The organism is Brevundimonas intermedia, assembly GCF_027922165.1.
GTDB lineage: Bacteria > Pseudomonadota > Alphaproteobacteria > Caulobacterales > Caulobacteraceae > Brevundimonas > Brevundimonas intermedia.
Genome location: NZ_BSFD01000005.1, coordinates 44,938 through 157,711, shown reverse-complemented (window position 1 = coordinate 157,711; position 112,774 = coordinate 44,938). Strand labels below are relative to the sequence as shown.

Here is a 112,774-nt window from a genome sequence, read left to right as displayed (position 1 = left end):
GACGAACGGCTGGGCCGGGTCGTTGAACAGGCCGCCGATGGCCGCGATCAATTGCAGGGGCTGGAGCGGCCCCACCAAATACTCGCTGACGCCGCGCCGCATCAGCTCACGGAACAGCAGAATGTCGTTGGTCGGGCCGACGACGATGACCTTGGTGCCCGCATCACAGACCTCGGCCAGCTGATCGACCTCCCACAACAGGGTCTGGGGGTCCTTCAGGCATTCGACGATGATCAGCGGCGGCGTCGGTTCCTGCTGATAGGCGGCCACGGCCGCCATGATCCCGCCGATGCGGATCTGGGTGGTGGCGCGCGACAGGCGACGATCCTGGGCGGCGCGCTCGGCCGCCGCCAGGGTGTCCTGGCGCTCGGCGAAGACATGGATGGCGATGCGCGGCACCGACACCTCGCCGATGGCGCTGGACGGGGCCAAACCAACGGGGGCCACGCTCGAAGGCGCCAAACCGGCGGACGGCAGGGCTGACGGGGCGATATCCGACACGGCCACGTCCGCCGGCGCCGGCGTCAAGGTCGACTGGGCCTGGGCCAGCAGGTCGCCGACAGGATTGAAGCCGGTGGCGACGGCGGGCGGGGTCAGAGTCTGAGCTTCCGCTGAAGTCGGCATTGAGGCGGGCGGCGTGAACTGAAGCGGCGAACGCGCAGGCTCGCTAGGGAAGGCGGCGGCCTCCGAAAAATCCATATCGACGTCATAGGGATCGTCGTAGGGCTCGGGAGTTCGGGAAGCGGGGATGGTCATGAACTAGTCGACCGCTCTCGAGATCTCGCCGTCGATCAACGGCTCCTGCGGCGCCGAGGTCATGGCGCCGGCGCGATAGGTGTCGAACACCTTGCCACGACGCCCCGTGTCCGAGGCGGCGAGCGCCGCCGGGGCGACGATGTCGCGGGGATTGGCGATCTGAGCGGCCAGATTGGCGGTCACGGCGCAGCCGAACGACGCCGACGGCTGGTTCGAGAAACTGGAGCGCATGCCGACCTGGGTGGCGGCGCAGTTGGGAATGAAGGCCTGCACGGTCTCGAACCCGGCGAGGATCGGCGCACGGGCGGCGGGGGCGTCATAAGAGACGACCTGAACCCGGCCGGCGGGGACGCCGCGCGCGACCAAGGCGTCACGGGTGTTCCAGGCGACCTGATGCGCGACCGGATCGTCGCCGGTCGGGGTCTCGACACGGATGATGTCCCCGCGGGCCTGGACGAAACGAGCGGCGAGATCCGCCAGGGCCGCCTGCTGCGTGGACGACAGCCCGTTGTCATGCACCGCCAGGGCTATGCGATCGACGCCCGGTTCGACCTGCAGCACATAGCGGGATGTGGCGGTCAGGGGCGGCGCGCCGGTCGATCCGGCGGAGGCGCAGGCCGAAACCAGGGCCGAGACGGCGAAGAGGGCGGCGAGTCTGATCATGGAGCGGCTCATTCGATCACATAGCCCACGGGGCCAGACCAGCCGGCGGATGCGGGTCCGGGTGCAGCCTGAGGCGTGCCGTAGGTCTGGCTCAGTTGTCCGAACAGGATGGTCTGGGCGTCATTGGCGATATGCAGGCCGTCGGCTGGCGTCTGCATGCTCCCCGGCGCCGTGGGCGACGCCAGATAGGCCTCGATGATGATGACCAGCTCGGTCTCGCCCGACAGATAGTCGCGCGACCGGAACAGCGCGCCCAGCACCGGCACATCGCCGAGCGCCGGCAGTTTGTCGACGTTCTGGCGCGTCGATTCGCTCAGCAGGCCGGCGATCATCAGCGAACCGCCGGAGGGCAGCTCGACCGTGGTCGAGGCGCGGCGCACAGTCAGACCCGGGATAACCAGGGTGGTCGAGTCCGTTCCCAGGGTAAAGGCGCCGTCGGTGCTGAGTTCGGACACCTCGGTCGACAATTGCAACGATATCCGGCCTGCCGACTGGACGATCGGCCGCACGGCCAGACGCACGCCGTAAGGCTTGAACTCGATCCCGACGCGCGCGCCGTTGCCGTCGTCGGACAGGCCGACCGGCACCGGGAATTCCCCGCCGGCCAGGAACTCGGCGTTCTCGCCGTTGACCGAGGTCAGATTGGGTTCGGCCAAGGTGCGCATCAGGCCGGCGCGCTCGAACGCCTTGACGGTGGCCGACAGGCTGTTGCCGTTTCCGCTTCTGTCGAGATAGCCGAGACCGCCGCCGCCCAGCAGGTTGCCGTTGACCGCGAAGGTCGAGGTCTGGCTCAGGGCCAGACCGTCGCCGACGGTGTTCAACACCGCGCTGACGTCCATGCCCAGTTGCTTGACCGCCGAGCGCTGCACCTCGACGATCCGGGCCTTGACCGTGACCTGGTCGGATCCGGTGACGCCGATCAGATTGATGACCTTCTCGGGCGCGCTGACGAAGGCGCCGGCGACGCGACGCGCCTGGTCCGCCTGGGACGGGCTGGAGGCCGTGCCCGTCAGGATGATGGTGTCGTTGACCGCCTCGGCCTGGATGGAACCGCCCGGGATCAGGCGGGTCAGGGTGTCCTGCAGAGCGCTGGTTCCGGCGTCCACGCGGACGCGCAGGCTGAGAATGGTGCGGCCGGCCGCGTCCAGGAAGACGGCGTCGGTCTCACCCGGCGCGACGCCGATGACGGTGATGCGGCGCGGCGAGTGCAGCATGGCCTCGGCCACCTGCGGGTTGGAGACGATGACGTCGCGCGCGTCGGCCGGCAGGTCGACGGCGAAAGAGGTCCCGCGCGGCAGGTTGATAAGTCGGGGGGCCGCGCCGGTCGAGACGGCGGTGCGGCTCTGGGCCACGCTCAGGGCGGGCGCGGCGGCCAGGCCCGCCAGCAGGGCGCAGGCGAGGACGGCGGTCTTGCGCATGATCGTCTTTCTCACGGCGTCACCACCTCGGGGGCGCCGCCGCGGTAGATGCGGACGGTCTGGGGCTGAGACGGGGCGGGACCGGGGGCGGGACCGCGGCGTAGCGAGCCGGAAGGCCCGGCGGTGTCGGCATAGGAGCGCAGCGACAGGGACAGCACGCCCTGGGCCTTGGCCTGGGCCAGGATCTCAGCGTCGCGCGGGCCGACCTCGAGTGTCGCGGTGGCGCCCACCACGGCCTGTTCGTCGTCGCCGGCGCGGGTCGACTGGTCGATGGCCAGGACCTTGACGTTATGCAGGACGGTGCCGGCGATGAACTTGCCGCCGCCGCCTTCGACGCCGCTCTTGTCCTCTCCGGTGAAGACCACGTCCACCCGGTCGCCCGGCAGGATGAAGCCGCCGGCGGCCGATTCCACCGTCACGCCGATCGCCATGGCCCGCATGCCGGGCTCCAGATAGGCGGCCAGATAGCCGCTGTCGCCCGCGCGCACGATCTTGCGGCCCACGATGGGCTCTCCGGCCAGAATGGGTTCACGCACGACCGAGCCGACATAGTCCGCCTTGGCGCCCGGGCCGGCGATCTTGGCGACAGCCTTGGCCGTGCCCTCGACGGCGGCCTCGGTCTTTTCAGCCGTGCTTTCGGTGGCCGGCTTGGCGGGCACAGGGGTGGAGCCGTCGGTGATGAAGGCGGGATTGACCTCGTCCAGCGGCCAGTCCTTCCAGGCCAGGTCGCCTTCGGTCAGCCGTTTGCCGGGCTCGAGATCCTTGGCCGCGACCAGGATCTTGGCCATGGGGCGCGCCTCGACGGACGCCGCGGCGGCCGGCGCTGCCGGGGCGCCATTGCCCATGGCGCGAACCACCAGGGCCAGGCCGAGCGCCGACACGGCGGCGATGCAGATGACGACGATACGGGCGGGCTTCATCCAGAGAACTCCGACAGACGCCGCGACCCGGACCCGGTCCATGGTGCGCTGCCGTTAACAATCATGAGGCCTGCGGGTTAATGCGTTCCTAAGCTTGACGCGGCCCGGTCGAGCGGGGACGGCGTCACCGTCCGGCCAGAAAGCCGCTCATCAGATCAGCCTCGGGGAAGGCGAGCAGGGCGCCGATGGCGATGGCGACGCCATAGGGGATATGGCCCTTGGGCTCCAGCAACCGGGCGACCCAGCCGGGCGCCGTGGGCGCAAGGAATTGAAGATGCTGCCGCGCCGCAATCAGCAGCAGGCAGAACAGGCCCCCCGCGACGCCGGTCCACAGCAGGAACATGGCCGAGCCGCTCCAGCCCAGCCACAGGCAGCTGGCGGCGATCAGCTTGGCGTCGCCGCCGCCGATCCAGTTCAGGGCGAACATCCCCATGCCGACGATAAGGGCCAGGATGGCGACTCCGACATGGACGCCCATGTCGATCAGGCCGAGCCCCGCCGCCAAGGCGACCGGGAAGAACAGCACGATCAGCGCCAGCGAGATCCAGTTCGGAATCTTCATCGTCACCAGGTCATGCAGACCGCCGATGATGACGAGCGCAGGCATCAGGCCCAGGGCCAGGAGGAGGAAGGCGTGCATCCCTCATCCTTACGGGCCGGACATTAAGGCCGCGTTTCCCCCGTCCGTAAAGGACAAAGAGAAAGGGCCGGGGCGTCGCCGCCCCGGCCCTTCCCGGTTTCAAGACTTGACCGCGTCTTAGGCGGCGGGCTTGGAGAGCTTGTCGCTCACGCCCTTGAAGGTAGCGTCAAGGTTCGTGCCCAGGGTGGTCAGGGCGGTGATGATGACGACGGCGATCAGAGCCGCGATCAGGCCGTATTCGATGGCCGTGGCGCCCGATTCGTCTTTGGCGAAACGCGAGATGAACTTGGTCATGGTAGTTCCTTTGATTAAATGTCCAGCGAGCAACTAGGCGGGGGGAGCCGGTAGCCCGCTTGACCCCCAAACGCAGGGACAGAATGGCCAACGCCTATTAAGGCTGAGTCACGAATTGTGGTTACATTCGGATTCACCAAAGAAAATCCGAATCGGGCTGCTTCAGCCTTTGTTGAGGAAGCCGGCGGCAATATGCGCGCGTCCGCGTTCATACGCGCTATCGCACCAGAGAGCCGATGCCCCGCCTCCTCCCGACCCTGCTCGCCGTCGCCCTGATCGCCTCGCCCGTGGCCGCCGTCGCCCAGAACAGCGCCCTGAATGTCGAGATCGATCGCTCCGCCCGGGTTCAACTGAGCGGTCCGGCCTCCTCCGTCATCGTCGGCAATCCGGGGATCGCCGACGTCACCGTGGTGGACGCCAACACCCTGTTCATCCTCGGCAAGGGCTATGGCGTGACCGAGGTCGTCGCCGTGGATAGCCTGGGCCGCACCCTGTTCCAGCGCGAAATCGTCGTCACCGGCGGCTCGACCGGCACGGTGCGCGTCTGGCGCGGGGCCCAGGCGACCGAAATGGCGTGCGGTTCGTCCTGCGCCCCCAGCGTGCGCAAGTCTCAAGGCGCGACGGCCGCCGTCGCGCCCTAGAGACCACTTGATGATCCGTCACCCTGTCTTGATCCAGCCCCGCCGCGCCGACGCCCGCAAGGCGCGCGAGGGCGCGGCTGCGGTCGAATTCGCCATGGTGGCCGTACCCTTTTTCGTGCTGCTGTATTCGCTGCTCGAGCTGGGCCTGGTCTTCATGATCGACGCCGTCGCCGAAAACGCCGTGGTCGACGCCACCCGTCTGATCCGCACGGGGCAGGCCCAGCAGCAGGGCTTCGACGCCGCCAAATTCAAGACGGCCTTCTGCGACAATATGAGCGTATTCCAGAGCGACTGCGCCGCGCGCACCACGGTCGACGTCCGTGTGGTCGCCCATTTCGCCGCCGAAGACGAGGGCGCTGACGCAGACGGCGACGGCGTGCCCGATGAGGACAGTTATGACGGCGGCGACGCCCAGGACCTGATCCTGGTGCGGATCTGGTATCGCCAGCCCATGATCGCCCCTTCTCTGACCCAGGCCGTCGCCAGCGGCGGCGCGGGCGAGGTCGTCATTTCGTCCACCACCGCCTTCCGCAACGAGCCGTGGAATGCCTAGGGTCTCGATCCGAAAACTCTTGCGCAGACTGGCCGGCGACGAGCGGGGCGTGTCTGCGGTCGAATTCGCCCTGATCGCCCCGGTGATGATCCTGTTCTACGCCGGGCTGGTGGACCTGTGTCAGGGCTATATGGCGCTGAGACGGACCAATCACGTGGCCGCCGCCGTCGCCGATCTGGCTGCGCAGTCCACCGTCCTGACCGCGACCGACGTGGACGGCATATTCGAGGCCGGTCCCGGCATCATGGCTCCCTTCAACTCTACGGATCTGGAGCAGAGGATCAGCAGCGTCACCCGCGTGTCGGCGTCCAGCTACAAGGTGGACTGGAGCCGCAGTTCCAAGACCACCGGCGCCCTGTCCGGGGATCTGACCGTCGCCGCCGCCAAGGTGCCCGACGACATGCTGGCCAACGGCGAGTCGGTGATCATCGCCGAAGTGGCCTATACTTATGCGTCGCCCTTCCAGCAGTTCCTGCCGGAGTTCAGGTTCGAGCGCCGCGCCCTGCTGGAGCCGCGCCGGTCCGCCGTCATCACCTGCACGACCTGCTGATCACCCCGCCTGATCAACCGACAAGGGCGTGCCGCAGGGCGGATATCTTCACCTCGGTCTCGGCCAATTCCGCCTGGGGATCGCTGTCGGCGACAATCCCCGCCCCGGCCAGGGTGCGATAGGTCCAGCCGCCGTCGCGTCGCTCGAACGACGCGGTGCGGATCAGCACAGAGGCGGTCAGGCCGCCGCCCTCTTCCAGAATGAACAGCGATCCGCACCAGGCGCCGCGCGGCGGCTCCAGATCGGCGATGACCTTCATGGCCTGATGCTTGGGCGCGCCGGTGATCGAGCCGGGTGGGAAGGTCGCGTCCAGCAGGTCGGCCGGCGTCACCCCCGGCTCGGCGCGACCGACCACGGTCGAGACCAGATGATGGACGGTGGGGTGGCTCTCGATCGCAAATAGTCGCTCGACCGCCACCGAGCCGAAGCGCGAGGCGCGGGCCAGGTCGTTGCGCATCAGATCGACGATCATCAGGTTTTCAGCCCGATCCTTGGCGCTGGCCTGAAGCGCGGCGGCCAGGGCCGCGTCCTCGACTGGATCGACTGAACGGGCGCGCGTGCCCTTGATCGGCCGCGCCTCGATGCGGCGGGTCTCGCCGTCAAAGGCCAGGAACAGTTCGGGGGAATTGGACACCAGGGCCCGGTCGCCGATCCGCCAGAAGGCGCCATAGGGCGAGGCCCGCCCCTGTTGCAGTCGCAGAAAGACGTCGAACGGATCGGCCTCGGGCTTAAGGGCGCCGCCCCAGGCGCGGGCGATATTGGCCTGAAACAGCTCGCCGGCTCCGATCCGGGCCACGACCTGGGCGACGCCGTCGCAATAGGCCTGGTCCTCCGCCTCGGGGGTGAAGGCCTCCGCCGGCGCTTCGGGCGAGGCGGGCGGACGGGCGGCGGCTAGCCAGCCGGCGGCGCGGTCCGCGGCGACGGCGGCCTCGGCCAGGCCGCGCCCTCGACCGACGGCGCGGACGCGGCCCTGATGATGGTCGAAACTCAGCAGGGCCGGATAACGGGCCAGGATAAGATCGGGCCAGAGCACCGGCCGTTCCCCCGTCGCTTGACGCGCGCCGGCGTCATAAGCGGCCAGCCCGACCGTCCCTGCGCCCCAGGCTGGGTCGCGCAAGGGGGCGAACAGGTCGGCCTCGAGCGCGCCCAAGTGAACCCGGTCCGGCGCCGTCGCCACATGGGACCAGCGCCCTTCCGGTCCGCCGTCAGACAGCAGGGCCAGGGCGCCGTCCGCCCCGCCCATCCCGGCCGCCGCCGCCAGAGGATCCGTCCACGGATGATCGTGGACGACGACATGGGTCAGACCGTCAGTCACGCCGACAGCCGCGCCTCGATCCGCGCCCGCAGCGCGGCGTCGACGCCCAGAGCCTGATCCAGATAGGCGTCCAGCGAGCCATGCCGCGCCTCGACCTCGGCGAAGGCCGCTTCGAGATAGGCAGGCTCGACGCCGAGGAAGGCCACCACCGCGTCGTCGGAGGCGACGCGGCCGGTCATCTTGTGCAGCTGCCGCGCGATGGAGGGGGCGCGGCCGGCCAGATCGACGGCGGTGTTGGTCAGCAGATAATCCTCGACCAGATCGTCGCGGTGTACGCCCAGCAGATGATGGGTCAGGGCGGCGAGGAAACCGGTCCGGTCCTTGCCCGCCGCGCAATGGATCAGGACCGGCCGGTCCTGATCGCCTAATGCCTGGAAGTAGCGGCCGAAGACATCGATGTGCGAGGCGTCGAACGGCAGGGACCGATAGGTCTGCGTCATGAACCGCCGGCCCGAATCCGGCGTCAGGTCCGCCGTCTTCAGAAAGGTGATGTGCGGCGCCTCCGCCCCGTCGTCGATCCCGCCCTCGATCACCAGGGCGTCAAAACCGTCGTGGCGTCGCGACGGCTGGTCCCGCCGCTCGCCCGGCCGGCGCAGATCGACCACCACCCCCAGGTTCAACCCCTTCAGCCGCTCCAGATCGGCGTCGCTGGCGCGGGCGTGATGGGCCGAACGCAACAGGCGGCCGGGACGCACGCGTCGCCCGGCCGCCGAGGCGTAGTCGCCATAGTCGCGGAAGTTGTCGATGGCTTCGAAGGCGTGGAGACGGTCGCTCATGCCCGTCTTCTAGCGCGCGGGAAGAAGCCCCGCCATGGCGTCCAGATAGGCGACGAAGGCAGCGCGACCTTCCTCGGTCAGAGACGCTTCAGTCAGGGGCTTGCGACCGACGAAACTCTTTGTCACGGCGACGAAGCCCGCCTCCTCCAGCTTTCGCAGATGGACCGACAGATTGCCGTCGGTCGTCTGCAACCGGGCCTTCAGCGTATTGAAATCCGCCGCCTCGGCCCCGGACAGATAGGCCATGATGCCCAGCCGGATCCGCCCGTGAATCACCTCGTCGATGCGGCTGATATCGAAGTCGTCCGCCATTAGACGATCTCCGACGGTTCCTGCCGCATCAGGATCAGGCCGGGCACCAGGGCGACGGCGAAGATCACCAGCGTGAAGACCAGGTACACGGCCATGTCACCCGCGAACCAGCCCATAGCCACCGCTCCGACATAGGACCCGAGCCCTGTCAGGGTCATCCAGCGCGTGTTCGTCATCGTCCCGCCGATGATCCAGGCCGAGCCATAAGCCACGAAGACCACGGTAGGCATGGCCATCATGGCCGACCAGTCGCCGGTCTTCAGCCCCATGGCCATCAGACCCAACCAGGTGGCGAAGATACCGTACCCCACCGCCGTCCAGGCCGCGCCTACGGCGCGATTGCCCGAGGAGTTGAAGCCCGGCTTGCCCTTCATCCGACCAATCAGAACCGCCAGGGCCGCGCCGAAGACAAGGCCGGCCCCGATCCACAGCCAGACCGGCGCCCAGGGGCCGGCGTCGATCACGCCGGTCAACAGCGCCCATTGCCCCAGATTGGCCCCGCCGAAAATGACGGCGGCGGACACGAGAATCGGCCCCGCCAGCAAGGGCGCGTGGCGTCCCTCCTGGGCCAGGGCCCGCATATAGGCGATGTCATCCTGAATAGTCTGTGTGTCGCGCGTCATGGCGCCCTCCTCCTGAAATCCGATGATCACAGGATGCACAATGCGCTTTATGCTGTAAAGTGCTTTTTCAGAACCGAAACACTCCAAATTGGGGGATGCGGCGCGGCGATCCCTCTTCCCACAAGGCGGGGAGCGTCATTGTGCGCGCAACGCCTTCTCTTTCGTCATTCCGGGCGAAGGGCCGCTTGGCCCGAAGACCCGGAACCCAGCGGCGCGCGAGAGCGCGAAACTGTCGCGGACGCGATCTACAAACAATGTGCTGCGGATGGATTTCGCCTTCGGCGCCGCTGGGTTCCGGGTCTACGCTACGCTGCGCCCGGAATGACGAAAGAAGAGCGGAATCGCCGTCGGCTCCTCGCCCCAGATCCCCGACGACCCTCAAGGCCAAGGAGACGTGCGGCGATCACCTGAACGGCGGCTCGTCGAAGGCGCGCAGTTTGCGGGAGTGCAGGCGCGAGCCCTCGTTCCGCATCAGGTCCACCGCCTGGATGCCGATCTGCAAATGCTCCGAGATCGAGCCTTCGTAGAATCGGTTGGCCTGGCCCGGCAGTTTGATCTCGCCGTGCAGGGGCTTGTCCGAGACGCACAACAGGGTGCCGTAGGGGACGCGGAACCGATAGCCCTGGGCGGCGATGGTGGCGCTTTCCATGTCGATGGCGACGGCGCGGCTCTGGTTGAAGCGCAGGGCCGACTTGGAATAGCGCAGCTCCCAGTTCCGGTCGTCGGTGGTGACGACCGTGCCGGTGCGCAGGCGCAGCTTGACCTCGTCGCCCGGCATGCCGCTGACCGACTTGGTGGCGTCATACAGGGCGCGCTGCACCTCGGCGATGGACGGGATGGGGATGTCCGGCGGAAGGACCGCGTCCAGCACATGGTCATCGCGCAGATAGGCGTGGGCCAGGACATAGTCGCCGATGGTCTGGCTGGCGCGTAAGCCCCCGCAGTGACCGATCATCAGCCAGACATGCGGACGGGTGACGGCGAGGTGGTCGGTGATCGTCTTGGCGTTGGACGGACCGACCCCGATATTGACCAGGGTCACGCCCTTATGACCCGGCGCGGTCAGGTGATAGGCCGGCATCTGGTGCTTCTTCCAGGCCGTGTCGCTGATCGCCGCCTCGGGGTTGGCCGTCTCGCGCGTGATGACGACGCCGCCCGCGCAGGACAGGGTCTCATAGGGCGTGCCCGGCGTCTGAAGCTGTTCGATGGCCCAGCGCACGAACTCGTCGACGTAGCGATTATAGTTGGTGAACAGGACATAGGACTGGACGTCGTCCACCGGCGTGCCGGTGTAGTGACGCAGCCGCGCCAGCGAGAAGTCGGTCCGCAAGCCATCGAAATGCGACAGGGGGAAGTCGCCGCCCATGTCGAACAGGCCGTCGGCGATCTCGTCGCCGATATGGGCCAGGTCCGTGGTCGGGAACCAGCGCGCCAGGGCCGCCGTCATCGACCGGTCCAGCGCCACCTCCAGTCCGTCGGTCACATAGGGAAAGGGGATTTCCTGGCGCGAGATCCCGACCTCGAAGGTCGCATTATATTCCTGCTCCAGCAGGCCCAGCTGTTCGGTCAGATAGGGGCGGAACAGGTCCGGCCGGGTGACGGTGGTGGCGTAAGTCCCCTGTTTCGACAGCCGGGCATAGGCGCGCGGCTCCAGGTCCTGGGGGCGATCCCCGTCCCAACGGATGCGAAGTTCGGGATAGGCGAACACCCCTTCGGCGCGTTTCAGCGGGTCGGGCCGCGCGCCGGTGTTGACGAAATCCCGCACGGCGTCGCGCAGGTTGGTCACGGATTGGGTGTAGAGGGTTTCGAGGCGGTCCAGCGCCGCCTGTGCTGTCATCTGTTCTGTCATGACTTCCTCTAGCGAAGCTTCTTGGCTTTGGCGAGGCGCCCGGCGGTCAACCTCGATTTCGCTGCGTTGCAGCAATTTATGACAGGCGCATGGTTGCGGATCGGGGCCTGACGGCGCATCTGGCCCGAATGTCTTCTTCCCTCGCCTCAGCGCCCGCCAAGAAGGAGCTCGGCTTCGTCGAGTTCGTCTGTCTCATCGCCCTGATGATGGCGCTGAACGCCCTGGCCATCGACTCCATGCTGCCGGCCCTGCCGCACATCGGCGAAGACCTGGGCGTGGCCAATGAGAACAGCCGTCAGTGGGTGGTGACCGCCTATCTGCTCGGCTTCGGCGGCGCCCAGCTCATTTACGGCCCCCTGGCGGATCGGTTCGGACGCAAGTCCGTCCTGCTGTTCGGCGTCGGCGTCTATGTGGTGTTCAGCCTGCTGGCGACGCTCGCGCCAACCTTCGACATGCTGATCCTGGCCCGGATCGGCCAGGGGCTGGGCAGCGCTTGCACCCGCGTCCTGGCCGTCTCCATCGTGCGCGACCGCTATGAGGGCCGCACCATGGCCCGCGTCATGTCCTTCAGCTTCCTGGTCTTCCTGGGCGTGCCCATCCTGGCGCCGTCCATCGGCCAGCTGATCATGCTGGTCGGGCCGTGGCGCTGGATCTTCGCAGCCCTGGGCCTGGTCGGGGTGGCGCTCAGCGTCTGGGCCTTCCTGCGCCTGCCCGAGACGCTGAAGCCCGAGGATCGCTTGCCGATCCAGGTGAAGCGGCTGACCTCGGCCTACAAGACGGCCCTGACCGACCGCACCGCCATGGGCTACACCCTGGCCATGACGGCCATCACCGGCGCCCTGTTCGGCTTCATCAACTCGTCGCAGCAGATCTTCGCCGACGTCTTTGACGCCGAAGCCGTCTTCCCCGCCGTCTTCGCCCTGATCGCCGGCGGCATCGCCGTGGCCTCCATCGTCAATGCCCGGCTGGTGGTGAAACTGGGGTCGCGGAAGATCTCGCACACCGCCCTGATCGGCTTCACCGGCATTTCGGCGATCCACGCGGTGGTGGCCCTCAGCGGTCACGAGACCCTCTGGACCTTTGCGATCCTTCAGACCCTGACCATGTTCTGTTTCGGTCTGATCGCCGGGAATTTCGGCGCCATGGCGATGGAGACCATGGGCCGTATCGCCGGCACCGCCGCCTCGATCCAGGGCTTCATCTCCACCATCTTCGGCTCGCTGCTGGGCTTCGCCGTAGGGCAGCAGTTCAACGGCACGACGGTCCCCATGGTGCTTGGCTTCACCGTCTTCGGCCTGATCGCCCTGGCCTGGGTCCTGTTCGCCGAACGAGGCCGACTGTTCCGCGCCCACCACGCCCCGGCGCCGGCCGCGCACTGATTTGAGAACGATCGACGAGGCTTGATCTTTTTTCCGTTTCCGCGCGTTCTCCGGCCAATCCTTAAGGTCAGCCCCGGAATGCCTCGATGAAGCGTAAAGCCTTCGGCCTCGTCTCCGCCCTCGCCCTCGCCGCCGCCCTGGGGGTCAGCGCCTGTTCCACTCCGACCGGAAGCGCATCGATGACCCCGCCCGCCGTCGCGCCCGCCCCTGGCCCCGAAGCCGTCGACAGCCATACCTACGCCCGGCCCGAGATCGCCCGCGTCGTCGACGTGGCCCTGGACCTGGCCGCCGACTTCAACGCCAAGACCCTGTCGGGCACGGCGACCCTGGACATCCTGGCGGTCCCCGGCGCCAATGAGGTGATCCTGGACATCCGCAACCTGGACATCCAGGACGTGCGCGACGCCTCAGGGCAACCGCTGCGCTATGTCGTCGGCGACAATGACGCCATCAAGGGCCAGCCCCTGACCGTCTATTTCCCGGCCTTCGCCGCCAATGAGCGGCGCAAGATCACCGTCCGCTACTCGACCCGTCCCGATGCGGCGGCGCTGCAATGGCTGAGCCCGACCCAGACGGCGGGCGGCCAAAAGCCCTATCTGTTCAGCCAGGGCCAGGCCATCCTGACCCGCACCTGGGTTCCGACCCAGGACAGCCCAGGCATTCGCCAAACCTATTCGGCCCGCATCACCGCCCCGGCCGACCTGACCGTGGTCATGAGCGCCGACCAGCTGACGCCAAAGGGCGAAGCCGCCGCAAATGGCCTGAAGTCCTGGCGCTTCCGGATGGACAATCCGATCCCGCCCTATCTGATCGCCATCGGCGTCGGCGACATCGCCTTCGCGCCTTTCGACGAACGCACCGGCGTCTGGACCGAGCCGAGCCGCCTGCGCGCCGCCGCCGCGGAGCTGGAGCCGACCGCCGAAATGGTGGACGCGGCCGAGAAACTGTACGGCCCCTATCGCTGGGGCCGCTACGACCTGCTGGTCCTGCCGCCCAGCTTCCCGTTCGGCGGGATGGAAAACCCCAAACTGACCTTCGCCACCCCGACCATCATCGCCGGGGATCAGTCGCTGGTCTCGCTGGTGGCGCACGAACTGGCCCACTCCTGGTCGGGCAATCTGGTCACCAACGCCACCTGGAACGACTTCTGGCTGAACGAGGGCTTCACCACCTATTTCGAGAACCGGATCATGGAGTCGATCTACGGCCATGACCGGGCGGTGCAGGAACAGGTGCTGAGCTGGGACGGGCTGCAGGACGAGCTGAAGTCCCTGCCCGCCGCCGACACCCGCCTGCATCTGGACCTGACCGGCCGCGACCCCGACGACGGCATGAACACCATCGCCTATGACAAGGGTTCGGCCTTCCTGCGCACCATTGAGCGGATCGCCGGGCGCGAGACGTTCGACGCCTGGCTGCGCGGCTATTTCGACCGCAACGCCTATCGGCCGATGACGACGGCCATGTTCCTGGCCGACATCCGCACCCATCTGGTGAAGGGCGACACGGCTCTGGAATCCGAACTGCAGTTGGACGCCTGGGTCTATCAGCCCGGCCTGCCGTCCAACGCCGTGGCCCCGGTCTCAAACGCCTTCACGCCGGTCGATGCCGCCGCCGTCGCCTTCTTCAAGGACAAGGGACCAGCCTCGGCCATTCCGTGGGCGGAGTGGAATACCCAGCAGCGCCAGCGTTTCCTGGGCTGGCGTCCCGAAGGCCTGGCCGCCGGCGCCGACTGGCTGACCGCCGCCCAACTGGCCGATCTGGAGCGCATCCTGAATCTGGCGAACGAGGGCAACAGCGAACTGACCTTCGCCTGGCTGCAGATCGCCCTGGCCCACCGCTATCAGCCCTCGGTCGCCACGGCGGAGAAATTCCTGACCAGCCAGGGACGGCGCAAATTCGTCCTGCCCCTGTTCCAGACCCTGTGGAACGAGGGCGACTGGGGCCGCCCCATCGCCCGCCGCATCTACGCCGAGGCGCGGCCGCTGTATCACCCGGTCACCAGCGGTTCGGTCGATCAACTGGTGGGACGGCCTTAGGCTATCCGCGTTCCTCCTCCCCGCGTTGCGGGGAGGAGGAACGCGAAGCGGTGGCGGGCTCGAAGGCGTACAGGCCCGTTATTCTTTCGTCATTCTCCGGCAAGCCGCGCCTTCGCGGCGCAGACCGGGGAACCCAGCGGCGCCGAAGGCGATGTCTCCGCCGCAGGATGTTTGACGATCGAGTCCGCGACAGGTTCGCGCTCACGCGCGCCGCTGGGTTCCCCGGTCTCGCTACGCTCGCCGGAGAATGACGAAAGAAGATACGGACGACCCTAAAGGTTGATCACGCTCGCGCCGGCCTCGTCCGACAGCCGCTCCGCCAGCACGGCGCGGTGGCACCCGGCGTGATCGGCCTCAAAACACAGCAGGGCCACGCGCTTCTCGTCCGCCAGCGCCTTCAGCCGCTCATATTCCATCTGGGCCTGTGGCTCTGCCAGATGGTCCGCGAAAATAGCGCGCATCTCGGCGACATGCCCCTTGCGCGCCGCATCCCGCCCCGCCTTGGGCGTGCCGAGGCCGCGCAGGTGGAGATAGTCGATCCCCTCGGCCTTTAGACTTTCGCCCAGAATCGTCTTTGAAAATCCGGCGCGTCGTGAGGCGGCGACCGCGCGAACATCGACCAGCAGATCGACCCCGGCCGCCTTCAGCCGATCGATCACCTGCGCCTGGGTCGCGCCCTCATAACCGATGGTGAAGACTTGCATGGACCACAGATGGGCGCGCGTGCGTCGATCGCCAGCTTGACCATCAATCGCCGCGTTGCGGCGCCGCGCCCCATCGGCTATCCCGCAGCACGGATTTCGACTGGAGCTTTCCTCATGGCTGACCTCGCCCCCGGCGTCGTGACCCTCTTCGGAGGTTCCGGCTTCATCGGATCGCAGGCGGTGCGCGCGCTGGCCCGTCTCGGCTGGCGCATCCGCGTGGCGGTGCGCAACCCGGTTCTGGCCATCGAGGTCCAGCCCCTGGGCGATCCGGGCCAGATCCAGTTCATGCGCTGCGACGTGACCAAGGCCGACGACGTGGCGGCCGCCGTGCGCGGCTCGAACGCCGTGGTCAATCTGGTCGGCGTCCTGCACGACGGCGGCGGCGCGCGCGGTTTCAAGAGCGCCCATGTCGAGGCCGCCAAGAACATCGCCCAGGCGTCCAAGGCCGCCGGCGTGGTCCGCGTCGTCCAGATTTCGGCCATCGGCGCCGATGCGAACAGCCGCTCCGCCTATGCCCGCACCAAGGGCGAGGCCGAGGCCCAGATCCGCGCCGTCTATCCCGACGCCGTCATCCTGCGTCCGTCCCTGGTGTTCGGCGCCAGCGACGGCTTCCTGAACCGGTTCGCCGCCATGGCGGTCTCGGCGCCCGCCCTGCCGCTGATCGGCGGCGGCAAGACCCGGTTCCAGCCGGTCTATGTCGCCGACGTGGCCGAGGCCGTGGCCCGCGCCGTGACCCGCGGCGACGCGGCCGGCCGCACCTACGAACTGGGCGGCCCGGACATCTACAGCTTCCGCGAAGTGCTGGAGCTGGTGAAGCGCGAGACCCACCGCGACCGTCTGCTGGCGCCCATTCCCTTCCCCATCGCCAAGCTGCTGGGTTCGCTGCTGCAGACCGTCAGCCTAGTCGGACTGACCCCGCCCCTGACCCGCGATCAGGTCGTCATGCTGGAGAAGGACAATGTCGTCTCGCCCGGCGCCGCGACCCTGGCCGACCTGGGTCTGACCACGCCGACCGGCATGGCCGCCATCGCCCCCTCCTACCTGTGGCGCTATCGCGACGGCGGCCAGTTCGCCGTCTCGCCCGCCCACTGACGCATCCTTCCCCGGTCTGACGCCCCGGCCGTGAAAACGGCCCATTCTGATTTAAGACCCGGCCGTGAAAACGGCCGGGCCGTCTTCGCACCGCGGAACAAATAGTGCACAACTCTCGGATGCCGGCCACGCAAACCCAGTCCCGCCCCGCCCAAGACCCGACACTGGACGACGCCCGGTCCCTGCTGTCGCGCGTCTGGGGCCATGCCGACTTCCGGGGCCTGCAAAGCCAGGTGGTGGACGAGATCCTGGCCGGGCGCGATGTGCTGGCCGTCCTGCCCACCGGTGGCGGCAAGAGCGTCTGCTATCAGATCCCCGCCATTCTGCGCCCCGGTCTGGGCCTGGTGGTCTCGCCGCTGATCGCCCTGATGACCGACCAGGTCGAGGCCCTGAAACAGCAGGGCGTCGCCGCCGCCCGGCTGGATTCCGGCGTGTCGCTGGACGAGCGGTCGGCCATCTGGGCTGCAGCCCGGTCCGGCGATCTGGACCTGCTGTACGTCTCGCCTGAAGGCTTGGCGGCCGGCGCCATGATGGACCGGCTGGCCGAGCTTCCCCTCAGCCTGATCGCCATCGACGAGGCCCACTGCGTCAGCCAATGGGGCCACGACTTCCGTCCCGACTATCGCAACCTGGGTCTGCTGGCCGAGCGGTTCCCGAACGTGCCGCGCATCGCCGTCACCGCCACCGCCGACGCCCGCACCCGCGACGACATCCTGCGCTCGCTGCGGCTGGAACAGGCCAAGGTCTTCGTCGACAGTTTCGCCCGCCCGAACCTGCAACTGTCGGCCGAGCGCAAGGAAAGCGCCTCGCGCGCCAAGACCGACGCCCGGGTCATCGAACTGGTGCGCGAGCGGCGCGGCAAGTCGGGCGTCGTCTATTGCGGCAGCCGCGACGGCTGCGACCGCGTGGCCCAGGCCCTGCGCGACGCCGGAACCAACGCCATCGCCTATCACGCGGGCATGGATACGAAAGAGCGCGACCGCCGGCTGGAACGGTTCCTGGCCGAGGACGGCGCCGTCATGGTCGCCACCATCGCCTTCGGCATGGGGGTGGACAAGGCCGATGTGCGCTTCGTCATCCACGCCGATCCACCGGGCAGTCTCGAGGCCTATTGGCAGGAGATCGGACGGGGCGGGCGCGACGGCGAACCAGCCGAGGGCATCACCCTGTACGGCCCCTCCGACATCGCCTGGACCCTGCGCCGGCTGGACAGCCGCCCGATGGCCGAGGAGGTCAAACAGGTTCAGGTGCGCAAGGCCCGCCAGCTGTTCGCCATGCTGGACGGCGCCGTCTGCCGCGCCCAGGCCGTGCGCCGCTATTTCGGGGAAACCGAGGCCCAGCCTTGCGGCGTCTGCGACATCTGCGGCGACCCGCCCCTGCTCTATGACGCCACCGTCCCCGCGCAAAAGGCCCTGGCGGCGGTCCAGCGTCTGGGTGGCCGGTTCGGCCGGGGCCGGATCGTCGACCACCTGACCGGCCGGACCAAGGCGGTCCAGCCGTGGGAGCAACAGCTGTCCACCTGGGGCATAGGCGCCGACATCTCGCCCAACGGCTGGCGCGACATCGTCGATCACCTGTTGTTCGAGGGCCTGCTGGTCGAGGATCCGAACGACGGCAAGCCCCTGGTCGGGCTGGGCGACGGCGAGGCGGTGCGCGCCGTCTACAAGGCCGAACGCAAGATCGAGGTCCGCCGCGTGCCCGCCGGCTACGACGCCGGTACGCGCTCGGGCAATCCGCGCAATCGCCGCGACCGCACCGGCGAGGGCCGCAACGCCGCGCTGGAGACCATGGACGCCGACGTCCGCGCCCGGTTCGAGGCCCTGCGCGCCTGGCGCCGCGACCGCGCCTCGGAACAGCACGTCCCGCCCTATGTCATCTTCCAGGACAAGACCCTGCTGGAAATCGCCCACGCCGAACCGGGCGACCTGACCGCCCTGGGCGCCTTGCCCGGCGTGGGCCAGTCGAAACTGGATCGCTACGGCAAGGGTGTGCTGGAGACGTTGAGGGCTGTCACCGCCTAGGTCGACCCGTCGGGGTCCGTCACCGCTGGACCGGCCTCCTCTGATCCAGCCGCCGCGCTCTCTGCCGCGATCCTAGCGGCAGCGGCGTCGTCCGCCTCCTTTTGGGCCTGAAGCACTCGGGCTTGAGCGTCAGCCAGCCGCTGCTCTTGAAGCGCTCGTTGCACCTCGGCCTGCTGCAGCCGTAAGGCGTTTTCCACCCGCACCCGCTCCGCAGCGTCGGCCGCCTTCTGCTTCTGCTCGGCGTCATAAGCGGTCTTGGCGGCCCGCGCCGACCGCGGCACTGCCGGAGCTCTCGTGTCGAGGTCCTGCAGCAAGGCGCCAATTTCTTCACGCTTGGCCGCGTCTGCGTAAACCGAGGCGACAGCTGAACGGGTATCCGAAGGCAGAAGCGCCATCACGTGACTTTGCTCCTCGGCTCCCGTTGGAGCCAGGACAAACAGCCAGTACAGAGGCAGCCCCTGTCCGGCCAAGGATGCGAGCGTTCCGTCAGATCCGTTTACGACTTCAAGAACCTCGTCCATCACCGCGTTCAAGTCCGCCAACCGTCCGCCGGGTTCGTTCCGTTCCAGCTCTTCTCTCAACGCTCGATCAATGACGGTCTGGATGCCCAGGAATGTGCATGGCCGGGCATAGTCGCGAACATAGGTGTCCGCTTCGGCAAACGTTTGGAGCGTTGGCGGGTCGATTCCATCTTGGGTTTGTTTCACAAGCAGGAACACCTTGTGAGGGTCGGGCGACAGCAGCATCGCCCGTTCGCTGGCGTCGAAAGTGTCGTTGACACTGAGCTGAATTCCGGAAAGCGCCGCGAGTTGTTCAGCCGGGCTCCCGCTGACGCCCAGGGCCACGGTCGCGAATTCCGCGCCGATGTTAAAGAGGTCCCGACCGTATCGCGTCTGGTTCTTGACCTGGGACAGCTCATCGAAAAACAAGCCGCAGAGGGCATCGACCTGGGTAACCCTCAATCGAACGTAAGCTCGCAGATTGACGTTCGTATAAGCGCGGACCTCGCTACGGTGTTCGCGCGCCATTTGCCAGGCGTGCGAACTGGTATCCGACTGCACCGAAGGAACCGCCGAAGTCCGTACGGCGCAATTCATGGAATCGGCGTCTTTCTTCGTGTTGGGATCCGCCAGGCACATTTCGGCGATCTCGAGTTCGCCGCGTATGATGTTTAAATTTTTGCCAAGTTCCACAAGCTCGGCGCGCTGATCAAGGATTGGCGCTTGTGAGTTTCGAAACACGCTGGTGCAGCCTGTCGTTAAGACAGTGATGCCTACCGCTACAAACATAGTCTTGAGGCGCACGTCCATCCCTCCCGTTTAGAGGGACAATAACACAACCCACACGATTCGAAAATCAGTGTTATCTCAACTTCGCCCTACCCCAAAAACCGATCCACCGCCGCCTGGAAGCGAGCGGGCTGGTCGATCATCACTTGGTGATCGGCGCCCTCGATGCGGACGAACCGCGCGGGACTGCGCAGGTTGGAGAAGCCGTAGCGATAAAGGCCCTCCAGCCGGTTGCGTGGGCTGTTCGTATCCGGCGTCCAGCCATAGACCACCGTCACGGAGGCGGTGACGTCGCGCAGCCGGGGTCGCAGATCGACGGTCAGGGCTTCATACAGACCCTGAGCCAGGACACGCCGGTCGCCGCCCTGCAGACCCAGGCCGTCGAACACCATGTCGCCCGCCAGGCCGAGGTCGCCGCCCAGGGCTGAGACCTGGCCCTTCAGCGCCTGGTCCCCGAACAGCATCAGGGCCTGATAGGCCAGCCGCGCCAAAGGCTCGACCTCGCGGGCGGTGACGCGGGAATCGACCAGGGCCGGAAAGAAGGGCGCGGAATCCACCACCATCACCCGACCGATCCGGTCCCGCATGTCCGCCGCGACCCGCAGTGCGATCTGACCGCCCAGCGAATGGCCAATCAGGGCGGGGCGCGAAAGCCGCTGCTCGCGGATATAGCGTTCGATCTCCCGCGCGGCGGGCGCCGCCAGGGCGCCGCCGGCGTTGGCCCCGATGTCCGTCTGGCCGAAGCCCCGGATGGTCACCAGATGCACCCGGTAACGCCCCTCCAGCTTGTCCGCCGTAGACCGCCAGGCCGCCCCGGTAGAGCCGAGGCCCGGAATGAAGACGATATCCGGCCCCGCCCCCCGCGTCTCGACGATGATCCGGTCGGAACGGAAGGCAGGGGCGAGAGACGCCGATACTGTTGTCTGGGCGACGGCGACGCCGGGAAGGACGACGAGCAGGATCGCGAAAAACGGAGCAAGAAGACGGCGCATGACCCGCTCTTAACGCCCGATCACGGCGATCGGTTGACGACCGCGACCTTGGGTCATCGCCCCTTGAAGTCCGGCTTCCGCTTGTCGACGAAGGCGGACATGCCTTCCTTCTGGTCCTCGAAGGCGAACAGGGAGTGGAACAGCCGGCGTTCGAACCGGACGCCTTCGCTCAGGCTGGTCTCCAGAGCGACATTGACCATTTCCTTGTTCATCATCACCGCCAGCGGGCTTTGCGCCGCGATCTTGGCGGCGGCGGCGCGGGCCTCGTCCAGCAGGGCGTCGGGGGCGACGACGCGGCTGACCAGGCCGGCGCGTTCGGCCTCGGCCGCATCCATCATCCGGGCGGTCAGGATCATGTCCATGGCCTTGGACTTGCCGACCAGGCGCGTCAGCCGCTGCGAGCCGCCGATGCCGGGGGCCACGCCCAGATTGATCTCGGGCTGGCCGAACTTGGCGTTCTCGGAGGCGATGATGAAGTCGCACAACATCGCCAGTTCGCAGCCTCCGCCCAGGGCGTAGCCCGACACGGCCGCGATGATCGGCTTGCGGAAGCGCATGATCCGGTCATGGCCCAGGGCGAAGAAATTGCCCTTGAACATGTCGGCGTAGGACTGGTCCGCCATCTCCTTGATGTCCGCCCCGGCGGCGAAGGCCTTGGCCGAGCCGGTCAGGATCAGGCAGCGTACGCTGTCGTCGGTCTCGACCGCATCGAGGAAGGCCGCCAGTTCCCCGAACAGGGTCGAGTTCAGCGCGTTCAGCGCCTCGGGCCGGTTCAGGGTCACGACGGCATAACCGTCGGCGTGGCGTTCGATCAGCAGGGTGGAATAGGCGTCGGCCATGGTCGATCTCCTCGTTCTGTCGTCGATCTAGCGTCTGGCGCGCAGCAGGGCGAGGGTCATGGCGAACCGGATCAGCTCCGACACGACGATACAGCCCATCAGCCCGTTGGCGATCAGCACCAGCAGATTGGCCGGCGTCGCCACGCGCAGCAGCGGTCCGACCGCCGCAGACCCGATCCAGCCCGCGCAGAACAGGACGGCGGACAGGACGGTGATCAGACCGATCAGGGCCATCAGCGAAACATGACTGGCCTGGAGCGAGGCCTTGCGTTCGGCCGCGCCCTCGCGCGTTTCGCCACGCGGCAGCAGCCGGGCGATCAGGGTAAGAACCCCTTCGGCCACCGCGATCAGCAACAGGCCCAACAGGAACAATCCGCCCATCTCGCCGGCGAATTCCTCGCGGTTCAACCCGCCGGCGCCGATCTGAAGAGCCATTTGCCAGCCATAGAGGCCCCACACCGCCACGGTCGTGACAATGGCGATCCACAGGTGACGTTCGCGCAGGCTCATGCGGCGATCTGACACGAAACCAACGGCGAGATGAAGGCCTAAACCCCGCCTACTTCCTCTGGCAGGACGGGCAGTAGAAGGTCGACCGTCCACCCTGAACGATGCGGGCGACCGTCCCCGTGCAGCCCCCCGCCTTCGCAGACTCGCCGCGACACGGCTCGTCCTCGCGGCCGTAGACGTCGAACCGGTGCTGGAAATAGCCCTGGCCGCCCTCGGCGTTGGCGAAGTCCTTCAGGGTCGATCCGCCGGCGGCGATGGCGTCGTTCAGCACGTCGCGGACGACCGAGGCCAGGGTTTCCAGCCGCGCCTTCGACACCGACCCGGCCGCGACCAGGGGCGAGATCCGGGCGCGGTAAAGCGCCTCGCAGACATAGATATTGCCCAGGCCGGCGACGATCCGCTGGTCCAGCAGGGAGACCTTGATGTTCTGTGTCTTGCCGGCGAAGGCCTCGACCAGATGCGCGCCGGAAAAGCTGTTGCCGAGCGGCTCGGGCCCCAGGCCGGCGAACCAGGGATGGGTCTCGACCTGATCGGTGCGGATCAGGCCCATGAAGCCGAACCGGCGGGCGTCGGCGTAGCCGATGCGGGTGGCGGCGCCGTCGCGCACGGCGCAGCCGCTGAAATGCTCGTGCTTGCCGGCGATGGGGGCGGCCTCCTCGAACTCGCCCAGCAGGGTTCCGTCCAGGGTAAAGCGGCCGGTCATGCCCAGATGGGTGACCCAGGTCTCGCCCGTCGACAGGGGCGCCAGCAGATATTTGGCGCGGCGGTCGATCCGCTCGACCGTCGCCCCCTCCAGCCGTTCAACAAATCGCTCCGGGAACGGAAAACGCAGGTCGGGCCGGTTGATCCGCACCCGCGACAGGCGCGCGCCCGCCAGCACCGGCGTCAGGCCGCGTCGGACGGTTTCGACCTCGGGAAGTTCAGGCATGGGCCGGTCCTAGCGCCTCGACACGGCCGGGCCAAGCGGATCGTCCGCCTCCGCGACAATCGTCGGAAAACATTGTTCGAACCGACGCTGGAGCGACACCCCGGTCTGTCATGCACGCTGCGAGCAGTCCGGGGGGAATGTGTCTCAATCGATCATCATCGGCCGGCCCGGCTTCCGCATCCCGAACCTGATCCGTTCGGCCGGTCTGACGCGCGACGACGCCGCGATTCTGGCGGCGACGGCCGTTCTGGCGATCAGCGTCTATTTCCTGACCTTCCCCGGCGTCGATATCGCCGTCAGCCGCCTCTTCTACCGACCTGACGCCGGCTTCTTCCTGGCCGACAATCCCCTTCTGAAGGCGCTGCGCAAAAGCTCCACAGTCGTGCTCGCCCTGCTGCTTCTGGCCGTGATCGGACGGCTGGCGTGGCGCGCCCTTCATCGACGGTCTCTCGGCGCCGCGGCGCGGCGCGCGGTCTTTACGCTGGCCGCCCTGGCGATCGGGCCGGGCCTGGTGGTCAATCTGGTGCTGAAGGGTCTGTGGGGACGCGCTCGCCCCATCCAGATCGACCAGTTCGGCGGCGACGCCGCCTTCAGCCCCGTCTGGGTGATCAGCGACGGCTGCCAGTCCAACTGTTCCTTCGTCTCGGGCGAGGGGTCCAGCGCGGCCTGGATGGTCGGAGTCCTGCTGGTGCTGACGCCGGCGAAATGGCGGCCGGTCGTCCTGCCTGTCGCCGTCGTCTACGCCTTCGCCCTGTCGATGAACCGGCTGGCCTTCGGGGGGCATTTCCTGTCGGACATCCTGCTGTCCTGGGCCCTGACGGCCCTGGTCATGGCGGGAGTCTATCGGGTGACGGTGGCCTCGCCCGGCCTGGTTCGCCGGGCGCGACGGCGGTTCCGCGGACTTCACCCCCTCCCCGCCTGATCGTGACTTGGGCGTGACCGGTTGCCGCAGGCGGCGTTATGGGCTTACGTCCGCGTCGAACGTGGGAACCGATCTCGATGACTGACGCCGCCGCTGCGCCCCAAAGCCCTGCCCAAAAGGGCCGGCTTGAACTGACCCTTCGCGCCCTTGTGCTGGGCTGTCTGCTGGCGGTGATCTTCACCGCCGCCAACACCTATCTGGGCCTGCTGGTCGGCCTGACCTTCGCCTCGGCCATTCCGGCGGCGGTGATCTCGATGGCGGTGCTGCGGGCCTTCCGCACCTCGACCATCTGGGAGAACATGACCGTCCAGACCGTGGCCTCGGTCGGCGGGGCCATGAGCTCGATCATCTTCGTCCTGCCCGGCCTGGTGATGATCGGCTGGTGGCTGGAGTTTCCCTTCTGGCAGTCCGTGGCCATCTGCATCCTGGGCGGCGTTCTGGGCGTGACCTTCTCCATCCCGCTACGCCGCGCCCTGGTGACCAACGGCGGTCTGCCCTACCCCGAGGGCGTCGCCGCCGCCGAGGTGCTGAAGGTCGGCTCGCGCGGGGCCGAACAGACCGAGAGCGCGGTGCGCGAGAACAAGTCCGGCCTGTGGATCGTGGTCGCCGGCGCCGTGGTCTCGGCCGGCTACGCCCTGCTGGTCGCGGGTCGAGTCTTCGCCGGCGAGGCCGCGAAATTCTTCAAGCTTCCGGCCGCCCTGGGCGGCGGGGCCACCGGCATGGGCTTCGGCATGCAGTTCGCGCTTCTCGGCGCGGGGCATCTGATCGGCCTGACCGTGGGCCTGGCCCAGCTGTTCGGCCTGATCCTGGCCTGGGCGATCGCCGTACCGATCCTGACCAGCCCTGACACCATCGCCTGGCTGACGGCGCACGGGATTCCCTCCATCGCCTCCACCCTGCCGGCCGGCGTATCGGCCGAAGAACTGGCGTCAAAGGTCTGGAGCCGCGAGGTCCGATTCATGGGCGCCGGCGTCATCGGCGTCGCCGCCATCTGGACCCTGATTAAACTGGCCGGCCCGCTCATCGGCGGCCTGACCTCGGCCCTGGCCGCCAACGCCAAGCGCGCCCACGGCGAGGTGCTGGAACGCACCGAACAGGATCTGCCCATCAAACTGGTCGGCGGGATTTCGGTGGTCTGCCTGATCGGCATCGCCGGCCTCTTGGCCTGGTTCGCCCAGAGCGCCCCGGCCCTGGCGGGATCGACCCCGCTGCTGGTCATCGGCGGCCTGGTCTATGTCGTTCTGATCGGTTTCGCCGTCGCGGCCATCTGCGGCTATATGGCCGGCCTGATCGGCTCGTCGAACAGCCCGGTCTCGGGGGTCGGCATCCTGGCGGTCGTGATCGCCTCGCTGCTGATGCTGGGCGTCATGGCCATCGCGGGCGTGCCGGCCGATCCGTCGATCATCGCCTTCGCATTGATCGTGACCGCCGTCGTCTTCGCCGTCGCCGTCATCGCCAACGACAATCTTCAGGACCTGAAGACCGGCCAACTGGTCGAGGCCACGCCCTGGCGGCAGCAGGTCGCCCTGATCGTCGGCGTCGGCGCCGGAGCCGTCGTCATTCCGCTGATCCTGAACCTGTTGAACCAGGCCTTCGGCTTCGAAGGCGGCCCGCCCGCCATCGTCGAGGGCGCCAAGACCCTGGCGGCGCCCCAGGCCACCCTGATCTCGGCCCTGGCGCGCGGCGTCATCGGCGGCGATCTGCGCTGGGACCTGATCGGGCTGGGCGCCGTGATCGGCGTGATCATCATCGTGCTGGACGTTGTCGTGTCCAAGGCCTCGAACGGCAAGGTCAAGCTGCCGCCGCTGGCTGTCGGCATCGGCTTCTACCTGCCCGCCGCCGTCACGACCATGCTGGTCATCGGCGCCGTCTGCGGCTGGATCTATGACAAGGCCGTGTCCAGCACCCGTTACGCCGACGTGGCGCGCCGCATGGGCGTCCTGCTGGCCTCGGGCCTGATCGTGGGCGAGAGCCTGTTCGGCGTCTTCACCGCCGGGGTGATCGTGGCCACGCGCGACGACGCGCCGTTCGCCATGCTGCCCGAAGGCTCGACCTGGCCGGCCATGCTGGCGGGGATCATCGGCTTCGCCGTCGCGGTGTTCGGCCTCTACGCCTGGACCCGGAGCCGCGCCAAGGCGGTGTGACACAATACCTCTCCCTCCCCCTGCGGGGGAGGGGGGCGGAGGCGTAGCCGGAGCCGGGTGGGGCGGCAGGGCGACACATCACAAATCAAGCCAAGTTCAGAACGGTGCGCCCGTGCCTGGCCGCCCCCACCCCGTCGCTGCGCGACGCCCCTCCCCCGCAGGGGGAGGGAGATCCGTTAAGCCGCCCGGGTCGCGACCATCATATAGTTGATCCCCGCGTCGTCGCTCTGGCTCCAGCGGTCGGTCAGCGGGTCATAGTTCAGCCCATACGGCCCCTCGACCGTCACCGGCTCGGCGGCCAGCATCGTCCGGATCTCGTCGGGCTTCAGGAACTGGCGCCAGTCGTGAGTCCCGGCGGGCACCCAGCGCAGGATATATTCCGCCGCCACCTTGCCCAGGGCCAGCGACTTCAGCGTGCGGTTCAGGGTGGCGACCATCATCACCCCGCCCGGCCGGACCAGCCGCGAACAGGCGCGCACGAAGGCTTCAGGATCGGCGACATGCTCGATCACCTCCATGGTCAGGACCACATCGAACGGCCCCGCCCCTTCCGCCTCGATCTGTTCGACGGTGGCGGCGCGATAGGCGATGTCCAGCCCCACCATCTCGGCGTGAGCCCGCGCCGTGCCGATATTCTCGGACGAGGCGTCGATGGCGGTGACGCTAAAGCCCATCCGCCGCATCGGCTCGGCGATCAGCCCGCCGCCACAGCCGACGTCCAGAAGCGTCAGCCCCTCGAACGGCCGCCGTACCTTCGGATCCCGGCCCAGCCGGGCGCACAACTGCTCGCGGATCAAGGCCAGCCGCGCGGGATTGAACCGGTGCAGGGGTGCGAACGGCCCGTGCGCATCCCACCATTCGGCCGCCTGGGCGGAGAAGCGGGCCACATCGGCCGGGTCGATCGATGCGCCAAATGCGCCTTCGGACGAATTTTGCGGAAAACCATGCCCTTCGCGGGGTAGGCGAGACGGTGCGGCGTCGCTAGAAGCGGTCATGCGCGAGGGATGAACCTTCGCGCCCTTTCACGCAAGCAGGGGGCGGAACGCCACGATGACGCGGCCCGATTCTTCACGATCCGACACCACGAGACTGGTGATGAAGTTCGGCGGCACCTCGATGGGCGACCTCGAACGGATCCGACGCGCGGCGCGGATCGTCGCCGCCGAGGCCGCCTCGGGCAAGAAGATCGCCGTCGTGGTCTCGGCCATGGCCGGCAAGACCAATGAACTGGTCGCCTGGACCGACGGCGCCGGCCCGGCCGCCGCGGGCCTGCCGCTCAGCGACGACGAATATGACGTCGTGGTCGCCTCCGGCGAACAGGTGACGGCCGGGCTTCTGGCCATCACCCTGCGCAACATGGGGCTGAACGCCCGGTCGTGGATGGGCTGGCAAGTGCCGATCGTCACCGACGACGCCCACGCCCGCGCCCGGATCATCGACATCCCCGGCGAAAAACTGGGCGCCGCCGTCGACGCCGGCGAGATCGCCATCGTCCCCGGCTTCCAGGGCGTCACGCCCGAGGGCAAGATCACCACCCTGGGCCGGGGCGGCTCCGACACCTCGGCGGTGGCCGTTGCGGCGGCCCTGTCCTGCCCTTGCGACATCTATACCGACGTGGACGGCGTCTATACGACCGACCCGCGCATCGAGAGCCGCGCCCGGCGCCTGGCCAAGGTCTCCTATGAGGAGATGCTGGAAATGGCCTCATTGGGGGCCAAGGTGCTGCAGACCCGTTCGGTCGAACTCGCCATGGCCAAACAGGTGCCTGTGCGGGTTCTGTCCAGCTTCATCGAACCGGACGAGTCCGGCCAAATGCCCGACAAGGGCGGAACCCTGATCTGCGACGAGGAGGAGATCGTGGAAAAACGCATCGTGTCCGGTGTGACCATGAGCCGTGACGAAGCCCGCATCACCCTGCTGGGCCTGTCCGACCGCGTGGACGCCCCCGCCGACGTCTTCACCCGCCTGGCCGAGGCCAACGTCAATGTGGACATGATCGTCCAGAGCCAGGCCCGCACCGCCAATACGGTCAACCTGACCTTCACGACCGGCCGCCGCGACGCCGTACGCGCCGCCGAGCTGATGACGGCGGGCCAGGATCAGCTGGGCTTCGAGGAAATCCGGATCGACGAGGACGTCGCCAAGGTGTCCGTCGTCGGGGTCGGCATGCGCAGCCACGCCGGCGTGGCCCAGACCATGTTCAAGGCCCTGGCCGACAAGGGCGTCAAGTTCCAGGCCATCTCGACCTCGGAAATCAAGATCAGCGTCCTGATCGACGCGGCGTACGCCGAACTGGCCGTGCGCGCATTGCATTCGGCTTACGGGCTGGACGCGATATAGGATGATGTGAACCGGCGCCTCGGCGCCACAGCGCGGGAGCCATGATGCCGGCAGGCGGCGCGATGACCAGGGGACCTCGGATCCTCCTGCGCCAGATCCGCGAGGCTCTGGGCGGGGCCGGTGCGGGCGCGACCCCGGCTCAGGACCGCCTGAACATGGTGGTGCGGATCATCGCCCGGTCCATGGTCGCCGAGGTCTGCTCCATCTATCTGCGCCGCGGCTCGGGCGAGCTGGAGCTGTTCGCCACCGAGGGCCTGAACCCCGCCGCCGTCCACAACACCCGCCTTCGCCCCGGCGAGGGTCTGGTCGGCGAAGTGGCCCGCATGGCCCAGCCGATCAGTCTGTCGGACGCGCCGTCGCACCCCTCCTTCTCCTACCGGCCGGAAACGGGCGAAGACCCCTATCACGCCTTCCTCGGCGCCCCCCTGCTGCGCGGCGGCCGGGCCATCGGCGTTCTGGTCGTCCAGAACCGCACCGAGCGGCGGTATGACGAGGAAGAGGTCGAGGACATCCAGACCATCGCCATGGTCCTGTCCGAGACGGTGTCCTCCGGCGAACTGCTGGACCAGGACGAACTGCGCGACGTCGAACTGGCCCCTCATCGCCCGGAACGGCTGAAGGGCCAGAAGTTCGGCGACGGTCTGGCGGTCGGTCATGTGGTCCTGCACGAAGCCCCGCTGCCGCCCGAAAAGCTCCTGTCCGAAGACCCGGCGATGGAGGAGGCGCGGCTGAAGCTGGCCCTGGCCTCGCTGAAGACCGGCCTGGACGCCATGCTGGACAAGGGCCAGGGCCTGGCCGGACCCTCGTTCGAGGTGCTGGAGACCTATCGGATGTTCGCCGACGACCGGGGCTGGAACCGGTCGCTGGAAGAGGCGGTCCGCAACGGCCTCACGGCCGAGGCGGCGGTGGACCGGGTCCGCAACGAGCACCGCGCCCGCTTCGCCCAGGCCCGCGACCCCTATATCCGCGAACGGCTGCACGATTTCGAGGACCTGGCAAACCGGCTGCTGCGGGTGCTGGCGGGCGACAAGCCGGGCGAGCGCGAACTGCCCGACGACGCCATTCTGGTCGCGCGTAACCTGGGGCCCGCCGACCTGCTGGAATATCCGCGCGACAAGCTGAAGGGCCTGTTGCTGGAAGAAGGCTCGGCCGCAAGCCACGCCGCCATCGTCGCCCGCGCGCTTCAGATTCCCTGCGTCGGCCGCCTGATGGGCCTGCGCGACCGGCTGTCGGAAGGCGACGTCGTCATCGCCGACGGCGAGACGGGCGAGGCCTATCTGCGTCCCCGCCCCGACATGATCGAGGCGGTCCAGTCGCGGATGGCCGTGCGCGATCAGCGTCAGGCCCAGTTCGCCCAGCTGCGCGACACCCCCGCCGTCACCCTGGACGGCCAGCGCATCAGCCTGCTGACCAACGCCGGTCTGGCGGTGGACCTGGAGAACCTGAACGAGACGGGGGCCGAAGGCATCGGCCTGTTCCGCACCGAGTTCCAGTTCATGGTCTCGGACGAGCTGCCCCGGCTGGACGCCCAGACGGCCCTGTACAAGCTGGTGCTGGACGCCGCCGGCGACCGGCCCGTCACCTTCCGGACCCTGGACATCGGCGGCGACAAGGTCCTGCCCTATCTGGAGGCCGAGCGGGAGGAGAACCCGGCCCTGGGCCGCCGCGCCATCCGTCTGGGTCTCGACCGGCCGTCGTTGTTGCGGATGCAACTGCGCGCCCTGCTGACGGCGGCGGCGGGCCGCGAGCTGCGCGTCATGTTCCCGATGATCGCCACGGTGGACGAGTTCCGCGCCGCGCGCGAACTGGTCGAGGTCGAATGCGCCTGGGCCAAGCGACGCGGCCGCGCCTTGCCCGCCCTGCTGCGGGTCGGGGCCATGGTCGAATGCCCGTCGCTGCTGTGGCATCTGGACGCGCTTCTGCCTCTGACCGACTTCGTCTCGATCGGCACCAACGACCTGTTCCAGTACATGTACGCCGCCGACCGGACCAATCCGCTGGTCTCGGACCGCTACGATCCCCTGTCGCCCCCGACCCTGCGCGCCCTGCAGTCGATCCAGAAAGCCTGCGCCGACACAGGCACGCCGGTGTCGATCTGCGGCGAGCTGGCGGGCCGCCCGCTGGAAGCTTTCGCCCTGATCACATTGGGCTTTACCCGCCTGTCGGCCCCGGCCGGCGGAGTCGGCCCGGTCAAGCGGATGATCCTGTCCGCCGACCTGACGGCCGCCCGCCGTGGGCTGAACAATCTGCTGAACCTGTCCACCGGCTCCGTCCGTAACGAGATCGAATCCCTGGCGCGAAAGTTGAACGTGTCCGTCTGACGATCGCCGCGCGCGTCCCGTTCAGGGAATCGCCGTTGATGGGACAGGGATTATGGTTTATCCACAGGACGCATCAGGACGGCCTCCGGGGGGAGGCGCGTCCGGTCACGAAGACATGCTAACCGACGGGTCCGTTTCGAGTACGGGGCGGATTCAGGCCGTTCCGAGTGTGGGGTCAGGCGTCATGGCGCTGGATGCGGGGCACGCCCCCGAAGAGTTCAAGGCACATCCCGACTGGAAGGACGTCACGCCCTCCATCGCGGAGTCCGCGACTCTGGGCGACGGCCTGCGTCGCGCGCGCGAGCAGTCGGGCAAGTCCCTGGCAGACCTGGCGGCCGAGACCAAGGTTCACACCCGTTTCCTGATCGCTTTGGAACAGAACGACTGGTCGTCCCTGCCGTCCCGCGTCTTCGCCATCGGCTATGTGCGCGGCTATGCGACGGCCCTGGGTCTGGACGAACAGCTGGCCGTCGAACGGTTCAAGCGTGAAAGCCCCGACACCTCGGCGCCTTTGAAGGCGCCGATCGGCGTGGCCTTCGAGGACGTCAAACGCCATTCGCCGCGCATCATCGCCGGGATCGCCGTGGTGGCCCTGGCCGTCATCGGCTGGAACATCTTCCAGCGCGTCAATCTGATGCGGGCGCCCCAGCCGTCGGATATCGCGACCGTGCCCGAAAGCTGGTCCCTGGGCGCCGTGCCCGGCCAGGACGGGCTGATCGACCTGAGCGCGCCCCGCGCCGCGCCGCCCGACCAGACCACGCCGGCCCTCTATATTACGCCGGGGCTCGAGGCCCAGCTGACCGGGATCGACCCCAATGACCCGGCGGTGATCGCGGCCACGGCGGCGGCGAACAACGCCCCGGTGCAGAAAGCCTTCAATCCCCGCGGCGCCGTCTATGGCGCCCCCGCCACCGCCTCGCAGGTGGTGATCCAGGCCAAGAAGGCCGGCGCCCTGGTCGTGCGTCTGGCCGACGGGCAGGCCCTGTTCGCGCGCCAGATGGCGGCCGGCGAGGCCTGGCGCGCGCCCCTGGGCCTCAGCGCCGTCATCGACGTGTCGGATCCGGCGGCCTTCGACGTCTATCTGAACGGCGAACACGGCGGCGTCCTGCCGGCCGTCGTCACGCCCCTGACGCAACTGAACCGCCGCGCCGAGGACGCCGCCCGTCAGGTGGCGGACGAGCAGGCGCGCCGTCAGCTCCAGATCCAGGCTGACCGGGCGACCCAAGCCCAGGCTCAGGTCCAGACCCAGGGCCAAACCCAGGGCCAGACTCAGGGCCAGCCCGCGCCCACGACGCCCCCCATCGGCGCCGTCACGACAAACTGATCGTCGCTCCCCCGTGGTCCCGCCGTCATCATCGGCCTATATGACCCTTCCATGAGCGATCACACGCACGTCCGACCCTGGCGCCATATCGAGCGCCGCAAGAGCCGCCAGATCCGCGTCGGCTCCGTCCTGGTGGGCGGCGACGCCCCGATCAGCGTCCAGTCAATGACCAATACGCCGACGTCCGACGCGGCGGCGACCATCGACCAGATCCGCCAGCTGGAGGAGGCCGGCGCCGACATCGTCCGCGTCTCGTGCCCCGACGTGGAATCGACCGACGCCTTCAAGACCATCGCGCGCGAAGCCAAGGTCCCCTTGGTCGCCGACATCCATTTCCACTACAAGCGCGGCATCGAGGCGGCCCAGGCGGGCGCTGCCTGCCTCCGCATCAATCCGGGCAATATCGGCAGCGCCGACCGCGTCCGCGACGTGATCCAGGCCGCCAAGGATCACGGCTGTTCGATGCGGATCGGCGTCAACGCCGGCTCGCTGGAAAAGGAGCTGCTGGAGAAATACGGCGAGCCCTGCCCCGACGCCATGGTCGAGAGCGCCCTGAACCACGCCCGCATCCTTCAGGATCACGACTTCCACGAGTTCAAGATTTCGGTAAAGGCGTCCGACCCCTTCCTGACCGTCGCCGCCTATCAGCAGCTGGCCGAGGCCATCGACTGCCCCCTGCACCTGGGCGTGACCGAGGCCGGGCCTCTGCGCACCGGCACCATCAAGTCGGCCATCGGCATGGGGTCGATGCTGTGGGCCGGCATCGGCGACACCATCCGCGTCTCCCTGGCCGCCGATCCGGTCGAGGAGATCAAGGTCGGCTTCGACATCCTGAAGTCGCTGGGCCTGCGTCACCGGGGCGTCAACATCATCGCCTGCCCGTCCTGCGCCCGTCAGGGCTTCAACGTCATCGAGACGGTCGCCGTACTGGAAGAAAAGCTGGCCCATATCTCGACGCCGATGAGCCTGTCGGTCATCGGCTGCGTCGTGAACGGCCCGGGCGAGGCCCTCTACACCGACATCGGTTTCACCGGCGGCGGCAAGGGCGCCGGCATGATCTATCTGAACGGCAAGATCGCCCACAAACAGGCCAACGAGGGCATGATCGACCATATCGTCGACCTGGTCGAACAGAAGGCCGCCGAACTGGACGCGGCCCGCGCGGCGGAGCTTCAGGCGGCGGAATAGGCGACGCGCCCGCGAGTTGTGTCAGTTTTGACAAATTAACGCATGGCTTGATTGACGCCCCACGCCCCAGATGCAACCTATGCCATAAGTTCACCTGGGGAGGGTGAACTGTAATCCATTGAGGGGCTTCATGATATTCCGTACCTCCGCACGCTTCGGCGTGCGTGCGCTCGCGCTTGTCGGCGTGGCGTTGTCTCTGCCTGCCTGCGCTACCGTGACGCGTGGCTCGAGCCAGCAATTCTCCGTCCAGAGCACGCCGCCGGGCGCGCAGGTCAGCACGTCCAACGGCTTCGAATGCCAGGCCACGCCCTGCACCTTCCGCATGCCGCGCAAGGACGCCTTCCGCATCACCGTGTCGAAGGAGGGCTATGTGTCCCAGACCCACGACATCACCAGCAGCGTCTCGGGCGCGGGCGGTACGGCCATGGCGGGCAACATCCTGATCGGCGGCATTATCGGCGGCGCGATCGACGCGACCTCGGGCGCCATGAACGATCTGAAGCCCAATCCGCTGATCGTCACCTTGCGCACGCCGGCCGAAGAGGCGGCAGCCGCCCGGTCCGTCGCTCCGACCACCACCCCGACTGGAGATCAATAATGTTTCGCCGTCTCGCTTCTGCTGCTTGCCTGACCGCCCTGTTGGGGGTCGCCGCCTGCGCCAGCCCGTCCAATCCGGCCCTGATGACCTTAGCCGCCACGCCCGGCCTTACCGCCACGCCCGGCGATCTGGGCTACAAGTCGGTGACCACGGTCTCGGTCTCCGGCGGGCAGGACACGAACCCGATGTGGACATCCCAAGTGTCCAACGCCGACTTCAAGACCGCCCTGGAAGGCTCTTTGGCCGCTGCCGGCTATATGGGCGCCGAGGGTCAGCCGATGACGGTCTCCGCATCTCTGATCGACCTCAAACAGCCCTTCGCCGGCCTCGACATGTCCGTCACCAGTCAGATCCGTTACACGGTGCAGCGGGCAGACCGGACTGTCTTCGACGAGACGGTGGCGGCGACCGGAACGGCGAAGATGGGTGAAGCCTTCATGGGCGTCGAACGCCTGCGGATAGCCAACGAAGCCTCGATCCGTGAAAACATCAAGGAATTCCTGACCCGCTTCCGCGCCCGCGCGCGCTGATCGGCGCATAGGAACACTACAGCGACGGCGGGTCCGCCCGCCGTCGCTATTCGTTCAAATCAGCTACAATATCTCGGTGCTCGTCCCCGCAGCCCCACACTAAAGGCAAGGCTCGAGCGATCACACCCGCGAGGGGACAGGGATCGGGCCGCCCAGCGCCAACGGCGAGTTAGACGCCGCCTGCAATAGGCTTCGTCCCTCGAACACCGCCGCGATGGCGTCACGCCCGTCCTGAAGCACAGGTTGAAGCGGGCAGGTTTCAACGTCAGGGCAGGTTTCGCACGGTCCATTGGCGGTTCGCGACGCGCAGGGAGCCAGGGCCAGCGGACCTTCCAGCGCCCGGATCACATCGGCGAAACTTATGGCCTGGGCCGGCGCCGCCAGGGCGTAGCCCCCGGTTCGCCCCCGCTTCGACACCAGCAGGCCCTGGCGCCGCAGGTCCAGCAATATGGCCTCGAGAAACTTGCGCGGCGCCGTGGCGGCCTCGGCGATCTCGCCGATGGTGGCGGGGCCGCCGCCGGGCAGGCCTGCCAGGTGGATCATGGCGCGCAAGGCGTAGCGGGACCGGTTCGACAACATGGTCCGTGATCGCGTGATCGCGCCCCGGACGCAAGACGTGGTGGGCGCCTGCTCGGCCCTATCTCATCGCGTCGAACCCAGCCGGGCGACCGCGGCCACTATCTGGGGCCCGGTATAGGGTTTCAGCACCACGGCCTCGGCAAGGTGGCCGTGACGGGCGGCGGCCCCAGCGTCGCCGAATATGAAGACGATCCGCATGGCCCACCGCCGGGTCATAACCTCGGCCAGTTCGACGCGGCGACAATCGACAGCACGCCCCCCGGCGCGCTAAGGACGGCGCTCTCTTTCTCCAGGATTTCCCCTTGCGTCTGCCCCAGGCCCGTCTCGATCAGGTGCTCGACCGTTTCCACGAGGTGGAGGCCCGGATGGGGGCGGCGACGGACGGCGTCGAGATCGTCCGTCTGTCCAAGGAACACGCCGAGCTCAAGCCCGTCGCCGACGCCGTCCAGGGCCTGGCCCGTCTCCGCGCCGAGATGGTCGATCTGGAGGCGATGGCCGCCGATCCCGAAATGGCCGCCATGGCCCAGGACGAGCTGCGCGACCTGACCGAGCGCCTGCCGGGGCTGGAACGCGACGTCGCCCTGTTGCTGGCCCCGCGCGACGCCGACGAGAACGCCTCGGCCGTGCTGGAAGTCCGCGCCGGCACCGGCGGCGACGAGGCGGCCCTGTTCGCCGGCGACCTGTTCCGCATGTATTCGCGCTACGCCTCGACGCGCGGCTGGCGGATCGAGCTGGATTCGGCGACTGAGGGCGACGCCGGCGGCTACAAGGAAATCATCGCCACCGTCACCGGCGACGGCGTCTTCGGCCGGCTGAAGTTCGAAAGCGGCGTCCACCGGGTCCAGCGCGTGCCGACGACCGAGGCCGGGGGCCGCATCCACACCTCGGCCGCCACGGTCGCGGTTCTGCCCGAGGTCGAGGACGTCGAGATCGAGATCCTGGAAAAGGACATCCGCATCGACACCTTCCGCGCCTCCGGTTCGGGCGGTCAGCACGTCAACAAGACGGACTCGGCCGTGCGGATCACCCACCTTCCGACCGGGATCGTGGCCACCAGCTCCGAGAAGTCGCAGCACGTGAACCGCGACAAGGCGATGAAGAACCTGCGGGTGCGCCTATACGACATGCAACGCCAGGCCAAGGACCTGGCCCGCGCCGACTCGCGCAAGTCCCAGGTCGGCTCGGGCGACCGGTCCGAGCGGATCCGCACCTACAACTTCCCGCAGGGACGGGTGACCGACCACCGGATCGGCCTGACCCTGCACAGCCTGCCCCAGATTCTGGAAGGCGACCTGGACCCGATGCTGAACGCCCTGATCGCCGAGGATCAGGCCGCGCGCCTGGCGGATCTCGAGGCCGAGTTCGGCTGATCAGCCCAGCACGCCCGTCATCGGCAGGCAGAGCACCAGACCGGTGGCGGCGGTGTAGCCGGCGAAGGCGTGGATCGAGCGTCGGCGGCAGGTGAAGGCCTCAGGTTCGCCCATGCGCGACGCCTGATCGGTCCAGAGCAAATACAGGGCCTGCACCGTCCACCCGGCCATGAAGGCGGCGACGGCCCAGCCGCTGAGGGCGGCCAGAGTCGCACCGGACAGCATGACCAGCACGCCGGCCAGGACGATCACCCCATCGCCCACATGCTCGGCGACGGGGATCGCGACCAAGCCCGCCAAGGCGCGTTGCAGACGCCAGTTGAGCCAGGCCTGATAAAGAAGCATCAGCCCGCCCAAGACGTAGAAGACCCCTATCGCGCGCGCTGCCCACTCCATGGCGGGAATAAGGCGTTATTCCCGCGCGGGTCGTAAGTGCGGAAAACCCCTTATTTTGCGGAAAACGCCCGACCGGAGCATCCAAGACACATCCGTTGATATCTCAGACCGAGAGCGCAGCTTCCGCCTGGAGGGCCCGCACGACCGCTGGACGGCTCGCCATCCGTTCGTAGTGCGCCTGAACCCGTGGAAACGCCGCGATATCGACCCCGTCGCCTTCCAGCCAGGCGGAGAAGGTGAACAGATAGGGGTCGGCGACCGAATAGGGGTCGCCCATCACCCAGTCGCCCCCGCATTTCTGGGCCAGATCCGCTTCGATCAGGGCGAAACAGTCCCGCATGTTCTGCGTCACCTTGGCCGCCATCGAGGCCTGGGCCGCAGCGTCGTCGCTCCAGCGCGAGGCCCGTCGGCCATGGGCATGGGCCACATGGACGGTCGAGGCGAGATAGAGGTTGAAGGCCTGCATCCGCGCGAAGGCGAACGGATCGACCGGCGCCAGCTGTCCCGACGGCGCGAGCGCGGCGATATAGGCCAGGATGGCCGGGCTCTCGGTCAGGATTCCAAGATCGGTCGCCAGGGCCGGGACCCGCCCCTTGGGATTGAGGGCCAGAAACGCCGGTTGCTGCTGGTCGCCGCGGGCGAAATCGACCAGCCGGACCTCGAAGTTCAGGCCGGACTCTTCCAGCGCGATATGGCTGGCCCGGCTGCAAGATCCGGGGGCGGTATAGAGGGTCAGCATGATCGTCTCGGCGTGAAAGAAAAAAGGCGGCGAGATCCTCGCCGCCTTTTCCGTCTCTTACAGGTCCAGCAGGGCCCGCTGCGGGTCTTCCAGCAGTTCCTTGACCCGGACCAGGAAGGTCACGGCTTCCTTGCCGTCGACGATCCGGTGGTCATAGCTGAGGGCCAGATACATCATCGGGCGGATCTTGACCTCGCCGTTGATGGCCATCGGGCGCTGGACGATATTGTGCATGCCCAGGATGCCCGACTGCGGCGCGTTGAGGATCGGCGTCGACATCAGCGACCCATAGGTGCCGCCGTTGGTGATGGTGAAGGTGCCGCCCTGCATCTGGTCCATGGTCAGGGCGCCGTCGCGGGCGGCCTTGCCCAGGGCGCCGATGCCCTTTTCGATGCCCGCCAGCGACAGGGTGTCGGCGTCGCGCAGCACCGGAACCACCAGACCCTTGTCGGTGCCGACGGCGACGCCGATGTCATAGTGGTTCTTGTAGATGATGTCCGTGCCGTCGATCTCGGCGTTGACGGCCGGGATCTCGTGCAGGGCCGCGACGACGGCCTTGGTGAAGAAGGACATGAAGCCCAGTTTCACGCCGTGACGCTTCTCGAACACGTCCTTGTACTGGGCGCGCAGGGCCATGACATTGGTCATGTCCACCTCGTTGAAGGTGGTCAGCTGGGCGGCCGTGTTCTGCGATTCCTTCAGGCGACGGGCGATGGTCTGACGCAGGCGCGTCATCTTCACCCGCTCCTCACGCGGACCGACGGCGCGCGGAGCCGACGGGGCTGCGGCAGGGGCCGGCGCCGGAGCGGCGGCGCCGATGGCGGCGATGGCGTCAGCCTTGGTGATATTGCCCTTGGGTCCCGTGGCGGCGATGGCCTTGGGGTCCAGGTTGTTCTCGGCGACCACGCGCTGGACAGCCGGCGACAGGGTCTCGTTCTTGCCGACCTGGGCTGAGCCGGTGTTGGCCGGGGCGGCGGCGGGCGCAGCCGGAGCAGGCGCAGCGGCGGCCGGAGCGGCGGCGGCGCCCGAACCCGAAATCGAGCCGATCTTCTGACCGGGGGTGACGGTCGCGCCTTCGTCGGCGGCGATGGTCAGGACGCCGTCAGCCGGGGCCGACACCTCGACCGCGACCTTGTCGGTCTCGATCTCGACCAGCAGTTCGTCCTTCTTGACCGCTTCGCCGCTCTTCTTGAGCCATTTGCCCATCGAACCCTCGGCGACGCTTTCGCCCATCACCGGCACGGTGATGTCGATGCTCGACGCAGCGGCGGCGGGCGCAGCCTTGGTCTCGGCCTTGGCGGCCTTGGCCGGGGCTGGGGCCGGAGCCGGAGCCGGGGCAGCGGCCGCGCCGCCTTCGGTCACCGAACCCAGGACCGTGCCGGGAACCACGGTGTCGCCCTCGGCGGCGTTGATGGCGCCCAGGACGCCGTCGGCCGGGGCCACGACTTCCAGCGACACCTTGTCGGTTTCCAGCTCGACGAGCAGTTCGTCCTTCTTGACCGCGTCGCCGACCTTCTTGGTCCATTTCGCGATAGTGGCCTCGGTGACGGATTCACCGAGGGCGGGGGTCAGGATGTCGGCCATGTCGGGTCCAGCTGTCTTTCGGAGTGTCTTGTGACGTGTATCAGGCGAAGGCTTCGTTGGTGAAGGTCTCGAGTTCCTTCAGGTGTCGGCTCATCAGGCCGGCGGCCGTCGAAGCGGAACCGGGACGGCCGACGTAGCGGGCGCGCTTGGAGGCGACGTCGAGCTTGTCGAGCGTCAGTTCCAGCCATGGATCGACGAAGGTCCAGCCGCCCATATTCTTCGGCTCTTCCTGGCACCAGACCACTTCCGCCTTCGGGAAGCGGGCCAGTTCCTTGCGCAGCGACTGGATCGGCCACGGATAGAACTGTTCCAGGCGCAGGATATAGACGTCGTCCACCGCCTGGCCTTCCTTGGCCTTCTTCTCGCGCGCGTCCAGCAGGTCGTAATAGACCTTGCCCGAGCACAGGATGACGCGGCGGATCGCCTTGTCGGCCTTGATCTTGATCCCGGCGACGTCGGGGCGGGTCTGGGCGTCGTCGTGCAGGACGCGGTGGAAGGACGAACCCTCCGCCAGATCCTTCATCGACGAGACCGCCTTCTTGTGCCGCAGCAACGACTTGGGCGTCATCAGGATCAGCGGCTTGCGGAACGGCCGGTGCATCTGGCGACGCAGGATGTGGAAATAGTTGGCCGGGGTGGTGCAGTTGGCGACCTGCATATTGTCTTCGGCGCACTGTTGCAGGAAGCGCTCCAGGCGGGCCGACGAGTGTTCCGGACCCTGGCCCTCATAGCCGTGCGGCAGCAGCATGGTCAGGCCGCTCATCCGCAGCCATTTGCGTTCGCCCGAGCTGATGAACTGGTCGATCACCACCTGGGCGCCGTTCACGAAGTCGCCGAACTGGGCCTCCCACAGCACCAGGGTGTTCGGGTCGGCCAGCGAGTAGCCGTACTCGAAGCCCAGCACCGCCTCTTCCGACAGGGCCGAGTCGATCACTTCGAAATTGGCCTGGCCTTCGCGCAGGTTGTTCAGCGGCATGTACCGCTCTTCGGTCGTCTGATCGATGATGCCCGAATGGCGTTGCGAGAATGTGCCGCGCACAGAATCCTGGCCCGACAGGCGCACCGGGAAGCCTTCGTCCACCAGCGAGGCGAAGGCCAGGCTTTCGGCCGTGGCCCAGTCCAGGTTTTCGCCCGAAGCGATAGCTTCGCGGCGGCCGTCATAGACGCGCTTCAGCGTCTTGTGCATGTCGACGCTGTTGGGAATGGTGGTCAGGCGGTGACCCAGGTCGGTCAGCTTGGCCAGGGGCACGGCGGTGTCGCCGCGCAGCTCGTCCTTGGGCGACTGGAAGCCCTGCCACTGGCCGTCCAGCCAGTCGGCCTTCTCGGCGGACCAGGTCTTGCCGGCCTCGAACTGCTCGTCGAGGAAGGTCTCGAACCGGGCGACCTCGGCGTCGATCTCGGCCTGGGTGATGACGCCCTCGGCGACCAGACGCTGCGAATACAGTTCGCGGGTCGAGGGCTGGGCGCGGATCTTCGAATACATCAGCGGTTGGGTGAAGGTCGGATCGTCGCCTTCGTTGTGGCCGAACCGGCGATAGCAGAACATGTCCACCACCGCGTCCTTGTGGAACTTCTGACGGTATTCGGTGGCCACCTTGGCGGCGAAGACGACCGCTTCGGGATCATCGCCGTTGACGTGGAAGATCGGCGCCTGAACCATCAGGGCCACATCCGACGGATAGGGCGACGAGCGCGAGTTCCGCGGGCTGGTGGTGAAGCCGATCTGGTTGTTGATGACGAAATGCAGGGTGCCGCCGGTGCGGTAGCCCTTCAGCCCCATCAGGGCGAAACATTCGGCCACCACGCCCTGACCGGCGAAGGCGGCGTCGCCGTGGATCAGCAGGGGCACGACCTTGGAGCGGTCCAGGGCCCATTCCGCCTCGGGCTTGCCCGCGTTGGCGTCGCGAATGTCGAACGCCTGTTTCGCGCGCGCCTTGCCCAGGACCACCGGATTGACGATCTCGAGGTGCGACGGGTTGGCGGTCAGCGACAGGTGGACGTGGTTGCCGTCGAACTCGCGGTTCGAGCTGGCGCCCATGTGATACTTCACGTCGCCCGAGCCCTCGATGTCGCTCGGCACGGCCGAGCCGCCCTGGAACTCGTGGAAGATGACCTTGTAAGGCTTGCCCATCACGGCGGCGAGCACGTTCAGGCGGCCGCGGTGGGCCATGCCCAGCACGACCTCGTCGACGCCCAGCGAACCGCCGCGCTTGATGACCTGCTCCAGCGCCGGGACCATGGCCTCGCCGCCGTCCAGGCCGAACCGCTTGGTGCCGGGGAAACGCTTGTGCAGGAACCGCTCAAAGCCCTCGGCCTCGATCAGCTTGTTGAGGATGGCCAGCTTGCCTTCCTTGGAGAAGGCGTTCTGCTCGAACTTGTCCGGCCCCTCGAACCGCTGCTGCAGCCAGGACTTCTCCTCCGGCTCGGCGATATGCATGTACTGGATGCCGATGGTGCCGCAATAGGTGCGCTTCAGCAGGTCCAGCACCTGGCGGATCGTGCCGGTCTGAAGTCCCAGAACCCCGTCCAGGAAGATGGGGCGATCCAGGTCGGCTTCGCTAAAGCCATAGAATTCCGGCGTCAGTTCCGGGTTCTCGACCGGCTGTTCGATGCCCAGCGGGTCCAGCTTGGCCTGCAGGTGACCCCGCACGCGATAGCTGCGGATCAGCATCAGGGCGCGGATGGAATCATGGGCGGCGGCGCGGATCGCGTCGGCCGACACCTCGACGGGCACAGCCTTGGCCGGAGCCGCTGCGGGCGCCGGCGCCGCGCCGGGCTTCTTGGGATCGGGCTTGGGGGCCGGCCAGCGGCCGTCGAACACGGCGGTCGACTCGCTGGGTTCGGTGGCCGTGCCACGCCCCCAGGCGCCGGCCTCGGCCGAAGCCTTCACGCTGGCGGCGTTGTCGCGCAGTTGGTCGAAGAAGGCTTTCCATTCCGCAGAGACCGAGCCTGGATCATTGGCCCATTTCTCGTGCAGCTCCTCGATATAGGCCGCATTGGACCCGTAGAGGAAAGAGGTCTCGGCAAAGACCTGGTTCAGCCGACCGGCATCGTCCGCCATCGTTTTTCGCAATCCCTGGCCCCCGACGGACACATCTCCGTGAGGGGTGCGCCCGTCATATAGGCCCGCTTTCCTTATGGGTCATGACCGAAACGGGGCAATTCGGTGAGAAATTGGTCGCAGCCGCAAAGAAAAACGCCCCCGGCCTGAGCCGAGGGCGTCCAATCCTGCCGAGACCGGCATTTTTCGTTCTCCCTCCCCCACGGGGGAGGGGGGCGAAGCGAAGCGAAGCCGGGTGGGGCCGGCAAGGCGACGCCCCACAGATCTTCCCGCCTCAGACAGGTGCGGCCCAGCCTGGCCGCCCCCACCCCGTCGCTGGCGCGACGCCCCTCCCCCGCAGGGGGAGGGAGAGGTTCGTGCGATCAGCCCTTCAGCACGTCCACCAGGGTCTTGCCCAGGCGGGCCGGCGATTCCGACATGCGGATGCCGGCGGCCTCCATCGCCGCGATCTTGGATTCCGCATCGCCCTTGCCGCCCGAGACGACGGCGCCGGCGTGGCCCATGGTGCGGCCCTTGGGCGCGGTCCGTCCGGCGATGAAGCCGGCCATCGGCTTCTTGCGGCCCTTCTTGGCTTCGTCGATCAGGAATTGGGCGGCGTCTTCTTCGGCGCCGCCGCCGATTTCACCGATCATGATGATCGAGGTGGTTTCCGGATCGGCCAGGAACAGCTCCAGCACGTCGATGAACTCGGTGCCCTTGACCGGGTCGCCGCCGATGCCGACGGCCGTGGTCTGGCCCAGGCCTTCGTTGGTGGTCTGGAACACGGCTTCATAGGTCAGGGTGCCCGAACGCGACACGATGCCGACCGAGCCCTTCTTGAAGATATTGCCCGGCATGATGCCGATCTTGCACTCGTCTGGAGTCAGGATGCCCGGGCAGTTCGGGCCCAAGAGGCGCGACTTGGAGCCTTCCAGGTGACGCTTGACCTTGACCATGTCCATCACCGGGATGCCCTCGGTGATGCAGGTGATGAACGGGATCTCGGCGTCGATGGCTTCGATGATGGCGGCGGCCGCGCCCGACGGCGGGACATAGATCACCGAGGCGTCGGCGCCCGTGGCGTCCTTGGCTTCGGCGACCGAGGCGTAGATCGGCAGGCTTTCGCCGTGCGAACCGGTCCAGTTCGTGCCGCCCTTGGTCGGGTGCACGCCGGCGACCATCTGGGTCCCGTGATAGGCCAGGGCCTGTTCGGTGTGGAAGCCGCCGGTCTTGCCGGTCAGCCCCTGGACGATGATCTTGGTGTCTTTGTTGACGAGGATGGACATGGGGTCTCGTTTCGCTTGCTAGACTTGGGGGTTAGACGGAAAGGAAAGGGTTTTCGACCCGGACCGACCCGTAGGTCTGACCGTGATTGAGGTCTTCGGAATAGAGGATTTTCGCGCCAATCTTTTCAGCGGCGGCGATGATGGCGCCGTCCCAGTAGGACAGCTGATAGCGGCGGGCGTTGTCGATGCCGGCCAGGACAACTTCAGGCGTCACCGGCTGGCAAGGCTTCAAGGCGACGACCCGCACCCACTCGCGCGCCTTGTCCGGAGACAGCGGCGCTTCGCCCTTCCTGATGGCGTTGTTGTAGAACTCGGCCAAGACCTGCCCCGAGGTGCAATAGTCCTCGGTCAGCACGATCTCGCGCGCACGCTCCCACCTATGCCCCGCATGGTCGCGACCAAGAGCGGCGTAGAGCAGAATATTGGTGTCGAGAAAGACCTCAGAACTCGCGATCAAACCGAGGTTCCCCGCTGTAGGTCTCTTCGCGCGTAGGCGGACGCCAGCCTTCGCCGCCCCGGCCCTCAGATTCGTCGATCAGCTTGAGCAGCGCCTCGCGCGCCTCGTCCTTGGAGGTTTCCTGCTCGACCAGACGGGTCAGGAAGCCGCGCACCATCTCGTTGACGCTGGTCCGCTTCATGGCCGCCAGCACCCGCACCTTGTCGAGCAGGTCGTCGTCGATGGCGAGGGTCAGGTTGCGGGTCACGCGCGGCGCTTTACACGGGTTATGTGTAGCACATAGCCCGTGGGCCAGGATTAGTCGAGCCTCGGCAACATATAGATCAGCGTGGACCCCGATCCCGACCGGTCCAGCCCGAGAAGCCGCATTTGCCCCGTTCGAGCCATCGCCACGAACTGGGCGTCAGAAAGGCTTCGCGCCGGCGCCCGGCCCTCGGGGGTCTGCAGCCATGCATAGGCGTCAAAGCCGACCGTATTGATAGAATCGAACTTCATGAGGTCGCTCAGCCGGTGGGCCAGGGCGCGATGATCGGTGGGGCGGACGGCGACCCCGCAGAAATCCAGCACAATCGTCTCGCGCCCGACCCGTCGCGTCATCCGGCCCGTCATGACGATGCTCATGTCGGTGGCGTTGGTGCGCATGAAGCCTGCGCGTTCCGTGGCGTTGCGAAGTCGCGGCGTCATGCTTTCCGGCACAGGCGAAAAGCCGGCCTCCGCCGCCAGAATCGCCGCTTGAGCGCGGTCGCCCTGCGAAGCGACGCAGATGGCGTTCAAAGTCGCGATGATGTCGGTGGGTTCAGGCGCCGCCTGGGGCTGTGCCAAAGACTGCGCGGACAGCGCAGGGGGCGCAGATAGAAATATCAGCGAAGCCGCTAAGGCCCGAATAACCCGATGAGCGCCCATAGAGAACAGGGTTCATCAGGGTTGCAGCCGTGTCAACCAATCCCCCGACATGCGGGCGCGATCAGCCGACCGCAGCGACAATCTTCTCTGGGCGGGGGCGTGTTCATCCTCCTGTTCGACCACACGAGCCAGTAAGCCGCGCACCATCTCGTTGACGCTGGTCCGCTTCAGGCGGCCAGCACCCGCACCTTGTCGAGCAGGGCGTCGGCGATGGCGAGGGTGAGGTTGCGAGCCACGACTGCTCTTTACACAGGTTGTGCGGAACACAATCCGTGACGGTCAGGCAGCCGCATCGCCGTCAAGACGGCGAGCCGCCCGCCCTAGAGAGAAGGTGCGACGTAAATCATTATGCGATCTGTACCGCGGCCCATCAGCGTGATGACGGTCACGCGCCCATTGGCTACGGCTTGAGTAACGGCCAGGTCGGAAAGGCCTTGCAAGCTACGCCTTTCCTGGCCCTCGGTCGTAAATCCAAAAGCCGTTTGCTCGCTGTTGGTGAACCTCGGGTCCGGCGCCATTTCGAGCCACTCGGAAAAGGCGACATGCGGATCGGGCGAAATCGGCGAGGCCGAAATCGCGGGCTGCGAAACCACCACGCAAGTCGTCATGTGGATAGCCGCATTGTTGGCAGGCATATCAAAAACGCCCGCGATAACCGTCACGGGATTCGCCGCGCTCGAGTTGACCCACGCCTGCTTGCTCGTAAACGGTAAGCCGAGGTTCGGGATGAGACCGTCAGGAAGCTTGCGCCATCCTTGGCTCGTCGCACGATCAGTTACATGCCCTACCGCGCCGCGCCCATCGACACACAGGTCGATGAATGCGTTTGCGACTGGACTTTGCGTCTGAGCATTGGCGGGAATTGCGACGGCGAGACAGGCCGTCGCAATAACCGCTCTCAGCATCAGCCCACCGCCGCGACGATCTTCTGGGCCGCGTCGTCCAGGTCGTCGGCCGCCTGAATGGTCAGGCCCGACTCGTTCAGGATTTTCTTGCCCAGTTCGGCGTTGGTGCCTTCCAGACGCACGACCAGCGGCACCTTCAGACCGACTTCCTTCACCGCGGCGACGACGCCCTCGGCGATGACGTCGCACTTCATGATGCCGCCGAAGATGTTGACCAGGATGCCCTGGACGTTCGGGTCGGCGGTGATGATCTTGAAGGCCGCAGCGACCTTCTCCTTGCCGGCGCCGCCGCCGACGTCGCAGAAGTTGGCCGGCTCCTTGCCGTACAGCTTGATGATGTCCATCGTCGCCATGGCCAGGCCGGCGCCGTTGACCATGCAACCGATGTTGCCGTCCAGCGAGACATAAGCGAGGTCCCACTTGGAGGCTTCGATTTCCTTGGCGTCTTCCTCGGTCTCGTCGCGCAGGGCCTTGATGTCGTCGTGGCGGAACAGGGCGTTGCCGTCGAAGCTGACCTTGGCGTCCAGCACGCGCAGATGGCCGTCCTTCATGACGATCAGGGGGTTCACCTCCAGCATGTCCATGTCCTTCTCGACGAAGGCCTTGTACAGGGCGGGGAACAGGGACTTTGCGTCTTCGGCGGCGGCGCCCGTCAGGCCGTAGGCGGCGCTGATGGCGGCGACGTCGGCGTCGGTCACGCCCGCGCTCGGGTCGATGACGATGTTCTGGATCTTCTCGGGCGTGTCGTGAGCGACGGTTTCGATGTCCATGCCGCCTTCGGTCGAGACGACGAAGGCGATGCGCCCATAGGCGCGGTCGACCAGCAGCGAGCAATACAGTTCACGATCGATGTCGGCGCCGTCCTCGATGTAGAGGCGGTTGACCTGCTTGCCGGCGTCGCCCGTCTGGGCGGTGACCAGGGTGTTGCCCAGCATTTCCTTGGCGTGGGCGACGGCCTCTTCGACCGAGAAGGCCAGGCGAACGCCGCCCTTGGCGTCGGCCGGCAGTTCCTTGAACTTGCCCTTGCCGCGGCCGCCGGCGTGGATCTGCGACTTCACGACATAGAGGGGGCCGGGCAGGGATTTGGCGGCCGCCTCGACCTGATCGACCGACGTCACTGCGACGCCTTCGGCGACCGGGGCGCCGAAACCTTTGAGGACCTGCTTGGCCTGATATTCGTGGATGTTCATGAGGGACCGTCGCAACCGCTGCTGGGAGAGTTGCGGGGCTTATAGGCCCCGTCCGTTCGCAGGTGCAACCGTCCACAGCCTCCCTTTAGAGCCTGATCGTTTCGGACGGAGCCGCGTAGCGGTTCGGTCCGAAGCGTGAATCAGGCTCAGGCTCTAGTCGACCCAGTCCCGCTTCAACGTCCGCGAGGCCCCGATCAGCAGGATCGCCGCCAGCACATAGAAGCCCATGCCGGTGTAGATGGCCCACCTCAGGCTCTCCTCTCCGAAGCGGGGCGCCAGCAGGTCGCTCATCCAGCCGAAATAGTAGAAGCCGACCGCGATCCCCAGCAGATTGTTCAGCAGCAGGAACAGGGCCGAGGCCGTGGACCGCATGGCCGCCGGCACCAGATGCTGGACCGCCGCCGTGATCGGTCCCAGCCAGGCCAGGTTCAGGCCGGTGGGCAGGAGGAAGATCAGGAAGGCCAGAACCAGTTGCTGGGTGTTGCTGCCGCCGCCCGGCAGGACCAGGCCGATCAGCCAGGGCGAATTCATCGCCAGGATGAAACAGGGCGCCGAGATCATGAAGGCGACGGCCGGGGTCAGGGGATAGGCGCCCTTGCCCTTTTTCGACAGCTTGTCGGCGATGGTCCCGCCCAGCCAGATGCCCAGCAGACCGCCGATCAGGGCGATGCCCGAATAATACCAGCTGGTCTCGCGCAGGGTGAGGTCGAAGCTGCGCATGAAGAACAGCGGCAGCCAGCCGGCCACGCCATAGCCGCACACCGAAGACGAGGCCGCGCCGAGGCCCAGCAGCCAGAAGCTGGGCTTTCTGATCACCACCGAGGCGGTGCGCCGCGCCACCATCAGCGACACCCCGATCACGCCCGCCAGCAGGCCGGCGAAGGCCAGGACCAGCGGACTGCCCAGGGACATGCCCAACAGCCAGTTCAACGCCGCCAAGATCAGCAGCCCGGCGCCCAGTCCCAGCATGACCTGGGCCGCGATCTTGCCCGCCCGGTCCGTACCGACCGGCGCGGCCGCCAGGGCCGCGACCTGGGCCTCGGTCTTGACGGCATCGGTCCCGCCGCGCTGGGGATCCTTGACCGTCAGCCGCAGCAAGGGCGCGACCAACACGCCCAGCAGACCGACGACGATGAAGGCGGTCCGCCAGCCGTAGGTGGCCGCCAGCAGCCCCCCGACCAGGGTGCCGGCCGCCATGCCCAGCGGGATTCCGAAGGCGAAGGCCGCCAGGGCCCGCGCCCGTTGGTGCGGCGGGAAATAGTCGGCGATCAGCGAATAGGCCGGCGCCACCCCGCCCGCCTCGCCCACGCCCACTCCCATCCGGCACAGGAACAGCTGTCCGAACGACCCCGCCATGCCGCACAGGGCCGTAAAGCCCGACCAGACCGCCAGGGCCCCCGTCATGATCCACACCCGGCTGAACCGGTCGGCCAGCCAGGCCAGGGGAATGGCTAACGTCGAATAGACCGAGGCGAAGGCGATGCCGCCCAGCAGGCCGAACTGGCTGTCGGACATGCCGAATTCTTCCTTCAGCGGCGCGGCCAGGATGCCGATGATCTGCCGGTCCAGGAAGTTCAGCATGTAGATCAGGATCAGCACCGCCAGCACATAGAAGCGGTAGCCCGGTCGGTGCGGCGCGGGCGCCTGCGCGTCCGTCAGCGTGTCGGTCGTCATCGGCGTTTCCCTTGGCGTGTTCTTTTTGTTGGGGCGAGCCTAGCCCCAAGTCCGGTTCCTGCAAAGCAAAGGGCGGCGGCCCTGGGACCGCCGCCCCTACGTCAGGCGTCTGTCGCGATCAGAACCGGTAGGTCAGACGCGCCGAATAGGTGGTCGGCGGGCCGTAGAAGGCGCTGATCGAGTTGTTGTAGGTCGCACCGGGGAAGCTGTAGCCCCCGACCTTGTAGCGGACATCGGTCAGGTTGCGGCCGAACAGTCCGACCTCCCACTGTTTGCTCGGCGCGATCCAGACCACGCTGGCGTCGGCCAGGACATAGCCGTCCTGGTCTAGGATGGGGTCCGGCGTGTCGAACAGGTGGTAGTCGGACCGGTACGACAGCGACGGCGTGACCCGGATCTCCCCGCCCATGATGTCGCCGCGCCAAGTCATGCCGTAATAGGCTGACCACTCCGGCGAGTTCTGCGGCTCGCGCGTGTCCGAAATATCGACCGGCGTGCCGGTGATCCGGGTGATGAACTCGTCGAACTCGTTCTTCAGATAGCCGACCGAGAAGTTGGCGGTGATGTCGTCGGTCAGGAAGGCCGAACCTTCCAGCTCGAAGCCGTAGATGGTCGAGGCGCCGGCGTTGTCGACCACCGAGGCGATGCCGACGGCCGGGGCCGTGGCCACCTGCTGGGTCGTGATCTGCTGGTCCTTGTAGTCGGAATAGAAGACCGCCGAGGCGAAGTTCATCCGCCGGTCGAAGGCCGACCCCTTCAGGCCCAGCTCATAGGTGGTGACGGTTTCCGGCTGATAGCCGTCGACCGTCTGGGGCACCAGGGCGGCGTCGCCGCGCATGTCCCAACCGCCCGACTTGAAGCCCTGGCTGACCGAGGCGTAGCCGGTGATCTCGTCCGAGAAGTCGTAGGAGATGCTGGCGCGCGGCGTGAACTTCTCGAAGCTGTCCGAGGCGGAATAGTTGGTCCGCGTCGCGAACACCGGGCGGACGGTTCCGCCGGTATAGGGGGTGCGGGTCGCGCCCAGGAAGAACTGGCGCAGGACAGAGGCGTCCTTGTCATCCTTGGTATAGCGGCCGCCCAGCGAGACGTGCAGCCGGTCGGTGAGGTCATAGCTGAAGTCGCCGAACACCGAGAAGGACTGGGTGTCCACAGATCCCGCCGCCGCGATGGCCAGACCCAGGTTGCCCGCGATGGTGTCGAAGGCGCCGGACGACGTGCCGTCCAGATAGAAGACGCCGGCCACGCCGGACCAGCGATCGCCGGTGAACAGGGCCTGGAACTCCTGGGTGAACTGGTCGTCGGAATAGATGGCCGGCACGTCCAGGGTCGGCAGGGGCGTCTGGTCGAAGTCGATGATCGTCTCGGTGTCGCCGCTGCGATAGGCGGTGATCGACTTCAGGGTCAGCAGGTCGTTGACCCGGTATTCGCCGGTCAGGGACACGCCCTCGGTGACCACCTTCTGCTCGCCGGTGATCCCGGCGTAGGTGTCATATTCGCTCGCCGGGGGCGTATAGCCGCCGGTGGTCGAGTTCACCTCGCGGTGGCCGTGACGGGGGCTGGAGTCGTCCTCGACCCGGTCCCAGGCCAGGCGGAAGAACAGGCTGTCGTTCGGCGTCCATTCGGCGCTGGCGCGATAGGCGGTGACGTCCTTGTCGTACTGGTCCTGGCCGGTGTTGAGGTTCTCGCCGTAACCGTCGTGCTGATAGGTGGCGACCGCGCCGCCGATGGCGAAGGTGTCGCCGACCGGGACCGAGCCCGACAGCAGGAAGTTGTGCTCGTTATACGACCCGACCTCGGCCCGCGCCGTCAGGCTGGGCTCGGCGCCCAGTCGCTTGGTCACATATTTGATCGCACCGCCGATGGTGTTGCGGCCGTAGAGGGTGCCCTGCGGCCCGCGAAGCACCTCGATCCGCGAGATGTCGAAGATGTCCAGCACCGCGCCCTGGGGACGGGCCACATAGACGTCGTCGATATAGAGGCCGACGCCGGGCTCGAAGCCCCACAGCGGATCCTGCTGGCCCACGCCGCGGATGAAGCTGATCAGGGTCGAGTTGGAGCCCCGCGCGATCTGCACCGTGGCGTTCGGCGTCTGCTGCTGCAGGGCCGTAATATTGGTCGCGCCGGTCTGCTCCAGACGCTCGGCGCTGAGGGCCGAGACCGCCACCGGCACGTCCTTCAGCTGTTCGTCGCGCCGACGGGCGGTGACGACGATGTCCTCGACCATGCCGGATTGTTCCGCGTTCGCCGCCTGCGCCGCCGCCTCGGCGTCCTGGGCCGTCGAAGCCCCCGCCAGCACGCCCCAAGCCGCGCCGGCCAGCAGCGCGCACTTCACATGATGTCTCATGATCCTACCCCTTCGGTTGTCGTTTCCAGCCCGTTGACGCTTTTATTCAGCGTTCAATGATTTTCCTGAACCTGACCCGGTTTACGCTGTCTGTCAAACCCTCCCCTTCCCCGGCGTCACCGCGCCGCCGGTTCGATCACAGGCGTGGCGCCGTTGCACCGGTGCGACCGCCCGCCTAGCGTGACGGCATGAGCCACTCCGACGCCTCGTCCCCTGCCGCCCGTCCCGTCGCCGCCGCGCGCCGCAAATCGGTCGCCGACGCCCCGCCGGCCCAGGTTCCGGCGCGCCGCGGCCGCCCGCCCAAGGCCCAGGCCAAGGCCGGGGGCGAGACCCGCGACCTGATCCTGGACGCGGCCGAGGACCTGTTCTCCAAACACGGCTTCTACGGCGTCACCATCCGCGAGGTGGCGCGCGAGGCGGGCGTGGACACCGCCCTGGTCCATTATTATTTCGGGGCCAAGCGCGACCTGTTCGACGCTGTCTTCCTGCGCCGGGCCGAGGTCTGGAACGACGACCGCGTCGCCGCCATCAACCGCTACGCCGAGGCCGCCGGCGCCGACATGACCCTGGAGGGCCTGCTCGAGGCCTTCCTGCGGCCCCCGTTCGAATGGTCGCTGAAGGGCGGGCCGGGCTGGAAACACTATGCCGCCCTGGTGGCCCAGACCAACGCCAACCCCACCTTCGGCGGCGAGACCATGGCCCGCTATTTTGACCCGGCCATCCGCCGGCTGATTGAACTGATCGCCGTGGTCCTGCCGGACGCCAGCGAGGTCGATCTCTACTGGGGCTATCACAATCTGTCGGGCGCCCTGACCCTGACCCTGGGCGAGACCGGCCGGCTGGACCGGCTGTCGGGCGGCCGCGCCCGGTCCGGGGATCTGGAGACGGCCGGCGACTATATGGTCCGCTTCGCCGCCGCCGGCTTCCGCGCCGTCGCCGGCCTGTCGCCCCGCTAGCCGAAGAAGACCGCCCACATCAGCCGACCGGGCAGGAAGGTCAGGGCGCCGGCGACGATCAGCCCGCCCACGAACATCCCCGTCATCGCCCGCCGGTGCGTCTGCACCTTGTGACGCCGGGCCGCATAGACCGCCATGGGCAGACCCACCAGGGTCCAGCCGCTGAGCAGATGGATCAGCGACAGACCGGCCGGGCCGCCCGGATTGATCTGGTGGATGAAGAAGGAGCTGGCCGCCGTCGTCCCCATGGCCAGCACCCAGGTCCAGCCCAGCGCCCGGTGCAGCCGCGTTCCCTTGACCCCCGCCAGCAGCACGATCCCGATGGCCAAGGCCGTCAGGGCCGCCGCGACATGGATCTGGATCGCGCTCGGCGCCGCCGCCAGCAGGCCGAAGTCCGGCGCCCGCAGACTGTATCCCAACAAGGCGACCCGCCCCCCGTCCGCCGCCAGATAGGCGACGATGGGGACGCCCAGCAGGACCAGGGCGACGATGGACGGGGCGAAACGGGCGAGACGGGCGTGACGAAACAAGGGGAGACTCCGGCGATCTGTCTCGCCGCTTCTGCAGCCCGGCTCGCGGTCGCGCCTCCGGTTCTGCGCCAACGACCACCTCTCCTTCGCGAACGGACGCCCCTTCCGCCGTGACGGAAATCATGATTTCAGACAGGCGTCCTTCCTTGAAAGCCGCCATGACGTCTCCCGCCGCCGACAGTCGCCGAACCTTCCTGCGCGGTCTGGTCGTCGCCACCCTGGTCGGCGTCTTCCTGGCTACGACCGGGGCCTTCGGCAGCGCCAACGCTCCCTATGGCCAGCGCCTGGCCTATTGGGTGCTGGTCATGATCCTGGGCGGGCTTTGGGGTCATCTGTCCAGCCGGGTCGTGACCCGGTTCATCGACGTGGACGACCGCCCCTGGGTGACCGTCGCGGTGATGACCGCCGTGATCACCGGCCCCCTCAGCGTCATCGTCTGGGCGGCGACCGGTCTGTTCTTCGCCCAGAAACTCTATCCGCTGGCGGCCCTGCCCCAGCTGTTCGGCCCGGTCCTGATCGTCACCCTGGCGGTCACGACCGTCAATGTCTTCCTGGGCCGGGCCCAGCCGGTCCAGACCCATGCCGCGCCGGCGCCGTCCTCTTCTACGGCCTCGCCGCCCCCTGTCCGTTTCCTGGATCGACTGCCGATGAAGCTCCGGGGCGCGACCCTGCACGCCGTACAGGCCGAGGATCATTATCTGCGTCTGCACACCGACCGGGGCTCGGACCTGATCCTGATGCGCCTGTCCGACGCGGTCGAGGAACTGGAGGGGCTGGAGGGCGCCCGCACCCATCGCAGTTGGTGGGTCGCGCGCTCGGCCGTGCGCGGCGTCGACCGCGGCGACGGCCGCGCCACCCTGACGCTGGAAAACGGCCTCAGCGTCCCCGTCAGCCGCCGCTACGCCCGCCCCCTTCGCGAGGCCGACTGGTGGTGACGCTCCAAACCAGAGTCAGGGCGCCGGCGCGGCCTTGAGCGCAGCGGCCGCATCGGCGCAACCGCTCAGGGTGTCGTCGGCGATCTCGACCCGCGCGGTCAGCGGATAGGTGCGGTCGCTCATCCCGTCCGAACATTCGGTGGCGATCAGCACCACGTTCAGCGCCTGGTTCAGGTCGGTGGAGGTGGCGTAGGTCGCCATCGTCCCCTGCACCGTCGCGCCGCGATTGGGCGCCCGCTGGGTCGGCTGGTCCATGCGGGTATAGACGATGGCGTCGGGGGTGAGCTCGACGCTCCAGAAGGGCTCGGTGCCCAGCGCCCGGACCGGCCGGCCCAGATCGACGCCCGCCAGGGTCGCGGCCGCCTCGGGCGGCGGCGCCGATTCCGGCGTCTTCTCATTGCGGTCGTAGCAGCCGGCGAGGGTCAGGCTCAGGGCCAGCCCAAGGCCCAAGACAGGCGCGGCCGGAATGGCGGATCGGATCGGACGCATGGACGGGCTCCCCTCGTTCGCCGTGCAGGTGTGAACGCGGGCGGCCTCGGTCAAGGGCGCGGCCTGGGTTAAGCTGTCGGAATGTCGATTCGCCCGACCGCATTCGAATTTTTCTCCGGCGGCGGCTTGGCCGGAATAGGCTTGTGCGGAACAGGCCTGTCTGGCCTCGACATCGCCTTCGCCAACGACATGGACGCCGCCAAGGGCCGGGCCTTCGTCGCCAATCATCCCGACACCCCCTTCCGCCTCGGCGACGTCTGGTCGCTGATCCCGGACGACCTGCCCGGCGCCCCCGATCTGGCCTGGGCCTCGTCGCCCTGTCAGGACGTCAGCCTGGCCGGCGCGCGTGGCGGGCTCGAGGCCGGACGGTCCGGCGCCTTCTGGGGCTTCTGGCGACTGATCCAGGGGCTGGCGGACCAGGATCGAGCGCCGCGCGTCATCGTGCTGGAAAACGTCATCGGACTTCTAACGTCAGGTGAAGGGCGAGACTTCGCCGCCGTCTGCACCGCCATGGCCCAGGCCGGCTACCGGGTCGGGGCGCTGGAGATGGACGCCGCCCACTGGCTTCCCCAGTCGCGCCCGCGCCTGTTCGTCGTGGCCATGCGGGACGCGGCCCTTGATGGCGCGCCGCAGACCTCCGCACCGTCCGGCCCCTTCCACTCCCCCCGTCTCAGGGCCGCCCACGCTCGCCTGCCCCAGGCGGTGCGCGACGCCTGGGCCTGGTGGAGCCTGCCGGTCCCGCCCAGGCGCAACCTCGATCTCGACGCCCTGCTGGAGCCGGACTCGGCGGTCGATTGGCTGGAGGACGGAGACGCCGTCCTGGCCCTGGCCGCGCCGCTTCACCGCGCTCGGATAGAGGCCGCCGTCGCTTCCGGCCGTCGCATGGTCGGGGCCGCCTATCGCCGGGTCCGGACCGAAAAGGGCGTCAAGACCCAGCGGCTGGAGATCCGGTTTGACGGCCTCGCGGGCTGTCTGCGCACCCCGGCGGGCGGGTCGTCGCGCCAATATGTCGTGGTCTGCGACGGGGGCCGGGCGCGCGTGCGTCGCCTGACCGGACGCGAAGCCGCGCGTCTGATGGGCCTGTCCGACGACTATCGCCTTCCGCCCAGCGAGAGCGCGGCCTTGAAGCTGATGGGCGACGCCGTGGCGGTTCCGGTGGTGCGCGCCTTGACCGAGGGCCTGCTTCTGCCCGCCCTGACGGCGCACCGCGCGGCGGCCTGATCTCGCGGCGGCGCGCCTAATTCCAGAAAGAAACCCAGGCGATTTCAGCGACCTGACATCAAAAACCCGCCTTCGACCTCGCACGCCTCAAATCGGGGCTAGGATGGGGTCGGGTCTTTGACAATCGAGGAAAGGCGCGTGGCCATTCTGGCAGGTTTGGCGCTTTTGGCGCTTTGTCACCCTGTTTTCAGAGCGCCAAAGCGCCAAGCCATGCAGGCGTAACCCGCCGGGGTCAGCCGCGTCTCAGCGCTGGACCCACTGGCCCTGGGCGTTGCGGTACCACTGGCCCGACTGGATGCGCGGCAGCAGCTGGCTTTCGAACATCCGGGCGCCGGCGACATCGGCGCTGGTGCCGGCGTCGGCCGCGCTGCGGGCGTAGGCGGCGCGGCGGCCGGCGTTCATAGCGTCCACGGCGGCGCGCAGGGCGGCGTCGGAGGTGCTGACGCGGAAGCCGACATAGCCGTCGGCCTGTTCACCGACCGTGCCGGCGGCCTTGGCCTGATCGACCAGGGTCTTCTGGGCTGCGGTCTGGGCCAGGGCGGCGCCGCCGAACGACACGGCCGCAGCCAGGGCGCCGATGGCGAGGAATTTACGAAGGCTCATATCGGCCTGTCCTTTCAAAAGAAGCGAGGCGATCAGAAGAGGTTCGGGTTCTGCTGAAGCAGTTGCTGCAGCTCCTGATCCAGCCGGACGCGCACATCAGCGTCCAATTTGGCGTAGATCTGGATCGGCGCAACCTCCAGACGGATGGTCGGGGCGCAGGCCGAGACCGCGACGACGACCGCTCCGAGGCCGAGTCCGGCCAACTGGCGCTTGTTGATCATGGCGAGAACTCCGGGTCGGTCAGTTTGGATGGGTCCATTAGCACGGCTCTGGGTGAACCGTCGCTGAATGGTTTGGCTTAGGGCGCCGACAAAGGTGCGGTCGCCGGCGCATCGTCGGCTTGGCGGCCTTGGCGCGCCCGGTTCACCGCCATGATGTCGGCGAACAACTGGTTGGCGTTCAGGGTAGTGTCCAGGGTCAGATCGATCTGGGTGCCCGACGGCAGGGGCAGCTCGCGGTTCAGGAATTCGCGGCTGATCAGCTCGGCCAGGGTCAGCCGCAGTTCCTGCCGTTGCGGCGGCTCGTGCCGTCCGCGGATATGGAACAGGACCGAGACCCGCCCCCCGTCCAGGCTGTTCACATCGGCGCTCAGCTGGTCGAAGGCCAGGTTCTCCATCGCCTGATAGGCCAGGTCCTCGACCATGTTCGGCGGCACGTCTGCGCCCCCGCCGCCGGCGTTCACATCGGTCAGCACCTCGCGCTTGATCGACAGCCGCCCCGGCTGGACCGCGCCCAGGCTTCCCGCCGTGATCTTCAGCCCAGCCTTCGGATCCATAATGAAGGGCAGACGACCCGAGACCAGGGCGTCCAGCAGGACCTTGTCGGCGAATCCGCTGTCGGCCACCAGATCGCCCAGCTGAACCCGGTCCAGCACCACCACGCCGCTATAGGCCTGGGTCGGGTCCAGCGGCACGACGAAGGGCTCGACCGACACGGTCCCGCCCCCGGCCTGGACCGATCCCCCGGCGATGCTGATCCCCGCCGCGTCGATGGCGAAGTTGAGGTCCAGCGCCGTCGCCTCGGCCCCTACGCTCAGGCTGTCGATCGTCAGCCTCTGGTTCGGCGCCGTGACGATGGCGGGGCTCAGGCTGGTGAACTGGATCTCGCCCCGCGCGCCCTTGACCGGCCCGGCCGGGCTGACGAAATCCAGTCCCGGTACGCTCAAAAGACCGCTGGAGGTCGGCTCGGCCTCCTTGGTCCAGTCGAACCGGCCGTCGAAGCCGATGGAGCCCGTCACCGGCGACTGGACGAAGGTCTCGACCATCGGGCTCAGCATCGACGGCTGCAGCCCGCCCTCGACGAAGGTCACGTCCGGCGCCGCGATATGGATGCCCCCCGCCCCGGTCCGGCCGTCGTGGGCCAGGGTCAACCGTCCCAGGGTCGTCGCCGCCGCCTCGCCCGTCCCCTTCAGGTCGAACCCGCCGCTCCAGCGTTCATTGGCCAGGGTCGCCTGGCCCGACGCCGCCAGGGTCTCGAACCGTTTGGGCGTGGTCGCATCGACCACCTGGGCTTCAGCCACCGTCGCCGTCAGCCCGACCCCGGCCTTGGTCCCATCGACCACGACTCGACCCGAGGCCTCGGCGAACCGCATGCCCAGGAAGGGCGCCTGGGCCGACACGCCCTCGAATCCGCCGGCCACGCGCCAGACCCCGTCCTTGGAACTCAGCAGCGGCCCGGCATCGGGGCACAGTTTCCCTGCCACCTGATGGACGTCGTTCTCGTCCAGCTCCAGCCGCTCGACCGTCAGGTCGACACAGTCGGGGGTGACATAGGTCAGCCGTCCGTCGGCCATGGCCAGCAGGCCCCGCGTCCGGGCGTCGATCCCGCGCGCCAGGTCGAAGTCCAGCCGCGCCCGCCCGTCCAGCAGGGCCTCAAATCCGGCCTCGGTCAGTCGCCACTTGGACACGGCCACGGCCATCTCGGGCAGGCCCCGCCCCCGCGTCGCCGTCAGGTTCAGCGCCCCGCCGCCCAGCCGTCCCGGCTCGCCCTGATAGGCGGCCTCTCCGGCTTCCGCGACCGTCAGCACCCCGCCGTTGGCCGGGCTCAGGGTCACGGGCCGGGCCAACCGGACCTCGGTCCCGGCCGACCCGGTGACGAACCCGACCGAAGGCGCAGCCAGGGCGAAATCCCCCAGCGCCGTCTTCATCTCCGCCAGTTGGGCGATGTCGTCGGACCCGACCGGCCCGAACAGGGGCCAGGCCCCGCCCGCTGCCTGCAGCGCGCCTTCCGCCGCGATCCGCACCGCATCGTCCTTGACCACATCCAGGCTCAGATCGCCCCGCGCCTGCTTCAGCTCCAGATCGCCGAAACCGATCCGGTGGAACGTCGCCTGCACCGGCCCTGTAGCCTCAAAGCTCGCATCGCGCCCGCCCATCGACAGGCCGCCCGACTGGATGGACAGCCCCTGCGTCCGCGCCTGGCCGGCCTCGCCGGACGCCGCCGTCAACGTCAGCGGCGTCTCCAGGCTCCAGCGCACCGCCTCATCGCGCGCCACCGTCAGCCGCCCGCCCGTCGCCGATCCCTCGACCCGCCCCACCTTCAGTCGCGGCCCCTCGATCGACGCCGCCTTCACGCCCAGATCGGTCGCGCCCTCCAGCCGGAAGGCCTCGATCCACCCCGTCGTCGCGCCGTCGAACCGAACCGCGACCTCCGCGTCTCGCGCCCGGGTCTCGCCCAGGCCCAGCGCACCGCCGACCAGACGGGCGTCGATCACCGCCCGCCCATCTCCGCGCCGCGTCTTCATATCGGGATAGGGCAGATCGCCCCTCAGGCTCAGCCGCGCAGCCTCGCCCTGGATGCCGCCGCCCTTGAACCGATCCGCCCCCGCCTCGACTCGCAGGGCGATCCGGTCGCCGGTGGTGATCAGATCGACCGTCGCGCCCAGCCCTTGCGCCTCGATCTCTCCGCTCTTCAAGGCCGCCGCCGGCATGCGCGCGTTCAGCCGCATCAGCTTGCCGTCGTCCACCCGCGCGTCCGCCAGGATCTGGACCGGCCCATATTCTGTATCCAGCCGCCCGCGTCCGCCTTCAACGATGACCAATGGGCCACGCGAGTCCGGCCTCGGCGGCCCGCCGGTGAACCGCTCGACCAGGGGATCCAGCGATCCCAGCGACAGTTTCCCCTTCTTCCAGCTGGCCCGCATCACCGGCCGCACCAGCCGGATCCGACTGGGCGTCACGCCCAGGCCGGTCTGCGACCACGGCAGGGCCACGGCGTAATCGACCTCGACCCGCTCGACCGTCACATCCGGGTTGCTCGGGTCGCCGATGCGGATACGCCCGACGAAGCCGTCCAGCTCGATCCGCTCGACCTGGACCCCGCTCTGGATTCCCTGCCGCTCCAGCCAGCCGACCAGAACGTCCCGAGCCGCCGCGCGACGGTTCATATAAAGGGCCGCCGCCAGCAGAGCTGCGACCACGACGACAGCGAGCAAAGCCAAGCCGATGCGCCGCAGCACAAAACCTTTGCGCCGAACGCGACTGGGCCGCTCGGAGGGACTGGCCGGGGTTTCGGTCAAACGGGTACGCCGTATCGGTTGAGAACTGCTCGCCGGACCACCATCGCCACCCTCGATGCGAATACAAGCCTCAAGCGTCGCCGAACGCGCTCGGGCGCTGCTTGGTTGCAGCCAAGCGGGGCGATAAGAGGGCGATGCTGCGGATCAATCGCATGAGTCTGCGAGACTTTTTTCCGTATGCCCCCGGTTCTTAACGGTTTGTAACGGTCTATCTTCCCAAACTGAGACAGGCAGGGTATAGCCGATGACTTCGCGCTTCGGGGTCTGTTCGGCGCGATCTTTGGCTAAGACGTTTGGCGCCGCTGGCGTCGCAACACGACGGGACCGATGGCTCAGTTCGACCCACGCCGCCAACCGATGCGTCTCGCACCGCATGTCGTCACGGCGGCTGCGGCCGTCTCGGTGGCCCTGCTCGCCGGCAGAGTCTATCAACCCGCTCAGGCGGAAGAAGTTCCCGTCCTCTCGTCGGCCCAGATGGCCGCTATGGAAGCCCAGGCCTTTGCGGCCGCCAATGCTCCGGCCGGCATGACCGCTCCGGAAGCCGTCCCCGTCCAGATTCGTCGCGGCGAAACCTTCGAGCAGGCCGTGCGCCGCACCGGCGTCGCGCCGGAAGAAGCCAGCGCCGTCGCCGCCACCGTCGCCAACGCCTTCGACCTCGCCGACCTCCGCGCCGGTCTCCGTTTCGAAACCGCCATCGCCAAGCCGCGTGACGGCCGGGGCGACGCCCGCCTCATCGGCCTGACCATGCGCACCGGCCCGGCCAGCCAACTGACCGTGTCGCGCAGCTTCGACGGCGCCCTGCGCCTGCGTTCGCTGGAAGAAAAGGTCACCCACGAGACCGTCGTCCTGAAGGGCGAAGTCGAGCGCTCCCTGTCCGCCAGCGCCCGCGAGCTGGGCGCCACCGCCTCCATCGTCCGCTCGGCCAGCCGCCTGTTCGCGACCAAGTTCGATATGCAACGCGATATCCGCGCGTCGGACGAGTTCACCATGGTCTTCGACCGCGACGTGACCGAGGCCGGTCGCACCGTCGGCGTGGGCGATCTGATGTACGCGGAACTGCGGGGCGTGACCTTCTATCGTTTCAAGCCCGCCGGGGCCAAGGAGGCGCAGTTCTTCGACGCCTCGGGCAAGAACCTGCGCTCAGCCATGATGCGCACCCCGCTGCAGAATTTCCGCCGCGTCTCGTCGGGCTTCGGTTTCCGCACCCACCCGATCTCCGGCTACAAGAAAATGCACCAGGACATCGACTTCGCGGCCGGCACCGGCACGCCCGTTGTCGCCCCCGCCGACGGCGTGGTGGTCGAGGCGCGCCGCTGGGGCGGCTACGGCAACTGGCTGCGGATCCGCCACAACAACGGCCTCGAGAGTGGTTACGGCCACCTTTCGCGCTACGGCTCGGGCATCCGCGCCGGCCAGCGCGTCAGCCAGGGCCAAGTCGTCGCCTATGTCGGCTCGACCGGCGCCTCGACCGGCCCGCACCTGCACTATGAACTGTGGCGCAACGGCCAGCGGATCAATCCCGCCGGCGTCCGCACCCAGGAAGGCACCGAATTGTCCGGCGCCGACCTGGCTGCCTTCCGGGCCGAGAAATCCCGTATCGACCGCGTGATCGCCTCGGGCGGCCAGAAGCGTCCGGCCCTGCAGCAGGCCTCGGCCAACGGTCTCCGCTCCGCTCAGGGCTGATCAGACCGGCGGCCTGTCTCCGGTTTACGCCGGCGCCAGCAGCACCATAGTCTGGAAAACGACGCCTATGCCTCCGATTACCGCCGCTCCGGCCTGAAGCGCGAGCCCGAAGCCGTGCGTGGCGTCGTCTGATCGCGCGCGCGACCGGATAAAGGCGTTCAGACCCAGACCGGCCGCGACCACCAGACAAGCCAGGCTGAAGGCCAGCCCCGCCCCACGCCAGGCCCCGGCGTCATCCCGCGCCACATCCGCGACGCTGGCCAGAAGGTACAGGCCGAGAAAATGCGCGGCCCAGACCAGCAGCCCGCCCGTCGCCAGCGCCCAGAACCTCATGCCGTTACGCCCGGGAACAGACGCACCAACAGGGTCGTCGCCGCCCCCTGAGCGGCCGTGAAGGCCAGGAACAGGGCGATCAGCTCGAACGTCGCGGGATGACGGGGCGACACCAGCCCGAACAGCCACCGCAGCAGGGCGAACGGTCCCATCAGCAGACCTATGCCCACGAACAGTCCCTGCCACGCCAGCAGGGCGTAGACGGTCGCGCCCTGGCTGGACGCGTCGGGACGCAGGCCTGAGTTCCACCAGGCCGAGGCTTCGGCCGCAAAGGCCCCGCCGGCCGCCAGACTTGCAACCAGCATCAGGACGGCGGCGATCGCCGCGCTGCGCGGCCGGTCCAGCTTCAGCGAAGCCTGCGCCGCCCAGCCGCCGACGCCCGCAGCGGCCAGCAGGATCAACGTCAGGGGCAGCGACCCCAGATCCGGCGGCGACTGCCACAGATCGGGTCGTCGGCTCCACAGGAAGATGTAGGAGAAACAGGCCATGATCGCGACCATGCCCCCGACGATCAGGGTGATGACCATCGCCCACCAGCCGTGACTGCTAGGGCCGGAGACATAGGTCGGCAACCGCACGCCGGCGCCGACATCCACCTTCGCCGGCCCGCTGGGGCGATCCAGTCTCCAGCACCATTTTAGGATGCAATAGATCGCCAGAAGGCCGCTGATGACGGAGGCCGCATAGGCCTGGATGGTCAGGATCAGGAAGAAGCCGGCGGTAAAAACGGCGCCCCATACGTGCCAGCTTGAGGGCCGTGGCAGGGTTTGCAGATACTGCGGCTCTGCGGTGATTGGACTGGTGACGATGGTCTCGCGTTGGCCGCGCGGCGCCCCCGGCAGGAAATAGCGTCCAGCCTCAACATCGCGCGCCAGATCGGGCTGATCCCATCCCGGATACAGGCTCTTGATCACGGGAATGGACCGCAACGAGTAACGGCCCGACGGCAGCCACTCCAACCCCGGGCCATTGAAGACATTGCCCGCGTCCTTCTTCCCGAACGGACGGAAATTGCGAAGCATGTCGACAGCCCACAGCAGCACGGCCAATCCAAACAGGAAAGAGCCGACCGTCGAAATCATGTTCGGAAGCTCCCAGCCCCGATCCGGCAGATAGGTGTAGACCCGGCGCGGCATGCCCATCAGCCCGGTCAGATGCATGGGCAGGAAGGTCACGTTGTGACCGATGAACATCAGCCAGAAGATCCACTTGCCCCACCGCTCGCTCAGCGGCCGGCTGCTGGACATGGGGGTCCAGTAGTAGATGGCGGCGAACAGGGGGAAGACCATGCCGCCGATCAGCACGTAGTGCAGGTGGGCGACGATGAAATAGCTGTCGTGGGCCTGCCAGTCGAACGGCACCATGGCGACCATGACGCCCGTCAGCCCGCCCATGACGAAGATCACCAGCCCGCCGACCGCGAACAGGCCGGGGGTGTTGAACCGCATCCTGCCCGCCGCCAGGGTGGCGATCCAGGCGAAGACCTGCACGCCGGCCGGCACGCTGACGGCCATCGAGGCCGCGCTGAAATAGTTGATCGAGATCTGCGGCATGCCCGTGGTGAACATGTGGTGCGACCAGACGCCGAAACTGATGAAGCCGGTCGCCAGCATGGCCAGCACCACCAGCCGATGGCCGACCAACCGCGTCTGGGCGACGGCGGGAATAATGGTCGACATCGCCCCGGCCGCCGGCAGGAAGATGATGTAGACCTCCGGGTGGCCGAAGAACCAGAACAGGTGCTGCCACAGCATGGGATCGCCGCCCTTGGCCGCATCGAAGAAGGGCCAGCCGAGCGCCCGTTCCAACTCCAGCAGCAGGGTCGACAGGATGATCGACGGGAAGGCGATGATGATCATGCAGGCGAAGATCAGCATGGCCCAGGCGAAGATCGGAAGCTTGTCCAGGGTCATGCCCGGCGCGCGGGTCTTCAGAACCCCGACGATGATCTCGATGGCCCCGGCGATGGCCGAAATCTCGATGAAGCCGATGCCCAGCAGCCAGAAGTCGGCGTTGATCCCCGGCGAATAGGTGGTCGAGGTCAGGGGCGGATACATGAACCAGCCGCCGTTCGGCGCCAGGCCGAAGAACAGCGAGGCGAAGAAGCACAGCCCCCCGATCAGATAGGCCCAAAAGGCATAGGCGCTGAGCCGCGGGAAAGGCAGATCCCGCGCACCCAGCATCTGCGGCAGCAACAGGACGCCCAGGGCCTCGACCGCCGGCACCGCGAACAGGAACATCATCACCGTGCCGTGCATGGTGAAGATCTGGTTGTAGGTCTCCTGCGCCAGGAAGCCCGTCATCGGGAGGGCCAGTTGGGTCCGCATCAGCAGGGCCAGCACCCCCGCCAGCACGAAAAACAGCATGGCCGCCCCGACGTAATAGACGCCGACGTAGTTATTGTTGATCGCCGTGATCCACTCCCACGGCTTGCGCGGTCCGCACCAGGCCTGTTCGAGCTGCTCCAGCTCGCCTTCAGGCCTGTCGTCGTTCGTGGGAAAGCGGTCGTAGACCGCAGCATCGAACCGTGGATCGGCGCTCATTTGAGGCTTTCCAGATAGGCGGACACGGCACGTAGATCCTGGCCCGTCAGGACGGGGTAGGACGGCATGCGATTGCCGGGCTTCAGAGCCTGGCTATCGGAAATCCAGCCCGCCATCGTGCCCTGATTATTGGGCAATATGCCCGCGCCAAGAGTCTGGCGCGATCCCACATGTGTCAGGTCCGGCCCGGCCAGACCATTCGCCTCAGTCCCGCGGATGGTGTGGCAGGCCGCACAGCCCGAGGCGTTGAAGACGTTGCGTCCCTGGGCGATCAAGGCCAGCGGTTCCTGAGGAGACGGCACGGCGGCGGCCGGGCGGGCCTGCTTGCTCAGCCAGGCCGCATAGTCTTTCGGCGCATGGGCCACGACCACCAGGCCCATCAGGGCGTGCGGCCCGCCGCAATATTCGGCGCACTGTCCGCCATAGGTTCCGGGTGCGTCGGCCTGGAGCCGCATGAAGTTGCGACGTCCGGGGATCATGTCGGTCTTACCGCCCAGGCGGGGGACCCAGAAGCTGTGGATCACGTCCGCGCTCTCCAGCTCGAACACCACGGGGCGACCGGCGGGGATATGCACCTCATTGGCGTCCTGAAGGATCTCGCGCCCCTGGTCGTCCAGATAGGCGACCCGCCACCACCACATCTCGCCGGTGACCCGCACCCGCATCTCGCCAGGCTTGGGCGCCTCGGCCACCCGCGCTGTCGTGGTCAGGCCATAGATCAGCAGGCCCGTCAGCACGACCACCGGGAAGGCCAGACCTGCGATCCATATCAGACGTTCGCCCCCGACCCGCCGCTTCCACTTGCGTGGCCCGAACAGGGCGACGCCCAGCGCCACCATCACCACGACCATGACCACCGCCGCCATGACGAACAGCACCCAGGCCACGGTCTGGATCGGGCCCGCGAAGGGCCCGGCGGGATCGAGCACGGGCGGCGGCCAGCCGGCGGTTCCGGGGGTCGGTTCAGTCTTCATCGAGCGTATACAGATAGGCCGCGACGTCGCGGGCTTGGTCTCGTGTCAGGGGCATGGGCGGCATGGCGGTTCCAGGGTCCAGCGAGGGCGCGTCGATCAGCCATTGCACCAGAACATCGGACTGGTTCGGCAATCGGCCGGCGATGAGCGGCTTGGCGCCGAAACCGGCGAGACCGCCGCCCGACCGGCCTTCCGGCCAGGCGACGCCTGGAATCTTGTGGCAGGCGGCGCAACCGACCTCGCGGATGATCGCAAGGCCTTCCGCGGCGTCTCCTTGGGCCACGGGCCGGGGCAGATCGGCCTTGTCCACGCAGGCGCTCAAGGCGAACGCCAACAGGCCCGGCGCCAGCAGACCGGACGCCATCCCCCTCGTCTTCGCCATGGCTGTCGTCCGAAAACTCATCCGCTCCCCTAAGCTTCGCCAGACCAATCCACGCTGGTTGTGAAGGTTCCTGCCTGCGACACGTGGCCTCGCCGGGCAGGGTCTCGGAACCTCCGCCATAAGCGGGTGTTCGATGTCCGTGCGCGCCCCCCTCTCCGCCCTGTTCGTGCTGGCTTGTCTTCCCGCTTGTCTGGCCGCCTGCGACTCAACGCCGGGCCAGACCGACCGCGCCTTCACTGCGAGCGGCGAAATCATCGCGATGAGCGGCGGCGCCGGCGGCGCGGCCAGCGCCTGTTTCACATGTCATGGACTGGACGGCGGCGGCGACGGCGTGGCGGCGCCGCGTCTGGCGGGGCTGGATGTCGGCTATCTGCAGAAACAGATGGAAGACTATGCCTCGGGCCTTCGCCCCGACGATGCGATGACTCGTATCGCCAAGGGACTGGACCAGAAGGGGCGGCGCGACGTCGCGGCCTATTACGCCGGCTTGCCTGCGCCCCCGGCGCAGGCGTCGGCGGGCGCGGCGCCCGCAATCTACCTCAACGGCGACGCCTCGCGCGGGATCGTGGCCTGCGCCTCCTGCCACGGCGCAGAAGGCCAGGGATCGGGCCAGGGCGGCAATCCCCAGATCGCCGGCCAGCCCTTCGCCTATACGCTGGAGCAGATCGAGCGCTGGAAATCGGGCAAGCGACGCAATGACCCGCGCGGCGTCATGGCCGCCGCCGTCAAATCGCTTTCGGACCCAGAAGCCCGCGCCATAGCCCTTTGGCTGTCGACGCAACCCGCTTCTCCAGCGCCCGCCAGCGCCGCTGCCACCGGGTCCGCTTCCGTCGACGCAGCGGCACGACCGGGAGCATCGCGTGAAACACGTCGTCCCTATCGATCAGATGGTGCTTGAGCGCCGCGCCGGCGTGGATCGGGATCATCAGCAGCAGGGTCAGGACCAAGCCCCAGTGCATCCACTCTGCCGCCGCCTCGATCGCCCATAGCTGGGTGTTCGACAGATCCTGCAGCGGAAGAAGCGGCCATTTGATGAAGCCGAGCGTCTCCAGCTGCCGCGTCCGATCCGTCGCCGAGATCATGGCCCAGCCCGACAGCGGCAAGCCGAACAGGCAGATGTAGAAGACATAGTGAGTGACATGGGCGGCCATGCTCTCCCACCCCGGCTTGTCCGCATCATTGATCAGATCGGGCGCGAGCAGGCGCCATGACAGCCGGCCGATCACCAGGATCAGCATCAGGACCCCGACCGCGAAGTGCAGGTCGTAAGCAGCCATCATCGCCCCGCCCACCGGCTGGCGCCCCATCCACCACCCCCAGCCCAGCTGGAAGATCACCAGCGCCGCCATGACCCAGTGAAACAGGAGGGCTACAGGAGAGTATCGCCCCTCGTCATGGTGCCCGGCCGCCCATTCCAGCAATTGCGTGAAGAGTCGTTCGATCACGCCGCTCGGGCCTCGACGTCAGACCCCAGGAGCCCGCCCAGACGCCCAAGGGCCGCAAACAGATAGAGGGCCGATGCAGGCGCCCACATAATCAGGCCCGCCGCCTGCTGATCCTCCAGCGGCGTGAACCCCCAGACTAGGGTCGTATAAGCATGGGGCGCATAGACCGACTGGCCGGCGAAGGTCAGGATGGCGCCGAGCAGCCCCATGGCCAGCATGGCGGCCAGCAGGGCGACTACGGCTGCGGGCGCCGACGCCGCTCGCGCCTCGCCCCAGAACCAGGTCGCGCTGACCAGCAGGCTGATCTGCATGACCCAGTAGACGAGGTCGTTCGACAGGGCCGCCGAATAGGCGGCCGGCGCATGCCAGACCCAGAACACCAGGGCCTGAACCGCAGTGGCGAGCAGGAGAGCACCTTGCCGGCGTTCAGGCAGGGCCCAGGCCAGCAGGGGCGCGGCGACCGCGACCATCAGGACGTGGTGCACGGTTCGCGCGGAAAACAGGGCTGAACTGAGCGCGCAGAGGGGCGACACGAACCCCACCGCCAGCACGGCCACCGCCGCCAGCCCGAACAGGCGGCGCGGTCCATGAAGCCGCACCACGATCAGGCCCGTCGCCGCCGCCAGAACCAAGAGCAGGATCGGATCCAGGTTCCAGCGCCACTCGCCGAGGTCGGGCGCGGCCCCGCAATAGGGCGTCCATACCGGCGCCAGGGTCATGATCGAATCTTCGCCAACAGTCGCGCCCCTCAAACCTTCGCCCAGGTTTGAAAGCTCTGACCTGCCCTTGGTTCCTGGCGGACGGCCTGCCGAAAGGCCGCACCCCCAGGAGCCTCACGTAGGGCGCCGAATGCTATGGCTTGATATCATTGTTACCGGCTGAGCCACCAAAGTATATCGAAGACATAGATTTCGCAGGATTTCGCCATGAGCTACTTCAAGGACGCCGAAACCGCCGCGAACGAAAGTCTCGACCATGACGTACTGAGGCCTCTTAGCCACATCACGAGCGCTTGGGAGATGTAGTGGGATCGCGAGGCGGGTTGCTACGAACCCGAGCCGGGGACATTCGCGGCCGACTTGAACGCGATCATCGATCAAATCGCTTCGACTCCAAGGCCGGACCGCTACCACGATCATGAAGACACGCTGGCCGAGTCCGTGATCCGCAATCTGAAATGGCCCATCCAGAAGAAGGGCTCGCGCTGGATCGGGGCGGACTACGAGGCAATCCTCGAGCAGGGTGCCTTCTCGGATTTCGCTCAGCAGGACTAGTTCTGCAGCCGGGCGTGTCCATGCCGCCCTAGACCGGGGACAGCTGGATTTCGACCGCATGGAAGAGAGCCACGCCCCCATGCTGGCTGCGATCATGACGATCATGATCTATCATCGGCACTCCGACGGGTCCGCCTTCTATCGGGATAGCAGCGCTGCGGCATAAGACCGAAGGGGTGTCTGCTTGCCGGCTGGACGTCAATGTCCGCTGCTGGCGCATTGGCGACACGCCGTAGACCCGATTTGACACACCTCAACCCGACCATGCCAACCTGCGAGTCATTTGCAGATTGAGGCGGTTTTAAAGTGTTTTGAGGCAGTTCTAAGTGGTCTCGACAATACTAATTGGCGACCCCGGCAGGACTCCAACCTGCGACCTCGGCTTTAGGAAAGCCTTGCTCTATGCGGCTGAGCTACGGGGCCACGGAGATGACCTAGCGGTTCAGGTGATGGGGGGGAAGATGGGTGAGAACAGTATATGTCGTTTTGGGCGCGAAGACGCCACTTCCATCGTTGATGAGTTGTGGTTAATCGACGTTAAGATACAATATGTTGCGGGGAACAAATGACGAATGGGGCGGAGTCGCCGATTCGGTCCCGATTCGTTTCGCCCCTGTTCCGCAGTAATGCGCCGCCTGTTAACCTGCGGGCGCGCCGCGCTGAACGACAGCGTGCAGGCCTGCCAGCAGATGATCAATGGCCTCACCCCCGTTGCAGTCGTTGGCGAGAATCAGGGTGAGGGCGTGAGCATGAACTTCGACCGCCGGCCAAGACCAGGTCTTGGCGGCCGTCATCTGATGCGTCGCCTCACACAGGCTGTAGGCCGCCGTGTAGAAGGGAGGGATTTCCAGAAAGCCGGCTAGGTCCACAAGGGCAGAAGCGAGAGCGTAGATCTTGCTGTCCGCCTTCGGCGGACGTCGGCGGCACAGACTGTTCAACAGGTCGACCTGAGCCTGAAGAATTCCCATAATCCGGTCGCGGTGGCTCTCGAGACCCTGCTCGGCTCGCTCGACCGCTTCGTCTATGGTGATGCCGCCAGGGCGGGCCATCTGCCTTTGCAGCGAGGTGCGGACCTTGCGGATACGCGGAGGCTCAGGGGCGGCGGTCATAAGACGGTACTCACAGATTGACCTTCATGGGCTTCAGCATCATGTCGATCGTGTCCTGATCCATATTGGCCTCGACGGCTTCGCCGAGATCCCCGGACAGATCGGTCTGACGCCGGCCTTCTTCTCCTGGCGGAGGGCCATAGTTGCGAACGCGGCGATCGGGGCCGACGTAGCTTTCCACCTCGACAAAGTCGCGGGAATGGGCGCCCAGCCAGGCTATGCGTCTCAGCAGTACCGAAGGCGTCAGTGGCTTGGCGACGATGTAGCTGGCGCCGCAGTCCCGACCCCGGGCCACGCGGGCATGGGCGGCATGACCCAGAATCATGATGACCGGGGTGAAACGGGCGGGTTCGGCGGCCTCGCGTCGCAGCCAGCGCACGAAGTCGTAGCCGTCCATTTCAGGCATGGCGCAATCGACGAGGATGAGATCGACCGCCCGACGCTGAAGCAGTTCGACGGCGTCCTTGGCCGCATGGCATTTCAGCTGTTCCCGGACGCCGAAGCCCTGGACGATGGAGCTGAGGAGATCGAGCGAGGTCGGTTGGTCGTCAACGAGCAGAACCGTCGAATGCGCCAGATTGATCTTGTCCGGCGTTTTCGTCACGGCGTCAGAACAGCATCAGATCGCCCGAGTCCGATGCTCCGGCCGTCTGCACGCCGGCAGCGGGGCGCAGGCGCACCGCCATGTCGGCCAAGGATATGCGGCTGACGGACTCGGCGGGCGTGGCGCCGTTTCCCAGCATTCGCAGCACGCCGGAAAGCGCTTCCAGCCTTTGCGTCAGGGCGTCCAGGGCCTGGGCTTCGGTCAGGGCCTCGGCCCGATCTTCGGCCGGGGCGCGACGCACCAGGCGACTGACCAGAGCCTCGACGTGATCGATCCCCTCGCGCACGCCCATCAGCTCGTCGGCGATGGCGGCCAGAAGTTGCGCGTGTTCGGGGGGGGCGTGCATCAGAACAGCTCCAGGGCGCCCGTATCGACGGGGGGTGGCGCGACGGGAATGGGCTTGGGCGCCACGGTGTCGGTCACAGCGCGTTGCAGGGCCTTGCCGGTCACGGGCCAGTAATGCACCCGCCGGCCGCCGTCGCCGCGAAGACTGCCGCCCACGACAGGAATGCCTTCGTCGCGCAGGAATTTCTCGGCGAAATCGGCGTTGGAGCGCCCGACGTCGCGCAGACTGTCGAACATGCGGCCGCCGCCGAACAGCTTGGCCTCGAGACGCTCACGGCGCCCCCCGGCCTTCAGCATGTCGTTGATCAGCAGCTCCATGGCGTAGGCGCCGTAGCGACGCCCGGCGTCGGTGCCTGCGCCCGAACCCTCAGGAAGCAGGAAGTGGTTCATGCCGCCGATCCCGGCGACCGGGTCCCGCAGGCACATGGCGACGCAGGAGCCCAGGATCGTGCTCAGCACGACGTCCGGGTCGCGCGTAATATGATGCTCGCCCTGCCCGACGTGCACCTTCTTTTCCTTGCAGTCTTTCAGGGCGGCGAAACTCATGTCAGAGCACCGAATACGGCTTCCAGCTTGCCTTTCAGCTGGGCGACGGTGAAGGGCTTGACCAGGTAGTTGTTGACCCCGAACTGCACCGCCCGCTGCACCAGTTCGCGGTCGGCCCGACCGGTCAGCATGATGAAGGCGGTCTTGGACGTCGGCGGGTGGGCGCGAACGGCGCGCAGCAGGCCCAAGCCGTCCAGATTGGGCATATTGTAATCCGAGATAATCAGGTGCGCGGGCTTGGAGATGATGTCGCGAAGGGCGATATCGCCATCGGCGGCTTCGCGGATCTCGCGCACGCCCAGTTGTTGCAGGCTGGTACGGACCAAAGAGCGCATCGTCATCTGATCGTCGACGACCAGGCAATGGAGAGAGGCGGCTGCGGGCATGGGGGCGCTCCCGGGGGTCAGGCGATCGACCGCGCGCCCGATTCGGCGCACAGTTCTAGGATGGCGGAGGACAGGCGATGAAGCGGCAATTGCCGTTCCACGGCGCCCAGTTCGAAGGCGGCTTTGGGCATGCCGTAGACGACCGAGGTCGCCTCGTCCTGCCCCAGAGTGCGTCCACCGGCGTCGCGAATGGCCTTCAGGCCCTTGGCGCCGTCCCGGCCCATGCCGGTCAGGATCACGCCGGTCATCGGCCGCTTCAGGCGCACGACAGACTCGAACATGACATCCACCGACGGGCGATGACCATTGACCGGGTCGCTTTGCACCAGATGGCAGCGCGGCGTCATGCCGGGCGTGACTTCAAGGTGGGCGGCGCCGCCGGGCGCGAGATAGATGTGACCGGTCTTCAGCTGCGCGCCTTCGAAGGCTTCGGTCACGGTCGGCGCGCAGACGCGGTCCAGACGGGCGGCGAAGCTGGCGGTGAAGGTCGCCGGCATGTGCTGGGTGATGATGGTCGCCGGGCAGTTGGCGGGGAAACCGCTGAGAACCGTCAACAGGGCTTCCACCCCGCCGGTCGAGGAGCCGATAGCCAGAATATGGCTGGCGGCCGGTCGATAGGCGCTGGGCGCCGCCTCCCTCGCGGGGATGTCGGTGCGCGCGCGGACACGCGAACGCGCCGCTGTCTTCACCTTGTCGATAAGGTCGTGGAAGGCGTCGACGCTGGCTACGGCCGGCTTGGCCACGGCGTCCACGGCGCCGATTTCCAGCGCCGCCAGGGTCACGTCCGTGCCGGCCGCCGTCAGAGTCGAGACCATAACCACGGGCATTGGCCGCAACCGCATGATCTTCTCAAGGAATTCCAGCCCGTTCATATTGGGCATCTCGACGTCCAGGGTCAGGACGTCGGGGTTCAGTTCCTTGATGGCGGCCCGCGCCTCGATGGGGTCGGCCGCCGTGCCGACGACCTCGATCTCGGGATCTGACTTCAGAGCGGCCGAGATCAGGCCACGCATCGTCAGGCTGTCGTCCACCACCAGGACCTTGATCTTGGCGCTCATCAGCCGGCTCCTAGGCGGTAGGTGGTCAGACCTGCAGTCTGAAGCTTGTTGGCGGCCGGCCCGGCGACGCGCTCGGAATGGCCGATATAGAGGGTTGCGCCAGGCTGCATCAGCGGCACGAACCGGTTCCAGACGCGCTCCTGCGTCGGGTCGTCGAAATAGATGACGACGTTGCGGCAGAAGATGACGTCGAACTTGCCCTTCATGGGCCAGTCGCCGATCAGGTTCAGTTCCTTAAACGACACCAGTCGTTTCAGTTGCGGACCGGCGGTCCAGGCGCCACGATCGGCTCGATTGAAATATTTGCGCCACAAGGTCGCCGGCGCCGGTTCCAGGGCCTCCTCGGAATAGGTGCCGTCATGGCCCTGGGCAACCATGTTCGGGTCGATGTCGGTGGCCAGGATGCGCACATCCAGATCCGCCGCCTCGGGCAGGACCGACAGCAGGGTCAGGGCCATCGAATAGGGCTCTTGCCCGTTCGAACAGGCGGCCGACCACAGTCGCACCCGGCCGCCGGCGCGGGCCCGCTCGACCAGCTTGGGCAGGACGCGGTCGCGCAGATCGTCGAAATGGTGCGGCTCGCGATAGAAGCGGGTCACATTGGTGGTCAGGGCCGCCGTCATCTTCTGGCGTTCGTCGATTCCATCGACGCCTTCGACCAGGGCGCAATAGTCCCGGAAGCTGGACAGGCCCAGCGTCCGCAGGCGTTTGGCCAGACGCGAATAGACGAGCGCGGCCTTGCCTTCGTTCAGCGCGATGCCGGCGTGAGCGTGCAGCATTTCTGCGATCTGACGAAAGTCGTCAGCGGTGAAGACGAACTCACCCTCTACGATCGATCCCCGTCCGGGTGCGGGATTCATGCGGCTTCCGCCTCGACCTGGGGCAGGATGTGATCCAGTTCGATCAGGCTGATCATGCGGCCGTCGATGGAGAAGATGCCCTTGACGAAGGTCTTCACCTGGTCGCTGGCGACGTCCGGGGTCGGCTGCACCGAGGCGTCGTTCATCTCCAGAATGTCAGACACGGCGTCGACCAGCAGGCCGACCATCCGGCCTCCGATATGGGCGACCATGATGACGTGACGGGCCGTCGGTTCGGACGTCTCGAGCCCGAAACGCGCGCCCAGATCGATGATCGGCAGGACGGTCCCGCGTAGGTTGATGACGCCCTTCATATAGCCGGGCGAACGCGGTAACGGCGTCGCGGGGGTCCAGCCTCGGATTTCACGCACCGACATGATGTCGACGCAGAATTCCTGTCGGCCGATACGGAAGGCGATGAGTTCGCGCTGGGAGTCGTTGGCTTCATTCATGGTTCAACTCGCGAGCTTGAAGTCTGGGCGGCCGGATTTGCGGCGCATGTCGGTGACGAGGACGTCAACGTCCAGGATCAGGGCGACGCGACCGTCGCCCAGAATAGTCGCGGCGGCGACGCCCTCGACCTGCTGGTAGTTGGTCTCGAGGCTCTTGATAACGACCTGGCGCTGGCCCTGGATGGCGTCGAACAACAGGGCCGCCTGCTGGCCGCCCTCGGTCTCGACCACCACGGCGACGCCTTCGTTGGGCACCACAGGCGTATCGCGGAAGCCCATGGTCATGGCGACGTCGATCAAGGGCAGAAAACGCTCGCGGAAGCGGATGACCGGATCCACGCCGCCGACATAATGCAGGTCGCTTTCCTGCGGCGTCAGGCTCTCGACGATGGCCGGCAGGGGCGCGATCAGGATCTGGTCGGCGGCGGACACCACCATGCCGTCCAACACCGCCAGGGTCAGCGGCAGGCTGAGGGTGAAGGTCGAGCCCTTGCCGGGCACTGAGCTGATCGAGATGCGACCGCCCAGGGCCTGGATCGAGCGTTTGACCACATCCATGCCTACGCCGCGGCCCGAGATATCGGACACCACGGCGGCGGTGGAGAAGCCGGGCAGGAAGATCAGATTGTCGATCTGCTCGTCGGTCAGGGCGGCTTCGGGCGCAATCAGCCCCTTGTCGATGGCGATCTTCTTGACCCGCTCGCGATTGATGCCGCGACCGTCGTCGGAGATTTCGATGACAATCCGGCCCGAACGGTGCAGGGCGGCCAGGCGCACCGTGCCCTCGGCGGGCTTGCCGGCGGCGACGCGATCCTCGGGCGTCTCCAGCCCGTGGTCGATGGCGTTGCGCAGCATGTGGGTGATGGGTTCCGCAAGGCGCTCGACCACGGTCTTGTCGACCTCGGTGTCTTCGCCGGCGGTGACCAGGCGAACCTGTTTGGAGACCATGTCGGCGACTTCACGCACCAGGCGCGGCATGCGCTGGAACACCGACTTCACCGGCTGGGCGCGAATGGCCATGACGCTGTCCTGGATCTCCCGCGTCAGCAGTTCGAGATCTTCCAGGCCAAGGGCGATGCCCGACGAACGGGCCAAGCCGCTCTCCAGCACGCGCTGCGACAGCATCGCCTGCTGGATGACTAATTCGCCGACCACGTTGATCAGACGGTCCACCCGATCCAAATCGACGCGAATGGTGACCGGAGCGGGGGCTACGGGCGCAGCGACCTGGGCCGGCGGGACCGGAGCGGTGGTCGGCGCGGGCGCCGCAGCCACCGGGGGGGGCACAGGGGCGGGCGCAGGAGCCGGAGCGGGTTCAGGCGCTGCAGCGACGGGGGCGGGCGCTGGTGCTGGCGCCTCCGGGGGCGCGGCGCCGGCGGCTTTCGCCAGAAGCGCGGCCACATCCAGGTCGTCGCTGGCCGGCAGGACCGCCGGCGGCTCCTCTTCGAATTCCAGGGCGGGGGCGCCGCCCAGAGGCGAAACCGTCAGGTCGCAGTCGGCCTCGACGAAGTCGAACACCTCGCGGACGACCTTTTCATCGACCTCGGCGGTCAGATCGATCGTCCAGGTCAGATAGCCTTCCTCGGCGACGAGGATATCGAGCGTCGGCAGGTTTTCCGCATCCACCGATACGGTTGTCGGCCCAACCCGTCCCAGTTCGCGCAGCAGCAGGCCGGCTTCGTTGGCGCTGCCGTACATGCGGCTGTGCGGTTTGAACAGAACGCGCCAGCCCGTCTGAGCCTCGGATGCGGCGACCTCGATCTCGCCCGAACCGCCCAGATCGGCCAGAGGCTCGTCGAGAGCGGCGTCGAAGGCCATCGGGGTAAAGCCGAAGTCGTCTTCGTCTTCCTCGACAACCGGGGGCGCTTCGCCCCCGTGGGTCAGAAGTTCAAGCTCGTGCACCAGACCGGCCGAACGTTCTTCGTCCACGGGCGGCGCCAAACCTTGCGCGGCCTGGATATGGTCAGCGAGCACATCGGAGGCGCGCAGCAGGGTCTTGATCGTGACCGTGTCGCAGGGTTTACGACCGCCCCGCAACTCGTCCATCAAAGTTTCAAAGACGTGGGCGAAGCGAACCAGAGCCTCCAGGCCGAACGCCCCTGCCCCGCCCTTCACCGAGTGGACGGCGCGGAAGACGGCGTTGATGGTTTCAAGGTCGGTTTGACCCTGTTCCAGCAGCATGAGCTTCGATTCCAGGTCTGCGAGCAGTTCGTCGCATTCCTGGAAGAAGGTGGCTTTGATGGCTTCGAAGGCGTCCATGGCTTGCGGCCTGACCGATCTCTTGGGTTAGGCCGCGACGCGGCGAACGGCGTCGACCAGTTTGGCCGGGTCGAAAGGTTTGACGATCCAGCCCGTTGCGCCGGCGGCGCGGGCGCGGGCCTTCTTCTCGGCGTCGCTCTCGGTCGTCAGCACCAGGCACGGCGTGGTGCGGTGGTTCGGATCGGCGCGCATGCCCTCGATGAAGCCGAAGCCGTCCATGCGCGGCATGTTGATGTCGGTGATCACCACGTCGGCGCCGTTCGCGGCCAGGGTCTCCAGGCCATCAATGCCATCGACCGCCTGGATGACGTGGTAGCCCGCGTCCTCCAGCGCCATCAGCAGCATGTCGCGCATCGTGCGGGAATCATCGACGGTGAGGACTGTCTTTTTCACGCGAGCGTTCCTTCAATGAGGTCTTGAGCGTTGATTTCAGGCGCGCCGAAAGCGGCCCATTGTTCGGAAAAACCTTCAGACCGGGGTTCGATCGTCAGATCGGCCCCGTCGGCGGCCCAGGTCTTGTGGGCCGACAACAGCACTTGCAGACAAAGGCCGCCCAAACGTTCGACGTTGGAGGCGTCCAGCGTGATCGCCTGTCCGCGTCGGGCCAGCAATTCGGCCTTCAGCGGCTCGGCCGCGTTCATGTCCAGCACAGGTGCAAGAACGATGGCGTCGGTCATGAAAACTCTCCTCCCTCTGCCTCACAGCCAAGCATCGCATGGCGTTGGTAAATATCGCTTGAAGAGGGAATCATCAGAACTCTTCCCAACCCTCGGCGTCAGCCTCGATCTTGGGTGCTGCGCCGCCACGGCCCACGGTCTTCAGCGCCTGGATGACGCGGCTGACCGGCTTGGCGGGCGAGGCCGCCGGCGCTTGCGAAGACCGAGCGGGAGAAGAAGCCCGACGCGGCGCTGCAGCGTCTTGCGCACCCGCGCCGACCTTGAACTGGGCCACGGACGCTTGCAGGGCCTCGGCCTCCTGGGCCAACGAATGGCTGGCGGCGGTCGATTGCTCGACCATGGCCGCATTCTGCTGGGTGACCTGATCCATCTGGTTTACGGCCGTATTGACCTCGGCTAGGCCGATGGCCTGTTCCTGGGCCGAGGCGGCGATCTCCGACACCAGACCGTCGATCTCGGCGACGCGATCCACGATCCGCTGCAGGGCCTCGCCGGTCTGGCCGACCAGTTTCACGCCCGACCCGACCTGGGTGGTCGAGGCCGAGATCAGGGTCTTGATTTCCTTCGCGGCTTCCGCCGACCGTTGGGCCAGGGCCCGGACTTCCGAGGCCACCACCGCGAAACCTCGACCGGCCTCGCCGGCCCGCGCCGCCTCGACCCCGGCGTTCAGAGCCAGCAGATTGGTCTGGAAGGCGATCTCGTCGATCACGCCGATGATCTGGTTGATCTGGCTGGACGATCCCTCGATGGCCTGCATGGCCTCGACCGCATCCCGCACGATCACGCCCGAAGTCTCGGCGTCGCCCTTGGCGGCCTGGACGACTTCGGAGGCCTGGCGCGCGCCCGAGGCGGTCTTGTTGACCGTGGCGGTGATCTCGTCCAGGGCGGCCGCGGTCTCTTCCAGCGAGGCCGCCTGTTGTTCGGTGCGGCGCGACAGGTCGTCGGCGGCCTGGGAGATTTCGCCGGCGCCCGACCGGATGCCGGCGACATTGCCCAACACCACGCTCAGGGCTTGCTGCAGCTGGGCGATGGCGGCGTTGAAGTCGGTCTTCAACTGCTGCGAACGCGGCGACACCTCGACCGTGAACCGATGCGTCAGGTCGCCGTTCGACATGGCCGCCAGACCCTCGGCCAGCGCCGTCAGGGCCACGCGATCTTCTTCGGCGATCCGCGCCTTTTCGGCCTCGTTGGCCATACGCTCCTGCTCGGACATCGAGCGGTTGGCTGCGGCCTCCTGCTCGACGCGGACCTTATCGACGGCGGCGTCGCGGAAGGCGACGATCGCCTGGGCCATCTTGCCGAACTCATCCTTACGATCGGCGCCGACGATCTGAATGGTGGTGTCGCCCGCCATCAGTTTCTGCATATAGCCGATCATGCTGAAGGTCGGCCGGACGATGGAACGGGTCGCGACCAGACCGGCGGCGAGCGCCATCAGTATGGCGCCGGCCAAGCCGATCACCACAGCCATCAGCGCGCTTTCGGCGGCGGCGGCCTGCGCTTTGCGTGACGCGTCCAGGGCTGCGTCATTTCCGGCCTTCAACTCGTCGATCGCGGCTTCGACAGGTTCAATGAATTTGTCGGCGGTGCCGGTTTGACCGACCATCTGGGCGGCCTCTGCGGCCCGTCCTTCAGCGACCATGCCCTTGCCGACCTGGACGATGTTTTCATACCAGCCGTCGGCGGACTGGATCGCCTTGTCGATCGGCGCCTGACGGTCAGCCGGCAAGTCGGCGTGCAGTTGTTCCAGAGCTTCTTTGAACTTGGCGCGATGGAGGTCCACGCGTTCGGAGTAATAGACGTCTTGAGACAGAAGATAACCGCGGTAGGCGTTTTCCTGTTTGGAAAGGCGGAACTCAGCGACCGCAAGGGTCCGGTTCAGCTTGTTCTCCAGACTTCTGGCTTCGTCGGCATGCTGCAGTGCGAACAGGTTAGTCACAACGACGGCGCCCATGACGGCGATCGCCGCGAGGACGATACCGAAAGCGAGAGCGAGCTTGCGCCCCACCGGCATGTTTTCAATGAAGTTCAACTTACTCTCCCAGGGCCTTCTTACAGACCAGAACCAATCAGCACTGACAGACCGAGCCCCTTTTCGAAGGCTCCGCCGTCCTTTCCCGCCCCTGGCCCTTGCCTCGACCCCACGACCCAGGACGGGGCACGAGCCAGGAAAACGCTAGGCGCCAACAACAACCGGCATCTGCCCAACAACAATGGAAGGATGATTAATACGAATTCTGAACCGGGGCTTAGGTAGGAATGCGTAGACCCTCCAAGCGCGCTGGAACATGAGGTGGTTCAGTAGGATGCGGCCGTTTTGCTCAGCGCTGAAACGGCGACAGCACTGCCGACCATCGGTGACTTCAGCCTAGGTGGTCGCCTCGGTGGCCCTGAGCTTTTGCATGAGACCGACCATGCCGAACGTCGATCTCGCCAGGGCGCGGCTCATCGCAAGCCCCATCAGCAAGGCCATGAGGATCGCGCTGGCAAGACCCCCGGTCACGGTGATGACGGCGTTGCGCGACGCCGCACCCTGCGCATGACGCGAGGCTTCCAGCGCCACTGCGTTGACCTCCTTCAGGGTGTTGATCGCCCCTTCGACCGGCTCGACGTACCGGTCCGACACCCCGACTTGCCCGACCAACTGTTCAGCTTCTGCCATGCGACCCTGCGCCACCAGCGCCTGGCCCGCCAAAGCGACATCCCGATGCCAGCCGTCGGCCGCTTGCAAGGCTTGGTCAATCGTAGCCTGGTGCTGTTGCGGCATGTCGAGGCGCACTTCCTCAAGAGATTTCTTGAATTCGGCGCGGTGGTTCTCCAGCCGAGCGATATAATAGGTCTCCGCCGACAGCAGGTAGCCGCGATAGGAATTTTCCTGCCGGGCCAGGCGGAATTCCGCCTCCGCAAGCGCACTGTTCAACCGTTCCTCGCGCGCCAGCGCATCGCTGGCGCTCTTCAGGGCCAACAGATTGGTGACCATCAAGACTCCCATGACAACCAGCGCACCGAGCGTCAGCGCCCAAGCCAGCGTCAATTGGCGGCCCGCCGTCAGATTTCCGATCAACTTCACGCCAACCCTCCCTTGATCCCTGAACACAAGAATGAAGCCCCAGAAGGCCGGCCTGCGTCCGAGCACTTGCTCGCACGCCCCGTCAGAAACCAGCATTCCATGAACCGACAATGTGGAGCCGACCCCTACGAAACCTGAACCGGAGGTTAAGTATGAACGCGTACGAAGGGTTGGGGCAGGCACCGCCTCAGGCTGTGCTTTCTGAGGCGATCATTCGCCGCAGCGCGACCATCAAGGACAATACTGCTTTCCAGCGGAGCCGATGCCGGTATAGAAAATAAGTCAGAAAAGCGGCGATGGTGCGGTTGAGATGGTTTCGCAGCAGCGAGATCCCATATGATGCGGGAGATAGCAGAGGCCTTTACTGACTTTGTAAGGGGTCGAAGCTGGCAACCTGCCGTCACACCCTCGAGGAACGGCGTTTTTCTTGCTTGCGTCTGCGTATCGATAGCATCGGTCGTCAAAATCGCGTTGCAGGACATCGAACACGTCCACTACATGCCGCTGTTGGGCGCGGTCATGGCGACCGCTCTGCTAGGCAACCGCCCCGCCACCTTTCTCGCCATTGTGCTTTCGGTCGCCGCCGATCTGATCATGACGACGCGCCTCAGTCTGACGGAAGCGACCGCCAACACCATACTGTTCGTCCTGATCGCTTCAGTCATGGCCGAAGTCTGTCACCGGCTGGCGAGCAGAACGGCGCTGTTGCACAGCATATTGACGTCGGTTCCCGTGGTGACGCTGGACGGCGAGGGCCGTATTCTTCGCATCACGGCCCCGGCAGCCGATCTTCTGGGCGTCGCTCCGGCTAACGCGCTGAACCGCGACTTCAGCATCTTTGCACCGGACTTCGGCGAACGGACGCTTAGCGCCTTGTTGCAAGGCGACGCTCTTACGGCTCCCGCCGCAGGCTATTGGATGGCGCGTCGGCCGGACGGCGAAATCGTTCCCCTGATCATCCACGCCAGCCTGTTGGCCCACAGCGTCGATCCGGAGCGTGTCGTCCTATCTCTCGCGGATCAGAGGCAGGCTCTGGCGGTCAATGACCGGATGCGTGAACTGATGGGCCAGCTCAGCAGAAGTTGGCGGTTGAACTCAATGGGAGAAATGGCGGCCACCCTGGCGCACGAGTTGAATCAGCCGCTTACCGCCGCCACCGTCTATCTTCATGCAGGACAGACGGATATCGCCCGCGCCGGTCCGATCGGCGACAGCGCCAGCCGCGCGCTGGATCTGGCGAAGACCCAGTTGTTGCGCGCCGGGGACATCATTCGCCGCATGCGCGAACTGATCGCCACCGGCGGCCCGCAACTTACAGAAGAGCGGGTGTCATCGATGATAGAGGACCTGCGTCCCTTGTTCGATCTGATCCGGCAGGACACCGGTGTGGCCATCCGCATAGATGTGCACGAAACCCGCGACGGGGTTTTGGCGGATCGAATCCAATTTCAACAAGCGATCGCTAACCTGGTCCGCAACGCTGTGGACGCCGTTTGTGGGCACGGCGAAGGGCTCGTTTCGGTGACAGGGCGCTGTCTGGCGAACCAAGGTTATGAAATTCGAGTTGAAGACAACGGACCTGGCATCGCCGAAGACCAGATGGACCGCATCTTCCAGCCGATGATGACGACAAAGGCCGGCGGCATGGGCCTAGGCCTGTCCGTCACCCGCTCGATCGTCGAAAGCCATGACGCCGTCCTGACCGTGGGCCGAAGCCCGCTGGGCGGCGCCGCCTTCTCCTTCTGCCTATCCCCCGTCTCGGAGCTCGAAGCTGCATGACCGACCATTCCGTCTTCGTCGTGGATGATGATCAAGCCATGCGGGACTCTCTACTGCTGCTTTTGAGGGGCGAGGGCATCCGCGCCAGAGGCTTCGCCAGCGCTGCACTTTTCCTCGAGGCCCTGCCCGACGAGAAGTCCGCCTGCGTCATCACAGACCTGCGGATGCCCCAGATGGAGGGGACCGAGCTGATTCAACGCCTTCGGGTTCTAAGAGGCGAAACTTGGCCCATCATCGTCATTACCGGCCATGCCGACGTGCCCCTGGCGGTCCAGTTGATGAAGGCCGGGGTGATCGATTTCATCGAGAAGCCGTTTGATCCGAACCGCATCCTTGAGGCGGTGCGAGGCTGTCTGTCGGTGCTGGAGCGTCACGGCGTCGAAAGCGAGGTGCGCGAACAGACCGCCGCTCGCCTGGCCACCTTGACCCCGCGCGAACGCCAGGTGTTCGACGCCCTGATCGACGGCAAGTCGAACAAGGAGATCGCCCTGATTCTCGACATCAGCCCTCGCACGGTCGAAATCTTCAGGGCTAAGGTCATGCAGAAGATGCAGGCGACGAGCCTGTCCATGCTGGTGCGTCTGGGGCTCAGCGTCGCAGACGCCTGAAACTTCGGCGTAAGCGCCCCTTGAGCCGTATGGAAATCGTCGCCACCTTACGCAGGTCATGAGCGACCGGTCCGCAGGCCTCGCCCCTTCCCGCGTCACTGCGGTGCTGGGGCCCACCAACACCGGCAAGACCCATCTGGCGGTCGAGCGGATGCTGGGTCACGCCTCGGGCATGGTCGGCCTGCCGCTGCGTCTGCTGGCCCGCGAGATCTACGAGCGGATCGTCAGACAGCGCGGCGCGGCGGCCGTCGCGCTGATCACGGGCGAAGAGAAGATCGTACCGCCGCGACCGCATTATTTCGTCTGCACCGTGGAGGCCATGCCGCTGGAGCGGTCGGTCGAATTCCTGGCCGTAGACGAGATCCAACTGGTCGCCGATCCCGAGCGCGGCCATGTCTTCACCCAGCGGCTGCTGCACGCGCGTGGGCGGTTCGAGACCATGTTCCTGGGGGCCGGCACGTTGGAGCCCCTGATCCGCCGCCTGGTCCCGGACGTCGAGATCGTGACGCGCGACCGGCTGTCCACCCTGTCCTATGCCGGGTCCAAGAAGCTGACCCGCCTGCCCCGCCGCAGCGCCATCGTCGCCTTCTCGACCGAGCGGGTCTACGCCATCGCCGAACTGATCCGGCGCCAACGGGGCGGGGCGGCTGTGGTCATGGGCAGTCTGTCGCCCCGCACCCGCAATGCACAAGTGGCCCTTTATCAGTCGGGCGAGGTCGACTTCCTGGTCGCCACCGACGCTATCGGCATGGGGCTGAACATGGATGTCGACCATGTCGCCTTCGCCGGCCTGCGGAAATTCGACGGCAGGCGCACCCGCTGGCTGCACGCCCATGAGATCGGCCAGATCGCCGGCCGCGCCGGACGCCACCTGCGCGACGGCACCTTCGGCGTTACGGCCGAGGCCGAGGATCTGGACGACGATCTGGTCGAACAGGTGGTCGAGCACCGATTTGATCCGGTCGAAGCCGCCGAATGGCGCAACGCCCGACTAGACTTCGACACACTGCCTGACCTGTTACGCTCGCTGACCGTCACCCCCCAGCGCAGCGGGCTGAGCCTGACGGCCGAAGCCCTGGACGAGACCCTGCTGCGCCGCCTGATCAAGGACGAGGAGGTGGCCCGCATCGGCCGTTCGCGCGGCGCAGTGATGCGTTTGTGGGAGGCCTGCCAACTGCCGGACTTCCAGAAAACCACGCTGGACGAACACGCCCGGCTGGCCACGGACGTCTTCCACGCCCTGACCGGCAAACGGGGACGGCTGACCGACGACTGGATGGCGCCGCGCTTCGCCTTCGTGGATCGCGACGACGGCCAGATCGACCAGCTGTCAGCGCGTCTGTCGGCCGTCCGCACCCTGTCCTACATCGCCAACCGCCCCGACTGGGTCCATGACGCGCAAGGGTGGCGCGATAAGACCCGCGCCCTGGAGGATCGTCTGTCCGACGTCCTGCACGAGCGCCTGACCGCCCGGTTCGTCGATCGCCGCACCACCGCCCTGATGCGGGCCCTGAACGTGCGAGAAGACACGTTTGCGGGCGTGGCCGACGACGGCGAGGTGACGGTCGAGGGCCAGGTGGTGGGCCAGTTGGAGGGCGTCCGGTTCCAGATGGAGAAGGGCGCCTCGGCCTTGGAGGACCGCACCCTGCGCCAAGCGGCGGTCCGCGCCGTCACCCCCGAGATCAACCGCCGCCTGGGCCGGCTGGCCGCCGAGACCGACGACGGTTTCGCCGTGACGCCGGATGGAGCCGTCCTGTGGCGCGGCGTCCTGACCGCGCAGATCCAGGCCACGCCTGCGGGGGCCGACCCCTTCGCGCCCGCCGTCCGGCTGCTGGGCGAACTGGGTCCGACACCTGCCCGTGAGCGGGCCAAACGCCGCATAGAGGCCTGGCTGGCCTTCGAGGCGGGCCGCGCCCTGCGTGATCTTCGCCGTTTGCGCCAGGCGGTGGAGTCAGGGGCCCTGAAGGGCCTGCCGCGCGGCATCGCCTTCCGCCTGATCGAGGCCGGGGGGCTGATCGACCGCCGCGATGTCGAACGCGACCTCGCCGCCCTCAGCCAGGTCGAACGGCGCACCCTGAAAAGCTTCGCCATCCGCGTCGGCGCCCATTCCGTCTGGCTGCCCGGCTTGCAAAAGCCCCGCGCTCGCCATTTCGCCCAGGCCTTCCTGGACGCCCCCCTGATTCCCGCGACGCCCGATCTGATCCCCGCGCCGCCTGAACCGCCCTCGCCCCGCCTGCTCTCGGCTCACGGCCTGCGCGTCGCCGGCCGCTGGCTGGCGCCGGTCGAGACCCTGGAGAAGATGGCCGATCTGCGCGTCGCCAATACGATTGACCGGGGCCGACTGTCCGACGCCGCCCTGATCGACCTGGGTTGGACCGCCGATCAGGCCAAACAAGTCATCGCCGCCCTGAAGACCGAGCGCGCCCGCCAACCCGACAAGCCCGGCGTCGCGCCTAAACCACCTAAGGACTCCCCCTTCGCGGCTCTCGCCGCCCTGACGACGCCGCCGCCGGCGCGGGCCAAGCGTCGTCGCACGCGCAAAAAGACGGCGACGACCGGCGAAAGATGACTGACTGGACCAAACAAGCGCGCGCCGCCGATGACCTGACGCCCCGTATCGTTCAGAGCGAGCGCCGCCTGTTCCTCGAGTTCAATACCGCGCGGAGAGCCGACGGGATCGATTTCCACTGGTGGGATCGCGCGACAGACCTGATCCCTTTGACAGCCTGGCTGAGGGGGGACGGCCGCCACGACTTCTCAGACGCCGATCAAGGCTGGACCTTCGACGCTGCGCATCGTGACGGCCGCCTGTACTTCCGCCAAGGCGACCTCGACACCGGCGAGATTTTCGTCACGTTGAGCGTTGATCGCAGCGCCTTCCTGACGCGGTTCGAAACCGCACTGGCCTCCTTGCCGGCCCTGGGACTCAACCGCGAACTCCGCCCCCTCTCGGGAGCCTGAGCCGATGTCCCCTACAGAGGCGGCTTGCCGTATCGACGTCTGGCTGTGGCGCGCCCGGTTTGTGAAGACGCGGGGCCTGGCCGCCGATCTGGTCGAGAGGGGCGCGGTGCGCCTGACCCATCAGGGGCGTGAGGCGCGGCTGGACAAGCCCAGCCGCTGCGTTCATCCGGGCGACCTGCTCACCTTCGCCCAGAACGGGCGGGTCACCACACTGCGCGTCGAGGCCCTGGGCGAGCGGCGCGGGCCTGCTGGGGAGGCCCGCGCCCTTTACGCCCTTATTTCTGAATGACGAACTCGCCTTCGATGTGCAGCTTCACCTCGTCCGAAACGGCCGGCAGGGCGTATTTGATGCCGAAGTCCGAACGCTTGATGGTGGCCTCTCCGTCGAAGCCCGCCTTGTAAGCACCCATGACCGTGCCGGCGCCGTTGAACTCGACCTCGATGGTCACGGGCTTGGTCACGCCGCGCAGGGTCAAATCGCCCACGACGGTCGCCTCGTTGGCGTCGTCCGCATCGACCGTTACCGAGCGCGAGACGAAGGTTGCGGTCGGATGGTTGGCGGTGTCGAAGAAGTCGGCGGTCTGAAGGTGGGCTTTCAACCGGTCATCGTTCGGCGCGACATCCGTCAAGGGGATGGTGGCGGTCAGGGTCGAGGCGGACGGATTGGCCGGGTCCAGCTTCAACTCGGCCTTCACGTTCACGAACTGACCCGTGTAGGTCGAGAGGCCGAAGTGGTTGACCGACCAGGTGATCTTGCCATGGCTGGACTCCAGATCGTAGTTCCCGGCGGTGACCTCGGCCGGGTTCTTGGTCAGGGCGGCCTGGGCCACAACGGCGCCGCCTGCGGCGAGGCTGACGGCCAGGGCGCCGGCGAGGGCGTATTTCATGAAGGGAGTGCGCATGGGTATGTTCCGGTTGAGAAGGGGGATCGATATAAGCAATCAGTACAGTTGCGATTTGGCCTGACTGTTGTCAAGGCGCGCCAGCACGCCTGCGAACGTCTCTCGCCTTAAGCCCCGCTGTTGACAGTTGGTTGCACGGCCGCCATGTCGCAGCCTCTCACCCACAGTCCTGATCCTTTTCGCCGCCCAATGACCTACATCGTCACCGACGCCTGCGTGAAATGTAAGTTCATGGACTGCGTGGAAGTGTGTCCGGTGGACTGCTTCTACGAGGGCGAGAACTTCCTGGTCATCGCCCCGGACGAGTGCATCGACTGCGGCGTCTGCGAGCCGGAATGTCCCGTCGACGCCATCGTCCCTGACACCGAGGACGAGCCGGACGGGAAGTGGCTGCAGGTCAACGCCGAATACGCCAAGGTCTGGCCCAACATCACCGTCAAGGGCACGCCTCCGGCCGACCGCGAACAGTATGAGCGCGAGACCGGCAAATACGAGAAATACTTCAGCCCAAAGCCCGGCAAGGGCTCCTGAGCCGGCGACCGTTTTCAGCGCCGATCCCGGTCGCGCAGCCAAGGTCAAACTGTCGTAAATCCTCGTCGGGCCTGTGGACGTTTTGAAAACCCGTCATTTTGTGATAGGGTCTGTTTCATTGGATCGGGCGGTCCGCGAAAACTTCGCGCCGCCCGTGTTTGCGACAGAATCCCGCCCATAGACGGGATCGGCCAGAGGTTTGGTGATCCGTTTCCGCATTTGACGCCCAGCATGACCCCCCCGACGGCTCCCACCGACGGTTGAGGTCCTGTTTGCGTCGATCGCGCCTTCGCTTCGCCCGGCCCTGAACCGGGAAAGGACGAATATGACGAGCAAGACTGGTCTGGAGTTCAAGGTTGGCGACGCGGTCGTCTATCCGGCGCATGGCGTCGGCAAGGTCGCGGCGGTCGAGACTCAGGAAGTCGCGGGCATGTCGCTGGAAGTCTATGTCGTGACCTTCGACCACGAGAAGATGACCCTGCGCGTTCCGACCAAGAAGGCCGCGACGGCCGGCCTGCGTTCGCTGGCCGCTGACGACGTCGTGACCAAGGCCCTGACCACCCTGAAGGGTCGCGCCCGCATCAAGCGCACCATGTGGTCGCGTCGCGCGCAGGAGTACGAAGCCAAGATCAACTCGGGCGACCTGATCTCCATCGCCGAAGTGGTCCGCGACCTGCACCGCGCCGACACCCAGCCGGAACAGTCCTATTCGGAGCGCCAGCTTTATGAATCGGCCCTGGACCGGATGGCGCGCGAAGTCGCCGCCGCCAACAAGATCGATAAGGACGCGGCTGTCGAGCTGCTGGCCAAGTCGCTCAGCGCCAAGAAGCCGATCCCGACCGCCGAAGCCGCCTAAGCTTCCGCATCGAACGAAAGAAAAGGCCCCGGATCGCTCCGGGGCCTTTTTGGTTTGACAGATATCAAGGCGGGCCCGCCGCGTCCGGCGCTCTGATGGCGTCCGACAAGGAGCCGACCATGACCGACGCCGCCGCCGCCCCGCTGGGCTTCCACCACATCCGCCTGGAACTGGCGCGCGAGCCGCAGCACCCGGAGGGGGACCACGACATCGGCTATGACATTCTTGCGCCCCTCAAAGCCGACCGACGCCTAGACGCCGCCGCCTGGCGCGAGGCCCCCGAGAAATGCCGCGTCCGTCGCTTCTCGCACGGCGCGACCCTAGCCTTCGGACGATTGCGCCACGCGGCGCCCGACCGCTGGTTCCTGGACTTCGAACCCGGCGAGGCCGAAGACGCGCACGGCTTCCGCCTCGCCGACGAGGCGCTCGAGACGGGCGAATACGTCAGCCTGTCCACGGGCGACCAGACCCATACCTATGTGGTCGCCCGCGCTGAGTCGGTCTGAGGCTCAGAAATACTCGGCGTTGGCCGGGCATTGGGCGCTGATGCGGCGCGCCGTGATGGTGGCGGGAATATAGGGGGTGCCGCGCAGCAGTTGGGCGCCGCCACGGAAACTGAAGCTGGTGTCCTCATAGGTTCCAGACAGTCGCACATTGACCCGACGGCCCTTCTTGTCCTGACACGTTCCCTCGAACCGCGCTTGGCCGCTGCCGACGACACGGGTCGGATAGGTGCAGCGCCAGCGGTTGGTCGACAGGCCGCCGAAGAAGCGGTTGATCTCGCTGGGGCGAACACATTTCTGCTCGGTGTCGCGCTGGCCGACCGCACTGGTCGTATATTCCCAATAGCCGGGCAGCACCTCGGCCTGGGCGGGCGCCGTCTGGGCGGGCGCGATCGCGGGCGCGGCCAGCATGACGCCGCCCGCCACCACCGGCGCCAGGACGGTCCACAGTTTGAGGGACCGGGCGCGTGTGGACAGAGAAGCGATCGGGGAGGAGCGAGACATGGCGGCCTTCTGTTCAGCTTGGATCTTCATGATATGACTCATACCGCGCGTCATTTGAATGACGCCTGAACGACACCCGGTTCCGACGCCGTTGCGGCGATCCGCGAAACCAGGCCAAGACTCGGCTTGACGCCTGACCGCCTCTTCCCTTATACGGCCCCCTCTCGCGCGGGCTGTTCCACGCGCGTACTTGTTTCATGCGTCTTCTCCCACGCTTCGGGCCGGACGCCGCACCTTAAGGATCTGACGATGTCGCGTCGTTGCGAACTCACCGGTATCGGCCCGATGGTCGGCCATAGCGTGAGCCACTCGAACATCAAGACCAAGCGCCGCTTTCTGCCGTCGCTGAAGACGGTCAAGGTGACCTCGGATTCCCTGGGTCAGACCTTCTCGCTGCGTATCTCGAACGCCGCGCTGCGCACTCTCGACTACAAGGGCGGCCTGGACGCCTTCATCGTCAAGGCCCGCGACGAGCAGCTGTCGATCGCCGCCCAGCGCATCAAGCGTCAGGTCCGCGCCAAGCTGGCCGATCAAGCCGCCGCCGCCTGATCGGCGATAGCTGGAACTGTTTCTGGAAAAAGGCCGGCGGCGACGCCGGCCTTTTTCTTTGCGCGTCTTCCGGGGCGGGACTAATCCCGAACCGTAACCGGAGGGGATTCCGCATGACTGTCGCCCGCACCCTGGCCTTCACGGCCGCCGCCCTGACGCTGTCAGCCTGTGCGACGCTGGACGGCGCTCCGCCGCCGGTCCGCGATTCCACCGCCTACACCCTGGCCACCGACCAGCCGCTGACCGCAGAGCAACAGGCGGTGCAGTTCGACACCGCCGACCTGTCGATCAAGGTCATTCCGCAGGACAAGGCGATCGACGCCGTCGCCGTGCTGGGCTTCACCGCCAAATCGCCCTTGAACCGGCTGGTGGTGGATTTGGACACCCTGTTGCCCATCTCCTCGGTCCAGATCGACGGGGTCGCAATCGCCGCCGACCACTGGTCCAACCCCGAGGGACGGCTGAGCGTCGATCTGCCCCAGCCCCTGACGCCGGGCCAGTCCGTCGCCCTGCGCGTGGCCTATGCTGGCAAGCCCCGCGTAGCGCCCCGCGCGCCCTGGGACGGCGGCTTCGTCTGGTCCACGGCGCCCTCGGGCGAACCCTGGATCGCCACCGCTGTCCAGGGCGAGGGCTGCGACATCTTCTGGCCCTGTATCGACAGCCCGCATGGCGAGCCCGCCCGGGTCGATCTGCACATCACCGTCCCGTCCGACCTGTCCGCGCCGTCCAACGGCCGCTTCCTGGGCAAGGTCGATCACGGCGACGGCTGGACCACCTGGAACTGGTCGGCGAAGAGCCCCAACACCTACGCCATCGCCCTGAACATCGGCCCCTACGAGGAGGTCAGCGGCCAGTATCAAAGCCGGTTCGGCAATATGATCCCGATGAACTACTGGCACCTGAAGTCGGACGCGCCCGAGAAGGTGCAGGCCCTGTTCGACGAATTCCCCAAGATGCTGGACTTCTTCGAGGCGACGGTCGGCCCCTTCCCCTTCGGCGACGAGAAGATGGGGGTGGTCGAGACCCCGCACCTGGGCATGGAGCACCAGACCATCAACGCCTACGGCAACGGCTATAAGATCGACGGCCGCGGCTATGACTGGCTGCTGCAGCACGAGTTCGCCCACGAATGGTTCGGCAACCAGCTGACCAACCAGAACGCCGACGACATGTGGCTGCACGAAGGATTGGGCAGCTATATGCAGCCACTCTACGCCCGGTGGCTGCTGGGCGACCGCTATATGCAACGCGAACTGGCGAACCAGCGCGAGGGGCTGGTCAACAAATTCCCCTTGGTCTCAGGCACGCCCAAGACCGAGGATGAGGTCTACAAGGGCGACGTCGGCCCCGGCGGCGACATCTATTCCAAGGGCTCGCTGATCAGCCATTCGCTGCGGATGCTGATCGGGGACGAGGCCTTCCACCAGGCCCTGACCCGGCTGGTCTACGGCACGGACGATCCGCGCCCCGGCGGCTTCCAGCCCCTGTACCGTTCGACGCAGGACTTCCTGCAGATCGTCAATCAGGTGACGGGTCAGGATTACGGCTGGTTCTTCCGTGGCTATCTCTACAACGCCGCCCTGCCGGTGCTGAGCCGGACGCAAGAGGGCGGAATGCTGCGACTGAAATGGACCACCGGGAACGGCGAGGCCTTCCCCATGCCGCTGGAGGTCGAAATCGATGGGCGTGTTCAAGCCGTCGCCATGACCGACGGTCGGGGTCAGGTCGCGGTCCCAACGGGAGCCCACGTCCTGATCGACCCCCAGAACAAGGTGCTGCGCCAGATGGACGTGATCGACGCGCTGCAGGCCTATAAGACGGAGCAGAAGGCGCGTTAGAAATCCCGATCATCCCGCTTTCACGGGATGATCGGAAATAGAAGACGCTAAGCCGGCGCCACCGTTACCGACTGCCGCACCATTTGGCACCGCTCCTGGGTGGTCAGGAAGGCGATGTCCGCCGCGTCGCGTCCGCAGGCGATCCGGACCAGACCCTCGACCGGCGCCAGCCGCGTCGCGTCGACCAGCCACCAGCCGTTGTCCAACCAAACCTCGAAGATGGCGTGGAAATCGGGCGGATTCAGCTGGTGCGCGAAGGCGCTGACCGCCCGCGCCGGAATGCCCGATGCGCGACAGAAGGTCATGCCCAGGTGGGTGAAGTCGCGGCACACCCCGGCCCGGTCGATGAAGGTCCGCGCCGCCGTCGTCTCGGTGTCCGACACCCCGTGCTCATAATCCAGGTTCTCGGTGATCCAGTCCAAGATCGCCAGCACTCGGGCCCCGCCCGAGGTGTCGCCGAACTCGCGCGTGACGAACCGACCGAACTGGTCGGACGGGCAATAGCGGCTCGGCTGCAGATAGGGCAGAACCTCGGCCGGCAGTTCACCCCAGTCATGTTGCGACACGCTGGGCGGCAGGCCCTTCAGCACGCCATTCTCGACCAGCGCCTCATAGGTGAGGGTCACTTCGCCTTCGACGTGGCAGCGCAGGGTCCGGGCGCCGAAATCGACGTCCTCGTCCTCGTGGAACTCGACGGGCGGGTCGAAGGTCAGGGTTTCCTCGAGGATATCCTGACCCGGCCAGTGGGCGACCTGGATTTTGTAGATGGCGTCCGTCGGCGGATCGAAACGATAGACGAGCTCGGCGCGGACGCGCAGTTTCATACAGGCAACCAGTCAAGATTGGGGGACGACGCCCCAACGCCATGCGACTGCGGCCGTTCCATGACCAAGGGCGCCAGGCCGTCGATACGGCAAACGAAATGTCCGGCAGCGGACACTTCAGACCCGAAATAGACAAGCCTCAGCAATGTGTTACGCTGATTGTTACATGAGCTTCCCCAAAATCTATACTCGCCCCCTAGGGTCGGAACCGCCACGCTTAACCCGCGTTTTTTCGTTTCGAACCTTTGTCGCTGGGGAAGCCGCCATCACGACCTCCCGCGAATGGGACGCTGAGAATCCTCGCGCCCCTTTGCCGTTCCCTTCCACGCAGGGCCGGCAGGCATGACCCATCTCCCAACTTCTCCCGGCGTGGACCTGACCGACTGTGATCGCGAGCCGATCCATATCCCGCAGGCCATCCAGCCTCATGGGTTCCTGCTGGTGCTGAACCCCGAGACCCTGACGATCGAGCAGGGCGCGGGCCTTATCGAGGATCTGACCGGCAAGACGGCCTGGGTCGCCCAGCCTATCGCCGCCCTTCTGGGCGAGGTCGTCGGCCGTCGGCTGTTTGATATGGCCAAGACCCGCGAGACGGGCTTCGCCGGTCGCTGGCGCGCCGCCAACCGGCTGGAATACGATGTCGTCGTCCAGTACGCGCAGGGCCAGCTTGCGGACCGAATGGTCGTCGAGGTCGAACAGAGCTCGCAGCAGGCCAGGCTCGGGGTCGAATTGATCGCCCGCCTGGACACCGCCGCCGGCGCCCTGGAACGGGCCGCGACGGTCCAAACCGTATGCGAACGCGCGGCAGACGCATTTCGCGCCCTGACGGGGTTCGAGCGGGTCATGATCTACCGCTTCGGCGACGACGAGGCCGGCCAGGTCGTCGCCGAGTCGCGTCTCATCGACACCGGCTCGTTCCTGAACCATCATTTTCCGGCCACCGACATCCCGCGCCAGGCGCGGGCCCTGTATTTGCGCAACCCCGTTCGGGTCATCCCCGACAGCCGCTACACGCCCCAGCCGCTGCGACCGGTCAAACCCGGAGAGCCGCCGCTGGACATGAGCGACATCGGCCTTCGCGCCGTTTCGCCGGTCCATATCCAGTATCTGAAGAACATGGGCGTGCGCGCCTCGGCCTCGGTGTCGATCATCGTGGACGACGTCCTCTGGGGTCTGGTCGCCTGCCACAGCCTTGCGCCCCAGCTCCTGCCCTATGAGTTGCGGGTCGCCTGCACCACCCTGGCCCGCAATCTGGCGCGGCAGCTGAAGACCAAGGCCGAAGCAGAACTGTATCGCGAGCGGGTCCGGCTGCGCCGGATTGAGGACGAACTGATCGTCCATCTGCCCGCCGACCGCCCGCTGGACGCCGCCCTGGCCGAACGGGCGGGTCCGTTGACGGCCTTGGTCGGCGCCGACGGCCTGGCCATCGTCTGCGAGGACCGCGTCGCCAGCTTCGGCCGCACCCCGCCCGAGCCGGCCGTGCGCCGTGTTTCCGACTGGCTGGCCCAGCAACCGGGACTACGGCCCGTCGCCTCAAACGCCCTGAGCGCGGTTTTGCCCGAGGCCGAAACCTGGCGGACCCAAGCCAGCGGCCTGCTGGCGGTCCGCCTGCCGGGCGAACAGCCGCTGTCACTCCTCTGGTTCCGTTCGGAAATTCTGGAAACGGTTCGCTGGGCCGGCGACCCCTCGACCGCCGTCAAGTCCGCCGCGAGCGGCGCCCTGACCCCGCGCGCCTCGTTCGAGGAATGGTCCGAAACGGTGTCCGGCCGCGCCCGTCGCTGGAGCGCGGCCGCCATAGAGTCCGCCGCCCGGCTGCGCGACACCCTGGCCGACTTCATCGCCCTCAGCCAGTTGCGCAACCTGAACCAGTCGCTTCAGGCCCGGCTGACCGAACGGGACCTGCGCATAGAACAGCAGCAGTACCTGATGCGCGAGGTCAATCACCGGGTCCAGAACAGCCTGACCCTGGTGTCCAGCTTCCTGGGCTTGCAGGCGCGCGAACACGGCGACAATCCCGCCGCCGCCGCGCTTCAGGAAGCCCGCCGCCGCGTCCGGGCCGTCTCGACCGTCCATACCCGCCTCTATCGCGGCGACCAGGACACCACCATCGACATGTCCCGCTACATCGGCGACCTGGTCGAGGATCTCGGCGCCAGCATGGGCGTCGATTGGGCGTCCGTCATCGAGACCGACCTGGCCCCCGTCTGCCTTGAGGCCGACCGCGCCGTCACCGTGGGTCTGATCCTGACCGAACTGATCATCAACGCCCAGAAATACGCCTACGACGGCCGACCCGGCCCGCTGCGCATCGTTCTGACCGAGGCGGACGACAGCTTCCGCCTGGTCGTCGCCGACGACGGCAAGGGTGGGCACAAGGCCGGCAAGGGCTTCGGTTCGATGATGATCGCCAGCCTGGTCGGCCAGTTGAAGGGGAAGATCGACTATCGCGACCTGGCGCCCGGGCTCGAGGTCGCGCTGAAGGCCCGCATCGACCCGTTGATCTGATCCGCCGGCTGTGGCGGAAGGTCGCGGGGCGGCGTAAGAGGCCGCATGTCTCGCCTCGCCTCACGCGTCTCGTCGCTCGTCTCCCCGCGCGCCTTCGCCCTGATCGTCCTGCTGATCGCCGCCTGTGTGCTGGGCCTGGCGCCGATCCTGGTGCGCCTGACCGAGACCGGTCCGGCGGCCGCCGGTTTCTGGAGATTCGTCTTCGCCCTGCCCTTGCTGACCGTGCTGGCGACGCGGGAGCCCGGCGGGATCGCCTCTCCGTCGAAATGGGCGCTGCTGGCGGGTCTGTTCTTCGCCCTGGATCTCAGTTTCTGGCACTATGGCATCGTTATGACCTCGGTCGCCAACGCCACGGTCCTGTGCAATCTGACGCCGGTCGTGGTGACCCTGTTCGGCTGGATCGTGCTGAAAGAGGCGCCCCGCCGCCTGTTCCTGCTGGCCCTGGTTCTGGCCATGGGCGGCGCCTTCGCCATGGCGGCGGGCGCCGATGGGGGCCAGGGGACCAATCCGCCGCTGGGCGACGCCTTCTCGCTGTCGGTGGCGGTCTGGTACTCGGGCTATTTCTTGGCGGTGAAAGCCGCACGCGCCACGGCGGGCGCCATGCGCGTCACATTCTGGGCGACCCTTCTGGGCGCGCCGCTGCTGCTGATCGTGGCCCTGGCCCTGGGCGAGGACATCATCCCGGCAAGCGCAGCGGGATGGGCCGCCTGTCTGGCCATGGGGGTGATGCACGTCTTCGGCCAAGGCGGCGTCGCCTGGGCCCTGGGCAAGTTGCCGGCCTCAATCACCGCCGTGACCATCCTGATCCAGCCCGTTGTCGCCGGCCTGCTGGGCTGGTGGGTCTTCGGCGAGACCCTGACCCCGGTTCAGGCCCTGGGCGGCGCTCTGGTTCTGGGCGCCATCGTTATGGCTCAGCGGTCTCAACGGACGAAGCCGACGCCCGCCGGGCTTAAGCCGCGCGAAGCGCCGTAAGCCAAACCGACGGGCTCAAGTAGCGCGAAGCGCGGTAGCCCAAAAAGAAAACAGGCGCGGAGGCCTAAGCGCCCGCGCCCGTTCCCATGCTTTTCGGCTTAGAGGAGCTTGAGGTCGATCGCCGAGGTCTTGCCGCGCTGGTTTTCCAGCTCGTATTCGACCTTGGCGTTTTCATCGAGACCCTGAAGGCCGGCCTTCTGAACGGCGGTGACGTGCACGAACACGTCAGAGCCGCCGCTGTCGGGCTGGATGAATCCATAGCCCTTGGTGGGGTTGAACCACTTGACCGTACCGGTCGCCATGTCTGCGTCTCCGTAAACGCGCTTTTCCAGGCGGATCCCCCTCGGGGTGACCCGACAATCCATCTGGACAGCTCGTTCAGGCGAAGGAGCGAGACGCGGGTGTGGACCCCACGCAAAATCCGGACTGTGCTGTTGTTGTCACCCGGCTTTTCCAGTCGGTCAACAGCAAAGCGATTCGCCTGAACAGGGATTCAACCTTAACGACAGAGACCGCGCTCGGCGCCGTCGATATGCAGATGGTTCTCGTGGGCGGCGTTGTAGTCGGGCGTCAGGACGGTGGAAAACAGCCGGCACGCCCCGTCGCGCACCGCGTGCAGGAACCGCCCGCCCGGCTCGCCCGCCGGTCCCTGGCCGCGCCAGTCATTCAACACGCTGACGGTTCGCCCGTCCTCAAGCCGCACCGCCGCTACATCCAGGGCGTTAGCCCGCGCGTGTTCGCTGGGCCGCTCCTGCTCATCTTCCGATCCATAGATCCGGCGACACGAATAGGTCCCGTAGTTCTCGACCCGCGCCGGCGCCGATCCCAGGATTTCGCGCGCCGCCGGCTGCAACACCTGGCGATCCCAGATGACATAGCGGACCGCCAGCGGGCATTGCATGACCACATCGGCCGGGGCCAGGGGCGTGACGGCGCCGCCGGTGATCCGCACCGCCCCCCGCACCACGCAGAAGCCTCCGTCGTCGCGATCCGCCGCCCGCTCGACCTCGACCCCCGCCGTGCGCAGCGCCTGCATACAGGCCTCGGTCGCGCCCTGGACCTCTTCAGGCGAAGCCGTGGCGGGAATATCGAAATCCGCCACCTTGGCCGCCGTCGCCCGGCCGACCGGATGACTGAGGTCCAGCGGCTTCCACGGCAGGTCCTGCGGCGGCGCATAGACGTTCAGCAGCGCAAAGGCGGCGCAGGCCAGCAGCCCGACCTCCCAAAGCAGATTCCAGAAATCGGCGAAGTCGCGCTTCATAGGCCCCCAGCATGGACCGCCCACGGCCCCGCTGGCAAACGCCGAGCGAACGCGAACGTTCATCCGGCGCCGGATCGGGTCGAAGAGGCCGCGACAGCCTTAACACTTGTTCGGATTTGCCTGCTGTGCTGGGTATGCGCCTTTCGCGCGCCCAGTTGCGGCGCGGCAGTTGGGAGTGAGCCGTTGACAGCGACGGATGGGGGGGCGCTCGAGCCTCGCAAGACTTTCCTCGGGCACCCGCGGGGGCTGGTGGTTCTGTTCTTCACCGAGATGTGGGAGCGGTTCTCCTACTACGGCATGCGGGCCCTGCTGGTCCTGTACCTGACGCAGCATTTCCTGTTTGGACCGGCTGAGGCTCAGGGAATCTACGCCGCCTACGCCGCCCTGGTCTATCTGATGCCGGTCATCGGCGGCATGATCGCCGACAGGTATCTGGGATCGCGCAAGGCCGTCATCATCGGCGCCGTCCTCTTGGTCCTGGGCCACTTCACCATGGCCTTCGAGGGCACGGGCGGACGTGAAAGCCTGACCATCGGCGACACGACCTATCAGATCCAGGTCGAAGGTCGGGACCAGAACCGCCAGATGTTCGCCGTGAACGGCGATGAACGGGTGCAGATCGCGATTTCGCCCGAAGGCGTGCGCGCGGTCGGCGCCGAGCCGGCGGCCGCCAACCCCGCCTCAGACTTCCCCGCCTTCACCGCTGCCGGCGGATACACGCTGGAGACCGAGCGTGACACGGCCCTGGGCGAACCGGTTCTGTTCCTGGCCCTGGCCCTGATCATCGTCGGGGTGGGCTTTCTGAAGGCCAACATCTCGACCGTCGTCGGGGCCCTGTATGAAGAGAACGATCCCCGTCGCGACGGCGGCTTCACCATCTTCTACGTCGGCATCAATCTGGGCTCCTTCCTGGCCACGGCCGCCTGTTCCTATCTCGGCTTCAACTATGGCTGGGCTTACGGCTTCGGTCTGGCGGGCATCGGCATGCTGTTCGGCCTGCTGACCTTCGTCCTGGGCCAGTCCTGGCTTGAGGGTCGCGGCGCACCGCCCATCCCGGTGGAGGGGCGTTCGATTCTGGGCGTGCCCCTGGTTCCCTTCTTCTGGATCGCCGGCCTGGTCGCCGTCATCCCGACCTGGCTGTTGATGCAACGCCACGAGATCATCGAGACGGGCCTGCCCTGGATCGCCGGCGTCATCTTCGCCTCGGTGGTCGGCTATACGGTCTTCCGCCTCAAGGGCGCTGAGCGCAGCCGCATGCTGGTCGCCCAGCTGCTGATCTTCTTCTCGGTGCTGTTCTGGGCCCTGTTTGAACAGGCCGGGTCGTCCCTGACCCTGTTCGCCGACCAGTCGACCCAGATGCCGAGTTGGTTCAATGCCGGCTACACCCAGATGTTCAACCCCGGCATCATCATCATCGGCGGCCCGATCATGGCCGCACTCTGGGTCTGGCTGGCGAAGCGCAACCTTGAGCCCTCGACCCCGGTCAAGTTCTCGTTCGGCCTGGTTTTCGTGGGCCTGGGCTTCCTGGTTCTGACCTGGGCGGCCGGAACCCAGGCCAACGACGCCTTCCGCGTGCCGTTGCTGTTCCTGTTCCTGACCTACTTCTTCCACACGATCGGCGAGCTGTGCCTGTCGCCGGTCGGCCTGTCGATGATCACCAAACTGTCGGTGGCGCGCGTGGTCGGGATGATGATGGGCGTCTGGTTCCTGTCCAGCTCGGTCGCCCATATCGTCGCCGGCCTGATCGCCAAGGCGACGGCGACCGATACCGTCGCCGGGGTCGTGACCAGCCCCGCGCTGGCGCTGCAGACCTATGGCTCGATCTTCGGCACCATCGGCTGGACGGGCGTCGGCGTCGGCGTCTTCCTGCTGCTGATGTCGCCCCTGCTCAAGAAGGGCATGGCCGGGGTTCACTAACCCACGCCCCCCCTGGACATGAAGAAGCCCCGGCGGAGCGATCCGCCGGGGCTTTTTGCTGGGCCGGGCTCGCCTCAGAAGGTCTTGCGGACCCTGACCGAGACGAAAGTGCGGGGATCGAAACTGCTGTCCTCGACGAAGGCCACGGCGCGGGTGTCGCGGTCGGCGAAGACCGTGCGGGTGCTGGTGAAGTCGTCCCACAGGTTCAGCTGGGCCCGGATGGCTAGGGTCGGGCTGGGCTTATACTCGGCGAACATCTCGAAATAGTCCGTGCCGCGCCATCTGGAGACCTGATCCGGCGAATAGTTGGGCTGGCCCAGATAGGGCAGCCAGTTCACGCCCCACTGCAGCTTCCAGCGGGTGATGTCCTGTTCGATGCCGATATTGGCCTGGGTCGGCCGCACGCCCGAGATCGGCCGCTCTTCGCCCGTCGTCGGGTCGGTGACGGCGGTCTTGTTCCAGTCATTCTTGAAGGTGAAGCGGGCGCCTGACACGCCCAGTTTGTCGAGCGGCAGGGTCACGTTCAGCGACAGCTGGTCCAGCGTGCCCTCGCCGATATTGCCCACGGCCGACAGGCCGTCGCCCAGGGGGATCCGGTCGATGGCGTCGATGATCTCGTCGTGGCGATAGCCGATTGAGACGACGCCCTCGCCCCAGAAGCGGCGCTCATACGTCAGTTCCGAGATCCAGCGCTGTTCCGGCTCCAGATCGACATTGCCGCCATAGACGTTTTCCTCGTCCAGGTCGGCCGAGGCGGCGAAGTCCGAGAAGTCCAGCTGACCCAGTTCCCGCTCGAAGCGGAACCGCAGTTGGTTGTTCGGCATCGGCGTCCAGGTGGCCATGAATCGGGGCTTGGCGAAGAAGAAGCTCTTCTCCTGGTCGGCGTCGCCGGACTGGCTGATCGTGGAGGCCTCCAGGCGCAGGCCGGCCTCCAGAGTCAGATCCGGGTGCAGCCTCCAGGTGCCCTTGGAGAAGGCCTCGCCCCGCGTTTCCTCGACCTTGACCGAGGCGCTGGGCAGGGGAATGGGCACGCCGCCTTCGCTGTAGGCCTGGTCGGTCTGGCGCATATTGTAGGCGACCTCGCCGCCGGTCTCGATCGTCAACTTCGGCGAACGCTCATGGCGGACCAGGGCCCTGAGGATGGTCTCGGAGTTCTCGCCGGAATAGGCGAACACCTGTTCGGGGGCGTCCACGCCATTGTTCAGGACGTTATAGGTCGAGACCCCGTCCCAGCTGCCGAATTCGTGCATCAGCCGGGTCTCCAGCTTGAAGAGGGCGTTCAGGGGGCGTTCCCAGGTGACGCCGAACTCGCCGCCGTCGGCGTCCTCGCTGTCCAGGCTCTCGCGGAAGGCGGTTGCGGATCGGCTGGTGTTGTAGCCCTGCCAGTCATTGATCCCGTAACGGCCCGTCAGATCGACCTTGCCGCCCGCAAGCGGGCCGGCATAGGTGCCGCGGATCGAGTTGCCGCCGCCATAGCCGTCGGTGTCGGTAACCTCGTCACGCAGCACATTTCCGGCGGCGTCACGGCGGACAAGGCGGCCGGGTCCGTTGGAATCGCTCATGCTGATCCCATCCGACAGGGTCACGCCCCAGCTGCGGTCGCCGTCCCGAGCCGTGAACTGGTAGCTGCCGCCGGAGAGGTCCTGGCCAGAACCTTCGAACTGGGTGGTGTTCCAGGTCAGGATGGACTGACGGCTGGCCTCGGCCTTCAGGATGACGTTCACGACAACCGAGAAGCCTTGCATGTCGATGCCGGGCGCCCCGCCGCGGATCAGCTCGATCCGCTCGACCTGGCGGGCCGGAGTACGGCTGAGCACGTTCGAGCCGGCGTCATTCTTGGAGGCGGGGCGGGCGTTGTTGATCAGCACATTGCCGACCGCGCCTTCGAAGCCTCGCGCGCCGCTGCCGTCGTCCAGTTCGAAACCAGGCACGCGGTTGACCATGTCGAGCGCGGTATTGGGCCGCTGGGCAAGGAAGAAGTCAGGCGTGAAGACCAACACGCCGCGCTGGGCGGCGTCGGCCAGGGGCGCTTGGCTGGTGGGGCCGGTGGGCACGGGCGCCTGGGCCACCTGCGGTGCGTCGCCGGCATAGGCTGTCGCGGCGGAAAACAGCAGGGCGGTGGTGGCCAGCAGCAGGGTCTTGTTCATCGGTCTTCCCCTCAAGTTCGTCGGCGAGAGGTGTGCCGATCCGTTCCGCTCATCTCCAGTTACAAGGCCGAAAGGTGGATTAAATCGACGACAGCATTACCGGGATTTCATTAAGAAACGGCAAGATCTTGTACTACAGCACAGAGATGATCAGATCCTCTTCTATTCTCCTGGCTCTGTTACTCGCTTGGATGGGGGCGCAGCCGGCGACGGCCCAGGATGCGGCCACGGCTCCGGAGGCGGTCGAGGACATTATCGTCACCGCCCGTCGGATCGAGGGGCCGATGTGGGAGGTTCAGCACGGCGACAGCACCCTGATCCTGGTGGGATCGATCGACGGCCTGCCGCGAGACATGGAATGGCGCACGGACGCCCTGGTCTCGGCGGTCGAAGGTGCGGACCGGGTGCTGTTCCCGATACAGGGGCAGGCGTCGCTGGCGGATGTCGGGCGGCTGATCTGGCGGATGCGGACTCTGACGCGCCTGCCGAACGACCGCACGAGCGCCGACTACCTCCCGCCCGAACTCGAGGCGCGGGTTGAACGGATTACGGCCGAGGGACCGAGCCGCAAAAGCATGCTGATGCTGTCGGCCGACCTGATGGAACAGGGCGGATACGCCCGCCGCGCGCGTCCCGTATCCGAAGTGGTGCGACGGGCGGCGCGCACGTCCCGCAAGCCGGCTGAGCCGGTCGGCGTCTTCCGGGGTGACGAGATCGTCGAGAAGATCCTGACCACGCCGCCAGAAGCCTATCTGGACTGTATCCAAAAGGCGGCGACAGCCGCCGAAGCCGGGGAGACCGAGGGTAATCGACGGGCCGAAGCGTGGCGACGCCGGCAGGTGCCTGCGGTGCTGGCCTCGCCGCTGGAGCAGGCGACGAACGCCTGCTCCTACTGGGCGGTCATGGGCGAGGGCGAAAGATTGCGGGGCATCTGGAATGGGGCCGTCGACGAAGCTCTGTCGCAGCCCGGGGTAACGGTGGCCATCGCGCCGCTTCGGCTCCTGGCGGAGCCGAACGGCGTCCTGGACCGGCTGGAAGGCCAGGGGCTGGAGCCGATCGGACCCGAGTGGCGGCCCTCGGCCCCTTAAAGCCTTAGTTGGCCGGAGCGGCAGGTCGTTCCGGGACGGCGTCGCGGGCGGCGTCGCCGATGTTCTCGGCCGCCCCGCCGACGCTCTCTGCGGCGCCGGCGATGGCGTTGGACTCGATGGCGTCGTTGCGGTTCATGTTCATCAGGAACCAGCCGATGATCAGGACCAGGGCCAGGCCGATGATCAGGGCGATAACGCCGCCAAGGCCGCCGCCGCCACGGCGTTCGACGATGACGGGCGCTGCCGCGGGGTCGTTCTCGGTGATCCGTTCGACCCGGCCGTCGGGATGTTCGACAGTGCGTTCGGTGGGCATGTTGTTTCCTCTCCAGTGTGGCGAGGAAACACGCGCTCGGCGATTAGGGTTCCGGCCTATTCAGACCGCCGTTCCGCCGACGGTCAGGCCGCCCATCTTCAGCGAGGGCTGGCCGATGCCGACGGGGACGCCCTGGCCGGCCTTGCCGCAGACGCCGACGCCCGGGTCGAAGGCGAAGTCGTCGCCGATCATCTGGATCTTGGTCAGGGCCGTGGCGCCGTCGCCGATCAGGGTGGCGCCACGGACGGGCGCCGTGATGACCCCGTCCTCGATCAGATAGGCCTCGTTGCACTGGAAGACGAACTTGCCGTTGGTGATGTCCACCTGGCCGCCCGAGAAGTTGGCGGCGTAGAGGCCGCGCTTGGTGTTGGCGATCATGTCGGCCTTGGAGTCCCGGCCGCCCTCCATGAAGGTGTTGGTCATGCGGGGCATGGGCATGTGGGCGAAGGATTGGCGACGGCCGTTGCCGGTGGCGGCGACGCCCAGCTGACGCGCCGACAGCCGGTCGTGCATCAGGCCGACCATGATCCCGTCCTCGATCAGGACGGTGCGCGACGTCGGGGTGCCCTCGTCGTCGACCGACAGGGAGCCGCGACGCCCGGCGATGGAGCCGTCGTCGACCACGGTGACGCCGGGCGCGGCGACGCGCTGGCCCATCATGCCGTTGAAGACGGACGAGCCCTTGCGGTGGAAGTCGCCCTCGAAGCCGTGGCCGATGGCCTCGTGCAGCAGCACGCCGGGCCAGCCGGCGCCCAGGACCACGTCCATCTCGCCCGCCGGGCAATCGATGGCGTCCAGGTTGACCAGGGCCTGGCGCAGGGCCTCGTCCACCTGGGACTGCCAGCGTTCGGGCGCCACCCAGGCCTCGAAGCCCGCGCGGCCGCCGGCGCCGGACGAGGCGCTCTCGCGCTTGCCGTTCTGTTCGACGGTGACGGAGACGTTCAGCCGGACCAGGGGGCGGATGTCGCGCACCACCCGGTCGTCGGCGCGCAGGATCTCGATGGCGCGGCGCTCGCCGACCAGGGAGGCCGAGACCTGCACCACGCGGGGGTCGCGGGCGCGGGCCCAGGCGTCGATCTCGGCCAGCAGGGCGATCTTGTCGGAGAAGGCGGGCGAGGCCAGCGGATCGACCGCGTCATAGAGCTGCTGATTGGTGGCGCGCGGCCCCTCGGCGACGCGGGCGGCGTGACCCTGTTTCGCCACAGCGGCGCTGTCGGCGGCGCGGCGCAGGGCGGCGGCCGAGATCTCGTTGGCGTGGGCGTAGCCGGCGGTCTCGCCCGCCACGACCCGCAGGCCGAAGCCCTCGGTGGCGTCATAGGCGGCGGACTTCAGCCGGCCGTCGTCGAAGACCAGACTCTCGCTCTCCGACCGCTCCAGGAACAGTTCGCCGTCGTCGGCCCCGGCCAGGGCGGTCTTCAGGATCGACAGGGCTTCGTCGGTATCGACGCCGGCGGCGTCGAGGATGGGAGGCGGGGCGGCGTGAACGGTCATGGGCTGTAGGTAGGGGGTGAAGGGCGGTTCGTCACCTGCGGGAAGGAATAGACTCATTCGACTCAAAATTTTTTGAGTCTATTTTCGTCTATTGTTTGGGCGATCTCCTTACTGCGGTCGGGCCAGGGGAGAGGCTAACACGGCTGCGGGTCGTGATAGGTCGAACGCGGGTTCGATGGGGCATATCCTTGAATTCGTTATCTATAATTATAAAAATTGGGAGAATAGCCCTCCTTTCGTCATTCCGGGCGAAGGGCCGCTTGGCCCGCAGACCCGGAACCCCGCGGCGCCGAAGGCGAAATGGGTCCGCCGCTCGGTGGTCGAAGGTCGGAGTCCGCGACAGGTTCGCGCTCTCGCGCGCCGCTGGGTTCCGGGTCTCCGCTGCGCTACGCCCGGAATGACGAAAAGTAGGGGTGGCTACCGCGCCAGCTTCCCCTTGGCCTTGTCGGCGGGGAAGACCACGTCCGGGTCGGGCGCCGCGATCGCCTCGCCGCAGTGGTCCAGAACGGCCAGGATGTGGCGCATCAGGTTCAGGCGGGCCGTCTTCTTGTCGTCGGTGGCGACGACGGTCCAGGGGGCGAAGTCGCGATCCGTCTCGTCCAGCATCCGGTCGCGGGCGTCGGAATAGGCGTCGAACCGGGCCTCGGCCTCGGCGTCCAGCGACGAAAGCTTGAACCGTTTCAGCGGATCGACGCGGCGTTCCTTCAGCCGTTTCGCCTGCTCCTTGCGCGAGATGTCGAGCCAGAGCTTGATCAGGATAATCCCGTCGTCGGTCAGCATCCGCTCGAACCGGGGGGCGTCGGTCAGGAACTGGGCGTACTGCTCGGGCGTGCAATAGCCCATGACCGGCTCGACCCCGGCGCGATTGTACCAGGAGCGGTTGAAGATGACGGTCTCGCCCGCCGCCGGCAGATGGGGGATGTAGCGTTGGAAATACCACTGGCCGGCTTCCCGGTCGCTGGGCTTGGGCAGGGCGACGACACGGGTCTGGCGCGGGGACATGTATTCGGTCAGCCGCTTGATGGCCCCGTCCTTGCCGGCGGTGTCGCGCCCCTCGAGCACGATGACGACGCGCAGGCCATGTTCGATGGTCCAGGCCTGGGTCTTCACCATGGCGAGTTGAAGCTGCTCGAGCTCGGCTTCGTAGGCGTCGGTCTTCTTTCCCATGCCGCGACACTGGAACGGGGGCGGCGCCAGGGCAAGCGGTACGGCGGCACGAAGATGACGGTCTTCTCACGTGCCCGCCCGGCGCGCCGGGGCTAGGGTGGTTCGAATCGGGAGGGGTTTCGACGATGCTGAACCGCCGAAGACTTGTGATATCCGGCCTGGCCGCCGCGACCGCCGGAGCGACCGGCGTCAGAGCCGCATCCGCCGACGCCTATGAAGCGGCCCTGGACGCCGCCTTCGCCCAGACCCAGCCGGTCGCCCTGGCCGGCGGCGTGGTCACACGCGAGGGCTTGGTCTGGTCCGGGGTCCGGGGCGTGCGCCGGTTCGGCGCAAGCGATCCGGCGACCCTGGACGACCGCTGGCATCTCGGATCGAACACCAAGGCGATGACGGCGGCCCTGTATGGGCGACTGGTCGATCAGGGACGGGCGGACTGGGACACGCCGATGGGCGACCTATTCCCAGGCCTGAAGATCGATCCGGCCTGGGAAGGCGTGAGCATCAGCGACTTCATGCATCACCGGGCGGGGGTGAAGGACGCCGACGCCCTGGGCATGATCTTCTTCATGACGGCGCGGGGCGACCCCCGCCCCCTGCCGGAACAGCGGCGGGCCGTGGTCGAACGGGTTCTGGGCGCCGCGCCGACGGGGACCCGGGGGGCGTTCGAATACGCCAACGCCAACTATATGCTGGTCGGGACGGCGATCGAGACGCTCACGGGCCAACCGTGGGAAGAGACGATACAGGCCGAGCTGTTCGCGCCCCTGGGCCTGAGCTCAGCCGGGTTCGGGGCGCCGAAGACCAATACGACGGGTGGGGCCAATGTCTGGGGCCACCGGGGCGAAGGCCCGGGCCGAACCGCCGTGGATCCGGCCGATCCGGGTGCGGACAATCCGGCAGCCCTGGGTCCCGCAGGGACAGTCCATATGAGCCTGGCCGACTATGGCCGCTGGCTGAGACTGTTCCTGACGGACGGCGACGGCTGGCTGAAACCCGAGACGATCCGGCGACTGATGATTCCAGGAACCGGCGAAGGCCTGCCCTACGCCCTGGGATGGATTGCCCCGCCACAGAGTCCCTGGGCCGGAGGGCCTGTGCTGACCCACGATGGATCAAACACCCTGTGGTACGCCACCGCCATCGTGGCGCCGGCGCGGGGTCTGGCCTTCATCGGCCTGAGCAACGAGGGCGCGGGCCAGACCGCGACCAGCGGCCTGATGCGAAATATGATTGCGACTTTGGGAGCATAGACGGTCCGATCTGGCCCGACGCCTGCACTGTCCCGGCTCAAGTCGTAACCCCGGTCCCGATCTGGGCCGGCTTGAGTGTGGGAAGTAGCGCCGATGGCTGTACGGCCGATCCGTCGATCCGACTATGACGCCCTGAACCGGCTGCACCGCCAGGTGGGCTGGCCCGAGCGGTCGCAGGCCGGGTGGCGCTGGCTGGAGCAGAATCCGGCGCGGCTGGACATCGACGCCCCCATGGGCTGGGTGGTCACGGATTCGGATGATGCGCCCGTCGCCATGCTGGGCAATCTGATCCAGCGGTTCCGCCAGGGCGACCGGCTGCTGCACGGGGCGACAGGCTTTTCCATCATCGTGACGCCGCAGCACAAGGGCGCCAGCCGGCCGCTGATCAAGGCGTTCCTGGCTCAGCCCGATCTATTCGCCCGCTATACGCTGAACGCCAACGCCCGCTCGGCGCCCCTGTACCGGCTGTTTGGGCTGGAGCCCGGCCCGACGCCGACCCATGCCCTGAAACTGTCGTGGGCGGTCGATCGCCTGGCCTGTCTGAAAGGGCGTCTGCTGCGGAGACTGCTGGGGCATGTCTCGGCGGAGACGGCGCGACGGCTGGGCGAACGGCTGATGAACCGGCGTCTGTTCCGCACCGCCCGGCTGGCCCTGCCGGCGGAGGTCGTGGTGTTGCGAGACACCGGCGAGGCCTCGGCCTATGCCGGCTTCTGGCGCGAACTGGCGGCCGAAGGACGGTTGCTGGCGGATCGCAGCCCCGAGGTGCTGAACTGGCGACTGTCCGATCCGGACCAGACCCTGCCGCCGCTCCTGCTGGGCCTGGTGCGCGAGGGACGGCTGGTCGGGATGGCCGAAGCCTTGATGACCAAGACCAGCCTGATTGAACCGCCGTGTCTGGACATTATTGACCTGGTCGCCCTGAAGACCGCTCCCCAGGCGATCGAAACCCTGGCGGCCTGTCTGATCGCCAACGCCCGCGCCCTGGGCGCCGCCAAGGTGCGGCTGCAGGTGACGACGCCGGAAATCCTGGACCAGTTGGGGGCCTTGCCGCCCAAGGCGCGGCGCGAGGGCGGATGGGGCCACTGCCACGCCATCGTCGAAGATCCGGAACTGGCGCGCGCCTGGTCGCCGACGCCGTTTGATGGCGACTACGCCGTCTGCGCGCGCGCCGTGCCCCTGCCCCGCGCCTGGCGCGCGCCGCTGCGAGGCCAGACAATGTCTTCAGGCGGGTTGGGACTGTCGCAGGGACGCTGAGAACAGAATAGAAGGGTCAAGCGCCGGGGCGCGACTTCAGCGTGTCGCGAATCTCGGTCAGCAGGGCTTCGGTCGCGGTCGGCGCCGCGGGGGCCGGATCGGGCTTGGCGGCCTCCTGGCGACGCATGGCGTTGATCCCCTTGACCACCATGAAGACCACGAAGGCGACGATCAGGAACTGGATCACCGTATTGGCGAAGGCGCCGTATTGGATGGAGACCTTTTCCACCGCCTCGGTCGCCGGGTTTTCCGGACGCAGAACCCATTCCAGTTCGGAGAAGTCGATACCGCCGGTCAGCAGGCCGATGGGCGGCATGACCACCTGATCGACCAGGCTTTTGACAATGCCGTTGAAGGCCGCGCCTATGATCACCCCGACGGCCAGATCGACGACGTTTCCCTTGACCGCGAACTCGCGGAATTCGGACAGAAGGCTCATAGGGTCGCTCGGTCTTTAGAGGTTCAGGCGTCGCCGGAAGCGTTCAGACGCTCGCGCAGTTCCTTGCCGCTCTTGAAGAAGGGCACGGCCTTGGCCGGCACGTCCACCGTCTCCCCAGTGCGCGGATTTCGGCCAAGACGCGCCGGGCGGGACCGCACCGAAAAGGCGCCGAAACCGCGCAACTCGACCCGACCGCCCTCAGCGAGGGCGCCGGTCATCTTGCCGAGGATGACATTCACCAGCCGCTCCACCTCCGCATGGGTCAGGTGGGTGTTCTCGGCCGCCAGTTTCTCGATCAGTTCGGACTTGATCATCAGGGCCCCTGCCAGCGCGTGATCGACAGGCCTGCGCCCGCCGAGGATCCAGACCCGCACCCTACCCCCCGCTGGCCGCGGGAAAAAGCCCTTATCCACCAAGGATAGGCGGCATTCGCACGATTTGTGTGCGGTTCCGCGCACTCGCGCGGTTCAAGCAAAAGAAAAAGGGCGGCGGGATCGCTCCCGCCGCCCTTCAGTCTTTTTGCGCGACCGCGAAGCGCGCGGCGCTTCGCAGCTTGGAGTGCTTAGTCCTTGGTGCCGGCGTTCTTCAGCGCGGCGCCCAGGATGTCGCCCAGCGAAGCCCCGGAGTCGGACGAGCCGAACTGTTCGATGGCTTCCTGTTCGTCCTTCATTTCGAGCGCCTTGATCGACACCGAGACGCGGCGCGAGGCCTTGTCCACGGCGGTGATCATCGCGTCGATGCGATCGCCGACGGCGAAGCGTTCCGGACGTTGCTCGTTGCGGTCGCGCGACAGGTCCGACTTGCGGACGAAGGCCGTGACCGGCGCATCGTCTTCACCGAACTTGACCTCGATGCCGCCCGACTCGATCGAGGAGACGGTGACGGTGATCTGCTGGCCGCGGCGATAGGTGTCGCCCTCGCCGATCGGATCGCCGCCCAGCTGCTTGATGCCCAGCGAGACGCGTTCCTTCTCGACGTCGACGTCCAGGACCTTGGCCTTGACCATTTCGCCCTTGCGGTAGCGCTGGATGGCTTCTTCACCCGAGACCGACCAGTCGAGGTCGGACAGGTGGACCATGCCGTCGATGTCGTTGTCCAGGCCGATGAACAGGCCGAACTCGGTGGCGTTCTTGACTTCGCCCTCGACGGTCGAGCCGATCGGGTGGTTGGCGACGAAGGCGTCCCACGGATTGTCCTGAGCCTGCTTCAGGCCCAGCGAGATGCGGCGCTTGGAGGCGTCGACATCCAGGACGACCACGTCCACTTCCTGAGAGGTGGAGACGATCTTGCCCGGATGGACGTTCTTCTTGGTCCACGACATTTCCGAGACGTGCACCAGGCCCTCGACCCCGGCTTCCAGCTCCACGAAGGCGCCGTAATCGGTGATGTTGGTGATGCGGCCCGTGTATTTGGCGCCGACCGGATATTTGGCTTCCACGCCGTCCCAGGGGTCCGACTGCAGTTGCTTCATGCCCAGCGAGATACGCTGGGTGTCCGGGTTGATCTTGACGATCTGGACCTTGACGCTGTCGCCGACGGCGAGGACTTGCGACGGGTGCGAGACGCGCTTCCACGACATGTCGGTGACGTGCAGCAGGCCGTCGATGCCGCCCAGATCCACGAACGCGCCGTAGTCGGTGATGTTCTTGACCACGCCTTCGCGGACTTCGCCCTCTTGCAGCTGGCCGACCAGCTCGGTGCGCTGTTCGGCGCGGGCTTCTTCCAGGATGGCGCGACGCGAGACGACGATATTGCCGCGCGGACGGTCCATCTTCAGGATCTGGAACGGCTGTTCCTTGCCCATCAGCGGGCCGACGTCGCGGACCGGACGGATGTCCACTTGCGAGCCGGGCAGGAAGGCCGAGGCGCCGCCCAGGTCGACGGTGAAGCCGCCCTTGACGCGGCCGACGATGGCGCCGTTGACCGGCTGGCCTTCGGCGAACACGACTTCAAGACGGGTCCAGGCTTCCTCGCGGCGGGCCTTGTCACGGCTGATGACGGCTTCGCCCAGGGCGTTTTCGACGCGCTCGAGGTAGACCTCGACGTTGTCGCCGACCTTCGGCAACTTGGCGTCGTCGCCTTGGCCGAATTCGCGCATCGAGATGCGGCCTTCGGTCTTCAGGCCCACGTCGATGATGACGATGTCTTTTTCGATGCCGACGACGCGGCCGTGGACCACTTGGCCTTCGCCGAAGTCGCGGCCCTGAAGTTGTTCGTCGAGCAGCGCGGCGAAATCGTCGCGCGAGGGGGAGAGGGTGTCAGTCATGAAGCTGAAAAGCATTCCGTAGGGGCTGTGGCGCGCGACCGGGCGGTCCCGCGCGAGGTGGATGTTCAGAATAGGCAGGTCGTCAGGATGCGAGGCCGTTCAGAACGATCAGGACGCCCGCGGAAGCCGAGGGGGGACGCGTTGGATTTGCGAAAAAGGTCAGAGACCGTGTTTCGCGCGCGCCGCCTCGACGATACGGCGGGCCGCATCGAAGGCCGCCTCTATACCCATGTCGGTGGTGTCCAGCAAGACCGCGTCTTCAGCCTGGACCATCGGGGCCGCGCCGCGACCGGCGTCGCGTTCGTCCCGGCGCTGGATGTCCGCCAGCATGTCGTCGAAGGCGATGTCGAAACCGCGCGCCGTCAGCTGTTTCCAGCGGCGGTCGGCCCGGGTCTCGGGCGCGGCGGTGACGAACAGCTTGGCCGGGGCGCCCGGCGCGATGACCGTGCCGATGTCGCGCCCGTCCAGCACGGCGCCCCCCGATTGGGCGGCGAAGGCCTGTTGCAGGTCCAGCAGGGCGGCGCGGACGCCGGGATGCCCGGCGACGCGGCTGGCCGCCTCGCCCGCCTCGCCGGTGGTCAGGCGCGGGTCTTCGGACACATCGGCGGCGTCCAGCCCGCGCGCCGCCTCGGTCGCCGCCGCCTCATCGTCCAGCGAACCGCCGGCCTCAAGCAGTTTGACGCCCACGGCGCGATACAGCAGGCCGGTGTCCAGATGCGGCAGGCCATAGGTCCGCGCCAGCCGCGCGGCGATGGTGCCCTTGCCCGAGGCGGCCGGGCCGTCAACGGCGATGATCAGGGGCATCAGGCGGCGGAGTCCACACGAACGGGGGCGAGGCGCAGCCCCAGGGCCTGCATCACCTTGAAGATGGTCGAAAGCTCGGGCCGCCCCTCCTCGCTGAGCGCGCGATACAGGGCTGTGCGCGACAGGTCGGCGTCCCGCGCCATCTGGGTCATGCCCTTGGCCCGGGCGACGACGCCCAGGGCGTTGGTGATCAGACGAGGATCCCCAAGCTCGGCGGCGGACTCGAACGACGCCACCAGAAACTCTTCGACCGCTTCAGGCGTGTCGAGGAAGTCGGCGGCGTCGAAGGGAACAGTCTCAATCGGCATGTCTCAATTCTCTCGCCAGAAGCAGGGCCGCCTCGATGTCCCGCTTTTGGGACGACTTGTCGCCGCCTCCGAGCACGACGATCCAGGTGCGGTTCCGCTGAAACGCGTACACACAGTAGCCGGGGCCAACGTCGATACGCATTTCGCTGACGCCCTCCCCTACGGGCTTGGCGTCGCCCCAGTGTCCGAACTGGAGCCGGGTCAGCCGGTCGGCGATCCTGGCCAGGGCCCGTGCGTCTCGCAGTCTTGAACGCCAACTCACGAACTGCGGCGTCAGTTCTATCGCAACACGCTCATTGTCGTCTATAGGCGACATTTCGTCAAGCGATCCGCCCGCCCAGACCGTTCATCATCTCGACGAAACCGGGGAAGCTGGTGGCGATCATGCCGGGTTCGTCGACCGAGACGGGTTGATCGGCGGCCAGGCCCAGGACCAGGTGGCTCATGGCGATGCGGTGGTCGTGAGCGGTGTGAACCGTCGCCCCGCCCGGAACCGGTCCGACGCCCCCGGCTCCAGTGACGATGAAGCCTTCCGGTTCTTCCTCGACCTGGACGCCGCAGGCGCGCAGGCCCTCGACCATCAGCGAGATCCGGTCGCTTTCCTTGACCCGCATCTCGCCGACGCCGCGCATGACGGTGACGCCTTCAGCAAAGGCGGCGGTGGCGGCCAGGATCGGATATTCGTCGATCATCGAGGCGGCGCGCGCTTCGGGCACGATCACGCCTTTCAGGGCCGAGTGACGCGCCGTGATGTCGCCGACGTCCTCGCCGCCGGCCTGACGCCGGTTCGATATGGTCAGGTCTGCGCCCATTTCGATCCAGGTGTCGAACAGGCCGGTGCGCAGGGGGTTCAGCATCACCCCCTCGACCGTCACCACCGAACCCGGAACCACCAGGCCCGCCGCCAGGGGGAAGGCGGCCGAGGACGGATCGCCCGGCACGGCGACGAAGGTTCCGGTCAAGGCCTGACCGCCCTTCAGCGTGACGGTCCAGCCCTCGCCCCTCTCCTCAACGCCAACCTCGGCGCCGAAGGCGCGTAGCATGCGCTCGGTGTGGTCGCGGCTCTTTTCAGGCTCGGTCACCGCAGTGACGCCCTGGGCGTTCAGCCCGGCCAGCAGGATGGCCGACTTGACCTGGGCCGAGGCCACGGTCTGCACATAGTCGATCGCCGTCAGCGTCCCGCCGGTCAGGGCGACCGGCAACCGGTCCTCAGCCGCCTGCCAGTCGAACCGGGCGCCCATGTCGGCCAACGGCCCGGTCACGCGTTTCATCGGCCGTTTCCGCAGCGAACCGTCGCCGTCGAAGGTCGCCGTCAGCGGATAGCCGGCGGCCGCGCCCATCAACAACCTGACGCCGGTGCCGGCGTTGCCGCAGTCGATGACGGACGCGGGGGTTTTGAACCCGCCCGCCCCTTCGATCCGCCACTTCCCGTCGCCGGTCCGCTGGACCTTGGCGCCGAAGGCTTCGACCGCGCGGGCGGTGGCCAGGACGTCGTCGCCTTCCAGCAATCCTTCGACCTCGGTCACGCCCGACGCCATCCCGCCGAGAATCATCGAGCGGTGTGACATCGACTTGTCGCCGGGCGCGCGGACCGTTCCGGCAAGGGCGTCAGAGCGTCTGGCGGTCAGTTGAGACGGCATATTCACCCGCTTCAGGCTGTGTTGGGAAGGGAGCCGCGCGGGCGGCGCGAAAGACAGCTTTTGACAGCGGCTCCTAGGGGTGGCAAGGGACCGCCCCGAATTCAACCCGTTGAAGGTTCCAAACGTGGCCAATCCCGAACTGGGCGCCAAACAGGTTTGCCCGAACTGCCAGGCTAAGTTCTACGACCTGAACCGCCGCCCCGCACACTGCCCCAAATGCGGCACGGACTTCGATCCTGAAGAAGCCCTGAAGCTGCGCAGCCGTCGCGTCCGTCCCGGCTATCCCGCCGACGACGAAGACACGGACGATCAGGTCAAGGACAAGAAGGCCGAGTCCGACGAGGACGAGGAAGAAGAAATCCGGGCCCCGGAAATCGACGAGGAAGGCCATGAGCCGATCCTCACGCCCGACGACGACGACGACGCTCCCGCCGACGCTTCGGAAGAAGCCGGCATGGGCGCCACCGACGGCGACGACGACGATCTGGGCGACGACGATGACGATTCCGTGCCGTTCATCGAAGACGACGACGACGACTCCATCGACGACGAGATCGCCAAGCCGTCGCGCGACGACGACTGATCTTTTTTGTTGCGTCCGCCGCGTTTCCCTTTAGGGGAGACGCGGCAGGCCAGCGGCCTCTCGGACCTCTGTTCGGTTTGAAATCGCTGCTGTTTTTCACATCCGGAACCGATGTGAAAATAAATGTCGAAACGGGCTTGATCGAAAAAAAGCTCTGACATAGGTTCCGCCGCCTCGCCGAGGGCCATCGCAAGATGAACCGGGCGAACCAGACCGCAAGGTCCGGGGCTTTAGCTCAGTTGGTAGAGCGCTTGCATGGCATGCAAGAGGTCAGCGGTTCGACTCCGCTAAGCTCCACCAGTTTCCTAGGGGCCGGCTGCCACGCA

110 protein-coding genes, 2 tRNA genes and 1 pseudogene (1 of these 113 cut by a window edge) are annotated in these 112,774 nt (G+C 67.0%); 40 read left to right on the top strand and 73 right to left on the bottom strand.

Annotation, left to right across the window (positions count from 1 at the left end; genetic code table 11):
* From PKE72_RS10055 to PKE72_RS10030, 6 genes are all read right to left on the bottom strand, one after another.
* A protein-coding gene (locus tag PKE72_RS10055) for a cellulose synthase operon protein YhjQ/BcsQ (RefSeq protein ID WP_271165239.1) crosses the window boundary here: on the bottom strand, positions 1–756 show its start. Its footprint begins 828 nt before the window's first position; 756 of the gene's 1,584 nt are visible here — the first part of the coding sequence; the start codon lies at positions 754–756; its stop codon lies beyond the left edge, outside the window.
* Between the two features lie 3 nt (positions 757–759).
* Complete coding sequence (locus tag PKE72_RS10050) at positions 760–1,419, bottom strand: CpaD family pilus assembly lipoprotein (RefSeq protein ID WP_271165238.1); 660 nt, start codon at positions 1,417–1,419, stop codon at positions 760–762.
* Positions 1,420–1,427: 8 nt separating this feature from the next.
* Positions 1,428–2,837 carry a type II and III secretion system protein family protein gene (locus PKE72_RS10045; protein WP_271165237.1) on the bottom strand — a complete coding sequence of 470 codons (1,410 nt, stop codon included), beginning with the start codon at positions 2,835–2,837 and terminating at the stop codon, positions 1,428–1,430.
* Positions 2,838–2,848: 11 nt separating this feature from the next.
* On the bottom strand, positions 2,849–3,757 hold the full coding sequence (gene cpaB / locus PKE72_RS10040) for a Flp pilus assembly protein CpaB (protein WP_271165236.1): 909 nt from the start codon (positions 3,755–3,757) through the stop codon (positions 2,849–2,851).
* A 124-nt stretch (positions 3,758–3,881) separates the two neighbouring features.
* Positions 3,882–4,397, bottom strand: a complete 516-nt coding sequence (locus PKE72_RS10035; protein WP_271165235.1) for an A24 family peptidase — start codon at positions 4,395–4,397, stop codon at positions 3,882–3,884.
* 117 nt (positions 4,398–4,514) lie between these two features.
* Entirely contained in the window at positions 4,515–4,691 is a 177-nt protein-coding gene (locus tag PKE72_RS10030; protein ID WP_271165234.1) for a Flp family type IVb pilin, read from the bottom strand.
* Between the two features lie 236 nt (positions 4,692–4,927).
* Between PKE72_RS10030 and PKE72_RS10025 the strand changes: the two genes are divergently transcribed.
* The 3 genes from PKE72_RS10025 to PKE72_RS10015 are packed head-to-tail and all read left to right on the top strand — an operon-like array spanning position 4,928 to position 6,435.
* Positions 4,928–5,332: a pilus assembly protein N-terminal domain-containing protein gene (locus PKE72_RS10025; RefSeq protein WP_271165233.1), complete on the top strand. Its 405-nt coding sequence runs from the start codon at positions 4,928–4,930 to the stop codon at positions 5,330–5,332.
* Between the two features lie 10 nt (positions 5,333–5,342).
* Positions 5,343–5,885 (top strand): TadE/TadG family type IV pilus assembly protein, encoded by a 543-nt coding sequence (locus PKE72_RS10020; RefSeq protein ID WP_271165232.1) that lies wholly within the window; start codon positions 5,343–5,345, stop codon positions 5,883–5,885.
* A 19-nt stretch (positions 5,886–5,904) separates the two neighbouring features.
* Positions 5,905–6,435, top strand: a complete 531-nt coding sequence (locus PKE72_RS10015; protein WP_271165231.1) for a TadE/TadG family type IV pilus assembly protein — start codon at positions 5,905–5,907, stop codon at positions 6,433–6,435.
* A 13-nt stretch (positions 6,436–6,448) separates the two neighbouring features.
* On the opposite strand, the gene PKE72_RS10010 is transcribed toward PKE72_RS10015, so the two are convergent.
* From PKE72_RS10010 to PKE72_RS09990, 5 genes are all read right to left on the bottom strand, one after another.
* Entirely contained in the window at positions 6,449–7,750 is a 1,302-nt protein-coding gene (locus tag PKE72_RS10010) for an anthranilate synthase component I family protein (RefSeq protein ID WP_271165230.1), read from the bottom strand.
* Entirely contained in the window at positions 7,747–8,526 is a 780-nt protein-coding gene (locus PKE72_RS10005; protein ID WP_271165229.1) for a tyrosine-protein phosphatase, read from the bottom strand. The genes PKE72_RS10010 and PKE72_RS10005 overlap by 4 nt, the downstream gene beginning before the upstream one ends.
* Positions 8,527–8,535: 9 nt before the next feature.
* Complete coding sequence (locus tag PKE72_RS10000) at positions 8,536–8,838, bottom strand: winged helix-turn-helix domain-containing protein (RefSeq protein WP_271165228.1); 303 nt, start codon at positions 8,836–8,838, stop codon at positions 8,536–8,538.
* Complete coding sequence (locus PKE72_RS09995; RefSeq protein WP_271165227.1) at positions 8,838–9,461, bottom strand: hypothetical protein; 624 nt, start codon at positions 9,459–9,461, stop codon at positions 8,838–8,840. The genes PKE72_RS10000 and PKE72_RS09995 overlap by 1 nt, the downstream gene beginning before the upstream one ends.
* A 403-nt stretch (positions 9,462–9,864) precedes the next feature.
* A complete protein-coding gene (locus PKE72_RS09990; RefSeq protein WP_271165226.1) occupies positions 9,865–11,310 on the bottom strand; it encodes an AMP nucleosidase in 1,446 nt (481 codons plus the stop codon).
* Positions 11,311–11,438: 128 nt separating this feature from the next.
* Here PKE72_RS09990 and PKE72_RS09985 point away from each other — a divergent pair, with 128 nt between their 5' ends.
* Entirely contained in the window at positions 11,439–12,689 is a 1,251-nt protein-coding gene (locus tag PKE72_RS09985) for a multidrug effflux MFS transporter (RefSeq protein ID WP_271165225.1), read from the top strand.
* A gap of 86 nt (positions 12,690–12,775) precedes the next feature.
* A complete protein-coding gene (locus PKE72_RS09980; protein ID WP_271165224.1) occupies positions 12,776–14,728 on the top strand; it encodes a M1 family metallopeptidase in 1,953 nt (650 codons plus the stop codon).
* Between the two features lie 272 nt (positions 14,729–15,000).
* On the opposite strand, the gene PKE72_RS09975 is transcribed toward PKE72_RS09980, so the two are convergent.
* Positions 15,001–15,432 carry a DUF488 domain-containing protein gene (locus PKE72_RS09975; RefSeq protein ID WP_271165223.1) on the bottom strand — a complete coding sequence of 144 codons (432 nt, stop codon included), beginning with the start codon at positions 15,430–15,432 and terminating at the stop codon, positions 15,001–15,003.
* Positions 15,433–15,546: 114 nt separating this feature from the next.
* Here PKE72_RS09975 and PKE72_RS09970 point away from each other — a divergent pair, with 114 nt between their 5' ends.
* Both PKE72_RS09970 and recQ read left to right on the top strand, forming a co-directional pair.
* Complete coding sequence (locus tag PKE72_RS09970; RefSeq protein WP_271165222.1) at positions 15,547–16,524, top strand: complex I NDUFA9 subunit family protein; 978 nt, start codon at positions 15,547–15,549, stop codon at positions 16,522–16,524.
* Between the two features lie 119 nt (positions 16,525–16,643).
* A complete protein-coding gene (gene recQ, locus PKE72_RS09965) occupies positions 16,644–18,545 on the top strand; it encodes a DNA helicase RecQ (protein ID WP_271165221.1) in 1,902 nt (633 codons plus the stop codon).
* Here recQ and PKE72_RS09960 read toward each other — a convergent pair.
* From PKE72_RS09960 to mutM, 5 genes are all read right to left on the bottom strand, one after another.
* Complete coding sequence (locus tag PKE72_RS09960; RefSeq protein ID WP_271165220.1) at positions 18,542–19,855, bottom strand: hypothetical protein; 1,314 nt, start codon at positions 19,853–19,855, stop codon at positions 18,542–18,544. The genes recQ and PKE72_RS09960 overlap by 4 nt on opposite strands.
* A gap of 68 nt (positions 19,856–19,923) precedes the next feature.
* Complete coding sequence (locus PKE72_RS09955) at positions 19,924–20,826, bottom strand: alpha/beta fold hydrolase (protein WP_271165219.1); 903 nt, start codon at positions 20,824–20,826, stop codon at positions 19,924–19,926.
* A gap of 53 nt (positions 20,827–20,879) precedes the next feature.
* Positions 20,880–21,665, bottom strand: coding sequence for an enoyl-CoA hydratase (locus PKE72_RS09950; protein ID WP_271165218.1), 786 nt, complete (start codon positions 21,663–21,665; stop codon positions 20,880–20,882).
* A 27-nt stretch (positions 21,666–21,692) separates the two neighbouring features.
* On the bottom strand, positions 21,693–22,175 hold the full coding sequence (locus tag PKE72_RS09945) for a hypothetical protein (protein WP_271165217.1): 483 nt from the start codon (positions 22,173–22,175) through the stop codon (positions 21,693–21,695).
* A 49-nt stretch (positions 22,176–22,224) separates the two neighbouring features.
* Positions 22,225–23,103: a bifunctional DNA-formamidopyrimidine glycosylase/DNA-(apurinic or apyrimidinic site) lyase gene (mutM, locus tag PKE72_RS09940; RefSeq protein ID WP_271165216.1), complete on the bottom strand. Its 879-nt coding sequence runs from the start codon at positions 23,101–23,103 to the stop codon at positions 22,225–22,227.
* Between the two features lie 139 nt (positions 23,104–23,242).
* Between mutM and PKE72_RS09935 the strand changes: the two genes are divergently transcribed.
* The gene (locus PKE72_RS09935; protein ID WP_271165215.1) at positions 23,243–24,025 is read left to right on the top strand and encodes a phosphatase PAP2 family protein; all 783 of its coding nucleotides are present in this window, start codon (positions 23,243–23,245) and stop codon (positions 24,023–24,025) included.
* Between the two features lie 77 nt (positions 24,026–24,102).
* Entirely contained in the window at positions 24,103–26,169 is a 2,067-nt protein-coding gene (locus PKE72_RS09930; protein WP_271165214.1) for an OPT family oligopeptide transporter, read from the top strand.
* A gap of 176 nt (positions 26,170–26,345) precedes the next feature.
* On the opposite strand, the gene ubiG is transcribed toward PKE72_RS09930, so the two are convergent.
* On the bottom strand, positions 26,346–27,164 hold the full coding sequence (gene ubiG, locus PKE72_RS09925) for a bifunctional 2-polyprenyl-6-hydroxyphenol methylase/3-demethylubiquinol 3-O-methyltransferase UbiG (RefSeq protein ID WP_271165213.1): 819 nt from the start codon (positions 27,162–27,164) through the stop codon (positions 26,346–26,348).
* 55 nt (positions 27,165–27,219) lie between these two features.
* Here ubiG and PKE72_RS09920 point away from each other — a divergent pair, with 55 nt between their 5' ends.
* The 6 genes from PKE72_RS09920 (at position 27,220) to PKE72_RS09895 (ending at position 34,470) form a co-directional block, all read left to right on the top strand.
* On the top strand, positions 27,220–28,509 hold the full coding sequence (locus PKE72_RS09920; RefSeq protein WP_271165212.1) for an aspartate kinase: 1,290 nt from the start codon (positions 27,220–27,222) through the stop codon (positions 28,507–28,509).
* A 62-nt stretch (positions 28,510–28,571) separates the two neighbouring features.
* Complete coding sequence (gene ptsP, locus PKE72_RS09915; RefSeq protein ID WP_271165211.1) at positions 28,572–30,830, top strand: phosphoenolpyruvate--protein phosphotransferase; 2,259 nt, start codon at positions 28,572–28,574, stop codon at positions 30,828–30,830.
* Positions 30,831–31,014: 184 nt separating this feature from the next.
* A complete protein-coding gene (locus PKE72_RS09910) occupies positions 31,015–32,154 on the top strand; it encodes a helix-turn-helix domain-containing protein (protein WP_271165210.1) in 1,140 nt (379 codons plus the stop codon).
* Positions 32,155–32,205: 51 nt separating this feature from the next.
* Entirely contained in the window at positions 32,206–33,342 is a 1,137-nt protein-coding gene (gene ispG, locus PKE72_RS09905) for a flavodoxin-dependent (E)-4-hydroxy-3-methylbut-2-enyl-diphosphate synthase (protein ID WP_271165209.1), read from the top strand.
* A 130-nt stretch (positions 33,343–33,472) separates the two neighbouring features.
* The gene (locus PKE72_RS09900; RefSeq protein ID WP_271165208.1) at positions 33,473–33,940 is read left to right on the top strand and encodes a PEGA domain-containing protein; all 468 of its coding nucleotides are present in this window, start codon (positions 33,473–33,475) and stop codon (positions 33,938–33,940) included.
* Positions 33,940–34,470, top strand: a complete 531-nt coding sequence (locus tag PKE72_RS09895) for a hypothetical protein (RefSeq protein WP_271165207.1) — start codon at positions 33,940–33,942, stop codon at positions 34,468–34,470. Before PKE72_RS09900 ends, PKE72_RS09895 begins: the two co-directional genes overlap by 1 nt.
* A 120-nt stretch (positions 34,471–34,590) precedes the next feature.
* On the opposite strand, the gene PKE72_RS09890 is transcribed toward PKE72_RS09895, so the two are convergent.
* Complete coding sequence (locus tag PKE72_RS09890) at positions 34,591–35,049, bottom strand: RrF2 family transcriptional regulator (RefSeq protein ID WP_271165206.1); 459 nt, start codon at positions 35,047–35,049, stop codon at positions 34,591–34,593.
* A gap of 63 nt (positions 35,050–35,112) precedes the next feature.
* Complete coding sequence (locus PKE72_RS09885; RefSeq protein WP_271165205.1) at positions 35,113–35,265, bottom strand: hypothetical protein; 153 nt, start codon at positions 35,263–35,265, stop codon at positions 35,113–35,115.
* Between the two features lie 86 nt (positions 35,266–35,351).
* On the opposite strand from PKE72_RS09885, the gene prfA reads away from it, so the two are divergent.
* A complete protein-coding gene (gene prfA / locus PKE72_RS09880; RefSeq protein ID WP_271165204.1) occupies positions 35,352–36,419 on the top strand; it encodes a peptide chain release factor 1 in 1,068 nt (355 codons plus the stop codon).
* Here the strand turns inward: prfA and PKE72_RS09875 are convergent, their stop codons facing one another.
* The 12 genes from PKE72_RS09875 to PKE72_RS09820 form a co-directional block, all read right to left on the bottom strand.
* Positions 36,420–36,764 (bottom strand): hypothetical protein, encoded by a 345-nt coding sequence (locus tag PKE72_RS09875; protein WP_271165203.1) that lies wholly within the window; start codon positions 36,762–36,764, stop codon positions 36,420–36,422.
* 154 nt (positions 36,765–36,918) lie between these two features.
* A complete protein-coding gene (locus PKE72_RS09870; protein WP_271165202.1) occupies positions 36,919–37,554 on the bottom strand; it encodes a glutathione S-transferase family protein in 636 nt (211 codons plus the stop codon).
* A gap of 57 nt (positions 37,555–37,611) precedes the next feature.
* Entirely contained in the window at positions 37,612–39,138 is a 1,527-nt protein-coding gene (gene odhB, locus PKE72_RS09865) for a 2-oxoglutarate dehydrogenase complex dihydrolipoyllysine-residue succinyltransferase (RefSeq protein WP_271165201.1), read from the bottom strand.
* A 40-nt stretch (positions 39,139–39,178) separates the two neighbouring features.
* Entirely contained in the window at positions 39,179–42,199 is a 3,021-nt protein-coding gene (locus PKE72_RS09860) for a 2-oxoglutarate dehydrogenase E1 component (RefSeq protein ID WP_271165200.1), read from the bottom strand.
* 362 nt (positions 42,200–42,561) lie between these two features.
* Positions 42,562–43,464, bottom strand: coding sequence for a succinate--CoA ligase subunit alpha (sucD, locus tag PKE72_RS09855; RefSeq protein ID WP_271165199.1), 903 nt, complete (start codon positions 43,462–43,464; stop codon positions 42,562–42,564).
* Between the two features lie 31 nt (positions 43,465–43,495).
* On the bottom strand, positions 43,496–43,921 hold the full coding sequence (locus PKE72_RS09850) for a PIN domain-containing protein (protein WP_271165198.1): 426 nt from the start codon (positions 43,919–43,921) through the stop codon (positions 43,496–43,498).
* Complete coding sequence (locus tag PKE72_RS09845) at positions 43,905–44,168, bottom strand: ribbon-helix-helix protein, CopG family (RefSeq protein WP_271165197.1); 264 nt, start codon at positions 44,166–44,168, stop codon at positions 43,905–43,907. Before PKE72_RS09845 ends, PKE72_RS09850 begins: the two co-directional genes overlap by 17 nt.
* A 50-nt stretch (positions 44,169–44,218) precedes the next feature.
* Entirely contained in the window at positions 44,219–44,743 is a 525-nt protein-coding gene (locus PKE72_RS09840) for a hypothetical protein (RefSeq protein WP_271165196.1), read from the bottom strand.
* 401 nt (positions 44,744–45,144) lie between these two features.
* Entirely contained in the window at positions 45,145–45,729 is a 585-nt protein-coding gene (locus PKE72_RS09835; protein ID WP_271165195.1) for a hypothetical protein, read from the bottom strand.
* On the bottom strand, positions 45,729–46,919 hold the full coding sequence (gene sucC / locus PKE72_RS09830) for an ADP-forming succinate--CoA ligase subunit beta (RefSeq protein WP_183196749.1): 1,191 nt from the start codon (positions 46,917–46,919) through the stop codon (positions 45,729–45,731). Before sucC ends, PKE72_RS09835 begins: the two co-directional genes overlap by 1 nt.
* 153 nt (positions 46,920–47,072) lie before the next feature.
* Positions 47,073–48,593, bottom strand: a complete 1,521-nt coding sequence (locus tag PKE72_RS09825; protein WP_271165194.1) for a spinster family MFS transporter — start codon at positions 48,591–48,593, stop codon at positions 47,073–47,075.
* A gap of 118 nt (positions 48,594–48,711) precedes the next feature.
* Positions 48,712–50,937 (bottom strand): TonB-dependent receptor, encoded by a 2,226-nt coding sequence (locus PKE72_RS09820; protein ID WP_271165193.1) that lies wholly within the window; start codon positions 50,935–50,937, stop codon positions 48,712–48,714.
* Between the two features lie 188 nt (positions 50,938–51,125).
* Between PKE72_RS09820 and PKE72_RS09815 the strand changes: the two genes are divergently transcribed.
* A complete protein-coding gene (locus tag PKE72_RS09815; RefSeq protein ID WP_271165192.1) occupies positions 51,126–51,893 on the top strand; it encodes a TetR/AcrR family transcriptional regulator in 768 nt (255 codons plus the stop codon).
* On the opposite strand, the gene PKE72_RS09810 is transcribed toward PKE72_RS09815, so the two are convergent.
* On the bottom strand, positions 51,890–52,423 hold the full coding sequence (locus PKE72_RS09810; protein WP_373878082.1) for a DUF2306 domain-containing protein: 534 nt from the start codon (positions 52,421–52,423) through the stop codon (positions 51,890–51,892). The genes PKE72_RS09815 and PKE72_RS09810 overlap by 4 nt on opposite strands.
* A 158-nt stretch (positions 52,424–52,581) precedes the next feature.
* On the opposite strand from PKE72_RS09810, the gene PKE72_RS09805 reads away from it, so the two are divergent.
* Positions 52,582–53,358: a LytTR family DNA-binding domain-containing protein gene (locus tag PKE72_RS09805; protein WP_271165191.1), complete on the top strand. Its 777-nt coding sequence runs from the start codon at positions 52,582–52,584 to the stop codon at positions 53,356–53,358.
* A 15-nt stretch (positions 53,359–53,373) separates the two neighbouring features.
* Here the strand turns inward: PKE72_RS09805 and PKE72_RS09800 are convergent, their stop codons facing one another.
* The gene (locus tag PKE72_RS09800; protein WP_271165190.1) at positions 53,374–53,847 is read right to left on the bottom strand and encodes a COG3650 family protein; all 474 of its coding nucleotides are present in this window, start codon (positions 53,845–53,847) and stop codon (positions 53,374–53,376) included.
* Positions 53,848–53,928: 81 nt separating this feature from the next.
* On the opposite strand from PKE72_RS09800, the gene PKE72_RS09795 reads away from it, so the two are divergent.
* Complete coding sequence (locus PKE72_RS09795) at positions 53,929–55,068, top strand: DNA cytosine methyltransferase (protein ID WP_271165189.1); 1,140 nt, start codon at positions 53,929–53,931, stop codon at positions 55,066–55,068.
* Positions 55,069–55,311: 243 nt separating this feature from the next.
* On the opposite strand, the gene PKE72_RS09790 is transcribed toward PKE72_RS09795, so the two are convergent.
* The 3 genes from PKE72_RS09790 to PKE72_RS09780 form a co-directional block, all read right to left on the bottom strand.
* Complete coding sequence (locus PKE72_RS09790) at positions 55,312–55,671, bottom strand: DUF1318 domain-containing protein (protein ID WP_271165188.1); 360 nt, start codon at positions 55,669–55,671, stop codon at positions 55,312–55,314.
* A gap of 32 nt (positions 55,672–55,703) precedes the next feature.
* Complete coding sequence (locus PKE72_RS09785) at positions 55,704–55,892, bottom strand: YnbE family lipoprotein (protein ID WP_267515377.1); 189 nt, start codon at positions 55,890–55,892, stop codon at positions 55,704–55,706.
* 77 nt (positions 55,893–55,969) lie between these two features.
* Complete coding sequence (locus PKE72_RS09780; RefSeq protein ID WP_271165187.1) at positions 55,970–59,110, bottom strand: intermembrane phospholipid transport protein YdbH family protein; 3,141 nt, start codon at positions 59,108–59,110, stop codon at positions 55,970–55,972.
* Positions 59,111–59,515: 405 nt separating this feature from the next.
* Between PKE72_RS09780 and PKE72_RS09775 the strand changes: the two genes are divergently transcribed.
* Positions 59,516–60,871 (top strand): M23 family metallopeptidase, encoded by a 1,356-nt coding sequence (locus PKE72_RS09775; protein WP_271165186.1) that lies wholly within the window; start codon positions 59,516–59,518, stop codon positions 60,869–60,871.
* A gap of 24 nt (positions 60,872–60,895) precedes the next feature.
* Here the strand turns inward: PKE72_RS09775 and PKE72_RS09770 are convergent, their stop codons facing one another.
* From PKE72_RS09770 to PKE72_RS09755, 4 genes are read right to left on the bottom strand one after another with little or no spacing between them, the layout of a single operon-like run.
* A complete protein-coding gene (locus PKE72_RS09770) occupies positions 60,896–61,204 on the bottom strand; it encodes a hypothetical protein (RefSeq protein ID WP_271165185.1) in 309 nt (102 codons plus the stop codon).
* Entirely contained in the window at positions 61,201–63,747 is a 2,547-nt protein-coding gene (locus PKE72_RS09765; protein ID WP_271165184.1) for a cbb3-type cytochrome c oxidase subunit I, read from the bottom strand. Before PKE72_RS09765 ends, PKE72_RS09770 begins: the two co-directional genes overlap by 4 nt.
* Positions 63,744–64,721 (bottom strand): cytochrome c oxidase subunit II, encoded by a 978-nt coding sequence (gene coxB / locus PKE72_RS09760; protein ID WP_271165183.1) that lies wholly within the window; start codon positions 64,719–64,721, stop codon positions 63,744–63,746. Before coxB ends, PKE72_RS09765 begins: the two co-directional genes overlap by 4 nt.
* Entirely contained in the window at positions 64,711–65,103 is a 393-nt protein-coding gene (locus tag PKE72_RS09755) for a c-type cytochrome (RefSeq protein ID WP_271165182.1), read from the bottom strand. The genes coxB and PKE72_RS09755 overlap by 11 nt, the downstream gene beginning before the upstream one ends.
* Positions 65,104–65,236: 133 nt before the next feature.
* Here PKE72_RS09755 and PKE72_RS09750 point away from each other — a divergent pair.
* A pseudogene (locus PKE72_RS09750) lies at positions 65,237–65,821 on the top strand (c-type cytochrome); the annotation flags it as partial.
* 7 nt (positions 65,822–65,828) lie between these two features.
* Here the strand turns inward: PKE72_RS09750 and PKE72_RS09745 are convergent.
* Entirely contained in the window at positions 65,829–66,548 is a 720-nt protein-coding gene (locus PKE72_RS09745) for a cytochrome b (protein WP_271165181.1), read from the bottom strand.
* On the bottom strand, positions 66,545–67,267 hold the full coding sequence (locus PKE72_RS09740; RefSeq protein ID WP_271165180.1) for a cytochrome c oxidase assembly protein: 723 nt from the start codon (positions 67,265–67,267) through the stop codon (positions 66,545–66,547). Before PKE72_RS09740 ends, PKE72_RS09745 begins: the two co-directional genes overlap by 4 nt.
* 360 nt (positions 67,268–67,627) lie before the next feature.
* Here PKE72_RS09740 and PKE72_RS09735 point away from each other — a divergent pair, with 360 nt between their 5' ends.
* Complete coding sequence (locus tag PKE72_RS09735) at positions 67,628–67,822, top strand: hypothetical protein (RefSeq protein ID WP_271165179.1); 195 nt, start codon at positions 67,628–67,630, stop codon at positions 67,820–67,822.
* 346 nt (positions 67,823–68,168) lie between these two features.
* Here PKE72_RS09735 and PKE72_RS09730 read toward each other — a convergent pair.
* The 14 genes from PKE72_RS09730 to PKE72_RS09665 all read right to left on the bottom strand — a co-directional run bounded on the left by PKE72_RS09730 (position 68,169) and on the right by PKE72_RS09665 (position 79,188).
* Positions 68,169–68,245 (bottom strand) — tRNA-Arg (locus tag PKE72_RS09730).
* Positions 68,246–68,460: 215 nt separating this feature from the next.
* Complete coding sequence (locus PKE72_RS09725; RefSeq protein WP_271165178.1) at positions 68,461–68,931, bottom strand: hypothetical protein; 471 nt, start codon at positions 68,929–68,931, stop codon at positions 68,461–68,463.
* 10 nt (positions 68,932–68,941) lie between these two features.
* Entirely contained in the window at positions 68,942–69,535 is a 594-nt protein-coding gene (locus tag PKE72_RS09720; RefSeq protein ID WP_271165177.1) for a response regulator, read from the bottom strand.
* Between the two features lie 4 nt (positions 69,536–69,539).
* Positions 69,540–69,881, bottom strand: a complete 342-nt coding sequence (locus tag PKE72_RS09715; protein ID WP_271165176.1) for a DUF8776 family protein — start codon at positions 69,879–69,881, stop codon at positions 69,540–69,542.
* Positions 69,881–70,426, bottom strand: coding sequence for a chemotaxis protein CheD (locus PKE72_RS09710; protein WP_271165175.1), 546 nt, complete (start codon positions 70,424–70,426; stop codon positions 69,881–69,883). The genes PKE72_RS09715 and PKE72_RS09710 overlap by 1 nt, the downstream gene beginning before the upstream one ends.
* Positions 70,423–70,812: a response regulator gene (locus PKE72_RS09705; RefSeq protein WP_271165174.1), complete on the bottom strand. Its 390-nt coding sequence runs from the start codon at positions 70,810–70,812 to the stop codon at positions 70,423–70,425. Before PKE72_RS09705 ends, PKE72_RS09710 begins: the two co-directional genes overlap by 4 nt.
* A gap of 17 nt (positions 70,813–70,829) precedes the next feature.
* The gene (locus tag PKE72_RS09700) at positions 70,830–71,870 is read right to left on the bottom strand and encodes a protein-glutamate methylesterase/protein-glutamine glutaminase (RefSeq protein WP_271165173.1); all 1,041 of its coding nucleotides are present in this window, start codon (positions 71,868–71,870) and stop codon (positions 70,830–70,832) included.
* On the bottom strand, positions 71,870–72,730 hold the full coding sequence (locus PKE72_RS09695; RefSeq protein WP_271165172.1) for a CheR family methyltransferase: 861 nt from the start codon (positions 72,728–72,730) through the stop codon (positions 71,870–71,872). Before PKE72_RS09695 ends, PKE72_RS09700 begins: the two co-directional genes overlap by 1 nt.
* Positions 72,727–73,182 (bottom strand): chemotaxis protein CheW, encoded by a 456-nt coding sequence (locus PKE72_RS09690; RefSeq protein WP_271165171.1) that lies wholly within the window; start codon positions 73,180–73,182, stop codon positions 72,727–72,729. The genes PKE72_RS09695 and PKE72_RS09690 overlap by 4 nt, the downstream gene beginning before the upstream one ends.
* Positions 73,183–73,185: 3 nt before the next feature.
* Positions 73,186–75,441, bottom strand: coding sequence for a chemotaxis protein CheA (locus PKE72_RS09685; RefSeq protein ID WP_271165170.1), 2,256 nt, complete (start codon positions 75,439–75,441; stop codon positions 73,186–73,188).
* A gap of 27 nt (positions 75,442–75,468) precedes the next feature.
* On the bottom strand, positions 75,469–75,834 hold the full coding sequence (locus PKE72_RS09680) for a response regulator (protein WP_271165169.1): 366 nt from the start codon (positions 75,832–75,834) through the stop codon (positions 75,469–75,471).
* A complete protein-coding gene (locus tag PKE72_RS09675) occupies positions 75,831–76,118 on the bottom strand; it encodes an STAS domain-containing protein (protein WP_271165168.1) in 288 nt (95 codons plus the stop codon). Before PKE72_RS09675 ends, PKE72_RS09680 begins: the two co-directional genes overlap by 4 nt.
* A gap of 73 nt (positions 76,119–76,191) precedes the next feature.
* Positions 76,192–78,132 (bottom strand): methyl-accepting chemotaxis protein, encoded by a 1,941-nt coding sequence (locus PKE72_RS09670; protein ID WP_271165274.1) that lies wholly within the window; start codon positions 78,130–78,132, stop codon positions 76,192–76,194.
* Between the two features lie 354 nt (positions 78,133–78,486).
* A complete protein-coding gene (locus tag PKE72_RS09665; RefSeq protein WP_271165167.1) occupies positions 78,487–79,188 on the bottom strand; it encodes a CHASE3 domain-containing protein in 702 nt (233 codons plus the stop codon).
* A gap of 471 nt (positions 79,189–79,659) precedes the next feature.
* On the opposite strand from PKE72_RS09665, the gene PKE72_RS09660 reads away from it, so the two are divergent.
* From PKE72_RS09660 to PKE72_RS09640, 5 genes are read left to right on the top strand one after another with little or no spacing between them, the layout of a single operon-like run.
* A complete protein-coding gene (locus PKE72_RS09660; protein WP_271165166.1) occupies positions 79,660–80,967 on the top strand; it encodes a sensor histidine kinase in 1,308 nt (435 codons plus the stop codon).
* On the top strand, positions 80,964–81,575 hold the full coding sequence (fixJ, locus tag PKE72_RS09655) for a response regulator FixJ (RefSeq protein ID WP_271165165.1): 612 nt from the start codon (positions 80,964–80,966) through the stop codon (positions 81,573–81,575). Before PKE72_RS09660 ends, fixJ begins: the two co-directional genes overlap by 4 nt.
* Before the next feature lie 58 nt (positions 81,576–81,633).
* Positions 81,634–84,144 carry a helicase-related protein gene (locus PKE72_RS09650; protein ID WP_271165164.1) on the top strand — a complete coding sequence of 837 codons (2,511 nt, stop codon included), beginning with the start codon at positions 81,634–81,636 and terminating at the stop codon, positions 84,142–84,144.
* Complete coding sequence (locus PKE72_RS09645; RefSeq protein WP_271165163.1) at positions 84,141–84,536, top strand: hypothetical protein; 396 nt, start codon at positions 84,141–84,143, stop codon at positions 84,534–84,536. The genes PKE72_RS09650 and PKE72_RS09645 overlap by 4 nt, the downstream gene beginning before the upstream one ends.
* A gap of 4 nt (positions 84,537–84,540) precedes the next feature.
* A complete protein-coding gene (locus PKE72_RS09640) occupies positions 84,541–84,825 on the top strand; it encodes an RNA-binding S4 domain-containing protein (protein ID WP_271165162.1) in 285 nt (94 codons plus the stop codon).
* Here the strand turns inward: PKE72_RS09640 and PKE72_RS09635 are convergent.
* The gene (locus PKE72_RS09635; protein ID WP_271165161.1) at positions 84,812–85,438 is read right to left on the bottom strand and encodes a YceI family protein; all 627 of its coding nucleotides are present in this window, start codon (positions 85,436–85,438) and stop codon (positions 84,812–84,814) included. The genes PKE72_RS09640 and PKE72_RS09635 overlap by 14 nt on opposite strands.
* A gap of 189 nt (positions 85,439–85,627) precedes the next feature.
* Here PKE72_RS09635 and fdxA point away from each other — a divergent pair, with 189 nt between their 5' ends.
* The 3 genes from fdxA (at position 85,628) to PKE72_RS09620 (ending at position 87,331) form a co-directional block, all read left to right on the top strand.
* Positions 85,628–85,969, top strand: a complete 342-nt coding sequence (gene fdxA, locus PKE72_RS09630; RefSeq protein ID WP_017505910.1) for a ferredoxin FdxA — start codon at positions 85,628–85,630, stop codon at positions 85,967–85,969.
* A 325-nt stretch (positions 85,970–86,294) separates the two neighbouring features.
* Positions 86,295–86,825 carry a CarD family transcriptional regulator gene (locus PKE72_RS09625; RefSeq protein WP_008260268.1) on the top strand — a complete coding sequence of 177 codons (531 nt, stop codon included), beginning with the start codon at positions 86,295–86,297 and terminating at the stop codon, positions 86,823–86,825.
* A gap of 119 nt (positions 86,826–86,944) precedes the next feature.
* The gene (locus tag PKE72_RS09620; protein ID WP_271165160.1) at positions 86,945–87,331 is read left to right on the top strand and encodes a hypothetical protein; all 387 of its coding nucleotides are present in this window, start codon (positions 86,945–86,947) and stop codon (positions 87,329–87,331) included.
* Between the two features lie 3 nt (positions 87,332–87,334).
* Here PKE72_RS09620 and PKE72_RS09615 read toward each other — a convergent pair whose 3' ends face one another.
* Positions 87,335–87,862 (bottom strand): DUF3617 domain-containing protein, encoded by a 528-nt coding sequence (locus PKE72_RS09615; protein WP_271165159.1) that lies wholly within the window; start codon positions 87,860–87,862, stop codon positions 87,335–87,337.
* Between the two features lie 219 nt (positions 87,863–88,081).
* Between PKE72_RS09615 and rpmB the strand changes: the two genes are divergently transcribed.
* Together rpmB and PKE72_RS09605 are read left to right on the top strand one after the other, a co-directional pair.
* Positions 88,082–88,381 carry a 50S ribosomal protein L28 gene (gene rpmB, locus PKE72_RS09610; protein ID WP_271165158.1) on the top strand — a complete coding sequence of 100 codons (300 nt, stop codon included), beginning with the start codon at positions 88,082–88,084 and terminating at the stop codon, positions 88,379–88,381.
* A 113-nt stretch (positions 88,382–88,494) separates the two neighbouring features.
* Positions 88,495–90,219: a M1 family metallopeptidase gene (locus PKE72_RS09605; protein ID WP_271165157.1), complete on the top strand. Its 1,725-nt coding sequence runs from the start codon at positions 88,495–88,497 to the stop codon at positions 90,217–90,219.
* Positions 90,220–90,266: 47 nt separating this feature from the next.
* On the opposite strand, the gene PKE72_RS09600 is transcribed toward PKE72_RS09605, so the two are convergent.
* Positions 90,267–91,043 (bottom strand): transglutaminase-like domain-containing protein, encoded by a 777-nt coding sequence (locus PKE72_RS09600; RefSeq protein ID WP_271165156.1) that lies wholly within the window; start codon positions 91,041–91,043, stop codon positions 90,267–90,269.
* Between the two features lie 342 nt (positions 91,044–91,385).
* On the opposite strand from PKE72_RS09600, the gene PKE72_RS09595 reads away from it, so the two are divergent.
* Both PKE72_RS09595 and PKE72_RS09590 read left to right on the top strand, forming a co-directional pair.
* Positions 91,386–93,548, top strand: a complete 2,163-nt coding sequence (locus tag PKE72_RS09595; protein WP_271165155.1) for a histidine kinase dimerization/phosphoacceptor domain -containing protein — start codon at positions 91,386–91,388, stop codon at positions 93,546–93,548.
* A gap of 45 nt (positions 93,549–93,593) precedes the next feature.
* The gene (locus PKE72_RS09590; RefSeq protein ID WP_271165154.1) at positions 93,594–94,520 is read left to right on the top strand and encodes a DMT family transporter; all 927 of its coding nucleotides are present in this window, start codon (positions 93,594–93,596) and stop codon (positions 94,518–94,520) included.
* A gap of 98 nt (positions 94,521–94,618) precedes the next feature.
* Here PKE72_RS09590 and PKE72_RS09585 read toward each other — a convergent pair whose 3' ends face one another.
* Both PKE72_RS09585 and PKE72_RS09580 read right to left on the bottom strand, forming a co-directional pair.
* The gene (locus tag PKE72_RS09585) at positions 94,619–94,822 is read right to left on the bottom strand and encodes a cold-shock protein (protein ID WP_008264090.1); all 204 of its coding nucleotides are present in this window, start codon (positions 94,820–94,822) and stop codon (positions 94,619–94,621) included.
* A gap of 197 nt (positions 94,823–95,019) precedes the next feature.
* The gene (locus PKE72_RS09580; RefSeq protein ID WP_271165153.1) at positions 95,020–95,781 is read right to left on the bottom strand and encodes an extensin-like domain-containing protein; all 762 of its coding nucleotides are present in this window, start codon (positions 95,779–95,781) and stop codon (positions 95,020–95,022) included.
* A gap of 183 nt (positions 95,782–95,964) precedes the next feature.
* Here PKE72_RS09580 and PKE72_RS09575 point away from each other — a divergent pair, with 183 nt between their 5' ends.
* Entirely contained in the window at positions 95,965–97,698 is a 1,734-nt protein-coding gene (locus PKE72_RS09575; RefSeq protein WP_271165152.1) for a peptide MFS transporter, read from the top strand.
* Between the two features lie 74 nt (positions 97,699–97,772).
* Here the strand turns inward: PKE72_RS09575 and PKE72_RS09570 are convergent, their stop codons facing one another.
* A complete protein-coding gene (locus PKE72_RS09570; RefSeq protein ID WP_271165151.1) occupies positions 97,773–99,845 on the bottom strand; it encodes a TonB-dependent receptor plug domain-containing protein in 2,073 nt (690 codons plus the stop codon).
* Between the two features lie 146 nt (positions 99,846–99,991).
* On the opposite strand from PKE72_RS09570, the gene PKE72_RS09565 reads away from it, so the two are divergent.
* Positions 99,992–100,933: a TraB/GumN family protein gene (locus PKE72_RS09565; protein WP_271165150.1), complete on the top strand. Its 942-nt coding sequence runs from the start codon at positions 99,992–99,994 to the stop codon at positions 100,931–100,933.
* A gap of 4 nt (positions 100,934–100,937) precedes the next feature.
* Here the strand turns inward: PKE72_RS09565 and PKE72_RS09560 are convergent, their stop codons facing one another.
* The 3 genes from PKE72_RS09560 to ppk2 all read right to left on the bottom strand — a co-directional run bounded on the left by PKE72_RS09560 (position 100,938) and on the right by ppk2 (position 103,904).
* Positions 100,938–101,246: a hypothetical protein gene (locus PKE72_RS09560; protein ID WP_271165149.1), complete on the bottom strand. Its 309-nt coding sequence runs from the start codon at positions 101,244–101,246 to the stop codon at positions 100,938–100,940.
* A gap of 60 nt (positions 101,247–101,306) precedes the next feature.
* Positions 101,307–102,737: a metalloprotease TldD gene (tldD, locus tag PKE72_RS09555; RefSeq protein ID WP_271165273.1), complete on the bottom strand. Its 1,431-nt coding sequence runs from the start codon at positions 102,735–102,737 to the stop codon at positions 101,307–101,309.
* 417 nt (positions 102,738–103,154) lie between these two features.
* On the bottom strand, positions 103,155–103,904 hold the full coding sequence (ppk2, locus tag PKE72_RS09550) for a polyphosphate kinase 2 (protein ID WP_271165148.1): 750 nt from the start codon (positions 103,902–103,904) through the stop codon (positions 103,155–103,157).
* Between the two features lie 125 nt (positions 103,905–104,029).
* Here ppk2 and PKE72_RS09545 point away from each other — a divergent pair, with 125 nt between their 5' ends.
* The gene (locus tag PKE72_RS09545; RefSeq protein ID WP_271165147.1) at positions 104,030–105,154 is read left to right on the top strand and encodes a serine hydrolase domain-containing protein; all 1,125 of its coding nucleotides are present in this window, start codon (positions 104,030–104,032) and stop codon (positions 105,152–105,154) included.
* A gap of 93 nt (positions 105,155–105,247) precedes the next feature.
* Positions 105,248–106,408, top strand: coding sequence for an N-acetyltransferase (locus PKE72_RS09540; protein WP_271165146.1), 1,161 nt, complete (start codon positions 105,248–105,250; stop codon positions 106,406–106,408).
* Positions 106,409–106,424: 16 nt separating this feature from the next.
* On the opposite strand, the gene mscL is transcribed toward PKE72_RS09540, so the two are convergent.
* From mscL to aroA, 7 genes are all read right to left on the bottom strand, one after another.
* Positions 106,425–106,847 carry a large-conductance mechanosensitive channel protein MscL gene (gene mscL / locus PKE72_RS09535; RefSeq protein ID WP_271165145.1) on the bottom strand — a complete coding sequence of 141 codons (423 nt, stop codon included), beginning with the start codon at positions 106,845–106,847 and terminating at the stop codon, positions 106,425–106,427.
* A gap of 23 nt (positions 106,848–106,870) precedes the next feature.
* Entirely contained in the window at positions 106,871–107,161 is a 291-nt protein-coding gene (locus PKE72_RS09530; protein ID WP_267514773.1) for an integration host factor subunit beta, read from the bottom strand.
* Between the two features lie 248 nt (positions 107,162–107,409).
* Positions 107,410–109,113 (bottom strand): 30S ribosomal protein S1, encoded by a 1,704-nt coding sequence (gene rpsA, locus PKE72_RS09525; RefSeq protein WP_271165144.1) that lies wholly within the window; start codon positions 109,111–109,113, stop codon positions 107,410–107,412.
* Between the two features lie 159 nt (positions 109,114–109,272).
* On the bottom strand, positions 109,273–109,917 hold the full coding sequence (cmk, locus tag PKE72_RS09520) for a (d)CMP kinase (protein ID WP_271165143.1): 645 nt from the start codon (positions 109,915–109,917) through the stop codon (positions 109,273–109,275).
* Positions 109,917–110,225: an addiction module antidote protein gene (locus PKE72_RS09515; RefSeq protein ID WP_271165142.1), complete on the bottom strand. Its 309-nt coding sequence runs from the start codon at positions 110,223–110,225 to the stop codon at positions 109,917–109,919. Before PKE72_RS09515 ends, cmk begins: the two co-directional genes overlap by 1 nt.
* On the bottom strand, positions 110,215–110,541 hold the full coding sequence (locus PKE72_RS09510; RefSeq protein WP_271165141.1) for a type II toxin-antitoxin system RelE/ParE family toxin: 327 nt from the start codon (positions 110,539–110,541) through the stop codon (positions 110,215–110,217). Before PKE72_RS09510 ends, PKE72_RS09515 begins: the two co-directional genes overlap by 11 nt.
* Positions 110,542–110,545: 4 nt before the next feature.
* On the bottom strand, positions 110,546–111,865 hold the full coding sequence (aroA, locus tag PKE72_RS09505) for a 3-phosphoshikimate 1-carboxyvinyltransferase (protein ID WP_271165140.1): 1,320 nt from the start codon (positions 111,863–111,865) through the stop codon (positions 110,546–110,548).
* A 124-nt stretch (positions 111,866–111,989) separates the two neighbouring features.
* Between aroA and PKE72_RS09500 the strand changes: the two genes are divergently transcribed.
* Positions 111,990–112,448, top strand: a complete 459-nt coding sequence (locus PKE72_RS09500) for a TIGR02300 family protein (protein WP_271165139.1) — start codon at positions 111,990–111,992, stop codon at positions 112,446–112,448.
* Positions 112,449–112,672: 224 nt separating this feature from the next.
* Positions 112,673–112,748 (top strand) — tRNA-Ala (locus PKE72_RS09495).
* Positions 112,749–112,774: the final 26 nt, after the last annotated feature.

Coding starts and splice junctions, on each gene's coding strand:
- PKE72_RS10050 (WP_271165238.1), bottom strand. CDS start 1,419: ATGATCAGACTCGCCGCCCTCTTCGCCGTCTCGGCCCTGGTTTCGGCC.
- PKE72_RS10045 (WP_271165237.1), bottom strand. CDS start 2,837: ATGCGCAAGACCGCCGTCCTCGCCTGCGCCCTGCTGGCGGGCCTGGCC.
- cpaB (WP_271165236.1), bottom strand. CDS start 3,757: ATGAAGCCCGCCCGTATCGTCGTCATCTGCATCGCCGCCGTGTCGGCG.
- PKE72_RS10035 (WP_271165235.1), bottom strand. CDS start 4,397: ATGCACGCCTTCCTCCTCCTGGCCCTGGGCCTGATGCCTGCGCTCGTC.
- PKE72_RS10030 (WP_271165234.1), bottom strand. CDS start 4,691: ATGACCAAGTTCATCTCGCGTTTCGCCAAAGACGAATCGGGCGCCACG.
- PKE72_RS10025 (WP_271165233.1), top strand. CDS start 4,928: ATGCCCCGCCTCCTCCCGACCCTGCTCGCCGTCGCCCTGATCGCCTCG.
- PKE72_RS10020 (WP_271165232.1), top strand. CDS start 5,343: ATGATCCGTCACCCTGTCTTGATCCAGCCCCGCCGCGCCGACGCCCGC.
- PKE72_RS10005 (WP_271165229.1), bottom strand. CDS start 8,526: ATGAGCGACCGTCTCCACGCCTTCGAAGCCATCGACAACTTCCGCGAC.
- PKE72_RS10000 (WP_271165228.1), bottom strand. CDS start 8,838: ATGGCGGACGACTTCGATATCAGCCGCATCGACGAGGTGATTCACGGG.
- PKE72_RS09995 (WP_271165227.1), bottom strand. CDS start 9,461: ATGACGCGCGACACACAGACTATTCAGGATGACATCGCCTATATGCGG.
- PKE72_RS09990 (WP_271165226.1), bottom strand. CDS start 11,310: ATGACAGAACAGATGACAGCACAGGCGGCGCTGGACCGCCTCGAAACC.
- PKE72_RS09985 (WP_271165225.1), top strand. CDS start 11,439: ATGTCTTCTTCCCTCGCCTCAGCGCCCGCCAAGAAGGAGCTCGGCTTC.
- PKE72_RS09980 (WP_271165224.1), top strand. CDS start 12,776: ATGAAGCGTAAAGCCTTCGGCCTCGTCTCCGCCCTCGCCCTCGCCGCC.
- PKE72_RS09975 (WP_271165223.1), bottom strand. CDS start 15,432: ATGCAAGTCTTCACCATCGGTTATGAGGGCGCGACCCAGGCGCAGGTG.
- PKE72_RS09970 (WP_271165222.1), top strand. CDS start 15,547: ATGGCTGACCTCGCCCCCGGCGTCGTGACCCTCTTCGGAGGTTCCGGC.
- recQ (WP_271165221.1), top strand. CDS start 16,644: ATGCCGGCCACGCAAACCCAGTCCCGCCCCGCCCAAGACCCGACACTG.
- PKE72_RS09960 (WP_271165220.1), bottom strand. CDS start 19,855: ATGGACGTGCGCCTCAAGACTATGTTTGTAGCGGTAGGCATCACTGTC.
- PKE72_RS09955 (WP_271165219.1), bottom strand. CDS start 20,826: ATGCGCCGTCTTCTTGCTCCGTTTTTCGCGATCCTGCTCGTCGTCCTT.
- PKE72_RS09950 (WP_271165218.1), bottom strand. CDS start 21,665: ATGGCCGACGCCTATTCCACCCTGCTGATCGAACGCCACGCCGACGGT.
- PKE72_RS09945 (WP_271165217.1), bottom strand. CDS start 22,175: ATGAGCCTGCGCGAACGTCACCTGTGGATCGCCATTGTCACGACCGTG.
- mutM (WP_271165216.1), bottom strand. CDS start 23,103: ATGCCTGAACTTCCCGAGGTCGAAACCGTCCGACGCGGCCTGACGCCG.
- PKE72_RS09930 (WP_271165214.1), top strand. CDS start 24,103: ATGACTGACGCCGCCGCTGCGCCCCAAAGCCCTGCCCAAAAGGGCCGG.
- ubiG (WP_271165213.1), bottom strand. CDS start 27,164: ATGACCGCTTCTAGCGACGCCGCACCGTCTCGCCTACCCCGCGAAGGG.
- PKE72_RS09920 (WP_271165212.1), top strand. CDS start 27,220: ATGACGCGGCCCGATTCTTCACGATCCGACACCACGAGACTGGTGATG.
- ptsP (WP_271165211.1), top strand. CDS start 28,572: ATGACCAGGGGACCTCGGATCCTCCTGCGCCAGATCCGCGAGGCTCTG.
- PKE72_RS09910 (WP_271165210.1), top strand. CDS start 31,015: ATGGCGCTGGATGCGGGGCACGCCCCCGAAGAGTTCAAGGCACATCCC.
- ispG (WP_271165209.1), top strand. CDS start 32,206: ATGAGCGATCACACGCACGTCCGACCCTGGCGCCATATCGAGCGCCGC.
- PKE72_RS09900 (WP_271165208.1), top strand. CDS start 33,473: ATGATATTCCGTACCTCCGCACGCTTCGGCGTGCGTGCGCTCGCGCTT.
- PKE72_RS09895 (WP_271165207.1), top strand. CDS start 33,940: ATGTTTCGCCGTCTCGCTTCTGCTGCTTGCCTGACCGCCCTGTTGGGG.
- PKE72_RS09890 (WP_271165206.1), bottom strand. CDS start 35,049: ATGTTGTCGAACCGGTCCCGCTACGCCTTGCGCGCCATGATCCACCTG.
- PKE72_RS09885 (WP_271165205.1), bottom strand. CDS start 35,265: ATGACCCGGCGGTGGGCCATGCGGATCGTCTTCATATTCGGCGACGCT.
- PKE72_RS09875 (WP_271165203.1), bottom strand. CDS start 36,764: ATGCTTCTTTATCAGGCCTGGCTCAACTGGCGTCTGCAACGCGCCTTG.
- PKE72_RS09870 (WP_271165202.1), bottom strand. CDS start 37,554: ATGCTGACCCTCTATACCGCCCCCGGATCTTGCAGCCGGGCCAGCCAT.
- odhB (WP_271165201.1), bottom strand. CDS start 39,138: ATGGCCGACATCCTGACCCCCGCCCTCGGTGAATCCGTCACCGAGGCC.
- PKE72_RS09860 (WP_271165200.1), bottom strand. CDS start 42,199: ATGGCGGACGATGCCGGTCGGCTGAACCAGGTCTTTGCCGAGACCTCT.
- sucD (WP_271165199.1), bottom strand. CDS start 43,464: ATGTCCATCCTCGTCAACAAAGACACCAAGATCATCGTCCAGGGGCTG.
- PKE72_RS09835 (WP_271165195.1), bottom strand. CDS start 45,729: ATGCTGAGAGCGGTTATTGCGACGGCCTGTCTCGCCGTCGCAATTCCC.
- sucC (WP_183196749.1), bottom strand. CDS start 46,919: ATGAACATCCACGAATATCAGGCCAAGCAGGTCCTCAAAGGTTTCGGC.
- PKE72_RS09825 (WP_271165194.1), bottom strand. CDS start 48,593: ATGACGACCGACACGCTGACGGACGCGCAGGCGCCCGCGCCGCACCGA.
- PKE72_RS09820 (WP_271165193.1), bottom strand. CDS start 50,937: ATGAGACATCATGTGAAGTGCGCGCTGCTGGCCGGCGCGGCTTGGGGC.
- PKE72_RS09815 (WP_271165192.1), top strand. CDS start 51,126: ATGAGCCACTCCGACGCCTCGTCCCCTGCCGCCCGTCCCGTCGCCGCC.
- PKE72_RS09805 (WP_271165191.1), top strand. CDS start 52,582: ATGACGTCTCCCGCCGCCGACAGTCGCCGAACCTTCCTGCGCGGTCTG.
- PKE72_RS09800 (WP_271165190.1), bottom strand. CDS start 53,847: ATGCGTCCGATCCGATCCGCCATTCCGGCCGCGCCTGTCTTGGGCCTT.
- PKE72_RS09795 (WP_271165189.1), top strand. CDS start 53,929: ATGTCGATTCGCCCGACCGCATTCGAATTTTTCTCCGGCGGCGGCTTG.
- PKE72_RS09790 (WP_271165188.1), bottom strand. CDS start 55,671: ATGAGCCTTCGTAAATTCCTCGCCATCGGCGCCCTGGCTGCGGCCGTG.
- PKE72_RS09785 (WP_267515377.1), bottom strand. CDS start 55,892: ATGATCAACAAGCGCCAGTTGGCCGGACTCGGCCTCGGAGCGGTCGTC.
- PKE72_RS09775 (WP_271165186.1), top strand. CDS start 59,516: ATGGCTCAGTTCGACCCACGCCGCCAACCGATGCGTCTCGCACCGCAT.
- PKE72_RS09770 (WP_271165185.1), bottom strand. CDS start 61,204: ATGAGGTTCTGGGCGCTGGCGACGGGCGGGCTGCTGGTCTGGGCCGCG.
- PKE72_RS09765 (WP_271165184.1), bottom strand. CDS start 63,747: ATGAGCGCCGATCCACGGTTCGATGCTGCGGTCTACGACCGCTTTCCC.
- coxB (WP_271165183.1), bottom strand. CDS start 64,721: ATGAAGACTGAACCGACCCCCGGAACCGCCGGCTGGCCGCCGCCCGTG.
- PKE72_RS09755 (WP_271165182.1), bottom strand. CDS start 65,103: ATGGCGAAGACGAGGGGGATGGCGTCCGGTCTGCTGGCGCCGGGCCTG.
- PKE72_RS09740 (WP_271165180.1), bottom strand. CDS start 67,267: ATGACCCTGGCGCCGGTATGGACGCCCTATTGCGGGGCCGCGCCCGAC.
- PKE72_RS09725 (WP_271165178.1), bottom strand. CDS start 68,931: ATGACCGCCGCCCCTGAGCCTCCGCGTATCCGCAAGGTCCGCACCTCG.
- PKE72_RS09715 (WP_271165176.1), bottom strand. CDS start 69,881: ATGCACGCCCCCCCCGAACACGCGCAACTTCTGGCCGCCATCGCCGAC.
- PKE72_RS09710 (WP_271165175.1), bottom strand. CDS start 70,426: ATGAGTTTCGCCGCCCTGAAAGACTGCAAGGAAAAGAAGGTGCACGTC.
- PKE72_RS09705 (WP_271165174.1), bottom strand. CDS start 70,812: ATGCCCGCAGCCGCCTCTCTCCATTGCCTGGTCGTCGACGATCAGATG.
- PKE72_RS09700 (WP_271165173.1), bottom strand. CDS start 71,870: ATGAGCGCCAAGATCAAGGTCCTGGTGGTGGACGACAGCCTGACGATG.
- PKE72_RS09695 (WP_271165172.1), bottom strand. CDS start 72,730: ATGAATCCCGCACCCGGACGGGGATCGATCGTAGAGGGTGAGTTCGTC.
- PKE72_RS09690 (WP_271165171.1), bottom strand. CDS start 73,182: ATGAATGAAGCCAACGACTCCCAGCGCGAACTCATCGCCTTCCGTATC.
- PKE72_RS09685 (WP_271165170.1), bottom strand. CDS start 75,441: ATGGACGCCTTCGAAGCCATCAAAGCCACCTTCTTCCAGGAATGCGAC.
- PKE72_RS09675 (WP_271165168.1), bottom strand. CDS start 76,118: ATGACCGACGCCATCGTTCTTGCACCTGTGCTGGACATGAACGCGGCC.
- PKE72_RS09670 (WP_271165274.1), bottom strand. CDS start 78,132: ATGCCGGTGGGGCGCAAGCTCGCTCTCGCTTTCGGTATCGTCCTCGCG.
- fixJ (WP_271165165.1), top strand. CDS start 80,964: ATGACCGACCATTCCGTCTTCGTCGTGGATGATGATCAAGCCATGCGG.
- PKE72_RS09650 (WP_271165164.1), top strand. CDS start 81,634: ATGAGCGACCGGTCCGCAGGCCTCGCCCCTTCCCGCGTCACTGCGGTG.
- PKE72_RS09645 (WP_271165163.1), top strand. CDS start 84,141: ATGACTGACTGGACCAAACAAGCGCGCGCCGCCGATGACCTGACGCCC.
- PKE72_RS09640 (WP_271165162.1), top strand. CDS start 84,541: ATGTCCCCTACAGAGGCGGCTTGCCGTATCGACGTCTGGCTGTGGCGC.
- PKE72_RS09635 (WP_271165161.1), bottom strand. CDS start 85,438: ATGCGCACTCCCTTCATGAAATACGCCCTCGCCGGCGCCCTGGCCGTC.
- fdxA (WP_017505910.1), top strand. CDS start 85,628: ATGACCTACATCGTCACCGACGCCTGCGTGAAATGTAAGTTCATGGAC.
- PKE72_RS09625 (WP_008260268.1), top strand. CDS start 86,295: ATGACGAGCAAGACTGGTCTGGAGTTCAAGGTTGGCGACGCGGTCGTC.
- PKE72_RS09620 (WP_271165160.1), top strand. CDS start 86,945: ATGACCGACGCCGCCGCCGCCCCGCTGGGCTTCCACCACATCCGCCTG.
- PKE72_RS09615 (WP_271165159.1), bottom strand. CDS start 87,862: ATGAAGATCCAAGCTGAACAGAAGGCCGCCATGTCTCGCTCCTCCCCG.
- rpmB (WP_271165158.1), top strand. CDS start 88,082: ATGTCGCGTCGTTGCGAACTCACCGGTATCGGCCCGATGGTCGGCCAT.
- PKE72_RS09605 (WP_271165157.1), top strand. CDS start 88,495: ATGACTGTCGCCCGCACCCTGGCCTTCACGGCCGCCGCCCTGACGCTG.
- PKE72_RS09600 (WP_271165156.1), bottom strand. CDS start 91,043: ATGAAACTGCGCGTCCGCGCCGAGCTCGTCTATCGTTTCGATCCGCCG.
- PKE72_RS09595 (WP_271165155.1), top strand. CDS start 91,386: ATGACCCATCTCCCAACTTCTCCCGGCGTGGACCTGACCGACTGTGAT.
- PKE72_RS09590 (WP_271165154.1), top strand. CDS start 93,594: ATGTCTCGCCTCGCCTCACGCGTCTCGTCGCTCGTCTCCCCGCGCGCC.
- PKE72_RS09585 (WP_008264090.1), bottom strand. CDS start 94,822: ATGGCGACCGGTACGGTCAAGTGGTTCAACCCCACCAAGGGCTATGGA.
- PKE72_RS09580 (WP_271165153.1), bottom strand. CDS start 95,781: ATGAAGCGCGACTTCGCCGATTTCTGGAATCTGCTTTGGGAGGTCGGG.
- PKE72_RS09570 (WP_271165151.1), bottom strand. CDS start 99,845: ATGAACAAGACCCTGCTGCTGGCCACCACCGCCCTGCTGTTTTCCGCC.
- PKE72_RS09565 (WP_271165150.1), top strand. CDS start 99,992: ATGATCAGATCCTCTTCTATTCTCCTGGCTCTGTTACTCGCTTGGATG.
- PKE72_RS09560 (WP_271165149.1), bottom strand. CDS start 101,246: ATGCCCACCGAACGCACTGTCGAACATCCCGACGGCCGGGTCGAACGG.
- tldD (WP_271165273.1), bottom strand. CDS start 102,737: ATGACCGTTCACGCCGCCCCGCCTCCCATCCTCGACGCCGCCGGCGTC.
- ppk2 (WP_271165148.1), bottom strand. CDS start 103,904: ATGGGAAAGAAGACCGACGCCTACGAAGCCGAGCTCGAGCAGCTTCAA.
- PKE72_RS09545 (WP_271165147.1), top strand. CDS start 104,030: ATGCTGAACCGCCGAAGACTTGTGATATCCGGCCTGGCCGCCGCGACC.
- PKE72_RS09540 (WP_271165146.1), top strand. CDS start 105,248: ATGGCTGTACGGCCGATCCGTCGATCCGACTATGACGCCCTGAACCGG.
- mscL (WP_271165145.1), bottom strand. CDS start 106,847: ATGAGCCTTCTGTCCGAATTCCGCGAGTTCGCGGTCAAGGGAAACGTC.
- PKE72_RS09530 (WP_267514773.1), bottom strand. CDS start 107,161: ATGATCAAGTCCGAACTGATCGAGAAACTGGCGGCCGAGAACACCCAC.
- rpsA (WP_271165144.1), bottom strand. CDS start 109,113: ATGACTGACACCCTCTCCCCCTCGCGCGACGATTTCGCCGCGCTGCTC.
- cmk (WP_271165143.1), bottom strand. CDS start 109,917: ATGCCCCTGATCATCGCCGTTGACGGCCCGGCCGCCTCGGGCAAGGGC.
- PKE72_RS09515 (WP_271165142.1), bottom strand. CDS start 110,225: ATGCCGATTGAGACTGTTCCCTTCGACGCCGCCGACTTCCTCGACACG.
- PKE72_RS09510 (WP_271165141.1), bottom strand. CDS start 110,541: ATGTCGCCTATAGACGACAATGAGCGTGTTGCGATAGAACTGACGCCG.
- aroA (WP_271165140.1), bottom strand. CDS start 111,865: ATGCCGTCTCAACTGACCGCCAGACGCTCTGACGCCCTTGCCGGAACG.